Annotated in this window: 109 protein-coding genes, 2 pseudogenes and 2 riboswitches (1 of these 113 cut by a window edge); of the genes and pseudogenes, 49 read left to right on the top strand and 62 right to left on the bottom strand. The window is 63.7% G+C overall.

The annotated features are described in order from the left end of the window. Nucleotides 1–139: 139 nt before the first annotated feature. Nucleotides 140–565: a DUF1294 domain-containing protein gene (locus ACQ4OD_RS04660; protein ID WP_430943949.1), complete on the bottom strand. Its 426-nt coding sequence runs from the start codon at nt 563–565 to the stop codon at nt 140–142. Then, entirely contained in the window at nt 558–1,388 is an 831-nt protein-coding gene (locus tag ACQ4OD_RS04665) for an undecaprenyl-diphosphate phosphatase (protein WP_139670543.1), read from the bottom strand. The genes ACQ4OD_RS04660 and ACQ4OD_RS04665 overlap by 8 nt, the downstream gene beginning before the upstream one ends. Nucleotides 1,389–1,777: 389 nt before the next feature. Between ACQ4OD_RS04665 and ACQ4OD_RS04670 the strand changes: the two are divergent. From ACQ4OD_RS04670 to ACQ4OD_RS04720, 11 genes and pseudogenes are all read left to right on the top strand, one after another. Next, nucleotides 1,778–2,449, top strand: a pseudogene (locus tag ACQ4OD_RS04670) (cache domain-containing protein); the annotation flags it as partial. Between the two features lie 138 nt (nt 2,450–2,587). After that, nucleotides 2,588–3,322, top strand: coding sequence for a methyl-accepting chemotaxis protein (locus ACQ4OD_RS04675; RefSeq protein WP_371918114.1), 735 nt, complete (start codon nt 2,588–2,590; stop codon nt 3,320–3,322). 98 nt (nt 3,323–3,420) lie between these two features. Beyond that, nucleotides 3,421–3,987 carry a nicotinamide riboside transporter PnuC gene (gene pnuC / locus ACQ4OD_RS04680; protein WP_102682457.1) on the top strand — a complete coding sequence of 189 codons (567 nt, stop codon included), beginning with the start codon at nt 3,421–3,423 and terminating at the stop codon, nt 3,985–3,987. Continuing rightward, on the top strand, nt 3,984–4,535 hold the full coding sequence (locus tag ACQ4OD_RS04685; RefSeq protein ID WP_110702156.1) for an AAA family ATPase: 552 nt from the start codon (nt 3,984–3,986) through the stop codon (nt 4,533–4,535). The genes pnuC and ACQ4OD_RS04685 overlap by 4 nt, the downstream gene beginning before the upstream one ends. A 298-nt stretch (nt 4,536–4,833) precedes the next feature. Next, entirely contained in the window at nt 4,834–5,274 is a 441-nt protein-coding gene (locus tag ACQ4OD_RS04690; RefSeq protein ID WP_110702157.1) for a hypothetical protein, read from the top strand. A gap of 1 nt (nt 5,275) precedes the next feature. Then, on the top strand, nt 5,276–5,848 hold the full coding sequence (locus tag ACQ4OD_RS04695) for an adhesin (RefSeq protein ID WP_198754221.1): 573 nt from the start codon (nt 5,276–5,278) through the stop codon (nt 5,846–5,848). Between the two features lie 52 nt (nt 5,849–5,900). Then, complete coding sequence (locus ACQ4OD_RS04700) at nt 5,901–7,217, top strand: heme utilization protein (protein WP_110702161.1); 1,317 nt, start codon at nt 5,901–5,903, stop codon at nt 7,215–7,217. Between the two features lie 62 nt (nt 7,218–7,279). Then, nucleotides 7,280–7,960, top strand: a complete 681-nt coding sequence (locus tag ACQ4OD_RS04705; RefSeq protein WP_094012022.1) for a C39 family peptidase — start codon at nt 7,280–7,282, stop codon at nt 7,958–7,960. A gap of 33 nt (nt 7,961–7,993) precedes the next feature. Next, nucleotides 7,994–8,731: a hypothetical protein gene (locus ACQ4OD_RS04710; RefSeq protein ID WP_110702163.1), complete on the top strand. Its 738-nt coding sequence runs from the start codon at nt 7,994–7,996 to the stop codon at nt 8,729–8,731. Nucleotides 8,732–8,777: 46 nt separating this feature from the next. After that, entirely contained in the window at nt 8,778–10,058 is a 1,281-nt protein-coding gene (locus ACQ4OD_RS04715; RefSeq protein ID WP_110702165.1) for a hypothetical protein, read from the top strand. A gap of 126 nt (nt 10,059–10,184) precedes the next feature. Then, nucleotides 10,185–12,380, top strand: coding sequence for an LTA synthase family protein (locus tag ACQ4OD_RS04720; RefSeq protein ID WP_430943950.1), 2,196 nt, complete (start codon nt 10,185–10,187; stop codon nt 12,378–12,380). Nucleotides 12,381–12,406: 26 nt separating this feature from the next. On the opposite strand, the gene ACQ4OD_RS04725 is transcribed toward ACQ4OD_RS04720, so the two are convergent. Further along, the gene (locus tag ACQ4OD_RS04725) at nt 12,407–13,732 is read right to left on the bottom strand and encodes a sigma-54 dependent transcriptional regulator (RefSeq protein ID WP_198754223.1); all 1,326 of its coding nucleotides are present in this window, start codon (nt 13,730–13,732) and stop codon (nt 12,407–12,409) included. 333 nt (nt 13,733–14,065) lie between these two features. Here ACQ4OD_RS04725 and ACQ4OD_RS04730 point away from each other — a divergent pair, with 333 nt between their 5' ends. Next, entirely contained in the window at nt 14,066–14,332 is a 267-nt protein-coding gene (locus ACQ4OD_RS04730) for a hypothetical protein (RefSeq protein ID WP_028690802.1), read from the top strand. Nucleotides 14,333–14,436: 104 nt separating this feature from the next. Here ACQ4OD_RS04730 and ACQ4OD_RS04735 read toward each other — a convergent pair whose 3' ends face one another. The 4 genes from ACQ4OD_RS04735 to cobW are packed head-to-tail and all read right to left on the bottom strand — an operon-like array spanning nt 14,437 to nt 20,938. Beyond that, nucleotides 14,437–15,051 carry a vWA domain-containing protein gene (locus ACQ4OD_RS04735; protein ID WP_256582571.1) on the bottom strand — a complete coding sequence of 205 codons (615 nt, stop codon included), beginning with the start codon at nt 15,049–15,051 and terminating at the stop codon, nt 14,437–14,439. A 53-nt stretch (nt 15,052–15,104) separates the two neighbouring features. Continuing rightward, the gene (locus ACQ4OD_RS04740; RefSeq protein ID WP_430943951.1) at nt 15,105–16,103 is read right to left on the bottom strand and encodes an ATP-binding protein; all 999 of its coding nucleotides are present in this window, start codon (nt 16,101–16,103) and stop codon (nt 15,105–15,107) included. A 2-nt stretch (nt 16,104–16,105) separates the two neighbouring features. Then, nucleotides 16,106–19,867 (bottom strand): cobaltochelatase subunit CobN, encoded by a 3,762-nt coding sequence (gene cobN / locus ACQ4OD_RS04745; RefSeq protein WP_430943952.1) that lies wholly within the window; start codon nt 19,865–19,867, stop codon nt 16,106–16,108. Between the two features lie 3 nt (nt 19,868–19,870). After that, nucleotides 19,871–20,938, bottom strand: coding sequence for a cobalamin biosynthesis protein CobW (gene cobW, locus ACQ4OD_RS04750; protein ID WP_046855331.1), 1,068 nt, complete (start codon nt 20,936–20,938; stop codon nt 19,871–19,873). Nucleotides 20,939–21,039: 101 nt separating this feature from the next. Further along, nucleotides 21,040–21,238: riboswitch (cobalamin riboswitch) on the bottom strand. 61 nt (nt 21,239–21,299) lie between these two features. Then, nucleotides 21,300–21,522, top strand: a riboswitch (cobalamin riboswitch). Nucleotides 21,523–21,622: 100 nt separating this feature from the next. On the opposite strand from cobW, the gene ACQ4OD_RS04755 reads away from it, so the two are divergent. From ACQ4OD_RS04755 to ACQ4OD_RS04785, 7 genes are all read left to right on the top strand, one after another. Further along, nucleotides 21,623–21,808, top strand: a complete 186-nt coding sequence (locus ACQ4OD_RS04755) for a CbtB domain-containing protein (protein WP_046855330.1) — start codon at nt 21,623–21,625, stop codon at nt 21,806–21,808. A 10-nt stretch (nt 21,809–21,818) separates the two neighbouring features. Beyond that, nucleotides 21,819–22,508: a CbtA family protein gene (locus ACQ4OD_RS04760; protein WP_430943953.1), complete on the top strand. Its 690-nt coding sequence runs from the start codon at nt 21,819–21,821 to the stop codon at nt 22,506–22,508. Next, nucleotides 22,508–22,918, top strand: coding sequence for a cobalamin biosynthesis protein (locus ACQ4OD_RS04765; protein ID WP_139670528.1), 411 nt, complete (start codon nt 22,508–22,510; stop codon nt 22,916–22,918). Before ACQ4OD_RS04760 ends, ACQ4OD_RS04765 begins: the two co-directional genes overlap by 1 nt. A 28-nt stretch (nt 22,919–22,946) precedes the next feature. Further along, entirely contained in the window at nt 22,947–23,699 is a 753-nt protein-coding gene (gene cobM, locus ACQ4OD_RS04770; RefSeq protein ID WP_430943954.1) for a precorrin-4 C(11)-methyltransferase, read from the top strand. Between the two features lie 64 nt (nt 23,700–23,763). Further along, entirely contained in the window at nt 23,764–24,006 is a 243-nt protein-coding gene (locus tag ACQ4OD_RS04775; protein WP_102682448.1) for a DUF1272 domain-containing protein, read from the top strand. 186 nt (nt 24,007–24,192) lie between these two features. Continuing rightward, nucleotides 24,193–24,807 (top strand): response regulator transcription factor, encoded by a 615-nt coding sequence (locus ACQ4OD_RS04780; RefSeq protein WP_102682447.1) that lies wholly within the window; start codon nt 24,193–24,195, stop codon nt 24,805–24,807. Between the two features lie 3 nt (nt 24,808–24,810). Then, the gene (locus tag ACQ4OD_RS04785; RefSeq protein WP_198754228.1) at nt 24,811–28,068 is read left to right on the top strand and encodes a transporter substrate-binding domain-containing protein; all 3,258 of its coding nucleotides are present in this window, start codon (nt 24,811–24,813) and stop codon (nt 28,066–28,068) included. Here ACQ4OD_RS04785 and ACQ4OD_RS04790 read toward each other — a convergent pair. Next, nucleotides 28,043–28,537, bottom strand: coding sequence for a methyl-accepting chemotaxis protein (locus ACQ4OD_RS04790; protein ID WP_231867507.1), 495 nt, complete (start codon nt 28,535–28,537; stop codon nt 28,043–28,045). The genes ACQ4OD_RS04785 and ACQ4OD_RS04790 overlap by 26 nt on opposite strands. Nucleotides 28,538–28,579: 42 nt before the next feature. Next, nucleotides 28,580–29,362, bottom strand: a pseudogene (locus tag ACQ4OD_RS04795) (PAS domain-containing protein); the annotation flags it as partial. A 292-nt stretch (nt 29,363–29,654) separates the two neighbouring features. Here ACQ4OD_RS04795 and ACQ4OD_RS04800 point away from each other — a divergent pair. Continuing rightward, the gene (locus tag ACQ4OD_RS04800) at nt 29,655–30,041 is read left to right on the top strand and encodes a VOC family protein (protein ID WP_110702188.1); all 387 of its coding nucleotides are present in this window, start codon (nt 29,655–29,657) and stop codon (nt 30,039–30,041) included. Here the strand turns inward: ACQ4OD_RS04800 and ACQ4OD_RS04805 are convergent, their stop codons facing one another. From ACQ4OD_RS04805 to ACQ4OD_RS04835, 7 genes are read right to left on the bottom strand one after another with little or no spacing between them, the layout of a single operon-like run. Further along, entirely contained in the window at nt 30,042–31,415 is a 1,374-nt protein-coding gene (locus tag ACQ4OD_RS04805) for a sensor histidine kinase (RefSeq protein ID WP_139670522.1), read from the bottom strand. After that, nucleotides 31,412–32,074: a response regulator gene (locus ACQ4OD_RS04810; RefSeq protein ID WP_110702192.1), complete on the bottom strand. Its 663-nt coding sequence runs from the start codon at nt 32,072–32,074 to the stop codon at nt 31,412–31,414. Before ACQ4OD_RS04810 ends, ACQ4OD_RS04805 begins: the two co-directional genes overlap by 4 nt. A gap of 2 nt (nt 32,075–32,076) precedes the next feature. After that, on the bottom strand, nt 32,077–32,718 hold the full coding sequence (locus ACQ4OD_RS04815; RefSeq protein WP_110702194.1) for a tetratricopeptide repeat protein: 642 nt from the start codon (nt 32,716–32,718) through the stop codon (nt 32,077–32,079). After that, nucleotides 32,715–33,521: an SDR family oxidoreductase gene (locus ACQ4OD_RS04820; protein ID WP_110702196.1), complete on the bottom strand. Its 807-nt coding sequence runs from the start codon at nt 33,519–33,521 to the stop codon at nt 32,715–32,717. Before ACQ4OD_RS04820 ends, ACQ4OD_RS04815 begins: the two co-directional genes overlap by 4 nt. Then, on the bottom strand, nt 33,508–34,188 hold the full coding sequence (locus ACQ4OD_RS04825; protein ID WP_139670518.1) for a TenA family transcriptional regulator: 681 nt from the start codon (nt 34,186–34,188) through the stop codon (nt 33,508–33,510). Before ACQ4OD_RS04825 ends, ACQ4OD_RS04820 begins: the two co-directional genes overlap by 14 nt. Nucleotides 34,189–34,196: 8 nt before the next feature. Continuing rightward, a complete protein-coding gene (locus ACQ4OD_RS04830) occupies nt 34,197–35,663 on the bottom strand; it encodes an AMP-binding protein (protein ID WP_430943955.1) in 1,467 nt (488 codons plus the stop codon). Further along, nucleotides 35,653–36,330 carry a thermostable hemolysin gene (locus ACQ4OD_RS04835; RefSeq protein WP_110702203.1) on the bottom strand — a complete coding sequence of 226 codons (678 nt, stop codon included), beginning with the start codon at nt 36,328–36,330 and terminating at the stop codon, nt 35,653–35,655. The genes ACQ4OD_RS04830 and ACQ4OD_RS04835 overlap by 11 nt, the downstream gene beginning before the upstream one ends. Before the next feature lie 147 nt (nt 36,331–36,477). Here ACQ4OD_RS04835 and ACQ4OD_RS04840 point away from each other — a divergent pair, with 147 nt between their 5' ends. Next, nucleotides 36,478–37,047, top strand: coding sequence for a hypothetical protein (locus ACQ4OD_RS04840; RefSeq protein WP_139670514.1), 570 nt, complete (start codon nt 36,478–36,480; stop codon nt 37,045–37,047). 64 nt (nt 37,048–37,111) lie between these two features. Here the strand turns inward: ACQ4OD_RS04840 and ACQ4OD_RS04845 are convergent, their stop codons facing one another. Continuing rightward, nucleotides 37,112–38,791 carry an MFS transporter gene (locus tag ACQ4OD_RS04845; protein ID WP_102682442.1) on the bottom strand — a complete coding sequence of 560 codons (1,680 nt, stop codon included), beginning with the start codon at nt 38,789–38,791 and terminating at the stop codon, nt 37,112–37,114. A gap of 205 nt (nt 38,792–38,996) precedes the next feature. On the opposite strand from ACQ4OD_RS04845, the gene ACQ4OD_RS04850 reads away from it, so the two are divergent. Continuing rightward, nucleotides 38,997–39,683 carry a helix-turn-helix domain-containing protein gene (locus tag ACQ4OD_RS04850; RefSeq protein ID WP_430943956.1) on the top strand — a complete coding sequence of 229 codons (687 nt, stop codon included), beginning with the start codon at nt 38,997–38,999 and terminating at the stop codon, nt 39,681–39,683. Here ACQ4OD_RS04850 and ACQ4OD_RS04855 read toward each other — a convergent pair. The 3 genes from ACQ4OD_RS04855 to ACQ4OD_RS04865 form a co-directional block, all read right to left on the bottom strand. Further along, entirely contained in the window at nt 39,666–40,559 is an 894-nt protein-coding gene (locus ACQ4OD_RS04855; RefSeq protein WP_430943957.1) for a sterol desaturase family protein, read from the bottom strand. The two genes, ACQ4OD_RS04850 and ACQ4OD_RS04855, sit on opposite strands and share 18 nt — an antisense overlap. 90 nt (nt 40,560–40,649) lie before the next feature. Continuing rightward, a complete protein-coding gene (locus ACQ4OD_RS04860) occupies nt 40,650–41,471 on the bottom strand; it encodes a DNA-binding protein (protein ID WP_430943958.1) in 822 nt (273 codons plus the stop codon). A 95-nt stretch (nt 41,472–41,566) separates the two neighbouring features. Beyond that, nucleotides 41,567–42,505: a Dyp-type peroxidase gene (locus tag ACQ4OD_RS04865; RefSeq protein ID WP_430943959.1), complete on the bottom strand. Its 939-nt coding sequence runs from the start codon at nt 42,503–42,505 to the stop codon at nt 41,567–41,569. Between the two features lie 254 nt (nt 42,506–42,759). Here ACQ4OD_RS04865 and ACQ4OD_RS04870 point away from each other — a divergent pair, with 254 nt between their 5' ends. After that, the gene (locus tag ACQ4OD_RS04870; protein WP_111532299.1) at nt 42,760–43,548 is read left to right on the top strand and encodes a formate/nitrite transporter family protein; all 789 of its coding nucleotides are present in this window, start codon (nt 42,760–42,762) and stop codon (nt 43,546–43,548) included. A 57-nt stretch (nt 43,549–43,605) separates the two neighbouring features. Here ACQ4OD_RS04870 and ACQ4OD_RS04875 read toward each other — a convergent pair whose 3' ends face one another. From ACQ4OD_RS04875 to ACQ4OD_RS04895, 5 genes are all read right to left on the bottom strand, one after another. Further along, complete coding sequence (locus ACQ4OD_RS04875) at nt 43,606–43,902, bottom strand: DUF3144 domain-containing protein (protein WP_102682437.1); 297 nt, start codon at nt 43,900–43,902, stop codon at nt 43,606–43,608. Between the two features lie 29 nt (nt 43,903–43,931). After that, complete coding sequence (locus ACQ4OD_RS04880; protein WP_110702217.1) at nt 43,932–44,567, bottom strand: LysE family translocator; 636 nt, start codon at nt 44,565–44,567, stop codon at nt 43,932–43,934. A 100-nt stretch (nt 44,568–44,667) separates the two neighbouring features. Continuing rightward, entirely contained in the window at nt 44,668–46,005 is a 1,338-nt protein-coding gene (locus ACQ4OD_RS04885) for an MFS transporter (RefSeq protein ID WP_102682435.1), read from the bottom strand. A gap of 43 nt (nt 46,006–46,048) precedes the next feature. Further along, complete coding sequence (locus tag ACQ4OD_RS04890; RefSeq protein WP_430943960.1) at nt 46,049–47,590, bottom strand: class I adenylate-forming enzyme family protein; 1,542 nt, start codon at nt 47,588–47,590, stop codon at nt 46,049–46,051. Between the two features lie 3 nt (nt 47,591–47,593). Further along, nucleotides 47,594–48,772 carry an acetyl-CoA acetyltransferase gene (locus tag ACQ4OD_RS04895; protein WP_139670498.1) on the bottom strand — a complete coding sequence of 393 codons (1,179 nt, stop codon included), beginning with the start codon at nt 48,770–48,772 and terminating at the stop codon, nt 47,594–47,596. A gap of 140 nt (nt 48,773–48,912) precedes the next feature. Here ACQ4OD_RS04895 and ACQ4OD_RS04900 point away from each other — a divergent pair, with 140 nt between their 5' ends. The 4 genes from ACQ4OD_RS04900 (at nt 48,913) to ACQ4OD_RS04915 (ending at nt 53,616) form a co-directional block, all read left to right on the top strand. Further along, nucleotides 48,913–49,485: a LuxR C-terminal-related transcriptional regulator gene (locus tag ACQ4OD_RS04900; RefSeq protein ID WP_046855313.1), complete on the top strand. Its 573-nt coding sequence runs from the start codon at nt 48,913–48,915 to the stop codon at nt 49,483–49,485. A gap of 91 nt (nt 49,486–49,576) precedes the next feature. Continuing rightward, entirely contained in the window at nt 49,577–50,077 is a 501-nt protein-coding gene (locus tag ACQ4OD_RS04905; RefSeq protein ID WP_139670496.1) for a sigma-70 family RNA polymerase sigma factor, read from the top strand. A 10-nt stretch (nt 50,078–50,087) separates the two neighbouring features. Then, nucleotides 50,088–51,023 (top strand): FecR domain-containing protein, encoded by a 936-nt coding sequence (locus tag ACQ4OD_RS04910; RefSeq protein ID WP_198754238.1) that lies wholly within the window; start codon nt 50,088–50,090, stop codon nt 51,021–51,023. 109 nt (nt 51,024–51,132) lie between these two features. Then, a complete protein-coding gene (locus ACQ4OD_RS04915; RefSeq protein ID WP_430943961.1) occupies nt 51,133–53,616 on the top strand; it encodes a TonB-dependent siderophore receptor in 2,484 nt (827 codons plus the stop codon). Nucleotides 53,617–54,018: 402 nt separating this feature from the next. On the opposite strand, the gene ACQ4OD_RS04920 is transcribed toward ACQ4OD_RS04915, so the two are convergent. The 4 genes from ACQ4OD_RS04920 to ACQ4OD_RS04935 all read right to left on the bottom strand — a co-directional run bounded on the left by ACQ4OD_RS04920 (nt 54,019) and on the right by ACQ4OD_RS04935 (nt 56,598). Next, nucleotides 54,019–54,948 (bottom strand): alpha/beta fold hydrolase, encoded by a 930-nt coding sequence (locus ACQ4OD_RS04920; RefSeq protein ID WP_110702236.1) that lies wholly within the window; start codon nt 54,946–54,948, stop codon nt 54,019–54,021. Between the two features lie 156 nt (nt 54,949–55,104). After that, nucleotides 55,105–55,392, bottom strand: coding sequence for a DUF3077 domain-containing protein (locus ACQ4OD_RS04925; protein WP_198754240.1), 288 nt, complete (start codon nt 55,390–55,392; stop codon nt 55,105–55,107). 185 nt (nt 55,393–55,577) lie between these two features. Continuing rightward, nucleotides 55,578–55,835 (bottom strand): hypothetical protein, encoded by a 258-nt coding sequence (locus ACQ4OD_RS04930; protein WP_139670490.1) that lies wholly within the window; start codon nt 55,833–55,835, stop codon nt 55,578–55,580. Nucleotides 55,836–56,202: 367 nt separating this feature from the next. After that, a complete protein-coding gene (locus tag ACQ4OD_RS04935; RefSeq protein ID WP_104445248.1) occupies nt 56,203–56,598 on the bottom strand; it encodes a RidA family protein in 396 nt (131 codons plus the stop codon). Nucleotides 56,599–56,740: 142 nt separating this feature from the next. On the opposite strand from ACQ4OD_RS04935, the gene ACQ4OD_RS04940 reads away from it, so the two are divergent. Further along, nucleotides 56,741–57,655, top strand: a complete 915-nt coding sequence (locus ACQ4OD_RS04940; RefSeq protein ID WP_430943962.1) for a LysR substrate-binding domain-containing protein — start codon at nt 56,741–56,743, stop codon at nt 57,653–57,655. A gap of 26 nt (nt 57,656–57,681) precedes the next feature. Here the strand turns inward: ACQ4OD_RS04940 and ACQ4OD_RS04945 are convergent, their stop codons facing one another. Further along, entirely contained in the window at nt 57,682–57,924 is a 243-nt protein-coding gene (locus ACQ4OD_RS04945; protein WP_046855303.1) for a hypothetical protein, read from the bottom strand. Between the two features lie 412 nt (nt 57,925–58,336). Here ACQ4OD_RS04945 and ACQ4OD_RS04950 point away from each other — a divergent pair, with 412 nt between their 5' ends. Further along, a complete protein-coding gene (locus ACQ4OD_RS04950) occupies nt 58,337–59,251 on the top strand; it encodes a CFI-box-CTERM domain-containing protein (protein WP_430943963.1) in 915 nt (304 codons plus the stop codon). 542 nt (nt 59,252–59,793) lie between these two features. On the opposite strand, the gene ACQ4OD_RS04955 is transcribed toward ACQ4OD_RS04950, so the two are convergent. Both ACQ4OD_RS04955 and ACQ4OD_RS04960 read right to left on the bottom strand, forming a co-directional pair. Next, complete coding sequence (locus ACQ4OD_RS04955) at nt 59,794–60,654, bottom strand: HNH endonuclease (RefSeq protein ID WP_430943964.1); 861 nt, start codon at nt 60,652–60,654, stop codon at nt 59,794–59,796. Next, a complete protein-coding gene (locus ACQ4OD_RS04960; RefSeq protein ID WP_430943965.1) occupies nt 60,651–61,811 on the bottom strand; it encodes an AAA family ATPase in 1,161 nt (386 codons plus the stop codon). The genes ACQ4OD_RS04955 and ACQ4OD_RS04960 overlap by 4 nt, the downstream gene beginning before the upstream one ends. Nucleotides 61,812–62,777: 966 nt before the next feature. On the opposite strand from ACQ4OD_RS04960, the gene ACQ4OD_RS04965 reads away from it, so the two are divergent. Beyond that, a complete protein-coding gene (locus ACQ4OD_RS04965) occupies nt 62,778–63,245 on the top strand; it encodes a hypothetical protein (protein ID WP_430943966.1) in 468 nt (155 codons plus the stop codon). A 209-nt stretch (nt 63,246–63,454) separates the two neighbouring features. After that, complete coding sequence (locus tag ACQ4OD_RS04970) at nt 63,455–64,012, top strand: GNAT family N-acetyltransferase (RefSeq protein ID WP_430943967.1); 558 nt, start codon at nt 63,455–63,457, stop codon at nt 64,010–64,012. Between the two features lie 99 nt (nt 64,013–64,111). On the opposite strand, the gene ACQ4OD_RS04975 is transcribed toward ACQ4OD_RS04970, so the two are convergent. From ACQ4OD_RS04975 to ACQ4OD_RS04995, 5 genes are all read right to left on the bottom strand, one after another. Then, on the bottom strand, nt 64,112–65,086 hold the full coding sequence (locus ACQ4OD_RS04975) for a biotin-dependent carboxyltransferase family protein (protein ID WP_198754246.1): 975 nt from the start codon (nt 65,084–65,086) through the stop codon (nt 64,112–64,114). Then, complete coding sequence (locus ACQ4OD_RS04980) at nt 65,083–65,955, bottom strand: 5-oxoprolinase subunit B family protein (protein ID WP_214501805.1); 873 nt, start codon at nt 65,953–65,955, stop codon at nt 65,083–65,085. The genes ACQ4OD_RS04975 and ACQ4OD_RS04980 overlap by 4 nt, the downstream gene beginning before the upstream one ends. Next, nucleotides 65,952–67,325, bottom strand: coding sequence for an acetyl-CoA carboxylase biotin carboxylase subunit (locus ACQ4OD_RS04985; protein ID WP_430943968.1), 1,374 nt, complete (start codon nt 67,323–67,325; stop codon nt 65,952–65,954). Before ACQ4OD_RS04985 ends, ACQ4OD_RS04980 begins: the two co-directional genes overlap by 4 nt. A gap of 10 nt (nt 67,326–67,335) precedes the next feature. Continuing rightward, nucleotides 67,336–67,581 carry an acetyl-CoA carboxylase gene (locus ACQ4OD_RS04990; protein ID WP_046855294.1) on the bottom strand — a complete coding sequence of 82 codons (246 nt, stop codon included), beginning with the start codon at nt 67,579–67,581 and terminating at the stop codon, nt 67,336–67,338. A 94-nt stretch (nt 67,582–67,675) separates the two neighbouring features. Then, nucleotides 67,676–68,434, bottom strand: a complete 759-nt coding sequence (locus ACQ4OD_RS04995; RefSeq protein ID WP_430943969.1) for a 5-oxoprolinase subunit PxpA — start codon at nt 68,432–68,434, stop codon at nt 67,676–67,678. A 125-nt stretch (nt 68,435–68,559) separates the two neighbouring features. On the opposite strand from ACQ4OD_RS04995, the gene ACQ4OD_RS05000 reads away from it, so the two are divergent. After that, entirely contained in the window at nt 68,560–69,477 is a 918-nt protein-coding gene (locus tag ACQ4OD_RS05000) for a LysR family transcriptional regulator (protein ID WP_198754250.1), read from the top strand. 189 nt (nt 69,478–69,666) lie between these two features. Here the strand turns inward: ACQ4OD_RS05000 and ACQ4OD_RS05005 are convergent, their stop codons facing one another. The 5 genes from ACQ4OD_RS05005 to ACQ4OD_RS05025 all read right to left on the bottom strand — a co-directional run bounded on the left by ACQ4OD_RS05005 (nt 69,667) and on the right by ACQ4OD_RS05025 (nt 75,591). Further along, nucleotides 69,667–70,209 (bottom strand): AAA family ATPase, encoded by a 543-nt coding sequence (locus ACQ4OD_RS05005; protein ID WP_110702280.1) that lies wholly within the window; start codon nt 70,207–70,209, stop codon nt 69,667–69,669. A gap of 424 nt (nt 70,210–70,633) precedes the next feature. Further along, nucleotides 70,634–71,752: a class II histone deacetylase gene (locus tag ACQ4OD_RS05010; RefSeq protein ID WP_102682416.1), complete on the bottom strand. Its 1,119-nt coding sequence runs from the start codon at nt 71,750–71,752 to the stop codon at nt 70,634–70,636. Then, the gene (locus ACQ4OD_RS05015; RefSeq protein WP_232967937.1) at nt 71,749–73,242 is read right to left on the bottom strand and encodes a purine-cytosine permease family protein; all 1,494 of its coding nucleotides are present in this window, start codon (nt 73,240–73,242) and stop codon (nt 71,749–71,751) included. The genes ACQ4OD_RS05010 and ACQ4OD_RS05015 overlap by 4 nt, the downstream gene beginning before the upstream one ends. Nucleotides 73,243–73,326: 84 nt before the next feature. Then, nucleotides 73,327–75,114 carry a choline dehydrogenase gene (locus ACQ4OD_RS05020; RefSeq protein ID WP_198754253.1) on the bottom strand — a complete coding sequence of 596 codons (1,788 nt, stop codon included), beginning with the start codon at nt 75,112–75,114 and terminating at the stop codon, nt 73,327–73,329. A 117-nt stretch (nt 75,115–75,231) separates the two neighbouring features. Then, nucleotides 75,232–75,591, bottom strand: coding sequence for a cupin domain-containing protein (locus tag ACQ4OD_RS05025; RefSeq protein ID WP_102682414.1), 360 nt, complete (start codon nt 75,589–75,591; stop codon nt 75,232–75,234). A gap of 114 nt (nt 75,592–75,705) precedes the next feature. Between ACQ4OD_RS05025 and ACQ4OD_RS05030 the strand changes: the two genes are divergently transcribed. After that, nucleotides 75,706–76,668, top strand: coding sequence for a LysR family transcriptional regulator (locus tag ACQ4OD_RS05030; RefSeq protein ID WP_198754254.1), 963 nt, complete (start codon nt 75,706–75,708; stop codon nt 76,666–76,668). 73 nt (nt 76,669–76,741) lie between these two features. On the opposite strand, the gene ACQ4OD_RS05035 is transcribed toward ACQ4OD_RS05030, so the two are convergent. After that, a complete protein-coding gene (locus tag ACQ4OD_RS05035) occupies nt 76,742–77,806 on the bottom strand; it encodes an SDR family oxidoreductase (RefSeq protein ID WP_430943970.1) in 1,065 nt (354 codons plus the stop codon). A 73-nt stretch (nt 77,807–77,879) separates the two neighbouring features. Here ACQ4OD_RS05035 and ACQ4OD_RS05040 point away from each other — a divergent pair, with 73 nt between their 5' ends. The 5 genes from ACQ4OD_RS05040 to ACQ4OD_RS05060 all read left to right on the top strand — a co-directional run bounded on the left by ACQ4OD_RS05040 (nt 77,880) and on the right by ACQ4OD_RS05060 (nt 84,501). Beyond that, the gene (locus tag ACQ4OD_RS05040) at nt 77,880–78,284 is read left to right on the top strand and encodes a MerR family transcriptional regulator (RefSeq protein ID WP_198754256.1); all 405 of its coding nucleotides are present in this window, start codon (nt 77,880–77,882) and stop codon (nt 78,282–78,284) included. A 181-nt stretch (nt 78,285–78,465) separates the two neighbouring features. Next, nucleotides 78,466–79,221 carry a hypothetical protein gene (locus ACQ4OD_RS05045; RefSeq protein ID WP_430943971.1) on the top strand — a complete coding sequence of 252 codons (756 nt, stop codon included), beginning with the start codon at nt 78,466–78,468 and terminating at the stop codon, nt 79,219–79,221. A gap of 320 nt (nt 79,222–79,541) precedes the next feature. Beyond that, complete coding sequence (ccoG, locus tag ACQ4OD_RS05050) at nt 79,542–80,948, top strand: cytochrome c oxidase accessory protein CcoG (RefSeq protein WP_430943972.1); 1,407 nt, start codon at nt 79,542–79,544, stop codon at nt 80,946–80,948. A 39-nt stretch (nt 80,949–80,987) separates the two neighbouring features. Next, the gene (gene mapR / locus ACQ4OD_RS05055; protein ID WP_110699617.1) at nt 80,988–82,397 is read left to right on the top strand and encodes a GntR family transcriptional regulator MpaR; all 1,410 of its coding nucleotides are present in this window, start codon (nt 80,988–80,990) and stop codon (nt 82,395–82,397) included. A 61-nt stretch (nt 82,398–82,458) separates the two neighbouring features. Continuing rightward, nucleotides 82,459–84,501 carry a PAS domain-containing protein gene (locus ACQ4OD_RS05060; protein WP_430943973.1) on the top strand — a complete coding sequence of 681 codons (2,043 nt, stop codon included), beginning with the start codon at nt 82,459–82,461 and terminating at the stop codon, nt 84,499–84,501. A 6-nt stretch (nt 84,502–84,507) separates the two neighbouring features. Here ACQ4OD_RS05060 and ACQ4OD_RS05065 read toward each other — a convergent pair whose 3' ends face one another. The 6 genes from ACQ4OD_RS05065 to ACQ4OD_RS05090 form a co-directional block, all read right to left on the bottom strand. Further along, on the bottom strand, nt 84,508–85,254 hold the full coding sequence (locus ACQ4OD_RS05065; RefSeq protein ID WP_102682406.1) for an SDR family oxidoreductase: 747 nt from the start codon (nt 85,252–85,254) through the stop codon (nt 84,508–84,510). A gap of 113 nt (nt 85,255–85,367) precedes the next feature. Next, a complete protein-coding gene (locus ACQ4OD_RS05070; protein ID WP_102682405.1) occupies nt 85,368–86,903 on the bottom strand; it encodes a DHA2 family efflux MFS transporter permease subunit in 1,536 nt (511 codons plus the stop codon). After that, a complete protein-coding gene (locus ACQ4OD_RS05075) occupies nt 86,900–88,093 on the bottom strand; it encodes an HlyD family efflux transporter periplasmic adaptor subunit (protein WP_102682404.1) in 1,194 nt (397 codons plus the stop codon). Before ACQ4OD_RS05075 ends, ACQ4OD_RS05070 begins: the two co-directional genes overlap by 4 nt. Before the next feature lie 30 nt (nt 88,094–88,123). After that, nucleotides 88,124–88,597 (bottom strand): MarR family winged helix-turn-helix transcriptional regulator, encoded by a 474-nt coding sequence (locus tag ACQ4OD_RS05080; protein WP_038706300.1) that lies wholly within the window; start codon nt 88,595–88,597, stop codon nt 88,124–88,126. Nucleotides 88,598–88,903: 306 nt separating this feature from the next. After that, the gene (locus ACQ4OD_RS05085) at nt 88,904–90,043 is read right to left on the bottom strand and encodes a glycerate kinase (protein WP_430943974.1); all 1,140 of its coding nucleotides are present in this window, start codon (nt 90,041–90,043) and stop codon (nt 88,904–88,906) included. Nucleotides 90,044–90,154: 111 nt separating this feature from the next. Next, the gene (locus tag ACQ4OD_RS05090; protein ID WP_430943975.1) at nt 90,155–91,252 is read right to left on the bottom strand and encodes a sugar diacid recognition domain-containing protein; all 1,098 of its coding nucleotides are present in this window, start codon (nt 91,250–91,252) and stop codon (nt 90,155–90,157) included. A gap of 297 nt (nt 91,253–91,549) precedes the next feature. Between ACQ4OD_RS05090 and ACQ4OD_RS05095 the strand changes: the two genes are divergently transcribed. After that, entirely contained in the window at nt 91,550–92,881 is a 1,332-nt protein-coding gene (locus ACQ4OD_RS05095) for an MFS transporter (RefSeq protein ID WP_258701514.1), read from the top strand. A 45-nt stretch (nt 92,882–92,926) separates the two neighbouring features. Here ACQ4OD_RS05095 and ACQ4OD_RS05100 read toward each other — a convergent pair whose 3' ends face one another. Together ACQ4OD_RS05100 and ACQ4OD_RS05105 are read right to left on the bottom strand one after the other, a co-directional pair. After that, entirely contained in the window at nt 92,927–94,036 is a 1,110-nt protein-coding gene (locus ACQ4OD_RS05100) for a P1 family peptidase (RefSeq protein ID WP_430943976.1), read from the bottom strand. 17 nt (nt 94,037–94,053) lie between these two features. Next, a complete protein-coding gene (locus tag ACQ4OD_RS05105) occupies nt 94,054–95,418 on the bottom strand; it encodes an APC family permease (RefSeq protein WP_430943977.1) in 1,365 nt (454 codons plus the stop codon). Between the two features lie 313 nt (nt 95,419–95,731). Between ACQ4OD_RS05105 and ACQ4OD_RS05110 the strand changes: the two genes are divergently transcribed. Next, a complete protein-coding gene (locus ACQ4OD_RS05110) occupies nt 95,732–96,529 on the top strand; it encodes a helix-turn-helix transcriptional regulator (RefSeq protein WP_139670451.1) in 798 nt (265 codons plus the stop codon). Nucleotides 96,530–96,534: 5 nt separating this feature from the next. Here the strand turns inward: ACQ4OD_RS05110 and ACQ4OD_RS05115 are convergent, their stop codons facing one another. After that, nucleotides 96,535–97,416 (bottom strand): LysR family transcriptional regulator, encoded by an 882-nt coding sequence (locus ACQ4OD_RS05115; protein WP_430943978.1) that lies wholly within the window; start codon nt 97,414–97,416, stop codon nt 96,535–96,537. Between the two features lie 122 nt (nt 97,417–97,538). Here ACQ4OD_RS05115 and argC point away from each other — a divergent pair, with 122 nt between their 5' ends. Together argC and ACQ4OD_RS05125 are read left to right on the top strand one after the other, a co-directional pair. Further along, on the top strand, nt 97,539–98,468 hold the full coding sequence (gene argC, locus ACQ4OD_RS05120; RefSeq protein WP_430943979.1) for an N-acetyl-gamma-glutamyl-phosphate reductase: 930 nt from the start codon (nt 97,539–97,541) through the stop codon (nt 98,466–98,468). A 72-nt stretch (nt 98,469–98,540) separates the two neighbouring features. Beyond that, nucleotides 98,541–99,227 carry a GNAT family N-acetyltransferase gene (locus ACQ4OD_RS05125; RefSeq protein ID WP_139670447.1) on the top strand — a complete coding sequence of 229 codons (687 nt, stop codon included), beginning with the start codon at nt 98,541–98,543 and terminating at the stop codon, nt 99,225–99,227. Nucleotides 99,228–99,240: 13 nt separating this feature from the next. Here ACQ4OD_RS05125 and ACQ4OD_RS05130 read toward each other — a convergent pair whose 3' ends face one another. Both ACQ4OD_RS05130 and ACQ4OD_RS05135 read right to left on the bottom strand, forming a co-directional pair. Next, nucleotides 99,241–99,720, bottom strand: coding sequence for a VOC family protein (locus tag ACQ4OD_RS05130; RefSeq protein WP_198754263.1), 480 nt, complete (start codon nt 99,718–99,720; stop codon nt 99,241–99,243). 101 nt (nt 99,721–99,821) lie between these two features. Then, the gene (locus tag ACQ4OD_RS05135; RefSeq protein ID WP_430943980.1) at nt 99,822–100,085 is read right to left on the bottom strand and encodes a VOC family protein; all 264 of its coding nucleotides are present in this window, start codon (nt 100,083–100,085) and stop codon (nt 99,822–99,824) included. A 196-nt stretch (nt 100,086–100,281) separates the two neighbouring features. Here ACQ4OD_RS05135 and ACQ4OD_RS05140 point away from each other — a divergent pair, with 196 nt between their 5' ends. The 3 genes from ACQ4OD_RS05140 to ACQ4OD_RS05150 all read left to right on the top strand — a co-directional run bounded on the left by ACQ4OD_RS05140 (nt 100,282) and on the right by ACQ4OD_RS05150 (nt 102,335). Next, a complete protein-coding gene (locus tag ACQ4OD_RS05140; RefSeq protein ID WP_430943981.1) occupies nt 100,282–100,773 on the top strand; it encodes a GNAT family N-acetyltransferase in 492 nt (163 codons plus the stop codon). A 79-nt stretch (nt 100,774–100,852) separates the two neighbouring features. Then, nucleotides 100,853–101,458 (top strand): hypothetical protein, encoded by a 606-nt coding sequence (locus tag ACQ4OD_RS05145; RefSeq protein WP_139670443.1) that lies wholly within the window; start codon nt 100,853–100,855, stop codon nt 101,456–101,458. 61 nt (nt 101,459–101,519) lie between these two features. Next, nucleotides 101,520–102,335 carry a protein phosphatase 2C domain-containing protein gene (locus tag ACQ4OD_RS05150; RefSeq protein ID WP_430943982.1) on the top strand — a complete coding sequence of 272 codons (816 nt, stop codon included), beginning with the start codon at nt 101,520–101,522 and terminating at the stop codon, nt 102,333–102,335. Here ACQ4OD_RS05150 and ACQ4OD_RS05155 read toward each other — a convergent pair. Beyond that, nucleotides 102,332–102,772: a GNAT family N-acetyltransferase gene (locus ACQ4OD_RS05155; RefSeq protein ID WP_110699658.1), complete on the bottom strand. Its 441-nt coding sequence runs from the start codon at nt 102,770–102,772 to the stop codon at nt 102,332–102,334. The two genes, ACQ4OD_RS05150 and ACQ4OD_RS05155, sit on opposite strands and share 4 nt — an antisense overlap. Nucleotides 102,773–102,931: 159 nt before the next feature. On the opposite strand from ACQ4OD_RS05155, the gene ACQ4OD_RS05160 reads away from it, so the two are divergent. Beyond that, entirely contained in the window at nt 102,932–103,255 is a 324-nt protein-coding gene (locus tag ACQ4OD_RS05160) for a DUF2388 domain-containing protein (protein WP_430943983.1), read from the top strand. A gap of 168 nt (nt 103,256–103,423) precedes the next feature. Here ACQ4OD_RS05160 and ACQ4OD_RS05165 read toward each other — a convergent pair whose 3' ends face one another. Then, nucleotides 103,424–103,720 (bottom strand): hypothetical protein, encoded by a 297-nt coding sequence (locus tag ACQ4OD_RS05165; RefSeq protein ID WP_430943987.1) that lies wholly within the window; start codon nt 103,718–103,720, stop codon nt 103,424–103,426. Between the two features lie 287 nt (nt 103,721–104,007). Between ACQ4OD_RS05165 and pbpG the strand changes: the two genes are divergently transcribed. Then, nucleotides 104,008–104,931 (top strand): D-alanyl-D-alanine endopeptidase, encoded by a 924-nt coding sequence (gene pbpG, locus ACQ4OD_RS05170; protein WP_046857753.1) that lies wholly within the window; start codon nt 104,008–104,010, stop codon nt 104,929–104,931. Between the two features lie 51 nt (nt 104,932–104,982). Here pbpG and ACQ4OD_RS05175 read toward each other — a convergent pair whose 3' ends face one another. Further along, nucleotides 104,983–105,405, bottom strand: coding sequence for a hypothetical protein (locus tag ACQ4OD_RS05175; protein WP_198754265.1), 423 nt, complete (start codon nt 105,403–105,405; stop codon nt 104,983–104,985). 182 nt (nt 105,406–105,587) lie between these two features. Here ACQ4OD_RS05175 and pvdM point away from each other — a divergent pair, with 182 nt between their 5' ends. Both pvdM and ACQ4OD_RS05185 read left to right on the top strand, forming a co-directional pair. Continuing rightward, entirely contained in the window at nt 105,588–106,961 is a 1,374-nt protein-coding gene (pvdM, locus tag ACQ4OD_RS05180) for a pyoverdine-tailoring dipeptidase-like protein PvdM (RefSeq protein ID WP_046855255.1), read from the top strand. Beyond that, nucleotides 106,954–108,234: an aminotransferase class V-fold PLP-dependent enzyme gene (locus tag ACQ4OD_RS05185; protein WP_102682387.1), complete on the top strand. Its 1,281-nt coding sequence runs from the start codon at nt 106,954–106,956 to the stop codon at nt 108,232–108,234. Before pvdM ends, ACQ4OD_RS05185 begins: the two co-directional genes overlap by 8 nt. Nucleotides 108,235–108,367: 133 nt before the next feature. On the opposite strand, the gene ACQ4OD_RS05190 is transcribed toward ACQ4OD_RS05185, so the two are convergent. The 5 genes in view from ACQ4OD_RS05190 to ACQ4OD_RS05210 are tightly spaced (at most 44 nt apart) and all read right to left on the bottom strand, a layout consistent with a single transcriptional unit that may run on beyond the window. Next, entirely contained in the window at nt 108,368–108,745 is a 378-nt protein-coding gene (locus ACQ4OD_RS05190; protein ID WP_023629509.1) for a response regulator, read from the bottom strand. 44 nt (nt 108,746–108,789) lie between these two features. Beyond that, the gene (locus ACQ4OD_RS05195; protein ID WP_102682386.1) at nt 108,790–110,016 is read right to left on the bottom strand and encodes a hybrid sensor histidine kinase/response regulator; all 1,227 of its coding nucleotides are present in this window, start codon (nt 110,014–110,016) and stop codon (nt 108,790–108,792) included. Next, complete coding sequence (locus ACQ4OD_RS05200; RefSeq protein WP_139670441.1) at nt 110,010–110,585, bottom strand: chemotaxis protein CheB; 576 nt, start codon at nt 110,583–110,585, stop codon at nt 110,010–110,012. The genes ACQ4OD_RS05195 and ACQ4OD_RS05200 overlap by 7 nt, the downstream gene beginning before the upstream one ends. Further along, nucleotides 110,582–111,403 carry a CheR family methyltransferase gene (locus ACQ4OD_RS05205; RefSeq protein WP_111532454.1) on the bottom strand — a complete coding sequence of 274 codons (822 nt, stop codon included), beginning with the start codon at nt 111,401–111,403 and terminating at the stop codon, nt 110,582–110,584. The genes ACQ4OD_RS05200 and ACQ4OD_RS05205 overlap by 4 nt, the downstream gene beginning before the upstream one ends. A gap of 4 nt (nt 111,404–111,407) precedes the next feature. Then, a protein-coding gene (locus ACQ4OD_RS05210) for a response regulator (RefSeq protein WP_258600574.1) crosses the window boundary here: on the bottom strand, nt 111,408–111,961 show its end. Its footprint extends 2,917 nt past the window's final position; only the last 554 of its 3,471 coding nucleotides appear in the window; its start codon lies off the right edge, out of view — the gene reads right to left on this strand; it ends in the stop codon at nt 111,408–111,410.

Raw genomic sequence — 111,961 nt, forward strand, 5'->3', positions numbered from 1 at the left:
AGGATTTTTTGGTTCCTTTTTGATCCTTCAAAAAGGGACCCGCCGTAAGGGCGGAAAGGTGAGTAAGCGTCGACATCGCAAATGAATGCGCATACAACTTTCAAAACCATAACCACAACTACAACTACAACTACAACCCTCAGATCAAAGCACCCCACCGCCCCGCCAAAAACAAATAATCAACCCAGAACACCTGATGCACCAGAACAATCCCCCAGCACACAACCTGATAGGAAACCTTCCGAGTCTTGTGCCGAAACACCTGTTGCGCCAGCAAAGCCCCCGGCCAGCCCCCCAGCAGCTCGCTGGCATGCAGCACCTTTTCCGGCGTACGCCAGGCCTGAGTCCGCGCCTGCTGCTTGTCCTGCCAGTACAACAACAGGCTGACCAGACTCACCACCGGATACATCGCCAACGGCAACCAACTCCCGCCACTCAGCCCCATCCGCAGGCCGCCGAGCACCGGCAACAGGCACAGCACCGCAAGTACCAGCCCCTTCAGGCGCGCATTGCGCACGCCTTCCTCGCTTCGGGGCGCACGCTGCGTACGAGCCCTCTCAACCATGCGCCGTCGACCAATCGACCCAGCCAAACTCCCAGGTCGCCAGGATCAGCAGGCCAAAGGCGATGCGATACCAGGCAAACACCGCATAGCTGTGATTGGCGATAAATTTGAGCAGCCCGCGTACGGCAATCATGGCAAAGATGAACGACACCACGAAACCGATGGCGAACACCGGCAAATCGCCCGGCTGGAACAGATCACGGTACTTGTACCCCGAATACACCGCCGCGCCGACCATGGTGGGCATGGCCAGGAAGAACGAAAACTCGGTCGCCGCCTTGCGCGAGAGGCCGAACAGCAAGCCACCGATAATGGTCGATCCCGAGCGCGAGGTGCCCGGAATCATCGCCAGGCACTGCACCAGGCCGATCTTCAGCGCGTGAGTCCAGCGCATGTCGTCGACATGGTCGACCTCCACCCGGTGCTGGCGACGCTCGGCCCACAGCATGATCACCCCACCTACCACCAGCGCGGCGGCAACGGTAATAGGGTTGAACAGGTACTCATGGATCAGGTCGGCGAACAAAACGCCCAGGATCACCGCGGGAATGAAGGCGATCAGCAGGTTGGCGGTGAAGCGTCGCGCCGGCACCTGCGTGGGCAAGCCCAGTACCACGTCGAAGATCTTGCGCCGGAACTCCCACACCACCGCCAGGATGGCACCCAGCTGGATGATGATGTTGAACGCCATGGCGCGTTCGCCACCGAAGTTGATCAGGTCGGCGACGATGATCTGGTGCCCGGTGCTCGAAATGGGCAGGAACTCCGTCAGCCCCTCGACCACGCCCAGGATGATCGCCTGCAAGGCACTCCACAAATCCATCTTTCCCCCAAATGCGACGCTGCACGTGGCAGGCCGCTTGTTTTGATTGACACAATTGAGACCGCACGCGGCGCGTGCTTTTTACAGCGCAAGCGCTACCAAAGCCAGCTGAAATGCCCAGCCGCCTAAAGGTTTCATCTGGCGCGGCCGAAATCCTAGCAGAGCCTATGTTTCAAGGCTTGCGTTACCTGCAACTGAGGATGTCAAGAACGACGCATTAGCCGTTGGTCGAGTGGGGGCCCGCGACAAAGCATGCTTGGATGCCCTGGATAAAAAGAAAAAGACTGGAGTAACGCATCATGAAGACCCTGAGGTCGATGTCGATCAGCCGCCGCCTGTGGCTGATCCTGCTGGTGGCCGTGGCCATGCTGCTGGTGCTGGGCCTGCTGATGCTGCGCCAGCTCCATGGCGACCTGTACCAGGCCAAGGCCGAGAAGACCCGCCACGTGGTACAGACCGCCGCCGGCGTGCTGGCCCATTACCAAGGCCTGGAGGCTGCCGGCACACTGACCCGCGAGGCCGCACAGCAGCAGGCCCTGCAAGTGGTGCGCGGGCTGCGCTATGACCAGAACGACTATTTCTGGATCAACGACCTGCAACCGAAGATGGTCATGCACCCGGCCAACCCAAAGCTCGATGGCCAGGACCTCTCCGCCATCCGTGACCCCGACGGTTTCGCCGTCTTCAACGAGATGGTCGCCCTGGCCCGCAGCCAGGGCGCGGGGCCAGTCGACTATCGCTGGCCCAAGCCCGGCGCCAGTGAGCCGGTGGCGAAAACCTCGTATATACAGCTGTTCAAGCCCTGGGGCTGGATCATCGGTTCGGGGGTCTACATCGACGACGTGCAGGCCGAGTTCGCCAGGCAGTTGCGCGACGCCTCGCTGCTGGGCCTGGGCATCGCCCTGCTGATGGCCCTGCTGGTGATGCTGATCGCCCGCAGCATCGCCCGGCCACTGCAGGAGGCCGTGCAGGCCATGGGCAACATCGCCAGCGGCGAAAGCGACCTGACCCGGCGCCTGGACACCCATGGCCACGACGAGATCACCCAGCTGGGTGAGCACTTCAACCGCTTCAATGGCAAGTTGCAGGGCGTGATCGGTCAATTGCAGGGGGCGGCCCATGCCCTGGCCGAGTCGGCCGGCCATGTGGGTGACAACGCAGGCTCCGCCCAGGCCCGTAGCGCCCAGCAATCATTGCAGATGGACCAGGTCGCCACCGCCGTCAACGAAGTCACCTACGCGGTGCACGACGTGGCCAAGCACGCCGAGCAGGCCTCCAGCGAAATGCGCAATGCCCAGGCCCAGGTCGGCCACGGCCAGCAGGCGATCCACGGTAGCCTGCAGCAGATCGACCGGCTTTCGGCGACCATCGACCAGGCGGTACAGGTGATCCGCGAACTGGCCAGCCACAGCACGAAGATCGGCGGCGTGCTCGAGGTCATCCGCTCGATCGCCGAGCAGACCAACCTGCTTGCCCTCAACGCCGCCATCGAGGCCGCCCGCGCCGGTGAGCAGGGGCGCGGCTTCGCCGTGGTCGCCGACGAGGTGCGCCTGCTGGCCCAGCGCTCCGCCCAGTCGACCGCCGAGATCCAGACCATGATCGAGCACCTGCAGGGGCAGTCCGAAGCCGCGGTGCGGGCCATCGATACCAGCAGCGAAGCCTCGCGCCAGACCGTCGAGCAGGCCCGCGAGGCTGGCAGCAGCCTGGACGCCATCAACCATGCGCTGGGCAACCTGGGGGCGCTGAATGCCTCGATCGCCAGCGCCACCCTGCAGCAGTCGCATGTGGTCGAGGAAATCAACCGCAACGTCACCGAAACCGCCGACTTGTCGCAACAGACCGCCGAGGCCGCCCGCCAGTCCAGCGACGCTGGCGCGGCGCTTGGCCGCTTGAGCGAGGAGCTGGAGCAGTTGCTGCGTCAGTTCAAGGTCTAGCAGGGCCTGGCAACGGGCAGCCCGGATGCTGCCCACCGCTTGAAGCGTGGCGCACGAAGCGGTTAGCATCGCGGCCTCTCTCCGCCCAAGGATCGCCGATGTCCGGCCTCGAACTCTTCGCCGCCGCGCTCGGCGTCATCGCCGTCTGGCTCACCGTCAAGCAGAACCCCTGGTGCTGGCCGATCGGGCTGGTGATGGTGGTGCTGTACAGCTGGATCTTCTACGAGGTCAAGCTGTACTCGGACATGCTCCTGCAACTGGTCTACGCCGTGCTGCAACTGTACGGCTGGTGGCAATGGACCCGGCCGGACCGGGTCGAGGACGCCCGCCAGGTAACCAGCCTGGCACCGATGACGATGTTCAAGGGCCTGGCGATCGGCCTGCTGGCCAGCCTGCTGCTGGGCGCCGCCATGGCCCATTGGACGGACGCTGCCCAGCCCTGGCTGGACGCGGCACTCACCGGTTTCAGCCTGGTGGCCCAGCTGTGGATGGCACAGAAGCGCCTGCAGTGCTGGGCGCTATGGGTGGTGGTGGATGTGGTCTTCGTCGGCCTGTTCCTCTACAAGGGCCTCTACCTCACCGCCGCGCTGTATGCCCTGTTCACCCTGATCGCCGTGCGCGGCTGGCTGGAGTGGCGCCGCGACCCGGCGCTGGCCAGCGCATGAAGGTCCTGGTGCTGTGCGGCCCGGAGTCCAGTGGCAAGAGCTGGCTGAGCGGCGAGATCCAGGCGCATTTCGGTGGCGTGCTGGTCGGAGAGTATGTCCGCCATTTCATGGAGCGCGAGCAGCGCGATACGTGCTACGCCGATATCCCCACCATCGCCCGTGGCCAACTCGCCTGGGAAGACCAGGGCCGGGCGCAGGCACCGGAATTGCTGATCCTCGACACCCACCTGCTGAGCAATATCCTGTGGAGCCGGGCACTGTTCGGTGATTGCCCCGAGTGGCTGGAACAGGCCATTCAGGCGCGCCATTACGACCTGCACCTGCTGCTGCGCCCCGAGGGCGTCGAATGGGTCGGGGACGGGCTGCGCTGTCAGCCACGGCTGGAAGAGCGCCAGGTGTTCTTCGACGACAGCCTGGCCTGGTTGCAACGCCACCGGCAGAACGTGCAGGTGATTGACGGCGACTGGTCGCAACGCAGCGCCACGGTGTTGAGCGTTGTACAGCGCCTGCTGGACGGCAAGTCCCCCACCTGCCCCACCGAATGTTAAGCCGCTGATACACCCTGTGGGGCCATGCCCCCCGGATTTGCGCGCATTGCGCCAGATCCGGGGGTAGTGTCACGCCCGTGAAACACCCTCGACGAAAACCCCTCAGCGCCCGACTTCAATGGGCCCGACGGCTCATGGGGCGACTCTCTGTCTCAGCACTGATACACCAATCCATTGACGCACCAGCTCCAGCCCCACAACTGACTGATTCGAAAGCAATAACAAAAACCGGCACAGCTTCTGCTCTCCTTCTGGCAACGCGGCCCAGGCCCAACACGCCGAAGAAGGAATTGCCATCGTGGGGAAACTTGATAAAGGCAACGTCTGTCGTCTCCTGCTGATCGGATGCGCACTGGGTTCCAGCTTCAGTCTGCCAGCCCAGGCCGATAACGGGCTCGTCATCATTACCCGTGATGTGCAACCGCGCATCGCCACCCGTGCCCCGCTTGTGCCCGACCCCAACCCTGTCACCGTCAACACCAACCCGTCCGCGCACATACTCAAGCAGACCAACGAACTGAGCGACGGCGACTTCGCCAGTATCAGCAGCGGCGCAGGCATCAATACGCTGATCACCCAACAGACCAACAACATCGGGGCCAACATCGGCACCCAGACGCAACTGCCGAACATTGCCGGTGGGCGAGCCTCAGGCTCTGGCAATGGCATTGCCAACATGGTCAATTCGAACGTCCAGCAAGGTCTGGGCGCCCTGAAGATCCTCAGCGGGGGTCAGTGACATGAAGCATACGCTGCTGATCCTGGCCACGTTATGCAGTGCACCGGCCTTTGCCCAATCCCCCGTGATCAACAACGCCACCATCGACAGTTCAGGCGCACAGTACCAAGGCAACCTGGGCGTCAACCAGGCGGCCGGGGACCAACAACAGCAGGTCAACGCCCGGGCTATCGCCATCGGCCATGACGCCAACGCCAGCACCCAGATCCGCCAACGCTTGCGCACGCCTGTCGACCCCTCGATAGATGCTCGGTCCAGCATCCAGGGCGACGCCTTCAGCCACGGCAACGGCGTACTGGGCGTGAACCAGAGCGCCGGCGCCAGCAACCAGCAAGCCAACGCACTGCGCATCAGCGTCAGTGCCCAACCGCAAAGCATCGACGACAGCGTCCTTCTGCAACAGAACGTGGCGCTGATCAACAGCTCGGATACAACTGCCCAGACACCCGGCCATCGCCAGGTCAGCACCAGCGACCAGGCATTCACCGGTAGCCGTGGCGTGGTGCAGTTGAATCAGAGTGCAGGGGTGGGAAACCGAACGGCCAACACCCTGAGCATCCGGGTCGCAGATTGACCCAAACAGGTAACAACAACACTTAACCTAAAACAAAGTACGGAGAACCACCATGAAACCCTCGATGGCACTCAAGCCTCTGGTTTTCGCAATTGCTGCGATCATGGCTGTGGCTGTACAAGCTGGGCAGAACGATCCACGTGGCGGCCACAACAATGGCCATAACAATGGCCACAACAACGGTCATCACACCCCTCCTCCTACCAAGATCCCGGTATATGCAACCGCCAATGCCTGGGACAAGCAAAGCAGCACCAACAACCGCATCAACAATGAAGGCACCGTGAACGAAGCCGAAATGAGCAGCTCGGCCTCCGGCACCAGCGGCAACGTGGGTGTCAACGTCGCGGCCGGCGCCGGCAACCAGCAGGACAACGCCGCCGCCATCGCCAACGCCGGCGCCGACTCGAGCCTGGACAACAGCTTCGTGTTCGGCTCCGCCTCGGCCACCGCCGACGTACGCCAGTACAGCAACAACAACAAGGTCAACAATTACGGCACCACCAACTCCGGCATCATGAGCGGCTCGGGCAACAACGGCAGCGGCAACATGGGCATCAACATTGCCGGTGGCGACCTGAACCAGCAGAAAAACACCATGGCCATTGCCAACTCCAATGCGCCACTGGGTAATGCCACCGCCACCGCCTCTGCCGACCAGAATGGCCCAGGCCTGGTAGTGAACAACAGCGCCGACCGCACCTACCGGGTCGATACGCTGACCTTCACCACCACGAAAAGTGGTAGTGCCTCGTACGACAAGGACTCCAGCTACAGCAAGGAAGGCAGCTCGTCTTCGAGCTGGGAGGCGGCCGGAGCCAACAGCTGGAACGCCAGTGGCTCGAAGAGCTCCGACGCCAGCGGTTCGCGCAGCCACGAATCGAGTGCTTCGGCTAGCGGTTCTCTGAACGCTTCGCTGGATGCCTCGGCAAGCGGCAGTGTGACCCAGACACAGGACTTCGGGCGCCACGAGCGCAGCCGCACCGACTCGTTCGATGCATCGCTGAACGCTTCGATCGACGCTTCGTATGACAAATCGCACGAGAAGTCCTCCAGCTCCTCGTTCGAGAAGGCTTACGACTCTTCGTTCGAAAAGGCCTACGACTCTTCGTACGAAAAATCGGGCAGCAAAGCTTCCGAATTTGCCAAGTCCGGCTCGAAGAGCTTCAGCGAGTCCAGCTCGTACGACCTGAGCAACACCGTGTCGTTCCAGGTGCTGACCCCTACCGGTTGGGCTAACCCTGTGACCAACACCGCAACCCTCAGTGGTTCGGTGAACGGTGGCAGCGGCAACCTCGGCGTCAACGTCGCAGCCGGTGTGGGCAACCAGCAGAGCAACTCGCTGGCCATCTCCAACACCTCGTTCTGAGCGCTGTAACCGTAAGGCCCCCTTCGGGGGGCCTTTCTTCAACAGGACCAGGGGGCAAGACCATGCGGATGATCGCCTTGGCGTTTTTGCTGTGCATGGCAAGCTACAGCGAAGCGGCGCAGATGCCGCTTTCGGTTTTGCCGGGGGGCGCGGTGATCTACAAGCCCATCCAGAGCATCCGTGAGCGCAAGTTCGCCGACCTGGTGCAACAGAAGACCGATTTCAGTTGCGGCGCCGCGGCGCTGGCAACCATCCTGCGCCAGGCCTACTGGCTGGACGTGGACGAACAACACATCATCGAAGGCATGCTGGCTCACGCCGACCAGGACCTGGTACGGGTGCAGGGCTTCTCCATGCTCGACATGAAACGCTACGTGGAAAGCCTGGGCATGCGTGCCCGCGGCTACCGGGTCGCTGCCGAAACCCTGAACAGCGTGCGTATACCCGTGGTGGTGCTGATGGACATCCGTGGCTACAAGCACTTCGTGGTCATGCAACGGGTCGACAAGGGCTGGGTCTATATCGGCGATCCGGTCCTGGGCCACAAGCGCTACAAGGTCGAGGACTTCCTCAAGGGCTGGAACGGCATCATCTTCGCCGTGATCGGCCAGGGTTACGACAAGACCAATGCCTTGCTCGACCCTCCTCTGCCGCTGAGCGCCAAGGGCCGGATCAACAACTTTACCCCGGTCAAGGACGCTGACCTGATGGACTTCGGCTTCATCCGCAGCGACTTCTTCTAATGACAATCAAGCACGACGCTCCGGGAGCATCTCATGAAGACTCCAGCATGGCTCACCCTGATCTGTCTGGCAGCCGCCCTGCCCCTCCAGGCAGAAACGTTCAAGCCCATTGAACTGAAAGACCAGGAGCTGGCGAACCTGCGCGGGCGCTATGTAATGCCGGGGCGGATCATCAGTTTCGGCGTGGTCATGACCAGCACCTGGCAAAACGCCAGTGGCGATGTCATCGGCGCCAAGACCTCGATGCAGGTCCAGCAATCGACCATCAAGCCGCAATTCTACGTGTCGATGATCGACAAGAAAGGCTCCGGCGCTGCCAACGCGCAAGGCGCCGGCAGCGTCACGGGCGGCGCGGGCCTGAACACGACCGACGGTGTTACCCAGGTAGTGCGCGCCGCCGGCGACAACAATACCGCTTACAACAACGTCGATATCAACGTCACCAAGGCCAACCAGGCACCCGATACGCCACAGCAGGGCCAGGTATTGGCAGCAGGCTCCACACTGGTTGGCAGCAACGGCGCCGGCTCGCTGAGCGTATCGGCCAGCGGCACCGGCGTGCAGCTCGACGTGGTGGCCAACAACAACCAGGGCAGTGCCCTGCAACGCATCGCCCAGGGCGGGTTGATGCAGAACGCGACATTGCTTGGCAACGGCAACCAGGTCAGCAACCTGACGGCCCTCAACGTCGTGCTGCGCGACAACGTGCCTGACGCCGCGCTGAACGGCAATCTTGACCAGCTCAAAGGCCTTCGCGCTCTCGGATACTGATCTACGCTGACTCTCATCGTATGTAGTCTGAAGGGACGGCTAACCCATGCACCGATCGTTGACGTTCAGAGCTGTAGTCTGTCTGAGTACCTTGGCACCCGCGACATTGCTCTACGCAGCTCCGGACCCTCAGGTCGAGGCACTGAAGCAGGAGCTGCGAGAGCTCAAGCAACGCTACGAAGCCCAACAGAACGCGCTGATGGTGCTCGAACAGCGCGTGCGGCAAGTAGAAGAGACCCCGGCGGCGCCGCCGCCCAGGCGCCTGACAAGGTCCCCCTCGGAACCGGCCAAAGGCGCCCAGACGGTTGCGTCAGGCACCCCTGGCAATGCAGGCAGCTCCTATGGTCAATCGCTAAAGGACGACTCCGAGCCTGCGCAAAGTGTTTCCAACCTGTATGACGAAGCCAGCGGCTTCTTCGGCGGCGGCAAGTTCAGCGTCGAGACCGGCGTGACCTATACCCACTACGACACTCGCGCCCTGACCCTCAACGGTTTCCTCGCCCTGGACTCGATCTTCCTTGGCAACATCAACCTCGACCGCATCAAGGCCGATAACTGGACACTGGACCTGACAGCCCGCTACAACCTGGACCAGCGCTGGCAGTTCGACATCAACGTGCCGATCGTCTACCGGGAGTCGACCTATTCTTCAGGCGGCGTAAGCGGTGTGGGCTCCACCGCCTCCGATGCCACGGTAACCCGAGACCCCGCCATCGGCGACATCAACGTGGGGGTAGCCTACAAGTTCCTCGACGAGTCGGAAAACTGGCCCGACGCGGTCGCGACTCTGCGGGTCAAGGCCCCCACCGGCAAGGACCCTTACGGTATCAAGCTCATCAGGGATACGGCCAACGACAACCTGGCGGTGCCTGAAAGCCTGCCCACCGGCAATGGTGTCTGGTCGATCACGCCGGGGATTTCGCTGGTCAAGACGTTCGACCCGGCCGTTCTCTTCGCGAGCCTGTCCTACACCTACAACATGCAGGACTCGTTCAGCGACATCAGCCCGGAAGTCAACAGCAAGGTACCAGGCGACGTGAAACTCGGAGATTCCTGGCAGATCGGCGGGGGTATCGCCTTCGCCCTGAACGAGCGGATGAGCATGTCGTTCTCGGTCACCGACCAGTTCGCCAGCAAAAGCAAGATCAAACGCGATGGCGGCGACTGGCAGTCGATCACCAACAGCGACTACAACGCGGCAAACTTCAACGTCGGCCTGACGTTCGCCGCCACCGACAACCTGACCATCGTCCCCAACCTCTCCATCGGTTTGACCGAAGACTCGCCGGACTTCTCGTTCAGCCTGAAATTCCCCTACTACTTCTGACCGCACCGGGCCCGCGCACGGGCCCGGCATTTGGTTACCGGTTTTGTAGCATCCGACTTTCCCGGCACCAGCCTGTTATCATCCGGCACAATTTTGTGACGGTTTAATGGCATTAAGGAAAGTTTCGTGAACAACCTGCTCGGTCACCCTCGCGCCCGCCTTGCCGCCCTGGCAATCCTGGTGCTGGTGATACCCCTGACCGCGCGCGCCCTGCTGGGCTGGTCCAACCCCTTTGGCTATCTGTCCGACCTCGCCATCGGCAGCCTGTTGGTCCTGCTCCTGCTGCGACGTCCCTGGTGGCTGGCCCTGCCGCTGCTGTTGGCCTGGGGCGGCCTGTGGGTGGCATCCGCCGAGCTGGTCAGCGCCGTCGGCAGACTGCCCACGGTCGACGACCTGAGCTACCTGATCGACCCGCAGTTCATGGAGAACTCCACCGGCGGCGGACTGGCCCATGCCTGGCTCCCCGCCCTGCTGGTCGCCGGCCTTGGCGCCTGGCTGGCGAGCGTATGGCGATCGCCCGCCAGCGCGTCATTGCCACGACGACTCTGGGCCGTGCCCCTGGCGCTGTTCGGCCTGCACTGGGGCGGCCAGCAACTGTCCCCCTCCGACGCCGACCAATGGCGCCAGTACGGCCTCACCCACCAGGCGCTGTCGACGGCAGTGGGCAAGGTGCAGCATCAGGCCTTGAGCCGTATGGGCCGGGTGCCGGCAGTCACGGCGCTGCCCAGCGCCGGCCTTACCCAGTCCGACCTCAATGGCGTCAAGCTGCTCGACGCAGCGGGCAAGGCACGCAACCTGCTGATCATCACCGTCGAGGGCATCCCCGGCGCTTACCTGCGCCCCAACCGCGAGGCACTGGGCAGCCACTACCAGCAGGACCTGATGCCCCGTCTCAACCAGTGGGCCGAGCGCGGCATGAACACCCCCGACTATGTATTGCACACACACCAGACCATTCGCGGCCTGTACGCGATGCTCTGCGGTGACTACGACAAGCTGGCCAACGGCACGCCCAAGGGGGTCGAGCTGCTGACCCAGCAGCAACGCAACCAGGCCTGTCTGCCGGCCCAGCTGCGCGAGGCCGGCTTCGCCACCCATTACCTGCAAGGCGCCGGGCTGCGTTTCATGGCCAAGGACCGGATCATGCCCCACATCGGCTTCGACACGGTGCATGGGCTGGAGTGGTTCGCCAACAACAACTACCTGGAATTCCCCTGGGGCAAGGATGATCGCGCGTTCTTCGAAGGTGCGCTCGACTACGTCGGCGAGCTGCGCAAGCAACCAAAACCCTGGATGCTCACCCTGCTCACGGTCGGCACCCACCAGCCCTATTCGGCGCCGGAGGCCTATCTGCAACGCTTCGATACGCCCAAGCAGGCTGCGGTGGCCTACCTCGACGATGCCCTTGGCAGGTTCCTCGACGGTCTCGAGCGCCAGGGCGTACTGGAAGACACCCTGGTGATCGTCACCTCCGACGAATCCCACGGCATCGATGGCGTGCGCCTGGCCTCGGCCTGGGGCTTCAACCTCACGCTCGCACCGGAGCAGGCCCAACTGCCCAGGCTCAAGCAGGGCACCTACGGCCACGTCGACCTGAGCACCTCGCTGCTCGACTACTTTGCCCTGCCAATCCCTGCGGCCTTGGCCGGCCGCTCGCTGTACCGCGACTACGACAGTGGCCGCGAGATGATTTCCTACACCAATGGCATGCTGCGCTACCACGACGGCCAGGGCACCCTCAGCGAGTGCGATTTCCAGCAACGCTGCCGACGCTATGCAAGCCCCGGTTTCATTGCCGACCAGGCCAAATTCGTCGGCCGTGGGGACGACAGCCTCGGGCGGCAGATAGGCCTGCTGGCCGCCAGCCTCGACCAGTCGTTGCTGCAGACTCCGCTCAACCTGCGCTACCAGTTCGGAGGTCCCTCACCCATTGCCCTGGCTGAGCGCATCAAGGATGACTGGGCCGACAACCTGATCGGCGCGCAATACCTGGAGATGCCCGAAGGCACCCGCACCCGGGTACGTCTCAAGGTGCGGGCGCTGGACCCACGCCATGCCGCCTACATCCGGCTCAAGGCCAAGGAGCTTGAGCAGGACGTACAGCTTGGCTTGCCCGAGGAAATGCGGGTAACGGCCGACGAGCCGCTGGAAATGCAGTTCGACTTCGACAACCCCACCGTGCGCAAGGCATTTTCCTTCCACCTGTTGGGGTATGGGGGCGGCGAGGTGGAGGTCAGCGACTTCAGCGTGATCACCGAGCTGCCCGACGAGCCGGAGACGATGGAGGAACTGGCGGACGGGCATCTTGCCCAGTCGAGCTGAGGCCCCGCAATCGGGAGCGTGGTTGCTCAACGAATCTGGTGCTTGTGCAACAACCGGTAAAACGTCGGCCGCGACACACCCAGCACCTTGGCCGCGATACTCAGGTTGTCGCTGTGCCGGTTCAGCACATCGCACAACGCCTGCCGCTCGGCGCGGTGCTTGTAATCCTCGAGCGTGCCCAGCGGCTGGTCCTGTTCCTGCAGGTCCTGCAGCCCCAGGTCCTGGGCCTCGATCTGCCGGCCTTCGGCCAGCACCAGGCCACGCCGAACCCGGTTGGCCAACTCGCGCACATTGCCCGGCCACTCGTGCCGGCCCATGGCCGCCAAGGCACCGTCGCTGAACGAACGTGGCCGCCTGCCCGTCTCGGCGCTGTAGAACTGCGAGAAATGGCTGGCCAGCATCGACAGGTCGCCATGCCGGTCACGCAGTGGCGCGGTCACCACTTGCAGCACATTCAGGCGGTAGTACAGGTCTTCGCGAAACCGCGCCAAGGCGATGGCCTTTTCCAGGTCCACATGGGTCGCCGCCAGAACCCTGACGTCGACGGCGATGGGTTGATTGCCGCCCACCCGTTCGATGTGTTTTTCCTGAAGAAAGCGCAGCAGGTTGGCCTGTAGCTCCAAAGGCAGGTCACCGATCTCGTCGAGAAACAGGGTGCCACCATTGGCCGCTTCGATGCGCCCCACCTTGCGCTGGTGGGCCCCGGTGAAGGCACCCTTTTCATGGCCAAACAGCTCGGACTGGATCAGGTGTTCCGGTATGGCCCCGCAATTGATGGCAATGAACGGTTTGTCCCAGCGTTGTGATTGCCGGTGCAGGGTGCGCGCCACCAGTTCCTTGCCGGTTCCGCTTTCGCCACGGATCAGCACTGGCGACTCGGTCGGCGCCAGCTTGCCGAGCAACTTGCGCAACTCGCGGATCGGCCGGCTTTCGCCCAACAGTTCGTGTTCGGGCTCATCGACCCGCACCGCGCCCTTGCCGCGCAGGCGTGCCATGCCAAAGGCACGGCCCAGGGTGACCTGCACCCGGGAGACATCGAACGGCAACGTATGGAAGTCAAAAAACCACTCGCAGACGAAATCTCCGACATTCTGCAGGCGCAGTTCCTCGGCGCTGAGCACGGCGATCCACTCGGTATTGCTGCGCTTGATCAGGTCCTTGAGCGCTTCGGGGTGCAGCAGGTGCGAGGCTTGCAAGCGCACCAGGCCAACATCGCAGGGTTGCTCCAGCGCCGCCTCGAGCGTGCAACTTCGGACATCCCAGCCGACACTGCGCAAGCCCGGCAACAGGCGGTGGCAATCGTCGCAGGGGTCGACGATCAGCAGGCGGCGGTGGGATGCAGGTTCAAGCATGACCTTTCCTTGGCGCCAGTTATTGGTTTTTTACCTATAAACAGACAGTTGCGACGCCCGAATTAACAGTAGCAATGAACTTGACGCTCCCCACTACCGTTGGTCAGCCCGCCAGCCGTGTGCACGGCACACTCGGGAATTATCTCAACCCTTGCGCGTCTGAGGCGGGAGCGACAAGCACGGACGAATGAATCGTCAATAAAAAATTTCAAAACCTTGTGACTTGAACCCTGATCTGGAGCATCAGTACAAATAACCCCGCGCTGTAGAGTGTTCAGGAATAACACCGCGGAACAATATTTCGCTGTTTGGGACCATGAGAGAGACCGAACCATGAATGCCCCGCTCCGTGTCAACGAAGCACTGCTGATCGCCGACCACGCCTTCGAACCCTTCCAGTGCGTAGCCTGGGATGCACCCAACGGTACCGGTGAGCTGAGCCTGGCAGTGATCGACCGGACCAGCACCCGTATCGGCAGCAAGCAAGTGTCCTCGCGCGTCTATTCCGACCCTGCGCAATGGGCCAGTCTGATCGAGGAAGTGCGCGCCGAACTGTCCGGCAAAGGTTACGACCTGCAACCCTGGTCGATGCCAAAGTAACAAGACTGCCTGTTACAAAGTGCGTGGCCGCCACGCACTTTGGTAACTTTCCCCGAATATGGGGATAACTTTTTCAATTGCGACATCCTGTCGCAGCTACCTGCTTAACTGACCACGCTGAACTGCTCGATATGCCGATATTCGGCATGTAGTTGTTCGGCAATTTGTCGTGCACGACCCACACGCACCGCCGCCATTTCCATATCCACCAGCAACGTGTTGCACGGTAACGGCTGCAACTGTGCTTCCTGCTGCAGGCGACCATCGGTCAGCACCAGGCAACGCTGGGTCTCCAGGGGCAGGCGCTTGCTCCGCGCCAGCAGCCAGTGGCGCGCCTCCTCCAGCGCCGCCGGCAACGGCGTACCGCCGCCAGCCCCCAGCGCCTGCAACCAGGGCTGCAACGCCGCCGAGGCCTTCAGCCCATGCCGTTGCCATTGCGGCTTGTCGCCACTGGCCGTGAGCAAGGCCAGGCGGGCCCGTTGCCGATAGGCCTCATCGAACAATCCGGCCAGCAGGCCCTTGGCCTGGGACAGTGCCTGGTTGCGGCGGGTGGAAGCCGATGCATCCACGATCACCAGCCAGAGCTCCGGCGCCTGGGCCTGACGTTGTTGCCAGCACAGCTCACGGCGCAGGCGCGGCCGCCCCTTGAGCAAGGTCGCCAGCCAGGCGATGCGGCCAGTCTCGGCCGCACGCGGGCGGCCCCGGGTGCTACCTGTCAAATTGCCGGCACGGGGTCTGGCATCCGCCGCCTGGGCATGGCGCAAGCGGATGCTCAGGGCTTTTTTGCCCAGTTCGGTACCTCGCGGCGTACGCCCGTCGCCACCGCCTGGGGCGGCAACGCGCCCCAGTCGCCCTGCCCGCCTTGCGTTTGCGGCGGCCGAGGTGGCTCGCTCGCCATGGCGGCCTGCGCTTGCGGTGCGTGGGCGCGACGGCGATGGCGCAAGGCAAACTCGGCCACCGCCTCCACATCCGCTTCCTCGATCACCGTACTGCCACGCCAGGCGGCGTGGGCCCGTGCCGCACGCAGCCAGACCAGGTCGGCGCGCATGCCGTCCACCCCGGCGGCAAAGCAGCGCTCGGTGATCCAGGCCAGGGCCTGGTCGTCCAAGGGGATCGATGCCAATTGCTCGCGCGCGGCCTGGCAACGCTGGCGCAGCGCGCTCTGCTGGGGCGCCCACTGGGCACAGAACGCCTGTGGGTCGTTGTCGAAGGCCAGCCGACGGCGAATGATCTGCTGCCGTGCTTCGGGCGCGGGCAGGCCCTCCAAGGCCACGTTCAGGCCAAACCGGTCGAGCAGTTGCGGCCGCAGCTCGCCCTCCTCCGGGTTCATGGTACCGATCAGCACGAACCGGGCGGCGTGCCGATGGGAGATGCCATCGCGCTCGATGCGGTTGGTCCCGCTGGCAGCTACATCCAGCAGCAGGTCCACCAAGGGATCGGGTAGCAGATTCACTTCATCGACGTACAGTACGCCACCGTCGGCATGGGCCAGCACACCGGGCGAGAACCGCGCCTGGCCCTGGCTCAAAGCGGCATCGAGGTCGAGGGTGCCGACCAGACGCTCTTCGGTCGCCCCCAGTGGCAGGGTCACGAACGGCCCGCCGCCCAGCAGGTCGGCCAGGCCCCGTGCCAGGGTGCTCTTGGCCATGCCCCGAGGGCCTTCGATCAGTACGCCACCGATTTTCGGGTCGATCGCGGTCAGGCACAGGGCCAGCTTGAGGTCGTCGGCGCCGACCACGGCGGCCAGGGGAAATTGTACGGGTTCGCTCATGTTCAGCTGTCTTCCTCGCCGGCGAGCAACTGCTGCTCGAGGCTCTCGCGATAGTCGCCCGGCTCCTGCCACAACCCGCGCTGCTGGGCTTCCAGCAAGCGCTCGGTAAGGTCGCGCAGGGCTTCGGGGTTGTGCTCGCGCATGAAATCACGGGTGGCCGGGTCGAGCACATAGGCGTCGGCCAGGCCCTGGTAATGATGGTCGTCGATCAGGTGGGTGGTGGCGTCGAAGGCAAACAGGTTGTCGACCGTCGCCGCCAGCTCGAATGCACCTTTATAGCCATGACGCTTGGCGCCGTCGATCCATTTCGGATTGAGCGCGCGGGCACGGATCACTCGGTTGAGTTCTTCCTTCAGGGTCCGCACCCGCGGCCGGTCGGCCTGGCTGTGATCGCCGTGGTAACTGGCCCGCGAGGTGCCGGCCAGGGTTTCGGCGGCCGCCAGCATGCCGCCCTGGAACTGGTAGTAGTCGTTGGAGTCGAGCAGGTCATGCTCGTGGTTGTCCTGGTTCTGCAGCACCGCCTGTACCTGCGCCAGGCGCTGGGCGAATGCGGCGCGGGCCGGCGTGCCCTCGTCACTGGCGCCGTAGGCGTAGCCACCATGGTTGAGGTAGACCTCGGCCAGGTCGTCGCGGCTGTGCCACAGGCGCCCGTCGATGGCGTTCTGCACGCCCGCTCCGTATGCCCCCGGCTTGGCTCCGAACACCCGCCAGCCGGCCTGCCGCGCCGCCTGCTCCAGCGCCATGCCGGCGCCGAGCAACGCTTCACGCTCGGCGCGCACCCGGGCGGCCAGGGGGTTCAGGTCGTCCGGCTCGTCCAGCGCGGCCACCGCCTGCACGGCGGCGTCGAACAGGCGGATCAGGTTGCCGAAGGCGTCGCGGAAGAAACCCGACACTCGCAGCGTCACATCCACCCGCGGCCGGTCGAGCAGGCTCAATGGCAGGATCTCGAAGTCGTCGACCCGCTGGCTGCCGGTGGCCCAGACCGGGCGCACGCCCATCAGCGCCAGGGCCTGGGCGATGTCGTCGCCACCGGTGCGCATGGTCGCCGTGCCCCACACCGACAGCCCCAGCTGACGCAAGTGGTCGCCGTGGTCCTGCAGGTGGCGCTCGAGGATCAGGTTGGCCGAGGCGAACCCCAGGCGCCAGGCCGTGGTGGTCGGCAGGTTTCGCACATCGACGGTGTAGAAGTTGCGCCCGGTGGGCAACACGTCCAGGCGGCCACGGCTGGGCGCGCCACTGGGCCCGGCCGGGACGAAACGCCCGGCCAGCGCGGCCAGCAGGCCGTCGATCTCGGCGGCGCCACAGGCGTCCAGGTCCGGCGCGATCTGTTCGACCAGCGCCTGCAACACCTCGCGTACCGGTGCCCAGCCGTCTTCATCCGGCAACGCCGCAGCCCCTTGCAATGCCTGCTCGATCAATGTCAGCGCCAGCCACTCCAGGCGCTCACGGGTATCACCACAGGTACGCCATGCGCTGCTGTCGACTTGCAGCAGCAGGCCCGGGCGCGGCCCATCCCAAGGCTGTCCCAGGTCGCAGTCCAACGGATCGAAGCCCAACGCCAAGGCCTTGGCCAGCACGCGAATCAGGCTGGCGTTACCGCCCTTGCCATCTCCCCGTGCCACCCGCACCAGGGCCAGCAGCGTGTCGCTGCGCAGGCGCCCCTGGGGCGACTGACCGAACACATGCAGGCCATCGCGGATCTGCGACTCCTTGAGGTCGCACAGGTAGGTATCCAGGCGCGGCAACCACACCGCAGCATCCTCCAGCTGCCCTTCAAGCTGCAGTTCACGGTCGATGTGGTTGGCCTTGACCAGTGCGAGGATGTCGCGCTGCAACTCATTGGCGCGACGTGGATCGAGCAGCTGCGCTTCGTAGTACTCGTCGGCCAGCTGCTCAAGGTGGCGCAGCGGGCCGTAGGTCTCAGCGCGGGTCAATGGCGGCATCAGGTGGTCGATGATTACCGCCTGGGTACGGCGCTTGGCCTGGGCGCCCTCGCCCGGATCGTTGACGATAAATGGATAGATGTTGGGCAGCGGCCCGAGCAACGCGTCCGGCCAGCATTCGGCGGACAGCCCAACGCCCTTGCCCGGCAGCCATTCCAGGTTGCCGTGCTTGCCGACATGGATCAACGCATCGGCGGCGTAGCCGTTGCGCAACCAGAAGTGAAACGCCAGGTAGCCGTGCGGCGGCACCAGGTCCGGGTCGTGGTACACGGCGCTGTGGTCCACCTGGTAGCCCCGCGCCGGCTGGATGCCGACGAAGGTCAGGCCGAAGCGCAGGCCAGCGACCATCATGCGCCCGCTGCGGAACATCGGGTCCTGCTCGGGCGGCCCCCAGCGCTCCAGCACGGCGCGCTGGTTGGCCTCGGGCAACGCGGCGAAGGCGCTGTGGTAGTCGGCCAGGGCCAGGCTCTGGGCACAGGGGCGCTGGTCAAGGTGATCGAGGTCGTTGGTGACACCGCCGAGCAACTGGTGGATCAACTCGGTGCCGCTGTCGGGCAGGCCGGCTACCGGATAACCCTGCGCCTGCAGGGCCTTGAGGATATTCAACGCGGCGCCTGGGGTGTCGAGGCCGACACCATTGCCGATGCGCCCGTCGCGGGTCGGGTAGTTGGCCAGCACCAGGGCCACACGCTTCTCCTGGTTGTCCAGGCGCGCCAGTGTCACCCAGCGTCGCGCCAGCTCGGCGACGAAATCCATGCGTTCGGGGTGGGCGCGGTAGCAGACCACGTCGGACTGGCTGCGCTCACTGCGCCAAGCCAGGTCCTTGAAGCTCACCGGCCGGGTGATGATGCGCCCATCCAGCTCGGGCAAGGCGATGTGCATCGCCAGGTCGCGGGCGCCGAGGCCCTGCTCGCTCTGCTCCCAGCCGGGCTGGTTGTCCTGGGCGCAAATCGCCTGCAACACCGGCACATCGCGGCGCAATGGGCGCAGATTGGGCTGTTCGGGGCTGGACAGGGCAAAGCCGGTGGTGTTGACCACCACCTCGGCCTGCACTTCGTCGAGCCAGGCCTCGACCTGGTCCAGGCAGCCGCGTTCCTTGAGGCTGGCCACGGCGATCGGTAACGGATTCAAGCCGCAAGCCTGCAGGCGCTGGCAGAACACATCGATGAACGCGGTGTTGGCTGCCTGCAGGTGGGAGCGGTAAAACAGCAGCGGTGCCACCGGGTACTCCGGATGCCATTCGGTGTACCAGTCCTCGAGCCGTGCGGTGGCCTTGGCCGGGTGATAGACCACCGTGCGCGGCAAGGCCTGCGGCTCGTCCCAGGGGTAGGCGCGCCCCAGCCACTGGCTGGCCAGGCAGTTGAACAGGTTCAGTGCATTGGCCTTGCCACCCTGGCGCAGGAAATGCCAGAGGCGCTCGGCCTGTTCACCGCCCACCGTGCCCAGTCCGGTCAGCTCCGGGTCGGGACGGTCGTCGCCGGGTACCAGGATCAGCTGTACGCCACGGGCCGCCAACTCGACCAGTTGTTCGACACCATAGCGCCAGTAACCGACACCGCCATGCAGCGACACCAGGATCACCTTGGCATGGCGCAGCACCTGGTCGACATACAGGTCGACCGAGGCATGGTTCTGCACCTGCATCGGGTTGGCCAGGCGCACGCTGGGGAAATCCGCCGGCAACTGCTCGGCGGTTTCGGCAAGCAGCGCCAGGTGTGAATCACCGCTGCAGAGGATCACCAGTTCGGCGGGGGTCTGGCCGAGGTCGGCGATGCTGTCGTCCGGCACAAAGCCGCCGGGCTGGGTCCGCAGCAGGTGCATGGGTCAGGCGCCCAGGGCCTGGCGCAGGCGCGCTTCCAGTTGGGTCGCGTCCAGGTCCTGGCCGATCAGCACCAGGCGGGTGATCCGTGGCTCCTCGCTGCGCCATGCACGGTCGAAATGCTTGTCGAAGCGGGTGCCCACGCCCTGGATCAGCAGGCGCATCGGCTTGCCGGGAATGGCGGCGAAACCCTTGGCGCGCAGGATGCCGAACTCGGTGACCAGTTGCGTCAAGGCATCGAGCAACAGGCTTTCGTCAGCCTCGGGCAGGTCGATGGAGATCGAGTCGAAGGCGTCGTGGTCATGGTCGTCATGGTCATCGCCGTCGTGATGGCTGTCGTGGTGGGTGCGGCGGCCGTCGATATGCGCCTCGGACTCGGCGCCCACGCCCAGCAGCACCTCCAGCGGCAGACGACCACTGCTTGCCTCGATCACCTTGACCGCCGGCGGCAGTTCCTCGGCCACTTCGGCACGGACCTTGGCCAGGCCCTCGGCATCGATCAGGTCGGCCTTGTTCAGTACCACCAGGTCGGCGCTGGCCAGTTGGTCGGCGAACAGTTCGTGCAGCGGCGACTCATGGTCGAGATTAGGGTCGAGCTTGCGCTGGGCGTCGACCTGGTCCGGGTAGGCGGCAAAGGTGCCGGCGGCCACGGCCGGGCTGTCGACCACGGTGATCACCGCGTCGACCGTGCAGGCGTTGCGGATTTCCGGCCACTGGAAGGCCTGTACCAGCGGCTTGGGCAAGGCCAGGCCGCTGGTTTCGATAAGGATATGGTCGAGGTCGCCGCGGCGCGCCACCAGCTCGCGCATCACCGGGAAGAACTCCTCCTGCACGGTGCAGCACAGGCAGCCATTGGCCAGCTCGTAGACGCGGCCGTTGGCCTCTTCCTCGGAGCAGCCGATGCTGCACTGCTTGAGGATCTCGCCATCGATGCCAAGCTCGCCGAACTCGTTGACGATCACCGCGATGCGGCGGCCCTGGGCGTTGTCGAGCATATGGCGCAGCAAGGTGGTCTTGCCCGAGCCGAGGAAGCCGGTAACGATGGTGACGGGAAGCTTGGCCAGTGTTTTCATGTCGCGATGCCCTTGGCAGCAATGGCGCGGGCATGCAGGACGACAGCCACGGCCCGTGTCGGCCTGGCGGGTTCGCCACCGGATCACCCCGCCCGGTTGAAAGTCGAAAACGTTGCGAGGCAGGTCTCCTGGCTTGCACCGCCGGCCGTCAAAGCCAGTGGGATGGCGCCTTCCCGCGCGTGCGCAGTGGCTGTGCCGATCCGTCATCAGTGCCTACAGTTGCGGGGGCAGCCGCGGCTTGTACCGCGTTCCCGTCTTAGCCCGGGCCAGCGCCCGGGAACCTCGAACCGGCAAGGCTACGCAGTGCCTGCCTGGCGGTCAACCGCCGCGGCGATTGACGCAGGCCCGGCCCCGTGATTTGCTAGCGCATTGCGTTCAGGTGCCCCCAACGGGGGTGAAACGGGAAACCGGTGCGTCGCGCCTCCTTGAAGAGGGCGACAAGGCCGGTGCTGCCCCCGCAACGGTAAGCGAGAGAAGCGTCCAGACCACTGTGCCCATCGTGCGGCATGGGAAGGTGGCGCTTGATCGATGGAGCCCCGCTCCACCTCGCCAGCCCGGAGACCGGCCTGACATGCTTGCAGAACACCCCGCGGTGGGCGGGCGCTGTCGTATCACCTGGGCCAGCCGTGCCCGGGGGCGTCGCGCCTGCCCGTTGCCACAACAAAAGCAGCAGAGGAACGCGTCATGCCCATCACCCACGCCAAACCCAGTATCGCCACCCCCGTCAGTCTCAGCCAGCGCCTGATCGTCGCGGTCGGCGCCAGCCTCCTGGGCCTGTGCCTGGTGTACTTCGCCGGTTTCTCGCACATCGAGGCGGTGCACAACGCCGCCCACGACACCCGCCACAGCGCCGCCTTCCCTTGCCACTGAGTACACCCGCATGATCACGCGCATCGCCCGTACCGCGGGTTTCAGCGGCCTGCTCGCCGCCCTGCTGCTGACCCTCCTGCAAAGCTTCTGGGTCGCCCCGCTGATTCTCCAGGCGGAGACCTATGAAACCGCCACCCCCGCCGCCGAACATCATGAACATGGCGAGGCCGCCGCGCCCCATGAGCACAGCGCCGAGGCCTGGGCACCCGAAGATGGCTGGCAACGTATCCTGTCCACCACGGGCGGCAACCTCGTGGTCGCCGTCGGCTTCGCCCTGATCCTCGCCGCGCTGTACAGCCTGCGCGCCCCGGGCCGCGTGGCCACCGGCGCACTGTGGGGCCTGGCGGGCTTCGCCGTGTTCTGCCTGGCGCCGACCCTGGGCCTGCCACCGGAACTGCCAGGAACAGCGGCCGCCGACCTCGGCCAGCGCCAGACCTGGTGGATCGGCACCGCCGCCGCCACCGCCGCCGGCCTGGCGTTGCTGGTGTTCGCCCAGCACTGGCTGTTCAAGGTGCTCGCCGTCGCCCTGCTGGTGATCCCGCACCTGATCGGCGCGCCACAGCCAGCGGTTCATGAAAGCCTGGCCCCCGAGGCGCTGGAGACCCAGTTCAAGATCGCTTCGTGGCTGACCAACGCCGCGTTCTGGTTGGCTCTGGGCCTGCTCAGCGCCTGGTTGTTCCGCCGCTCCAGCCAGCACTGATGCGCGACCTTGTTCCCCAGCCGGCGTTGTATGCCGGCTTTGGTTGCCGCCGTGGCTGTCCGGTCGAAACGCTCGCGGTGCTGCTGCGCCAGACCCTGACCAACCACGCCCTGCCCCTGTCGGCGCTGAAGGCAATCGCCAGCATCGAACCCAAGGCGCGCGAGCCCGGCCTGCTGGCACTGGCCGAGCGGCTCGGGCTGCCGTTCATCTGCTTCGACAGCAGCCACTTGTCGACCTTCGAAGCGCTGCTCAGTCAGCGCTCGACAACGGTGTACGCCCAGACTGGCTGCTGGGGCGTCGCCGAAAGCGCAGCCCTGGCCCTGGCCGGCCGCACCGGCGTTGCGCCGCGCCTGCATGTGCCAAGGCAAGGGCTCGGCGGCGCTACCCTGGCCCTGGCCATCGGCGGATAATCCGCCTCTTTACCTGCAAGGAACCTCCATGACGGTCTATTTCATCGGTGCCGGCCCCGGCGATCCCGAGCTGATCACGGTCAAGGGCCAGCGCCTTGTCCGTCAGTGCCCGGTAATCATCTACGCAGGCTCGCTGGTTCCAGCTGCAGTGCTCGAGGGGCATCAGGCGCACACCATCATCAACAGCGCCGAGCTGCACCTGGAGCAGATCATCGAGGCCATGCGCCAGGCCCATGCCAACGGCCAGGACGTGGCTCGCGTGCACAGCGGCGACCCTAGCCTGTACGGCGCCATCGGCGAACAGATCCGCCACCTGCGTGAGTCGGGCATCGATTACCAGATCATCCCCGGAGTCACCGCCACTGCCGCCAGCGCCGCGCTGCTGGGTTGCGAGCTGACACTGCCGGACGTGGCGCAGACGGTGATCCTCACCCGCTACGGCGACAACTCGCCGATGCCGGCCGGTGAACAGCTGGCCGATCTGGCCCGCCATGGCAGCACCCTGGCCATCCACCTGGGTGTACGCCACCTGCCGCGTATCGTCGAGCAACTGCTGCCCCACTATGGCGCCGACTGCCCCATTGCCGTGGTCCATCGTGCCACCTGGCCAGACCAGGATTGGGTCAAGGGCACCCTGGCGGACATCGTCGAGCGCCTGGCAGCCAAGGGCTTCCGGCGTACCGCGCTGATCCTCGTCGGTCATGTCCTGGGCGATGCCCCGTTCGCCGACTCGGCCCTGTACCGCGCCGGTCACGCCCATCTCTACCGCCCCGGCCCGTGAAGCGATTGCCGAGTGAGCGTGGGCGGCGCACACTGGGCCTTCCAACTGGATGGAAACCCTGCCCATGCTCGACCTGCGCCCCAACTGCGAATGCTGTGACACCGACCTCCCTCCCGAAAGTCCGGATGCGCTGATCTGTTCGTTCGAGTGCACCTTCTGTCGTGCCTGTAACGAGCGGCATTTCCATGACCGCTGCCCGAACTGCGGCGGCCAACTGGTGATGCGCCCCACTCGTGTGGGCAAGGTACTGGGCAACAACCCCGCCTCCACCCAGCGAGTGCTCAAGCCGCACGCCCCCTGCGGCTGAGCGCTTGTACCCAAACCTTGTTTGTAGGAATTTTCTACAGCTTGGTGCGGGATTTTCAACACACCTATACTCGCCTATTACCAAGGGTCCTGAATGTCCGTAAGGTGCGCGCTGCCCAGCAAGTCCGCGGCCCGCGCCTGAAATGCAACGCAGGAAGCGGGCTGCACTTTGACAGGAGTGACCTGAATGACATCCGTGCTGTTGGTCGATGACCACCACATTGTGCGACTCGCCGTACGCATGCTGCTTGAACGCGAACGCTTTACCGTCGTGGGTGAAACCGGCAAAGGCAAAGAGGCTGCCCGCCTGGCCGAGCAGACCAGGGCCGATGTGGTTATCCTCGACATCGGCCTGCCGGACCTCGACGGCATGGAAGTGATCAAGCGCCTCAAGCTGATCGACCCGCCCCCACGGATCATGGCCCTGACCGGCCAGCCCGCCGACCTCTACGTGCGCCGCTGCATGGACGCCGGCATCTCAGCCTTCGTCAACAAGGACGAGGACCTCGATGCCCTGGTCTTCGCCCTCAAAGCCCTGGTCAAGGGTTACTCGACCTTTCCGCAGATGGCGGTCAACAGCAATACCCTGGAAAGCGAGACCGAGCGCCTGGCACTGCTTTCCAACCGTGAAATGGAAGTGCTGCGCCGGCTCAGCGCCGGCCAGAGCAACAAACTGATCGGCGAGCAGATGAACCTCAGCGCCAAGACCATCAGCACCTACCGCGGCCGGATCATGGAAAAGCTCAAGGTCGAGTCACTGGTGGAAATGGTCGACCTGGCCAAACGCAACAACGTGGCCTGAATCATGATCAAGGGCGCCCTGCTGTGCCTGCTGCTGGCCACGCTGACGTCTTTGCCCGTACAGGGTGAGCCGCACAGCGAAACTCGCCATCTGCTGGCCCGCGCCCTGAGCGCGGCGCCTCCCTTGACGCTGGCGGCAACCGACCGACAGTGGCTTGCTGAGCGCGGAGGCCTGGTGCTGGGCAGCTCGCGCCCCGACTATCCCCCCTTCGACATCAACAACAGCCAGTCCGACTACGAGGGCCTGAGCGCGGACTACGCCGGCCTGATCAGCGAGCACTTGGGCGTGCCGGTCAAAGTGCGTCGCTATCCAAGCCGCGAGCAGGCCCTGGATGCGCTGCGCGCTGGCGAAATCGATCTGCTGGGCAGTTCCAACGCTTTCGAGGCCAACGATGCACAACTGGCTCTCAGCCTGCCCTATGCCGATGACCTGCCAGTCATCGTATCGCGCAAGGACCAGCCCCTGCGCGACGGTGACGACCTGGCCGGCCTGCGCCTGGCCATGGTGGATCATTACCTGCCCATGCAGGCGGTGCGACGCCTCTATCCCGGCGTCCAGCTGAACCTCTATCGCTCGACCCTCGCAGGGGTCGCCGCCGTGGCCCTGGGTCAGGCCGACGCCTACCTGGGTGACGCCATCAGTACCGACTATGCCATTGCCAAAGGTTTCCAGGAAACGGTCAAGGTCGATCATTTCGTCAAGGCCCCGGCCAGCAGCTTCGCCTTTGCCCTGACCCAGGACAACCAGCGCCTGCTGCAACTGGTCGACCTGGCCCTGGGGCGCATCGCCGACAGCGAACGGCTGAACATCCTGCGCCGCTGGGCTGGCGGCGGCACCAGCCTGCTGCTTGACCGTCGCCTCGATGCCCTGACCCAGGAAGAGCGCGACTGGATCGCGCAACACCGGCAGATCACGGTGATGATCAACACCACCCTGGCGCCCCTGAGCTTCACCGACGCCCAGCAGCAACCACGGGGTATCGCTCTGAACCTGCTGGAGCGTATCGGCCTGAGCACCGGCCTGCGTTTCAAGGTGGTCGAGTCGGAGTCGTTCGAGGACATGATCGAGCAGGTCGCCCAGGGCAAGGCGGACATGATCGGCGCCATCGGTTACGGCGAGCACCGCGCCCAACGCCTGCGCTACACCCGCCCCTACATGATCAGCCCGCGGGTTCTGGTGGTCCGCCAGGATGCAGCGCCCCTCGATCCGCAGCAACCGCTGCGAGGACTACGGGTGGCCTTGCTGAGGGGATCGCCCTTGCGCGAAGGCCTCGAACGGCAGTACGGCGACCTGCGGACCGTCGAGGTGGAGAACCCCCTGCAGCTGATGGAGGCCGTGGCCAACGGCGATGCCGATGTCGCCCTTGGCTCGCACATCAATGCCAGCTATTTCATCAACCAGGTGTTCAAGCACCGCCTGCGCATTGCCGGCCTGCACGGTGACGAGCCGGCCCTGGCGACCTTCGCCGCAGGCCCCGCGCAGCCGCAATTGCAGGCAATCCTCGACAAGGCCTTGTTAAGCATTCCACCCGACGAGCTGGAGCAACGGGTCAATCGATGGCGAACCAACACCGCAGTCAGCGACAGCCCCTGGCGCAACTACCGCACCCTGGCGCTGCAAGTACTGGTGCTGGCCGCCCTGCTGCTGGCCGGCGTGGCGTTCTGGAACACGTACCTGCGCAAGCTGATCCACCAGCGTAGCGAGGCCCAACGCGCCCTGCAGGAACAACTGGCACTCAGCCGCGGATTGCTCGAACAGTTGCGCCAGGCCAAGGACGATGCCGAGCAGGCCAGCCGGGCGAAAAGCACCTTCCTGGCAGTCATGAGCCACGAAATCCGCACACCGATGAACGCAGTCATCGGCCTGCTCGAGATGGCACTGGAGGACAGCCAGCACGGCCATAGCGACAGCCAGGCGCTGGAGGCGGCCCACGGCTCGGCGATTGGCCTGCTCGACCTGATTGGCGATGTGCTCGACATCTCTCGCATCGAGTCCGGCCACATGACGCTGCAACCGGTAGCTTGCGATCTGGTCGAGCTGATCAGTGCGACCCTGCGGGTTTTCGAAGGCAACGCACGCCTCAAAGGGCTTGCGCTGGGTGCGCTGCTGCCCACCTCGCCCACTTGGCTGCTGGTCGATCCGCTGCGTTTCAAGCAGGTGCTGTCAAACCTGCTGAGCAACGCGATCAAGTTCACTGACCAGGGCCGGATCGACGTGTCGCTGGCTGTCGCCCCGATTGATGCCGGCCTGCTTGAGGTCAGGCTGCAAATCAAGGACAGCGGCGTGGGGATCAGCAGTAGCGATCAGGCACGTCTGTTCACCAGTTTTTCCCAGGTCGATGGCCGGCAGGCACGCCAGGGGGCGGGCCTGGGCCTGGTGATCAGCCGCGAGCTGTGCGAGCTGATGGGGGGCGAGCTGCACCTGAACAGCATCGAGGGCCTGGGCACCCAGGTCGAAGTGCATCTGCGCCTGCCAGGCGCCGAGCCTCCTGCCACCGAGCCTGCCGGCAAGGCCTTGATCGAAGCCGGTGCAGGCCCGCTGCAAGTCCTGGTTGTGGATGACTACCCCGCCAACCTGTTGCTGCTCGACAAGCAACTGCGCTCGCTGGGTCACCAGGTGACCCTCGCCGACCAGGGCATGGCCGCGCTGTCGCTCTGGCTGGACGACCATTTCGATGTGGTCATCACCGACTGCAGCATGCCGGTGATGGACGGCCATGAGTTGGCCCGCCAGATTCGTGCACGGGAGCGCGAAGAAAACCTGCCCGCGGTTCGAATCATCGGCGTGACGGCCAATGCCCAGGCCGAGGAACGCCAGCGCTGCCTGGACAACGGCATGGATGAATGCCTGTTCAAGCCGATCGGCCTGCAGGCACTCAAGGCCTGCCTGCCGCGGGCCGCAGAGGCGCCCCGCGCCAGCGGCTTCGACCTGACGCAACTGCGTCACCTCACCCAGGACGACGATCGGCTGGTCAAGCGCCTGCTGGAGCAACTGGCACAAAGCAGTGCCGAAGACCTCCAGGCATTGCATGCACTGGGCGCCAACCCGCCAGCCGAAGCCCTCGCCCCGGTAGTCCATCGAGTCAAGGGCGGTGCGCGGATGCTCAAGGTCAGGGGCGTGAGGCAGGATTGCGAAGCGCTGGAGCAGGCCATAGCCCTGGGGCAGCCGATTGAGCAACGGCTCGCCCAGTTACGGTCGAGCCTGCACACCCTGGAGCTCGAACTGCGCCAGAGCCTCAGTGCAATTGAAGGGTCGAATTGATCTGGCTGATGGCGTCCACCACGTGCCGCGAACCCTGCTGGATCTCCATGATCACCGTACCGGCCTCATTGGCCAGTTCCACACCCAGGCCAGTACGGGTCAGACTTGACTGCATGCTGGCCACGGCGGTCAACGACAGGTCATGGTTCTGCCGCACCACTTCGACGATTTCCAAGGTCGCCTTGCTGGTGCGCGCCGCCAGGTTGCGCACCTCATCGGCGACCACGGCGAAGCCACGGCCATGCTCGCCGGCCCGGGCCGCCTCGATGGCGGCATTGAGCGCCAGCAGGTTGGTCTGGTCGGCGATGCCGCGGATGGTCAGGACGATCTGCCCGATCACCTCGGACTGTTTGCTCACCGCGTCGATGGTGCGGGCGGCGTCGTTGAGTTCGCAAGAGATCTGCTCGATCACCTCGACCGCCTGCTGCACCACCTGTGTCCCCTTGCGCGCGCAGGCGTCGGTCTGCACCGAGCTGGCATGGGCAGCGTCGGCGGCAGTCTGCTGGGTGCTGACCTGGCGGGTGATGTCGCTGGCGAACTTCACCACTTTGTACAGGCGGCCCTTGTTGTCGAAGATGGGGTTGTAGGACGCCTCGAGGTACACGGTCTGGCCTTGCTTGTTGACCCGTTCAAAGCGATGGGAGTGGTACTCGCCACGGTTGAGCGAGGCCCAGAAGTCGCGGTACTGGGCCGACTCGCGCTCGTGCGGCAGGCAGAACAGCCCGTGATGGCGCCCCACCACCTCCTCAAGGCGATAGCCCATGGTATCGAGGAAATTCTGGTTGGCCTTGATCACGCGCCCGGCCGGGGTGAACTCGATCACTGCCATGGAACGGCCGATTGCCTTGAGCAGGCTTTCGCTCTCGTGCTCCTCGATCACGTGGCGGGTGATGTCGGAGGCCACCTTGATCACGCTGGTCACCTGCTGGCGTTCATCGATCACCGGCATGTAGCTGGCCTCCAGCCACACCTCGCGGCCCGCCTTGTCCAGGCGCTCGAACGTACCGCTGATGGCCTTGCCCTCGCCAAGTTCGCGCCAGAGCTGCTGGTACTCGGCGCTCTTGGCGTAGGCCGGGTCGCAGAACAGCCGATGGTGCTTGCCGCGGATCTCGTCGGCGCTGTAGCCCATGGTCTTGCAGAAGTTCTCGTTCGCCTCGAGGATCGTGCCATCCGGCGCGAACTCGATCATCGCCATGGAACGGCTGATCGCTGCCAGCTTCGCCTCCATGCCCGCCAAGGCCTGCCGGCTGCGCTGAATCTCGATCAAGTCGGACTTGCGATGGTACTCGAACATGGACCGGGCCTCCTGTGCTCACGGAATGTCCTGAGCATAGATCGGCGCTGAAGGCATGCAAGCGATCTGATATCACTTTCGCATTAGGCATTTGCGCCGTCTGTCCGCTGGTCATTCGGTTTTGCGGAGATGCATCGATACAAACACCCAATGACAATTGCACTGCGTCTAGAACGAACAGGAACTCTCGATTTCACCGCCCCATCTTCAAACGCACTGTTTGAATACATCCTGAACAACAGATGGCCAGGGATGTGCTTTGCTAGAGAGAGGAATCAACGGAGCTAGTCTGATGAAGATCGTAGTCACCAGCATCCTCGTCGACGACCAGGCCAAGGCCCATGCCTTTTACCATCATGTCCTGGGCTTCGAGCCCAGGCACGACATCCCCATGGGCAAGTACCGCTGGCTCACCCTCACCTCCCCCAACGATCCCAATGGCGTCGAGTTGCTGCTCGAGCCCGATGCCCATCCTGCGGCGAAGGCCTACAAGGCGGCGCTCAAGCAGGACGGCATCCCTGCCACCTCGTTCGGGGTGCGCGATATCCATGCCGAATACGAGCGCCTGTGCAAGGCGAACGTGCAATTCACCCAGCCACCCACCGACATGGGCCCGGTCACCGTGGCGGTCTTCGATGACACCTGCGGCAACCTGATCCAGATCGCCCAACGTCACTGATCAGGCCTGCGCCGCCGGCAACCGCAGGGTGGCGCACAATCCCCGCGGCGAGGCATTGTGCAATTGCACGCTACCGTCCAGGCGCTTGATGACGGTGCTCACGATCGACAATCCCAGACCGGCGCCATTGGGCGCGTCCTTGCTGTAGAAACGCTCGAATACCCGCTCCAGGTCGGCCGGCTCGATACCAGGGCCTTCGTCCTGCACTTCCAGCACCAATGCCTGTTGCTCGCGGCGCAGGCCCACCCGCACCCGCCCCCCAGAGGGCGAATGATCCACCGCGTTGGTCACCAGGTTCTGCAGGGCAATGCCCAGTGCGCCGGCATCGCTGTACAACCGGTAGTCAACCCCTTCGGCGATCTCCAGGGAGGGTTCCTGACCACGTTCGAGGATCCACGGGGTCAGCTCCGCCAGGGTCTCGGTGACCAACACAGCGAGGTCGACTTCAGTCCAGTTGCGCTGCGCCAGGCGGGGTTCCAGGCGAGCCAGGGTCAGCAGCTGGTTGACCACCCGGGTCAGGCGGTCGACACCGCCGATCAGATAACCCAGGGCCTTGTTGCGCTCCGCCTCGCCGGTGGCGGCCTGGGCGTTCTGCGCGTGCAGGCGCAGGATCGCCAGCGGCGTGCGCATCTCGTGGGCGGCATCGGCAATGAAACGGTGTTCTCGGCGCAGCAATTGCTCGATCTGCGCCAGCAGCCGATTGATCGCCGCCTGCATTGGTTCGAGCTCTTTGGGCAACGGCACCAGCTGCAGGGGGTCCAGGGACTCGGCGTGACGGCCACGGATCACCTGGGCCATGTTCTGCAACGGCTGCAGCCCCCAGCCGATGGCCACCCAGACCAGCAGCGCCAATGCCAGGCTGCCGAGCAGAAACGGCATCAAGGTGTGACGCACGATCCTGTCAATCAGGTCGTAGCGCACATCGTTGCGTTCCCCCACCCAGATCAGCCAGTGCTTCTCCGCCACCGGCAGCACAAAACCACGCCATCGCTGGCCCTGCACCAGCATGTCGGAAAACCCCGGCGTGCTCGGTGGCACCGCGAATGCGGGCGCGCTGGGGGTACGCACCAGCAAGGTAGCGCGGTCGTCCCACACCTGGAAGGCCAGTTTGCTTTCGTAAGGGTGGCCGACCCGGTGCCGCCCCGCCTTGCTCAGCGCCTCGTCGAATGCCTGGTACAGCGCCTGACGGTTCTGTTCCTGCACCGGCAGGCTCATCACCCCCTGCAGCAGGCGAGCGTTCTGCGCCAGATGGGCATCGTATACTTCGGTGATTTCATGCCGGCTGTCGTGGTAGTTGTACAGCGCCAACAGACCGCTGCCGAGCAGCAGCAACAGCATGACCCGCCACAGCGTGCGCTGGCGCAACGAACTCATGCGCGCCCCTCCACCAGGTAGCCGATACCGCGGACCGTGCGGATCAAGCCGTTGAACAGCTTCTTGCGCAACTGGTAGATGTTGACTTCAAGGGTGTTGCTCTCAGGCTCCTCGTCCCAGCCGTAGAGCAACTGGGTCAGGCGCTCGCGGGTAAAGACCTTGCCCGGCTGGGCAAGCAGCTCGTGCAGCAACAGGTACTCCTTGGGCGTGAGTACTACCGGCTGACCGTTGTAGCGCACCTGCTGGGTCGCCGGATCGAGGCTCACGCCGGCATGCTCGATCAGCACCCGGGCGCGCCCTGCGCTGCGCCGTAGCAGAGCGCGCAGGCGGGCCTTGAGTTCGTTGAGGTCGAAGGGTTTTACCAGGTAATCGTCGGCACCGGCATCGAGCCCGGCGATACGATCCTCCAGCCCATCGCGCGCGGTGAGGATCAGCACCGGCATGGCGTTTTCCGCGGCGCGCAGGCACCGCAACAGCGCCAGGCCATCCAGGCGCGGCAACCCCAGGTCCAGCACCAGCACGTCGAAGGTCTCGACGCTCAGCGCGTGCAACGCACTCTGGCCATCCTGCAGCCAGTCCAGGGTGTAGCCCTCCAGGCGCAGGCCATCGCAGATCCCCTCGCCCAACGCGGCGTCATCCTCAACCAGTAGCAGGCGCATGCTCAGTCCTGTTTGTCTTCGATGGCCTTGAGTAAAGCATCGATTTCCCCGCGCCGGCCCTGGTCTGCCAGCGCGCGGCCTGGCCGCGGCGCGGCGCGCAGGGCCTTGTCCAGGGCAGTGCGGGCTTCACCATAACGGTTCTGCCGGTACAGGTGGTCGGCCCAGAAGTAGTTGCTGTCGATACCATCGGGGTTGATCGCCAGGGCCTGGCGCAGCATCGCTTCGGCCTTGTCCTGGTCGCCGAACCCCAGGGGCCAGCCCGGTACCCGGTCGTACAACGCCCCCAGGCTGGTGTAGGCCGACCCTTGCAGGGCCTTGGGGTCCAGCGCCAGCGCCTTCTCCAGGCTGGCACGGGCGGCCTTGACTTTGCCCAGCGCGCCGAGCCCGCCGGTGGCACCGGCCCAGCTGCTGTTGACGATACCCTCCCAGATCAACGGCTCCGCCGAGCCCGGGTACTGACGGACAAACCCCGCCGCGTCCACGGCCAGCGCCTCGAAGGCTTTGGCGCGCTGCCCTTCGGGCAGTTGGTACTGAATCTGCGCCCAGCGCTGTTGCACCTCGCTCAGGCGTTGGTTGCCGGCCTGGTCGAGGGCCCAGACAAAGGGCGAAAAGGCCAGCACACTGGCCAATAGCAGACGTTTCATTTGCCTGACTCCTTGCCCGGATGGGCGCTAAAGCGGCGAATCAGCGGCAGTTGCTTGCGCAGGGCACGATCAACCAGCCCGGGCAGCATGCCGTTCAAGCGCACGAAGAGTTTTTCCGGCCAGCCCAGGTACAGCTCGCTGCGCTCGGCCTGGACCGCGTCGAGCACCGCGCGGGCCACATCCCGCGGCTGGTCCACGCCCACCTTCAGCGCCTGGTTGAGCGCCGTGGCGGCATTGCTGTTCATCGCCGTGCGCGTTGCCCGTGGCGCGGCGTACAGCACATTCACCGGGGTGTCGGCCAGTTCGCGGCGCAGCGCTTCGGAAAAGCCGCGCAGGGCGAACTTGCTGGCGCAGTAGGCGGCATAGCCGGGGTAGCCGATCGAGCCATAGGTGGAGCCAACATTGACCACCAGAGCCCTAGGCTGATCGCGTAGCAGTGGCAGGCAGGCACGGGTCAGTTGCAGCGCGGCCTTGAGGTTGATATCCAGCAGCTCGTCGAGCGCCGCCTCGTCAAGCTGGTCGAGCAAGGCGAAGCGATTGATCCCGGCGGCATTGATCAGCACGTTGACGCCCCCCATGGACCGCGCGGCTGCCAGCACGTCCTGGCGACTCTGGGCACAGCGCAGGTCGGCCGCTTGCCAACGCAATTGTTGCGGAAAACGGTTCATCAACTGCGCCAGCTGGCCCAAGTGCCGGCTCACGGCCAGCACCCGTGCGCCGGCGACACATAGCTGCTCGGCCAGTTCCAGGCCGATCCCGCCACTGGCCCCGGTCAGCACCACCACGCAATCAGGCAAGCGCATGCCGCACCTCGCTCTGGCCTGCCCGTGGCAGGTGCTGGAACATTTCACTGTACAGGCGGTACACCACCTTGGCGGCATGGATCACCGCCTGCTGATCGCCACTGTCGTCCAGGCGATCCATCAGGCTGCGGTAGGTCACCATATGGTCCTGGTCGAGAGCGCCATGGGAATTGAGGTAGCTGAACGCTTCGTCCGGGAGCCCCAGGCTACCCTGTATCCTGCCGGCGGCCTGGGTGGCCAGGGCGATACTGGTACCCTCGAGCACATTGACCATGCCGAACAGCCCCACCGGGTTGCCCCGGGCGATCAGGTCGTAGAGGAAGGCGACCATCAGCTCGATCGACAACGCAGGACGACCGTCGCGGACCTTGTCCGGGTCACCGCCACAGGCGGCGATGTCGTTGAGGATCCAGCGTTCGTGACCGTATTCCTCGTCAATGTATTCACACACGGCGCCACGCAGCCACTCCAGACGCGACGGCAGACGGGCGCCACAGGCCATCATCAACGGAACGGTATGGCGCACATGGTGGTAGGCCTGGGCCAGGAAGGCCACATAACCCTCCACGCTCACCACCCCACCCAGGGCATCGCGGATCACCGGGACACCGAACAGCGCTTCGCGCTCGCGGGCGGTCTGTGCTTGCAGGTTTTCGAAAAAGGACATGGCGAACCTCATGCTTGTTGAAGAACGGACAACAGGGACTGGTAATGCAGCAGGATCGCCTCGCGGCGTGGGCGGCCATTGGGTGTGAGGGTCCCCGCCTCGGCATTCAACGGCTCAGACAAGCGTCGCCAGGCATGTACCCGGGCATAGTCCGGCAGGCCATCGTTGCACTGGCGAACCGCCCGCTCGATCTGTTCGTCGCTGGCCTGCGAGTCCAGCGGCCAGAGCAACGCCAGGTTGCCCGGCAGGCCCTCGCCGTGCACGAAGGCCTGGGCGATGACCCCTCCCTGGGTCAGCTCGGCCTCGACCCATTCAGGGTTGACGTTACGCCCGAAGCTGGTGATGAACTGGTGCTTCTTGCGCCCGGCCAGGTGCAGGTAGCCGTCGCGATCAAGCTGGCCGAGGTCGCCGGTCGGCCACCACTGGCCGTCGAACACAGGCTCGCCGAGGTAACCGAGCAAGGTCGAGCCGGCCACCAGCACCTCGCCGTCCTCGGCAATGCGCACCTGCACATGGGGCAACGGCCGGCCGGCACTGCCCGGGCGCAGCGCCCCGGGGCGGTTCAGGCACACTACCGATGCGCACTCGGACAAGCCGTAGCCTTCGTACACCGGCAGGCCCACCGCAGCAGCACGCGCCAGCAGGCTGGCGGCCACCCGGGCACCGCCCACGGCGACAAAACGCAACGGACCGACACGCATGACCCCGCGCTCGATGGCCGTGACCAGCCCCAGCAAAAGCTGCGGGACCAGGATCAGGCTCTCTGCGCCGCTCAGGGCGATCGCCCCGAGCAGACGCGCGAAGTCCACCTGGCTGGCGCCGCGGATGCCCAGTTGCGCCTGCGGATAGAGCATGACCACGGCGCCGGCCAGAAGCGCCGCGTACACCCCCAGGTTTTCCAGCAACACCGCCAGCGGCAGCACGGCCAGGTACTTGCCCGGCGCCGCCTCACGGCTGGCCGTTTCCAGCTCGCGGGCGACCTGCAGCATCGACGCGGCTGCCAGGCAAACGCCCTTGGGCGCACCGGTACTACCGGAGGTGTAGGTGATCTTGGCGGTGCCGTGCGGCAGTCGCGGTGACGCAAGCGGGTCACGGTGCCAGAACCGCGTGCCGCGAGTGAAACCACAGGCTTGCAGCTCATCGGCCAGCGCGCTGTCGGCCAGCACCAGTGACACGCCACCCTGCGTCAGGCAGTGGCGCCGCTGGGCCGCGCTGAAAAAGCCCGGCAGCAGCAGGATCGGGCGCTCGCCCAGTAACGCGGCAAGGTCCCACAGCAGGGCTTGCGGGCCGTTATCCACTGCCAGGGCGAAGGTGCCGGCAGGTTGTTCGCGCAGCCAGTGCACCCGCTGGCGAACCTCACCCAGCAACTGCGCATAGCTGAAACGTTCATCACTGCCCAGCAGCGCCGGTTGCTCGCCACGGTGGCGGGCATGGACCTGCAGCGTTTCGAAGAACGCCTCGATGTCATGCGGCATGACCGCTCTCCTGCTTCGCCACCGGCAGGCCCAGCCGTTCGAACACGCCCGCACGGGCCAGTGCCGCGTGGCCTAGCCCGATATTGCCGACGAATACCTGGGGTTGCTGTGCGTAGTAACTGCCCCAACTGCCGGACTCCTCGCCCAGACGGTGGGCAGCCGCCTGCGCCACGACCGTGGGCTCCAGCCCCAGTCGGCGAAAACTGTTGAGCAAGGTCGCCGCGCCAGTGAATGCCACCCACTGCAGGCCGCGTGCCGCCAGCAGCCAGGTCACCGCGACGATCATGATCCGCGCGCTGCCGGCACTGAGCGCCGCCAGGTTGCCCACTTCCACCAGCTGCTCTCGGGTGACCGGCCCCGCCGCCACGTTCGCCACGGCGCTTTCCAGCGGCACATCGAGGTAGCGCTCCAGGAACAACGGCGCACTGCCGGCCAGGCGTAAGCCGGCGGCGGCGATCAGCCGGTCATGGCGATCATGCAGCCCCAGCAGTTCGGGCAGGTAATGATGCACGTCAGCGTGATGCACACAGGCGAAGCGCGCGTGAATGAACCGCTCCAGTTCGAGTCGACCTGGCGTACCTGGCCCATGCAGCAGAAGTCGGGCCTGGTGTTGCGCATGGCAGCCAATGGCCACGGGAAACAGGGTGTTCCAATTCAGCTCGGTCATGACGGGCCCCCGCTCATTTCAGTGGAGGCAGTATCGAGGGCGAATCTGAAGCCAGTCTGAAGTGTCGCTATCGCGAGTGATGGCGCCCCTCGCTGGGGCTGCTACATTGCTGACTTCCCCCGGCGCAGCAAGAACCAAGGACACCCCATGCGCTACGAATTCAGCGAAGTGCTCAACGACCTGGTCGACTATTTCCTGCTGGGCGATATCCAGTTGCTCGAACAGTTCAAGGAAGACCAAGACCTGCCCGACGACCTGGCGCGCGCCTTCACCCGCGGCGACAGTGGCGACCTGGCGGTGCAGCAAGGCGTGATCCTGCCGCTGGCCGGCGTCGACAACCTGCCCTACCGCATCCTGTTCACCCTCGACGAACGCACCCCGGCACTGCTCGAGCCTGGCAGCCGCCTCAAGCATCGTCGCCAGGGCCATGTGCTAAGGGTCGAACACGGCGCGGTGATGCTCTTCACCTGGCGCATCCTGCAGCACTTCACCAACAAGACCCTGGGTGATCTGCTGGCGCGCTACCAGGAGCCGGGGCGGCCGATCATCGAACTGGACAACGGCTGGTACTCGGTGGAAGTGCTCGCGGGCGCCGTGGTGCGCGACGGATTGTACGAACCGGCGTTCGAATTCGTCATGAAAAAGGCCTATGCGCGCCCACAGGCCTCGGAGGTGGATGTCGGCTACCGGTATAGCTTGCGCGGTTACTTCGACTGACCAGGGCCGCTCCTGCAGCGAGGGCGTGAATCGGGCGACTTCTGCAGGAGCGGACCTTCATCCTTCAGGTGTGATGGATATCCCGGTCCTTGGTCTCAGGCAGGAAGAAGATGCCCAACACCGCGGTCATCACCGCAATGACGATCGGATACCACAGCCCGTAGTAGATGTCCCCGGTCGCCGCCACCATGGCGAAGGCCACCGTTGGCAGAAAACCACCGAACCAGCCGTTGCCGATGTGATACGGCAGCGACATCGAGGTGTAGCGGATCCGCGCCGGGAACAGCTCCACCAGCCAGGCGGCGATCGGCCCATAGACCATGGTCACGTATATCACCAGGATGGTCAGCAGCAGCAACACCATCGGGTAATGGATCTTCGCAGGGTCCGCCTTCTCGGGATAACCGGCCTCTTTCAGGGCGCCGGTCAGCGTGGCGGTGAAAGCGTCGGCCTGAGTCTTCAGTTCAGCCGCGGCCAGACCGGTCCCCTCGAAACTCGGGATCACCCGCTCGCCGATACGGATCTGCGCCACGCTGCCAGGCTCGGCCTTTTCGTTCTCGTACGGGATCGCCCGCTTGGCCAGCAGGCTCTTGGCAATGTCGCAGGAACTGGTGAACCGGGCCTTGCCCACCGGGTCGAACTGGAAGGCGCACTGCCCGGGGTCGGCCACCACCACGACCGGGTTCTGCTCCTGGGCGACGAACACATCCGGGTTGCCGTACTCGGTCAGCGCCTTGAAGATCGGGAAATAGGTCAACGCGGCAATGATGCAGCCGGCCATGATGATCTTCTTGCGCCCGATGCGGTCGGACAGGCTGCCGAAGACGATGAAGAACGGCGTGCCGATCAGCAGGGAACCTGCGATCAGCAGGTTGGCGGTCTGCGGGTCGATCTTCAGTGTCTGCAGCAGGAAGAACAGCGCGTAGAACTGCCCGGTGTACCACACCACCGCCTGGCCGGCGGTGCCACCGAGTAGCGCCATGATCACCACCTTGAGGTTGTCCCAACGGGCGAACGATTCGGTCAGCGGCGCCTTCGACGCCTTGCCCTCGGCCTTCATCTTCATGAACACCGGCGACTCGTTGAGTTGCAGGCGGATGTACACCGAGATTGCCAGCAGCAGGATCGACAGCAGGAATGGTATCCGCCAGCCCCAGTCCTCGAACGCCTCGGTGCCCATGGCCGTACGACAGGCCAGGATCACCAGCAGCGACAGGAACAGCCCGAGGGTGGCGGTGGTCTGGATCCACGCGGTGAAGAACCCGCGCTTGCCCTTGGGCGCATGCTCGGCCACATAGGTGGCAGCGCCGCCGTACTCCCCGCCCAATGCCAGCCCCTGCAACAGCCGCAGGGTGATGAGGATCACCGGCGCGGCCACGCCGATCGTCGCATAGCTGGGCAGCAACCCGACCACCGCGGTGGACACGCCCATGATCACGATGGTGATGAGGAAGGTGTGCTTGCGCCCGATCATGTCGCCCAGGCGACCGAACACGATGGCGCCGAACGGCCGCACGGCAAAGCCGGCGGCGAAAGCCAGCAAGGCAAAGATGAACGAAGTGGTTTCGTTGACCCCGGCGAAAAAGTGCTTGGCGATGATTGCCGCCAGCGAGCCGTACAGGTAGAAGTCGTACCATTCGAACACGGTGCCCAGCGAAGAGGCGAAGATGACCTTGCGCTCCTCCCGGGTGATGCCACGTTGGGGCGCGCTACTGCCCGTGGATGCGCTGTCAAGGACCGCCATGGGTCGCCTCCGTCTGGTTGTGGTAGACCGGAGTGCTCCATCAGGTAGCCAAAGCACGCACCCAGGCCAAAAGGCATTGCAGGCTGCGCGAAGCACGACGAGGCATCGGCCCCGAATCGCGGCAAGTCACTTCAAGCATAATCGGCCTTTGAACGATATCCACTCGCATGAGTGAACGAGCGCCGAAACGGATAGGGAACCCGCAATGAACGAACCACAGCACAGCGCCTGGCGAGGTCGGCTCTGGCTGGCCGATGACCACGGCCTGCTGCTCGGCACGGCGGGCCACACCGGTGTCCATGCCCACTATGCCCACCAGGTACTGCTTGCCCTTGAGGGCGAAGCGTGCCTGCAGGTCAATGGCGAACAGCATCGCGGCGACATGCTGGCCATCGCCTCGTTGCAGCCCCACGCCATTCTCGCACCCGGCACCGCCTGCATCACCTTGTTCGCCGAGCCCCTGGCGTTTTCCCTGGAGACCCTGCTCGACGTTTGCCAGCAAGCCCCCCGCGATATCACCAGCCTGGCCCAGGCGTTGCGCCAGGCACCGCGCCGCCCGTTGGATCCGCGCCTGGCGCGGGCCCTGGCACGAATTCGCGCAGTGGACGAGCAGCGCCTGCCGGCCACCGAGCTGGCACAGGCAGCGGCGCTGTCGGTCAGCCAGCTCGAGCGCCTGTTCAGTGGCCGCCTGGGGCTGTCGGTACGGCGCATGGTGCTGTGGCAACGCCTGCGCGTGGCCCTGGGCGCGGCGCTGGCCGGCGCCAGCTTGACCGAGGCGGCCATGGCCGCCGGCTTCGCCGACTCGGCGCACCTGAGCCGCAGCCTGCGCCAGCAATTCGGCATCCGCGCCAGCGAAGCCCTGCGCCATCTGCGCTCAGACGTGCTGGCGTAGCGCCTGGCTCAGCCTTTTCGGCAAGGGTGCCGGTGGTTGCGCCGTGGCCACTGGGCGGAACGGCTCACGCAGTTGCGCAAGGTACGTTTGCGGGTAGTCCGGACGGTCGCCGATGCCCATGTCGTCATCGGCCAACCCATACTCCGGCAGGTGAAGGGCAGTGCCGAGCAAGCGATCCCATACGGGGAAGAACAGCGCGAAGTTGACGTCGCCCAGGGTGCCGTACTTCAGGTGGTGCGGCCGGTGCACGGGGGCCCAGGCGAAAAGGTGGCGCAGAACGCCGATGCGCATGTCGACATTGCTGTGTTGCAACAGCAGCTGGACCGCTATGCAGAACGCCAGCAACGCCGCCACGTCCTGCGGCAAACCCAGCAGCAGCAACGGAAGTACGCCGCCCAACCCCTCGGCCATCTGGTGCAGCGGGTGCTTCATCAAGCCATTGAAACCGTACAGCCGAGTCACACTGTGATGCACCGCGTGCAGGCGCCAGAGCAATGCGCTGCGATGACTGGCGTAGTGCACCAGGGTGATCCCCAGGTCGGCCAGGGGCAGCGCCAGCAACAGTTGCCCCAGCACGGGCCAGTGGCTGGGCCACAGGCTTGTGGCGGGCAGCCAGCCGGCGAACAGCGGGATGGCTGCGATGCTGGCGATATTGAGTGTTTCGTTGACCAGTGCGTGCAGTCCATCACGCCCGCCTTCGCCTGCCGCCTCGCTCCAGGCAGATTTGTAGGGGCACAGCGCTTCGCAAGTGAACGACAGCAGGATCGCCACGCCGAGCAAGGGCAGCAGCCAGAGAATGTCGGCGCCAAGATTGATCAGCCACACGGCGGTGGCGATGAAACCGAAGAAGAAACACGGGGCATAGAAGATGCGCATGGAGGGCTCCAGTCATGGTTGGAGCCGCCAGTGTTGCCTGGTGCCTGAGCGAGACACTTGAACAAACGGCGCATCTGTCGCAGCGATGTTCTACAGGGTCGATGTGTCCGCTGCTCGGGCTGCCAGCTGTCGACGCATCTCGTCGTTGGCGCCCTGAGCCTGGGCCAGGATGGCGCGCAAGCCCTGCACCTGCGCGTCACGCTGCTGCAGTTGCTCATCCAGCAGCGTGCCATGGGCCGTGGCCTGGCGATGTTCGGCGAGCAGGCGCTCATTGTCGCGGTGCAGGCGCGTCAGCTCGTCCTGACGCGCCAAGGCGCCCTGCTGCAAGGTCTGCAACTGGCCTTGCAGCTGGCGCACCTGGGTCTCGTTGCGGCGTTGATCCTGCTGATGCTGCTCGAGGCTGGCGCGCAGTTGCCCGTCCTTGTCGGCCAGGCGCGCTTGCAACTCACCCTGTGACTGGCTGAGGCTGGCGCTGCGCAACTGCTCGGCCTGCAGGCTGGCCTGGGCAACCGTGAGCCGTTGGGTCTCGGCGTGCAGCGCAGCGGTCAGGGCCTCGACCTGACGCAGCGCGCCGGCCAGGTCGCGCTGGGTCAGTTGCAGCTCGGCCTGCATTGCCGCACAACGTGCCTGCGCCGCCTGCTCGGCGGCCGCGATCCGGGCCTGCCCTTCCTCCTGCAACTGGGCGGCCAGTTGCTCGACCAATCGCGCCAACGGTTCGCTCAAGGCCCCCAGGCTACCCAGCAACTCCAGCGGCTGCCGGTCGAGTTCCTTGAGGTAGCGGTGGATAGTGGTCTTCGAGCCGGTGTTGCCCAACTCGATACGTACCGCATCGATACTGGGGTGTTCACCCCGGGCCATCAGCGCCTGCCGTGCCTGCTGCACGGAAGCCTTGTCTATGCCATTGCGGGCCATTGCTCATTCCACCTATGCGTACCATGGCATGTACCATGTAATGCGGCGCAATACTGCACGGCCCTGCCCCTCGTTTCAAGCGTGCGGGTGAAATGTCATTCAGCGGCCTGCTCGAGGAAATCCACCGGAGGCACGAAGAACAACCCACCGGTAACGGCGCGGCTGTAGTCCAGCAGACGATCGTAGTTGCCCGGCGGCTTGCCGACAAACATGTTTTCGAGCATCTGCTCGATCGGCGCGGGCGACCGTGCGTAACCGATGAAATAGGTACCGAACTCCCCGGCCCCGGGGCGGCCGAAGGGCATGTTGTCGCGCAGGATCTTGATCTCTTGCCCACCCTCTTCCAGGGTGGTCAGCGAACTGTGCGAGCAACTGGGCTTGCTCGCGGCATCCAGTTCGATGTCGGCCAGCTTGGTGCGCCCGATGATGCGCTCCTGCTCCTGGGTCGACAGCGCCTCCCAGCCGGCCATGTCATGCAGGTACTTCTGCACCAGCACATAGCTGCCGCCGGCAAACGCCGGGTCCTCGTCGCCTACCAGGGTGAAGCGCGCCACATCCCGCGGACCGGGGTTCTCGGTGCCATCGACGAAGCCGATGATGCTGCGCATGTCGAAATAGCGGAACCCCTGCACTTCATCGACCACCGTCACCGCCCCCGCCAGGCGCTTGACCAGCAATGCCGCCAGCTCGAAACACAGGTCCATGTGCTCGGCGCGGATATGCAGAAGCATGTCACCCGGTGTGGCAAGCGCCTTGCGCGAACCACTGCCGCATTCCCGAAAGACATGCAGGCCGGCCGGTTGCGGCGCACCGAACAAACCCGCCCAGGCCACCGCGCCGAAGCCGATGACGCAAGACAAGTTACCGGCCGGCACCCGCTTGCCCACGGAACGCACCAGGCCGCCAAGGTCGGCGCACAGCGCCCGCACAGCGGCCACAGGTTGCTCTCCCGGATTGAGCGTGGCCACCAGAAACATCGCACTACGGGTGATCGGGCTGTCGACAGCCTGCGGCTCGATCTCGACTGTATTCACCAAGGCTTCCTCTCACGCAGGGTTTGATCGCTTGTGGTATAGCACAGCGCGGCTGAACAACCGCACCTCATAGATGCGCTCTATCAACTCATCCAGCCTATCGATTTGACCGCGTCAAATTGCCTCAGATAACGTGCCGCCCGCTTCGAAGTTGCCTGTTCCCTCCACCACGAGCCGAACCGCGCTGGCCTCGTCCCATAGTTACCAGATCCGCCCAATGGTACCGCCGTTATCCTTGCGTTCGAGTTGTTGAAATGTCTGTGAATACCCCCTCCCGGATCACCGAGCTGGTCATCGAAGCCGGCACCCGCAAAGCCCACCTGCCCACCCGCGCCACCTTGATTCTCGGCTTCCTGGCCGGCGCATTCATTTCCCTGGGCTTTCTGCTGGCGATCCACGTCAGCACCATGATTCCCCCGCAGTGGGCCTCGTTCGGCACACTGCTCGGCGCCGCGGTGTTTCCCATCGGCCTGATCCTGGTGATCCTGGCCGGTGGCGAACTGCTCACCGGCAACATGATGAGCCTGCCCCTGGCGATGTTCGCCGGGCGTATCCGCCTGCGGGCGGTGGCGCGCAACTGGACCCTGGTGACCCTGGCCAACCTGCTGGGTGCGCTGTTCGTCGCCTACTGCTTCGGCCATCTGCTGGGGCTGACCGAGGGCGCGTATCTGGGCAAGACCCTGGCCGGCGCCACCAGCAAGGTCAGCGCCGACTTCCTGCACGCGTTCGTCTCCGGTATCGGCTGCAACTGGCTGGTATGCCTGGCGGTGTGGCTGTCCTACGCCAGCCGCGAGATGAGCGGCAAGATCCTCGGCATCTGGTTCCCGATCATGGCCTTCGTCGCCATCGGCTTCCAGCATGTGGTGGCCAACATGTTCCTGATCCCGGCGGCGATCTTCGCCGGCTACCTGAGCTGGGGGCAGTTGGCGGAGAACCTGGCGGCGGTGTTCCTGGGCAACGCCGTGGGTGGGGCGATCTTTGTCGGCCTGGCCTACTACGTGTCGTTCGGCGTGCCTGCGCAGGAACAAGGCGCATTGCATTGATGCCACCCCACCGAAGCGGTGGGGTGTTTTTCGTCGATGTCCTGGTTGCGTGCGAGCTCAGCTGTCCTTGCCCAGCACATAGCGGTCGAAGTGCTGGATATGCTCGTCAAGGTTGTCTTCGAGCATCATCCGGTACTGCTCGCTGAAGTACTTCAGCAACTCCTCGCGCGCCGCAGCCATCTCCGCCGCGGACTTGAAACTGCGGGCCGCCATCCAGGCATTGAAGCGGCTGGCGGCGAAGGTCATCGAAGCGCTGACCTTGCCGAGGTCCTCGAGCTTTTCGATCTGCTGGTTGGCCAGTTCCACATGCGCATCGGCGCGGTCGTAGAAGGCCTGGTCGGTGGCTTGTGCCATGGAAATCTACCTATCGGAAAACGTTGGGCTCAGGCGGTCTTGGCCTGAACGGTGAACAGGCTGGCCCCCAGCGTCATGAACGACACGCCGAACAGGCGATTCATCAGGCGGGCGCGGCTTGGTGCCGCCAGCTTGCGCTTCAACGCCTGGGCCAGGAGGACATAGAAAGCATGGGCCAGGATCGAGCACAGGGCGAAGGTGCCGACCAGCAGCCCGAGCTGACTATCGGCGCCGTTGCCCGTGCCCATGAACTGCGGCAGGAAGGCGGCAAAGAACAGGATGGCTTTCGGGTTGGTCAACGCCACCGTCACGCCGTTGAGCATCAGCCGGCGGTTGCTGACCAGGGCCTTGACCGGTTGCTCGAGCTGGTCGAAGGCACTGCTGCGGCTTTTCCACTGCTTGACGCCGAGGTAGATCAGGTAGCTCGCGCCCACCACCTTGAGCAGCAGGAAGGCACTGGCCGAGGTCTGCAGCAGTACCCCGAGGCCCGCACTGGTGGCGGTGGACACCACCAGCAGCCCGAGCGCATTGCCCAGCGAACCGAGCATCGCCCGCCTCGGCCCGTGCGATAGCGAGTTGGACAACGCCATGATGACACCCGGGCCTGGCGACAAGGTCACCACCATCGAGACAACGACAAATCCGAACCAATCGTGCAGCGACATCCTTGTACATCCTCGGGCCGATTACATGAGGCGGCGACTGTAACAGAATGCCGCCCCGCTCCGGAATTGGCGCTGCGCCTGATAGCCCCCCCCTGCTACATCAAGCCTGAGAATCCGCCAGCACCGTCCCCACCGGACGTTCTTGCGTCGGTGCACGGTTGCAGGCCACGAAGTCCTCCTGGCGCAGCACCACCAGCGCCAGCAGCGACGCCACGCCGGTGCCCACGTAGAAGTACCACGGCGCGGTGATATCCCCGGTCACCTTGATCAGCCAGGTGGAGATCAGCGGCGCGCTGCCGCCGAACACCGCCACCGGGATGTTGTAGGCCATGGCGATGCCGGTGGAGCGGATGCGCGTCGGCAGCAGCTCGCTCATCAGCGCGTAGGTCGACGACGCATACAGCCCGAACAGGATCGCCACCGCCATCAGCGGCCAGAACAGAGTGGCCGGTGTGGCGCCCGGCGCGGTCTTGAAGAACCAGTACATGGCCAGGGTCGCCAACGTGCCGATCACCATCAGGAACGGCTTGCGCCCGTAGCGGTCGGTGAAGGCGCCGCCGAAAGGCATCACCAGCGCCGCCGACAGGCTGGCGACAAACACATAGAGCAAGGTGGTGCCGCTGTCGAACTTCAGCGTGTTGGACATGTAGGTCGAGGCGAAGGTCAGCACCAGGTAGAAGATCGAGCTGTGCAAGGTGATGATGAAGAACACCAGGGCAATCGAACGCTTCCACTGCCACACCTCGCGCAGCGGCGCCTTGGAGGTCTGCCCGGCTTCCACCAGGGCGAGGAACTCCGGGCTGTCCTCGAGCTTCAGGCGGATATACAACGAGATGAAACCCAGGGGCCCGGCGATCAGGAACGGGATCCGCCAGCCCCATTCCTGCATCAGCTCGGCGCCCAGGGCCCAGGTCATGCCATTGGCCACCGCACCGCCCAGCAGCAGGCCGAGCACCGCGGTGACCATCAGCCAGCAGGTGGCGAAACCCCGACGGCCGGGGCCGGCGTATTCGGAGATGAAGCTGGTGATGGTGCCAATCTCGCCCCCGGCGGAGAAGCCCTGTACACAGCGGATCAGCACCAGCAGCACCGGCGCGGCGATGCCGATGCTGGCGTAGGTCGGCAGCAGGCCGAGCAGGAAGGTGGAGCCGGCCATCATCACCAGCACCGTGATCAGCGTGCGGCGGCGGCCGATCTTGTCCGCCAGCGGGCCGAAGAACAGCCCGCCCAAGGGCCGGATGAAGAAGCTCAGGGCAAAGGCCGCGAAGCTCGCCAGCAAGCTGCTGGTAGGGTCGTCGGAAACAAAGAAGGCCTTGCCGATATACAAGGCCAGAAAGCCGTAGACGCCGTAGTCGTACCACTCGATCAGATGGCCGGTGGTGGCGCCGATGAAAGCCCGGCGCCGCTGGCGCTGGGTGTTGGCGGGTGACATGCCCATGCGGGTAACTCCTGTCGTGTCGCTTTCCATGAAATGTCGCGGCTCAAGCGCTGCCGAACGACCCGTCCGGGTCCTGCAGCCATTGGCGCAACTGGGTCTTGAGAATCTTGCCATAGCTGTTTTTCGGCAGCTCGGCGCAGAACAGGTACTTCTTCGGTTTCTTGAACGAGGCCATGCGCGCCAGGAACCACTCATTGAGGGTCCGCGCATCGAGGCTGCCTGCCGTGCGCGGCACAACGAAGGCCACCACCGACTCGCCCCACTCGGCGTCGGCTTCGCCCACCACGCAGGCCTCGAACACTTCGGGGTGCTGGATCAGCACTTCCTCGACCTCGCGGGGATAGATGTTGCTGCCCCCGGAAATGATCACGTCCTTGCTGCGGTCGGTCAGCGACAGGTAGCCCTGGCCGTCGAGAAAGCCGATATCGCCGGTGTGCAGCCAGCCGTCCACCAGGGCCGCCGCGGTGGCCTGGGGATTTTCCCAGTAACCCTGCATCACCACCGAGCCGCGCACGACGATCTCCCCTGCCTCGCCAGCCGCCGTCTCCCGGCCCGCGCCATCGACCACGCGCACCTCCACGCAGGCCTGGGCCCGACCAACGGAAGCGGCGATGGCCGGCCAGCCCGGGTTGCCACGGTCGGCGATGGCCTCGCGGGACAATGCGCTGATGGTCATCGGGCATTCGCCCTGGCCGTAGATCTGCACCAGACGCGGGCCGAAGGTATCCAGGGCATCCACCAGGTCCGCCAGGTACATCGGGCCGCCGCCGTAGACGATGGTCTTGATGCCTTCGCCGGCATAGCCTTGCTGGCGCGCCTGCTCGACCATGCGCTTGACCATGGTCGGCGCGGCGAACAGGCTGACCTGCCCGAGCGATCGCGCCAGGGTGAACAGCTCCGTCGCCTGGAAGCCCCGGGACAGGGGCACCACGTGCCGGGCGCCGCAACGCACGTGGATTAAGTTGTACAGCCCCGCGCCGTGGGACATCGGCGCGGCATAGACCACGGCGTCTTCGGCGGCTACCGGGTCGACGTCCAGCGGGTAGCACAGCGACATGGCCACCAGGTTGCCATGGGACAGCATTACGCCCTTGGAACGCCCGGTGGTGCCGGAGGTGTAGAACAGCCAGGCCAAGTCACAGTCCTGGCGTGGGTACGGCGCCTGCAGCTCATCGCCGGCCGACAGCCCCGGCATGCGCTGGACAGGCGCGGCCAGCTCGCGGCAGCCGTTCGGCAATGCCAGGTCGGCGAACAGCTGGCCCTCGTCGGTGAAGATCAGCCGCGCCCCGGCATTGCCGGCGATCCACGCGGCTTCCAGGGCGTGCAGCTTGTGGTTGATCGGCACCGCCACCGCACCGCACCACCAGATCGCGTAGAGCAGTTGCAGGTAGTCGCAGCTGTTCTTCATCAACAGCGCCACCCGCTCGCCCGGTTCGATGCCGTGCACGTGACGCAGCTCCAGTGCCCGTGTCCGCACCTGGGTGGCAAACATCCGGTAGTCGGCGATCTGCCGCGTCCCCTCGAACAACGCCGGCCGCTCAGGCCAACGCTGGGCCGCGTCCTGCAACCAATGGGCGATGTTCATGCCTCAGACCCTGACGGCTTGCAGCACGCTGGCGTAGTTGGCTACCGCCATGCCGCCCATGTTGAACAGCAGGCCGAACTCGGCGTTGGGCACGCCCAGGCCGATGGGCTTGCCGGTCAGCTGGGCGAAACCCAGGGCATGCATCGACACCCCGGTGGCCCCCACCGGATGCCCCTTGGCCTTGAGCCCGCCGGACAGGTTAACCGGCAAGCGCCCACCCTGGCGCACGATGCCGTCGTCCAGGGCGCGGTGCCCCTCGCCACGCGGCGCCAGGCCCATGGCTTCGTAGATCAGCAGTTCGGCGATGGTGAAGCAGTCGTGCACCTCGGCGAAACTCAGGTCGTTGAGGGTCACCCCCGCCTCGCGCAGCGCCCCGTGGATGGCCCGCTGCGGCCCCTCGAAGGCCAGCATGTCGCGGCGCGACAACGGCAGGAAGTCATTGACCTGGACCATCGAGCGGATCGCCACCTGGCGCCGCATCGATCGGGCGCGGGCGGGCGAAGCCAGGATGATCGCCGCAGCACCATCGCTGATCAGCGAGCAGTCGGTCAGGCGCAGGGGCGCCGCGATCAGCGGGTTGCTCGGCGACACCTGGTTGCAGTGCTCGAAGTCCATCACCCGGTGCATCTGCGCCAGCGGGTTGGCCATGGCATTGGCGTGGTTCTTCACCGCGATCGCCGCCATCGATGCCAGTGGGCTGTGGTAGCGCTCGGTGTATTGCTGGGCAACCTGGCCGAACAGCTGGGCAAAACTCAGGCCGGCCTCCTGCAAGGCGTTCTGGTAACCGGCGCCGGCCAGCGCCCGGGTGACCTCGACCGTGCTGTTGCCAGTCATCTTCTCCGCACCGACTACCAGCACCAGCTCGGCGGCGCCGCTGCGGATCGCGTTGATCCCGGCCTGGATCGCCGCCGAGCCCGAGGCGCAGGCGTTCTCACAGCGGGTGGCGGGCTTGAAGCGCAGTTGCGGGTCGGCCTGTAACATCAGCGAGGCGGGGAAGCCGTCGGCCACCAGGCCCGAGTTGAAGTGGCCGAGAAACAGCGCGTCGATCTCGGCGGCGTCGATACCTGCATCCTGCAAGGCATCGCGGGTGACCTGGACGATCAGGTCCTCGAGGTTCAGGCCATCCAGGCGACCGAAAGGGCTGTGCGCGGCGGCGACGATGGCGATGGAATCTTGGAACATGGTGTTTTCTTCTGTCCTTGAAGCGGGTATTGCATACAATGTGGCAGCACCCGAATCCCACGCTAGTTGGGGCAACTACGTACACGAGTAAGTAGTGATGCTTACGGGACATGACCCCAAGCACCGAGGCAGGAAGCCTGATGACCGTACCCACCCACGCCTCCCCGGACCTCGAGCGCCTGGCGTTCCAGGTGTCACCCGCGCCGCAACTGATCACCGGCCACCGGCGCATGCTCGACTGCAACGAGGCCTTTGCCCGGCTGTTCGGCTACACCCGCGAGGAGCTGCGCGGGCACCTGACCCTGCTGCTCTACCCTTCCCAGGCCGACTACCAGAGCATTGGCGAGCGCAGCGAGCACTGGCTGCGCAACGGTCTGGGCGCCTTCTATTCGGACGAGCGTTTCATGCAGCACCGCAACGGCGAGGTGTTCTGGGCCCGGGCCCAGGGCTTTACGCTAACGGCAGAGGATCCGTTCAAGCTGATGATCTGGCATTTCGAACGGCTCGACCGGCAGCCGGCACCCGCGGTGCAACTGACGCCGCGTGAACGGCAGATTTCGTCGCATATCGTGAACGGGCTGACCTGCAAGGAAGTGGCGCGGCAGCTGGGGATATCGCATCGGACGGTGGAAGTGCATCGGGCGCGGTTGATGAAGAAGTTGCAGGCGAAGAACAGTGCGGAGTTGGTATCGAGGATAATTTTCATCAGTTGAGCTGGATGCGACAGGCCGGCCGGACCTTGCAATCCCCCCGCCACCCCGAGACAATGCGAGCAATTACCATTTACACCTTGGATCCCGCTCTATGTCGACGCTCGACCGCTCGGCGCTTCACCAGCTGTACTGCGAAAACAACGGCTGGCTGAAAAGCTGGCTGCGCGCACGCCTGGGCAATGCCGCCGATGCGTCCGACCTGGCCCACGACACCTTCCTGCGGGTGATGACTGCCCGCAACCAAGGCCCCATTCGCGAGGCGCGCAGCTACCTCAGCGCCATTGCCCGCGCGCTGCTGATCGACAAAGTCAGGCGCCGCGCCATCGAGCAGGCCTACCTGCAGGCCCTGGCCCTGCGCCCGGAGCCGGTCGAAGTGTCGCCGGAGACGCGCCTGTCGATCATCGAAATGCTGGTAGCGGTCGATGTACTGCTCGATGAACTGGGCCCCAGGACCCGTGACATCTTCCTCGCGGTGCAACTGGAAGGGCTGACCTACGCGGCGGTCGCCGAACGCTTCGATGTATCGATCACCACAGTCAAGAACCACCTGATCCGGGCCATGACCCGCTGCCTGCTGGTGGTCGACAATTGAGGGCCGGCCAGTGGACCTGAAAACCCTCGAGGCGGCCGCGACCTGGTACGTGCAACTCAATGACGGTGATGCCGACATAGCACGGACCCAGGCCTGGCGGGCTTGGCTGGCCGCAAGCCCCGCGCATGCCGAAGCCTGGTCGCGGGTGGAGAAACTCCAACACCAGTGGTCAACGGTGCCGCGCCAGGCTGCGCTGTCAGGCCTGGGCGCGGCCCAGGCGCAGCGCCGCGAGGTGCTCAAGGTGCTGGGCCTGCTACTGGCCGTCGGTGGCGGTACCTGGTTGGCCAGCGAGCAGGTGCCCTATCGCGCCCTGCTCGCCCAGCAGCGCACCGGCAGCAGTGAACGGCGCTCGCTGCGCCTGGACGACGGTTCGCAGCTGGAGCTGAACGTCGACACCGCCCTCGACGTGCGCTTCGACGCCCAGGTGCGGGCGATCCAGTTGTATCGCGGCGAGATCCTGATCAGCACCGCCAGCGACGCCGCCCGCCGCCCGTTCATCGTGCACACCGACAACGGCAGCGTGCGTGCGCTGGGCACGCAGTTCAGCGTGCGCCAAACAGCGCAGCAGACACAGGTCGGCGTATTGCAGTCCGCCGTCGAGATACGCCCGCAACGCCACCTCGACCAGGTGTTGCGCCTGGACGCCGGCCAACAGGCCGGCTTTGACCGCGACGCGATCGGCCGCGCACAAGCCCTGCCCGCCGATTCCGCGGCCTGGGTGCAGGGCATGCTCAGCGTGAACGACTGGCGCCTGGGCGATTTCATCGCCGAACTGGGCCGCTACCGTCCCGGCGTGCTGCGTTGCGCGCCGTCCGTCCAAGGCATGCGCATTTCTGGCTCGTTCGCCATCGATGACACCGATATCGCCTTGGCGAACCTGCCGAAATCCCTGCCCGTGAGGGTGCGGTACCTGAGCCGTTACTGGGTCAACGTCGAACCTGCCTGAGCCCGGTGCAAAAAAATTTTCCGCAATCTTGCTGATTTCGATTCTCGTCCGTCCATGACACAAGCCGCGACGACAGCGACTTTCCGCCATGACACGCAAGGATCACCCAATGCCCCTGCTCCAGCCCAGCACCCGCCTGCGCCACGCCATCCACCGGTTCACCCTCGGCCTGTCCCTCGCCACCGCGCCTGGCCTGATGTTCGCGCCGGTCGACGCCCTGGCCGTCAGCCAGACCGCCTACCACATCGCAGCCGGCCCCCTGGGCAACGCCATCAGCCAGTTCGGCGTGCAGGCGGGGGTGACCATTTCGTTCGACACCGAGCAGACCCGCCATCTCTCCACCCCTGGGCTCGACGGCAGCTACAGCGTCGAGGAAGGCCTGCTGCGCCTGCTCGGCAGCAGCGGGCTGCAAGCCCAGCGGCAGGGCAATGGCGGCTATGTGCTGGTCCCGGCTGACAATGGCCCCGCGATCGAGCTGGGACCGTTGACCATCGACGCCAACCGCCTCGACGCCACCAGCGAGGGCACCCAGTCCTATGCAGCGCGGGCGGTGACCATCGGCAAAGGCGTGCATACGCTCAAGGAGACACCGCAGTCGGTCACGGTCATGACCCGCAAGATGCTCGACGACCAGAACCTCAACACCCTGGAACAGGTGCTCGACAAGACCCCCGGCATCACCGTCTACGACTCGCCCATGGGCGGCAAGTACTTCTACTCGCGCGGTTTCAACCTCGACGGCCAGTACCAGTACGACGGTGTGCCGCTGGACGTGGGCGGCAACTATGTCCAGGCCAACAGCTTCTCCAGCGACATGGCCTTCTACGACCGGGTCGAGATCCTCAAGGGCGCGGCCGGCATGATGAAAGGTTCCGGCTCATCGGCAGGCGGCGTCAACTTCGTGCGCAAACGTGGACAGGACAAGGCCCAGACCACACTGACCCTGTCCGCCGGCACCTGGGACAACTATCGCGGCCAGGTGGACGTTGGCGGCCCGCTGAACGAATCGGGTACCGTGCGCGGCCGCGCCGTGGCCACCCTGCAGGATCGCCAGTACTTCTACGACAATGCCAAGCGCCAGGACCAGGTGCTGTACGGTGCCCTGGACTGGGACGTGACGCCTGACACCACCCTGGGCGTCGGCCTGGCCTATGAAGACATCGATGCCTCGCCCTGCTACACCGGCCTGCCCCGCTATGCCGATGGCAGCGACCTGAAGCTGTCGCGCTCCACCTGCCTGGGTGCCAGCTGGAACGACCTGCAAAGCCAGCGCATCACCGGTTTCGCCGATCTCAAGCATCGCTTCAATGACGACTGGACGCTCAACTTCGCCTCGGTCTACACCCACAACAACCAGAACCTCGAGTACGGCTACTCCGAAGGCGCGGTACCGGTCGGCGCCAGCAGTGCCGGTATCCGCCGCCATGTCGGGCGTTTCGACTACGACCAGGACGACTACGGCTTCGATAGCTACGTCGACGGCAAGTTCGAGGCATTCGGTCTCGAGCACGAGTTGATCGTCGGCGCCAACGCCAGCCGCCAGAAGACCCACGATTACTTCGCGCTGATGCCGCTCAACGGTACCCAGAACCCCTTCGACCCGTCACCGGCCTTTCCACACCCCTCCAAGGACGAGTTTCTGGCCAACCCCAGCCGTGGCGGCAGCGAACCCACCGACTCAACCACCACCCAGTACGGCACCTATGCCACCCTGCGCCTGAAGCTGGCCGAGCCGCTGACCCTGGTGCTCGGCACGCGGGTTAGCTGGTACCGCAACAAAAGCGATTCCTACACCCAGGCCTGGGACTACTGGGTGCACAACCGCAGCCAGGAAAACGGCCAGGTCACGCCTTTCGCCGCAGTGCTCTATGACCTCAATGATGAGTGGACTGCCTACGCCAGCTACGCGGACATTTTCCAGCCGCAGAGCAACCTGGTGAACGCCCAGGGCCAGGCCCTGCAACCGAAGACCGGCGCCAACTACGAGCTGGGCATCAAGGGTGAACTGTTCGGCGGCGCGCTCAACACCGCCTTCAACCTGTTCCGCACCATTGAAGAGCACCGCGCCGAAACCGACTTCGTCGACACCTGCAAGGGTTCGGGCGACCAGTACTGCTACACCGACAGCGGCAAGGTGCGCGCCCAAGGCTTCGAGGCCGAGGTCAGCGGCTCGCCCATCGAGCGCCTGCAACTGCTGGCGGGCTACACCTACACCCAGACCAAGTACCTGAACACCATCAACCCGACCGACCCGACCGAGCTCAACTTCACGTCCAGCTTCATCCCGCGACACATGCTCAAGGTCTGGGGCGACTACCAGCTCGCCGGCGCGCTTGACCGCTGGACCGTGGGGGCCGGGGTATCCAGCCAGAGCGAGAACTTCCGCCGCCAGGGCAACCTGAGCATCGAGCAAGCGGGCTACACGCTGTGGAGCGGCCGCGTGCAGTACCGCCTGGACGAACACTGGAGCCTGGCGCTGAACGGCAACAACCTGCTGGACAAGCGCTATTACGCCACCGTGGGTGCGACAGGCTGGGGCAACCACTACGGCGAGCCGCGCAACTTCATGTTGACGCTCAAGGGGAGTTTCTGATGGGTGCTGGGATGTAAGCTCCGGGCCTTTCCAGGTGTTCGCCGCAAAGGCTTCTGCGCCTATGAGATCGAGCGCCGCCCGCGCGGCGCATCGCTGGCAAGCCAGCTCCCACATCTGTTTCGGGCCAGTCTGTCCTGTGAAGTTGTCGCTGTTCGCCTTGGTGCATGTCTTGAGACAGGTGGGACGCCAGTGGTGCACACACAGAAACCGCGTCGTACCCACAAGGCGTACAGCCGCGGCGGCGCAGGCATAACTGGCCAGAAATAAATGTGGGAGCTGGCTTGCCAGCGATGCGCCGCGCGGGCGGCGCTCGATCTCATAGGCGCTGCAAGGGTTGCGGCGTACACCTGGAGGCCCTCACTCGATCACCTTGAGAAGGCTGCCCACAAGCACGCCAACGACTCATTGCCCGCGCTCTGCTCCCGGCTTGAGAAAGGTCACCACGGCGCTGGCAAACCGCTCCCGTTGATCGAGCATGACGAAATGAAAACTGTCATCGATCCGGGTGAAATGGATATCAGGTGTCGAAGCATAGGCCCGACGGAACGTTGCATCGACGCTGGATGCAGGTACGCCGTAAAAAGCATCGTATGCATACACGACCTCAACCGGAGCACTGATACGACCAAGTTCAGGACGCAAGTCAGTGACCATTAACTCATACACCGCGTCGGCCACAGTCTTGCGATCAGAACTGATCCCCGCAGAAATCAGCCCTGGTCTTACCGCCTCGGTTTTGGCGAGTCGGGCGATGGATGCACTCTGCATCGCTTCGTTCTGCTCCGGCGATGCTGCCAACAGCGAACTGCGCATCGCTGCAGCCTGCACGGTAGCGGTTTCGCTGGTGGCGGAAGGATCGATCAGCAACGTATAGAACGGCAACGCATCGACGATCATCAAGCGACCGACCTGATCGGGATGGCGAGCCCCCAGCATGAGTGCAACCTCTCCCCCCAGCGAGTGACCGATGATCACGGGTGCCTCGATATGCTGGGTGCGGATGTAATCAGCAATGGCCTCGGCCACTGGAGCGACCACTTTCCCTTCGCTATCGGACACCGCAGGCAAACCGGCGAAGCCTGCAAGCTGCACGAGGTGAAGGCGGTGGTTCTCGCGTAACCGAGTAGCAAGGTCAGCCCATACCTCGCGGGACGATGCCAGCCCCGGAATCAGGATCACATCCCTGCCCGCGCCTTCGACCTGGACCGAGATACGCTGCTGGTCAGCGCGCCCTGTTGACGGAGACGGAGGTTGGCTGGGTGACGCCGATAGCGACGGCGACATCAACGACAAGGTGGTCCCGATTGTCGCGAGGATCATTGCAATACGCATCGGATTCCCCTCCCTATGCGATGTGCTGTTTGTTTCATGGCCACTCCTTTGACTGATGAGGCACTATACGGGCTTGTCGCCACGATAGGAGGTGTTGAGGACATTCGAGCACGGCCTGGGGGATGCGCTGCCCGCCCCAGCCCATCGGGCTCTGTTTCACACCTTCTTCAAAATCCCCATATGCGCATCATCCATCAATGCCTTGGCCATATCGCTCAGGTAATGCGAGGCCCAGACCAGCACCGGTTCGTTGTCCATCACGCCGATGAAAGACGCCCGACGGGCGCTGTCGAGCAGCACAGAGGCCTGCTCCATGGCGTGGTTCGCACAGTTGCCAGGCTCTACGCGGAACAGCCGCGTACCTTTGGTGGCACCTTCCAGGCAGGTGCAGGTGCCGACGGTCCAGCCGAGCTGGCCGTGGTCTGCAGGGGTTTCGTTGTCCATTTGCGAAATCCTCGGGTGTCTTTGATGTAGCGGGCTCGAAGACCCGGTCGCGTGCCGACCGGTTATGCATCAAATGCGTGGGAGCGGGCTTGCCCCGCGATGAGGCAAGTCCAGGTGATGACGGGAATCGCATCAGCAGTTTCACCGATCCGGGCGCCCACTCTCACCAGTCCGTGGCGCCTCTTTCAGTGCAAAGTGTATGACGGCGGTCGCGTACTCATGTGGAGCTGGGCAAGTGCCGACTCCAGCAATGTGCGGGTGGCGTCAAGCTCGTGCATCATCGTCAGCATCACGAGGGTGGCCGGTGATTTCGGCTGGTGATTGAACGATTGATGGGCGATGGCCAGCGCGCACATGACGTACTCGGTGGCCTGGACCAGGGTGTCTTCAAGGAGATGGGGGGATTCGGTGGACGGTGGTGGATCCGGGACGATCTTGAGCATAAGTACCTCGCAATGCATTAGTCAGACCGCCACCTTTTCACTTGCAGGTGAAAGGTGGCAGCTACGTGCAGGTCTGCAAGACCGGGGCATTACGAGGCGAAAACCCGGCTGACCAAAAGGTCACCCGCACGTAGCCACCATAAAGCGAGACCCACGACTCAACGCCGAGGCTCATGGTGAGCACCATCGTAATACCGCGCAGGCTTGCAGACCTGGTCGTTGATTTGGCAACGACCCAGCGAGACTAGCCGCCACTTCGAGGGCGCAACAGTGGCCAAAGCATGCTTCGGAAACGGACTACTCGAAATAGGGAAAATCTTATTCATGCCTGTAGGACGGGCTATGAGCGTGCTCCCCTACCCCATTACTATTGCGGCAGTTTCGCGATCACCTTGATCTCGAAATCGAAGCCGGAAAGCCAGGTCACGCCGATAGCGGTCACCGTGGGATAAGGCGCTTCGCCCCAATACTCGGCTGCCACCTCCCAAATGGTTTCGAATGTCGAGTCGGGGTCGACCATGAAGATGGTGGTATCAACCACATCCTCGAAACTACCACCGGCCTCGGCCAGGATCGCGTTGAGGTTGGCAAAGGCCAGGCGAACCTGCGCCGCGAGGTCAGGCTCGGCCGAACCATCCTTGCGGCTGCCGACCTGACCGGATACGAACAGAAAACCATTGGAGCGAATCGCCGGCGAGTAGCGGTGCAACTCGTACAAAGCATGGCGATCTGGCGGGAAAACGACATCACGTTTGCTGGACATTGCGTACCTCGTTCTGGGCCATCGCGGCCCGGTGTTTACGGTGAGGCCACTATAAAAAAGGCCACCTGCCTGGATAAACGGGCAGCGCTGGCCAGGACTGTTTGTATACTCCAAACAATCCAGGGGGCGAACGAGGCGTGGAATGGACCGATTCGATGCAATGCAGCCGTTTGCCCGGGTGGTGGAAACCGGCAGTTTCACCAAGGCGGCCGCCACCCTGCACATGAGCAAGACCACCGTGACGCAGCTCATTCAGCAGTTGGAAGCAAGGCTGCGCGTGCGCCTGCTCAACCGCACCACGCGCAAGGTCAATGTCACCGCCGACGGCGCGGCCTACTACGAACGCGTCGTCCGGTTACTGGCAGACATGGACGACGCCGAGACCAGCTTGTCCAGCGCGTCGATGGCGCCGCGCGGTCGGCTGCGGGTGGATGTACCCAGCCCGCTGGCGCGAATGCTGCTCATACCCGCCTTGCCGGGGTTCTTTGCACGTTATCCGGAAATCCAGCTGACGGTGGGCGTGAGCGATCGCATCGTCGACATCATTGGTGAAAACGTTGACTGCGTGGTGCGTGGCGGCGAGATCACCGACCAGTCCTTGGTGGCAAGGCATGTGGGCGATCTGAAACTTGGCATCTATGCCACGCCCGGCTATCTGCATAGCTTCGGGACGCCGGTTCACCCCCTTGAGCTGGAGGAAGGCCAGCACAAAACCGTCGGCTTTCTCTGGTTTCGTACAGGCAAAACTTTGCCCTACTCGATGCAACGTGGGGATGAACGCTTGGAGGTCCAGGCCCGCCCGCAACTGACAGTCGATGACGGCAATGCGTACCTTGCCGCCGGCCTGGCTGGCCTCGGGATGCTCTGGCTGCCGCAGTACATGGCCAAACCACACCTGATCAGCGGGGAGCTGCTGCCGCTGTTTGAGGACTGGCACATGTCGCCAATGCCGATGTACCTGGCCTTCCCGCCGAATCGCCATGTCAGCGCCAAGGTGCGGGTGTTTATCGACTGGATAATCGAATTGATGGCTGAGCATGCGCCGGTGATTGGCTGAAACAGGTACAAGGCCCCTCCAGGCTCCTACTCTCGACCCTCAAATCGTCGCCTGCTCAGGAACAGCCCTATGCCAAGCGGCACTGCAAGGGCAGACATCAATCCCAGGTCAAAGCCCTGCAGACGAGTTTGGCTCAGCGCAACGCAACCAATCAGTCCAGCAATGACCAATGCAACACCTAGCCACTTACGCAGCAAGTACGGTTTCATGAACCGCTCAAATAGAAAAGCCAGTGCAACGAAGATGACTGCCTGGGTAATTTCGGACATGTGCGTCGCCTCTCAAGCCCTGATGATCAGTGATTCGGCAGTGCGCTGCGGGCCGATCCCACCACTCACCTGAGCCTGAATGCTCACGACTACGTCGCCAGCATGGTAAGTGGGTAAGACGTCATTAACGTAAGAGCGCATGCCCATACCTACAGCAGTACCTACCGTCATCCCTGCTACTGGCCCGGCCAGATTGCCCACAGCACGGGCAGCCCCACCGAACGCGGAGAGCGCCAGGTTAACAATGCTAGAGTTTGCGAGCGACCTCGGGCTTTAGATTTCGAAGGCCGGTGCCAAATTCCTTTATCTTTGAAAGACCTTCAGCGATGATGCCATAATGAAATCACTGTAATGCGGAACGCCCTACCTCTGCTCGCAGAGCTGACCCTATCGTTTATGATGGAATCGAGAAATGGATATCAACACTCTAAAAGACTTGGCAAGCTCCTCATTTCTTGCAAGTAGCTACAGAGACTCTTATAAGTACAGCTCCTCAATAATCGAAGCCGATCCCACTGAGTCAGAGGCTTGGCTTATCAAAGGCCTATCTGCTGCAGCAATGATGGTTGATGACGACACCATTAAAGTTGAAGAAGTTCTCTTCAGCCTAGATCGGGGCTTAAAGAATCACACGCCAAGTTTTGGCATTGAAAACACTCAGTCGCTTATAGAAAACTGCTACGCAGACATCATCAAAAGCCTGGAAGCTAGTCACAAAGAAAAAATCATTGATCATCACAAAGTGCCAATGCCGGCCGGCGGCTCAGCAGTGCTCCACCGTTTAGCTCAGAAAGGATTTGCACGGTTATCTGCGAAGGGCTTCATCCCCAAGCGCATCGCAGCAATCAAGCTTCTGGAGAAATCGCTTTCATTAAATGAGAACGAAGCCTCCTTGAAGTCCATCATAGCTGCTGTAGACTCCTTCCACTCTCATTCATCAGAGTACATGGACTACTTAAAAGATGAGCCGGAAGCCACATCCTACCTGTCGCAACTGAGAACCTCGCTAATCTCAAAAGCAAATTCGGCTGGCATTCAAGTAAACACAGCACCACCTGCAAAATCAGGTTGCTTCATTGCAACAGCAGCCACAGGCAGCTATGACCATCCAAAGGTTCTAGTGCTGAGGTTGTTCAGGGATGAAATCCTTCAAAAGCACAAGCTCGGCCAGGGATTCATAGCCTATTACTACAGGGTCAGCCCTTCGATTGCTTCCAAGATTGAAAATAGCGAACTGAGAAAGAAGCTGGTTCTTGGTGCATTCATAACCCCTCTAGCCTTTGTGGTCACTTGGATTGTCAAGGCCACACAAACCCAAAAGCGATAAGATTAGAAGCTCGATGTTGCTGGGGGTGCGCCTCTCAGCAACTTCAAGCTTTGACATCAAATCAAGCAGTGATTTACTCAGTTGCCAGTCTGTCGGCGTTGTCCTCAATCGAGAAGTCATTGCCCATGATCCCCGACGCTTCAGTTCCCAAGGTAATAACCATAGTGATGGCGTCCGTTTGTGTACCATTCCGTCCCGGTACGCCGCTCGCTGTCGACTGCGTTATGGCCGATTCTTGCCTTTCGTGAAGGGCAGCTATGGGTCAAGAGCTGACGGCTGCGGGTGTCTGCTTTCGACCCACAGCTGCCGTTGAGGCCAAACAGTGGATACCACCGCCTACGCTGCAGGCTAATCGGCCAAGCATAGATGCAACTGCTCTCCAAGAATTTCAAACACCTGAACGATCCTGTTAGTTTTGCGCAGGTCGTCGTGCATTGCGATCCACACGTCTACCTCAAAGCCAAAATCGTGTGGCAGCACATGTATGAGGTCGTGCGATTTTGCTATTTGCGTCGGGCAGAGTCTGAAGCCTAAACCCGCTTTCAGAGCCGCCCGTTGCGTATCAACCCATACCCTTCTTCACAGAACCAATCCGAAATTCGCAGCCCTTCATACAATGCCGTTTTCCAAGAATTGGCGTCCCGCGCTTGGCATGATCGAAACTGAGCTTCCAAATGCTGCCGAATCCCTACAGGCCCGGCTGTGGCACCTATATTTTCGAGTCCGTAAGACATATCGGCCAGTTCGCTCGCGGCCTGCGCGACGTATAGTTCGGCTAAGCCCATCAAGGCGAAGTGGTTTCTGACGCGCGCTGTGAGTACTTCATCCCATGCTCTGGCAGCGCGAATATCAAATGACACAGTTGGAGGCGTAGAGGGTTGGATATCCGCAATCAGCCAGCGCTCATCGCCAAGGTCATCGAAGTAAGGATGTAGCGTCTGATCCTCCGCTCTCGCAGCAACGATGGCCAGCTTCCGCTTGTTACAGTCAGAGCAGGCTGGAATGAGGTTGGCAGGCGTAAGGTTAAGTGTGGGAAAACGAGACTGTGGCAGGTAATGGTCAACTGTCGCGACGATTCGATGGCCGCACATCGGGCAGAAGCCGAATTCAGGAGCCATCCTGATACGATCATAGAGTGTCCGAGAGGGCGACCCCGGACGTAAAAAATGGTTCTTGTAGATGACACCCATAAGTGCGGCATCAATCGCAGGGGTCACACCAGGGCTTGGGATTATTCGGTAGAGCTGGCCGGGCGGCCCAAGCTCCAGATACTCCGCTTCGCACCGCTGAATCGTCGGCAGTGCGTCAGTGAGAGCCTGGGCACGTTCAGCAATGGAAATACCCGCGACACAGGCCTGGACTGTATCAGCGACTTGCATGGCTGGCTGTTGGAGTTTTTTCATCCGTTACCCCTACCTGCGACCAAGCTCCTGGCCAACGCTTGCGCTTCAACCCCTAACTGCCCTCCAAAGTGATAATCAACACCTGCATAGGTTATGCCTGGCTTTTGAGCAACTGTGGCGACGAGCTTATGGAAGCCAGAGTGGGTGACTTCCAAGCCGAACACCTCCCGAGTCAGGACCCCTGCGCTCTCTCCGAATGTTTCAACGGAAGGTCTCTCAACCGCAGATTCAGCGCGTGACCTGCGCAGCATCCAAACGCAGCTTCGCGGAACTTCCTGCAAGACCACAGGTGAGTGAGTCGATAACAGAGCGACGCCATTCCTTGATACCAAAAGGTCAGCGACGGTGCGTATAAATGCGGCCAGCAACGGCGGATGCAGATGCCCCTCAGGCTCGTCTAAAACGACAAGGGTTTTCTCATCTACCAATTCGACAAGGCGCGTAGTCGTGAGCAGTACTATTGCATGGCCAGAGCTTAATTTCCCGAAAAAGCGAGTTGCTCGCTCCCTCCATTCAGAGCCGTCTTCGATCAATTGCTCAACACCTGTTTCGCGAAAGAGTGGATCCGTGGACAGCGTTTCGACGGCGGTGAGCCAACGCGAGCGACGAGGTTCTGTATGGCAGCGCTCAAGGCTGTTAACGCAGTCCTCAGCCAGATCAGCCGCGCTCTTCAGCACATCGAACACATTTCCTTGATCATCTTTTTTCTGCGACCGCAGTCCAACAAACGTCGCGGGTGTGCGCTGTTGCCCAATCGATGGCAGCTCAAACGAATCGAAAGCGCTGAAGGACACCGATACCAAACCTGAGAAGGTCCACTGTTCATGATTAGCGCCCAGCCGATGCAACATCCCTTTAGGTGCTCCTAGGGTATCCCGATCTAAAAGCGTGTTGATGATGCTTTGGATGCATCTCGTTTTGCCAACGCCATTGCGACCCACCAGGACGTGGAGGTTTGTCGGAGGCACGGCATCTGGAATAACTTGGAATTGCATTACAGCGGGCGGTAGCGGCGGTATGCCGTCCGCCCCCGCAGGTACTGGTGGGAACGTGTATTGGAACTCAAACCTTGTCAATTCGGCGTTTCCATGAGCAAGTCGATTTAGACGGTTTCGAACATTGGGCTCATGGATTGATCGCAGGACCGACTCAGACATGACCAACTCAGCCAGGTGCCGGTCAAGGATCTCAAGGCTGTAGGCACAGTCGCACAGCGCCCTTAAAATAATAGTACCCAGGCCATCGGGTAACGCTCGAAGGGTCGAGTAGTAGTCTTCGTCTTGGCCTAGGGAAAAAACTGGTGCTCATCCAGTTGAGTAAAGGAATTGGGGAGCCCTGGGGTCCGGCTGCCAGGTGGAATATCTACACCGCTAGGAGCGGGCAGCAAGCCTGCTTGGCCAATCTTGACGGACCCTACCCTGTGTCGAGTCGAGCGTCTATCAAACACGAACAGCGTGAACATTGTCCGAAACTTGAACCAGTCATCCCAATAATCGACGACCAGATAGGCGCAGTTCGTACCTTGCTGAGGTAGCTGCTGTCCAGCCTCCAATACAGTAAACATCCGTTTTTACCTCCTACAATTCACAGGCCTTGCGCCGATCCAGCGACGTGGGAAACGCCTTAAGCCACACATGCAAACCGGCCACTGGCTGACTGTCGTGAAGCAGCTCAAACCAGGGGTAACCGCTGCGCGAAGCATGCCAGGGGATGGGCCGCAGTATCCTCGCGAAGGTCCATCGACAAGTCATGAACGGCGTTGTGCCACTACTAACATATTAAGTAGCTTTCGGCGAGGCCTCCTAGCGCCGGGCAGGCTACAGGTCTATCCGTCTTTTTTTTTGCCTGGTTCGAACCGGCAGCCATCCTTTCGAGACGGCTTATGGCTTGTCGCTGCGGCGCTTCCATCCAGAACGGGAGCAATATGCGGAGGCGACTACAATTCGCAATCTCGCTATATTTGGTAGGCCAGTGGAAGGCGGCTTGGTCAGCGTCGAGTGCATCAATCGCCTAATCCTCACCCATGTTGGCTATCGTGGGAATTTCGGGCCAGTCGAGTACTGACATACATGGGCACTAGGAGCGCATACTCCACAAATTTACTATTATCATAAAGGGAAGTCATGTCGAACATCACCGACATCGTTAGTGCAGTAAGTAGCGCAATTTCGGCGTTTGCAGCTTGCGTAGCTGCGGTCGGCGTGTGGTACGCACGACACCAGCTAAAGACTAGCCGCGAGATCGCGCAGTTGCAGTTTGAAGATTCATTAGGGAAGGAGTACCGCGAATTGGCCGGAGAGCTACCGAAGAAGGCTTTAATGGGTGAGATTATAACTGATGCCGAATACGAAGACGCTTTCGACGAGCTGTATCGGTATGTCGATCTGACGAACGAGCAAATTTCGCTCCGGGCACATGGTCGAATTACTTCGGACGTATGGAGAAGTTGGTCGGAGGGAATTGAGGCGAACCTGAAACTACCGGCATTCGCGCGGGCGTGGACTGAGATCAAGACTAGATCCTCTGGCTTCGAGGAGCTTCGTCGGCTTGAACTAGAAATGTTCCTGAGCGACCCCAAAGATTGGCATTGAGCCCTTGCTCCCAGTTAGAGGTTAGGTCGTTACGACCGACCTTACCGGTCGGGACCGGCAGCTTTGGGTCGAAAGCACTCAAACGCGGATAACTACTCTCGCCCCATAGCTGCCCTTGGCGGAGGGCAGATCACGGCCAGAAGCGGTCGACACAAACCAGCCCGGTACAGATAATCAAAATCTCACAGGGATGCCCAGGAACGAATGTAATGGACTGTCTTGCGACGCTTGTCACTGATCGGCTGGTTCTCACCCCCCTCCAGTTAGAGGATTCGCCCATCATCCAGGAGCTGTTCCCCTGCTGGGAGGTGGTTCGCTACCTGGATCGTCGTGTCCCATGGCCGTATCCAGAAGACGGGGCACTGGTCTATGTCCGAGATATCGCCCTGCCCGCCATGGCAGCAGGTCGTGAATGGCACTGGATGATCCGCATGCGCGACGATGCTAGCTGCACCCTGGGTAGCATCAGTTTGTATGATCAGCCTGGAAACAACAGAGGCTTCTGGCTAGCCCCACAGTGGTGGGGAAAGGGCTACATGCGCGAGGCATGCCGGATTATCAATGCCTATTGGTTCGAGACACTGTCGCGTCCGGTCATGCAGGTTCCCAAAGCGATTGCCAACGATGCATCTCGCAGGGTCTCGGAACATGAGGGTATGCGCTTGGTAGACGTGCGTGCAGGAGATTTCGTATCTGGACGGATGGAGGTCGAAATATGGGAGATGACTCGTGCTGACTGGTTAGAAAGCTCGACTGCCAGTCGCTAGTTCTTTACGTCAGCGGTTGAAGCGCAGGCAGCCGCCCCCGCACCGAGGGGCGGCGTTGGCTTGCCTTTTTGGCTTTACCCGCGCAGTGCGGCGGGCAGATCAGGAAGGGAACAGCTTGCTCAAACAGCTGAGTTTTTTCTTGTAGGAACGTCGGGCTTGCAGCGCCTCTTCAAGCGTCACCGCGACGAAGCGGGCCTTCTGGTTGGGTTGCATCTGGCCGACCAGATCGAGGTCGGCGCTGATCACCGTGCCGATCATTGCGTAGCCGCCACCGGACACTGCATCGCGGTGCAGAATGATGGGCTCGAGCCCTGCCGGCACCTGGATAGAGCCGATCGGGTAGCAGCTGTCGACGATGTTCGAAGGATCGGAGCCGGCGCCGAACGGCTGCTCGCGAGGCTGAAAGCTCAGCGGGCTGCCACCCTTGAAGCGATAGCCGATGCGATCTGCCTCCGAGCCGACGGTCCAGGCTTCGGCGAAAAAGCTGTCCGCCGCCGCCAGGGTCAAGCGATCGTAGTACAGCCCCGGCACCACCCGCAGGGTGATCTCCCCTCCCAGCGACTGTCGTAACGCCATGGGCAGACTCGCCCCGACACGCCCCTTGCCGCTGGCGGCGCCTATCGGCAGTTCATCGCCAATCACCAGCCTGCGCCCCTGAAAACCACCCAGCGCCCCCAGCGCGTAGGTGGAACGACTGCCGAGCACCACCGGTACATCGATACCGCCGGCCACCGCCAGATAAGCCCGCGCGCCAGCCTTGGGAAAGTCGAAACGCAGCACTTGTCCGGCCTTCACTTCGAAGGCGGTGTCCAAGTGCATGTCCACGCCATCGACTTTCGGCGTCATCTGCGCACCACATACCGCCACCAGGGCATCCTGCTGAAACTCCAGCTCCGGCCCCAGCAACGTGCACTCCAGCGCCGCCGAATTGGCCGGGTTGCCCACCAACTGATTGGCCGCGCTCAGGGCGTACTGGTCCAGCGCCCCGGAAGGTGGTATCCCCAGATGGTAGTAGCCCTCGCGGCCGAGGTCCTGCACTGAGGTGGCCAGACCGGGTTTGAGTACCTTGATCATGCCAGCACCTCCTGCAGCGACTTGGGATAGCCGATCGGGTCGGCGAGGAACGCATCAAGCGAGAACTCCACTGGACGGATGCGCAGATCGAAGCGTCCGGCTTCGACCTCGGCCACGGCGTGGTCATAGGCAGCGCGGTCCATCGACTTGAACTGCACGATGTCGCCGGGACGGAAGAACACCATGTGTTCCTTCAGGTACGCCAGGTTCTGCTGGGGGTCATAGATCGGTGCCGGAGTGACGCCAAACATCTGGTAGCCACCGGCGCCACGCACCGAGTAGATGCAACCGAAGCAGCCGCCATGGCCCAGGGTCAATTTCGGCGTGTCGGTACGGGGTCTCAGGTACTTGGGCACCTGCAACTGGCGTTCGCGCTCGACCATCTGGAACATGAACGGCAGGCCCGCCACGAAGCCCACCATCGAAACGAACCACGGCGCGCCACTGTGGGCGGCGATGAACGCCTCGACGTCGGCCAAGCCGTTGATGCGCGCGGCGTACTCCAGGTCCGTGGCGTTCGGGTCCTGGTGGCGGTCGCGAAAGCGCATCAGGGTTTCGTGGGTCCACGGATCGTTGTAGAGCACCGGGATTTCGATGATCCGGGTGTGCAGGGTGCGCTCGGCCACGGCCTCGGCTTCGGCGCCCTTCACCGCTTCGAGCAGATCGGCCGGGGCGATGCGGTCCGGGTCGAAACGGATCTGGAACGAAGCGTTGGCCAGGCACACGTCGAGCACGCCATCGAGGGCCAAGCGCTCCACCGCACGGGTTACCGCCATGCCCTTGAAGAAGGCTTCAAGGGACATGCTGTCGCTGACTTCGGCAAACAGATGCTCGTCGGCGCCAAAGCTGTAGCGAATCGGACTGCTCATGCTGCACCTCCGCTGCGGCGCTCGGCCAGCCAGGTTTCCAAAGTGCCGGTGTGGAAATCGGCGGTGTGCAGCCAGGGTTGCTCCAGCAACTCGCCGTGCAGAGACAAGGTGCTGGCCATGCCCGTGAGCGTGGTCTGCTCCACCGCCAGTCGCGCGCGGGCCAGGGCCTCGGCGCGATCGCTGCCATGGACGATCAGCTTGGCCAGCAGCGAGTCATAGTATGGCGGTACCCGGTAGCCTTCATACAAATGGCTGTCGACGCGCACGCCCTCGCCTTCCGGCCAGTTCAGCGTTTGCACAAGCCCTGGGCTTGGGAAGAAATCCCGCGCCGGGTCTTCGGCGTTCAGGCGCATTTGCAGGGCCGCGCCGTTGAGCCGGATATCGCTTTGCTTGAGGCCCAGCGGTTCGCCGCCGGCGATGCGCAACATGGCCTGAACCAGGTCGATGCCGGTGATCAGCTCGCTGACCGGGTGTTCCACCTGGATCCGCGTGTTCATCTCGATGAAGAAAAACTCTCCGGTGGCGTCGTCGTACAGATACTCAAGGGTGCCCGCGCCCTGATAGCCCAGGGCCTCGGTCAGGCGCACGGCACTCGCGCAGAGGGTCTCGCGCTGCTGCGCATCGAGGACCGGCGACGGCGCTTCTTCGAGGATCTTCTGGCGACGGCGTTGCAGCGAACACTCGCGTTCGAACAGGTGCACCGCATGCTTGCCATCGCCCAGCACCTGCACTTCGATATGCCGGGCCTTGCCGATAAAGCGCTCCAGATACACCGCGCCATTGCCAAAGGCGGCCTGGGCTTCGCGCTGGGAACGGGGGAATTCTTCGCTCAGTTGCTGCGGGTTTTCCGCCAGGCGAATCCCACGCCCGCCGCCACCGGCCGAGGCCTTGATCAGCAGCGGGAAGCCGACGGATTCGGCGGCTTTGAGCGCCGACTCCACATCGAACAGTTCATCCGGGGAGCCGGGCACCACCGGTACACCCGCGGCTTGCGCAGTGCGCCGGGCTTCGGCCTTGTCGCCCATGCGCCGGATGGTCTCGGGGCTTGGGCCGACGAAAATCGCCCCGGCGGCTTGCACCGCTTCGGCAAATTCGGCGTTCTCCGAGAGAAAGCCGTAGCCTGGGTGCACCGCGTTGGCGCCGGTGGCCTTCAGGGCACCGAGCAGCGCTTCGACATTGAGGTAGCTCTTGTCGGCGCGGGCCGGGCCGAGGATGTGCACTTCGTCGGCCATGCGTGCGGCCTGGGAATCGACGTCTGCTTCGCTGCACGCCGCCACAGTGGGAATACCCAGCGCTTGCGCGGCGCGGATGATCCGCACGGCAATCTCGCCACGGTTGGCGATCAGCAGTTTACGAATGCCTTGGGTCATGGTTTTGCCCTCACGCGTCTTCGAGTGTAGCGATGACCTGACCCGGCTCCACCGGATCACCGTCTTCGACCAGAAACGCGTCCAGACGCCCTGCCGTACCCGCGGTCAGTTCGGAAAACTGCTTCATGACCTCGATCAGGCCAATCACCGTGTCGGCGCTGACCTGGGCACCTGCCTCGACGTAGTTCGGCGAGTCCGGGGTAGCCTTGCGGTAGAAAGTCCCCGGCAACGGGGTGATGACTGTGTGCTGCGCCATGTCTGTTCCTCTTGGAATAGTTGTAGAAAGGCAGGCAAAAAATCTGTGTGTCGAGTAAGCCCTGGCGTCTGCGTGCCAGGTGTCTTCGGGTGCGTTATCGCGGTGCGCGCACCTGGATCCCCGCGTCATCGAGCGCATTACGGGTAGCCTCGACCAGCGCCAGGGCACCGGGTGTATCGCTGTGCAAGCAAATGGAGTCGAATTCGATCGCCAGGTCTTCACCCTCCACCGTGCGCACCACGCCTTCCTGGCAGGCACGCAGTACCCGCGCAGCTACTTGCGCAGGGTCGTAGGCACGCACACTGCGGGTGAAGACAATTGAGCCGCTGAGGTCGTATTCGCGGTCGGCGTAGAACTCGCGGATCACCGGTTGGCCCAGCTCCGTGGCGATACGCCAGATCGCCGAGTCGGGCATGCAATACAGCAGCAGCTCGGGCTCCAGGCGCTGCAGGTTTTCCACCAGCAAACGCGCCGTTTCTTCGTCCCGGGCCAGGTGCATGTACAGCGCGCCGTGAGGTTTGATGTGTTGCAGGGCCACGCCTTGAACCCGGGCGAGTTCACGCAGGGCGCCCAGCTGATAGAGCATGTCGTCCACCAGCTCCTGGGCCGGTGCATTGATGTGACGGCGGCCGAAACCGACCAGGTCGCGAAAGCCCGGATGGGCACCGACGGCCACGCCCAGGCGCTTGGCCTGCTCGACAGTGCGACGCATGGTGCCGGGATCGCCGGCATGGAAACCGGTGGCGATGTTGGCCGAGCTGATGAAGCCCATCAGTTCGTTGTCGACTCCGTCGCCGATAGTCCACGGACCGAAGCCTTCGCCCATGTCCGAATTGAAATCTACTGCCTGCATGACACTTGCTCCTGACGCTTGTGACTTCATGCAGAGCACGTTAAATTCCAGCCACCCCCTTGGGAAGATCAATTATCAGAGGGGATATCTTCTGAAAATCAGATACCTCATCAAGCGGAGTGTTCATGTCACTGACCCTGCGCCAGGTTCGCTATTTCGTCGCCACGGCCGAGATCGGGCAAATCTCCCAGGCTGCGATTCATTTGAATATTTCCCAGTCGGCGGTGACCACAGCGATCAAGGAGCTGGAGGGCATGCTCGGCACGCTGCTGTTCCAGCGCTCGGCCCAGGGCATGAGCCTGACCGATGCCGGACGGCACTTTCTCAATCGGGCCTACGTGATCTTGCGCAGCGTCGACGATGCCCTTAACAGCCCACTGCCGGACGTTCGCGCCACCGGCCTGTTGCGGATAGCGGCCAGTTACACGGTGATCGGCTACTTTCTGCCGCACCATCTGCAACGCCTGGAACACTGGCACCCGGACGTAGCCATCGAAGTGCACGAACGGGAGCGCCAGGCCATCGAGCAAGGCCTGCTGGAAGGCGAATTCGACATGGCGGTGGTGCTGACCTCGAACCTGACCCACCCGGACATCGTCTCGAAAACTTTGTTCAATTCCGAACGCCGGCTGTGGCTGCCCAGCCATCACCCGCTGTGCCAACACTCGGCCGTGAGCCTTGCCGACGTCACACAGGAGCCCTTCATCCTGCTTACCGTCGACGAAGCCGAACAAAGCGCCATGCGCTACTGGGAACATGCCCGACAGCAGCCCAACGTGCGAATCCGCACCAGCTCTGTGGAAGCGGTGCGCAGCATGGTGGCCAACGGCAGCGGCGTGGCGATCCTCTCCGACCTGGTACACCGTCCGTGGTCGCTGGAGGGTAAACGCATCGAAACCGTGACCATCACCGACAAGGTCACCCCCATGAGCGTCGGCCTGGCCTGGCATCGCGAGCGGGAATTCAGCCCGGCGATGCACGCGTTCCACAATTACTTCCACGACGCATTCCTGGCGCCGCAACAACTGTCCGCGCGGCGCTGAAAGCAAATCGGTTTCAATCCAGAATCAACGGCCGCAAAACCACTTTGCCCACCTCGTACCGCTGCGGCCATTCAGGGTTGTAGATCGTGATTTTGCTGGTCAGCGCCATGCATGGGCCATCCTTGGGCAGGTTAAAACGTTGTAATACGCCTCAAAGGCATCTGCCGCCAAGCAAACGAGAACGGGCCTCTAATGACCTCGCGCCACCTGATCAGGCAATGTTCCCAGGCTCGCGAGAAAAACTTCGGTATCTCGATTGGACCGCAGGCAGACCACGCGACAACCCGACGGTGCCCTTGTCACGAGTTGCTTCATCTTCTCCCTGGCCGAGTTTTTCGTCCGCCACATGAACCTGAAGAACTCCGGCAGGTTGGCCAGCAGTTCCGGGCAGTCGTCCGGCAAGTCAGGCCGTGAACGACCGCGGTTGAGCGTCGTTCTGCAGAACACGCGCCAGAAGCGAAGCGCCGCCGACCGATCGATCCATATCAACATATCTGCGCGGGCCAGGCGGTTGCTCCAGGTGGTCGAATGCCCGCCTTCGAAGATCCAGCGCTCACGGGCCTCGACCTCACGGCAAAGACGCGTCTTCTCGTCAGGGCTTCGCTCAACCCACCCTGGCTGCCAGTGAATCGTGTCGATATGCACGACCGGCAAGCCCGTGCGCTCGCCAAGCTTGCGCGCCAGGGTACTTTTCCCAGACCCAGGCTGGCCAACGATCATCACCCGTTGCATTGAAGCTCCCTCTCGCCATGCCTGCTGATTTTTGGGGGCGCGATTGTACGGCAATGGCTGGTTCGGTCAACTGCAAGCGCACTCGTGCTTTCAGCGGCCGCAAAGATTAGCGAAAGCTGCTGGGGTATTACCGAAGCCCTCGGTCACCCCATAGTGGGTGTCTTACCTTCTTGGGCGCCCCCCGCTGGCTTCTTCCAGGCACAGCCAACGATCATCCTGGTGCAGGGTTGCGAAAACACGGTGCGCGAGATCTCGGCGATTCGCGCCTGCGCATTCAGCACGGCGTTCAAACGCATTTTAGCCATTACTCGAGCCAACATCGCCGCTGGGCGGTGAACCTCGCCATGGAGAAACACCCCTGCATGATGCCGTGCAGGGGCAATGGCTCATTCGTTGAACCTACTTCAAGCGCCGACTCCCAGTGTCATCGGGGAAGCTCACGGCCAACCGGAACACCTGCCAGAAGTGGCTCGCACGCACATATCGCCGCGTCATGATGGGGTAATAAGGCTTGCTCCGGCAGATTCACGACCGTACCGATCCAAGGGTCCTCGACGGCCGTGCGAAGCCCGGCAAGGGTTTCGACGACGGCTAGACCGCAGAACGGTCCCATCAACGGGTCATAGCCACCCTCGTGCACGGCCACAACCCGCGATCTACACACCTCATCGGCCAGGCCCATCACCAGTGCGGTCAGTTCCCGATAGGCTTCGGAGTGCAACAGCTGACGCCCGAAGGGATCCATCGCCGCCGAGTCGAAGCCGCTCGCGATCACAATGAGGTCCGGCCGGAAGCGGCGGATTGCCGGGAGAACCACACGCTCGAACGCCCCCACGTAGGCACCTCGCCCGGACCCTGCTGGAAGCGGAATATTCAGGTTAGCGCCCAGGCCTGCGCCGGTGCCGATGTCATCGACCTTCCCACGCCCGATGGGGTACAGATTGTCCTGATGCAGGGAGATCGTCATTACCGACGGGTCGTCGTAGAACAGGGTCTCGGTACCATTGCCGTGATGAACATCCCAGTCGATAACCGCAACCCGCTCCACTTCGCCCGTGTGCTGAAGATGGCGAATGCCGACCGCCGTGTTGTGGAAGATGCAGTAACCCATGCCCTGGCCCGCAAGCGCGTGATGCCCTGGTGGCCGGATGAGTGCGTAGGCGTTGCTCACTGTGCCCGCCACGACCGCCTTGAACGCCGCGATAACTGCCCCTGCCGCGAGCCTAGCGACGTCTGCCGAATTAGGTCCCACAGGTGTTTCGCCATCGCCCGCATCGCTCCACGCAGGGCCGACCGGGTTGAGAATTCGATCAACATAGGCCGGCGTATGCACCCGCAGCAGGTCGGCCTCCGAGGCCGGGCTGAAGGGCAACGCAACAAGGTTTTTCTCAAGGCCGCTGCGTTTGACCAAGCTTGCGAAGCGGCGTTTTGTATCGCCCTTCTCCGGGTGGTCGATCGGCTCCTGCCAAGGCAGGCTCCAGGCCCGGGTATCGTGCGTGGTAAAGCGTTCGTCCCAAATCCAGCCGGTTGTTTTCATATTCATCGCTCGCTGACTTGTTGTTCCTTGTCCACCAGGCGACGTTCGTTGCCCAGATCAAGGGTTCGAGAAGTAAGAAGATAAAGTGCGCTGGCAGCCACCAGGCCCACGAACATCGAGAGGTCGATTTCACCCATTTGCCGGGCGACCCATCCGGTGTAAGGCGCAGTGACAAAGAACGGCACCATCACCGCCAGCGCGCCGATATATGCGACATTTCCTTGCCACCCCCATCGCCCGTAGATACCCGCGGGATTAAACAGTTCGCGGATCGAGTAGCAGCCTTTGCGTACCAGGTAGAAGTCCACCAGATTGATAGCCGTCCAGGGAGTAAATAGGTAGGCAAGGAATACAAGGACATTTCCGTAAAACACGTTGAACCGATCCTCGCCGACCATTGCCGCTATTCCCCACACCGACAGCGTCATCGCAACAATCGTGACAGCTCGCATTGCCAGCGACGGCCGCACTCGGCGGAAGCAGTCGACGATCGAGATCAGGGTCAGGCTGCCGCCATAGGCATTGAGCGCCATCACCACCAGCAGGCCAACGAATAGCAGCGCGACCGCAAGCCGCCCGCCCCCCGCGAACAAGCTGTCGCCACCATTCGCGATCGCCATGATCACCGTGGCGCCGGGCGTGGCCGCCGCGAGCAGCGAGCCCAGGCCGATCACCCACAGCGCCGATATCGCCGACGGCAGGTAGGTCCACAGGAACGAGGAGCGCGTGGAAATGCTGGGGGCCAGGTAACGGGAGTAATCCGACACATAAGGCGCCCAGCCAAGCTGGAAGCCCGCCACGATGACAAAAGTGGTGGCGAAGGCATGCCATTCGATGGGGCCTGGCTCGAACGCCCCCGCGGGAATCGCGCTTCGGGCCACCGCGGCGAAGGTCAGTACCACGATGGTCAATCCGAGCGGCACGACCAGGAAGCGGTTGACCCGGTGGATCCAGCGGTAGCCATACAACGCTAGCGTGCCCGCGAACAGTACCGCGATCGGGAACCCCCAGGCGGTTGGAATTCCCAGCAGAAAATGCAGGCTTGACCCCGCCAGGATGGCATCGGCGACGTTGTAGTTGAAGTAGTTGACGAGGGCGAAGACCCAGACGGTGATCGCGGCGCCGAAGAAGCCGAACTGCGCGCGGGATTGAACCAACTGCGGAAGTCCTAATTGCGGTCCCTGCGAGGAATGTAGCGCCATGAACAGCGTGCCGAACAGTGAGCCGCACACAGTCGCGACCAACGTCCAGAATAATGGCCCTCCCAGCGCCAGCGTGGTAACGCCGGTCGCCATTGCGGTCAGGTTGATGTTGGCAACGATCCAGACTGCCCCTAGGTGTCGCACGCTGCCGTGACGCTCAGACACCGGTACGAAATCTACGGAGCGCCGTTCCGCACCGTCGGTTCGGGCCTGCGCAACCGCAGGCCTCACCGAGGCACTTTGCCCATTGGATGTCATTCTCATGTTCTTGTTTTCCTGGTTGAGATTGATCATGCGTGCATCTTTGATAGTGCGTTTATCGATCGCTCGGTGGTATCCCTCATGGGTCGATGGCAATACTGGGATTCACACCTTGGCTCAACCGGCGACCATCGCCAGCGGTTGCCCCTTGGCATTGGCCAGCAGTGCGGCGGCCAGCCGATCGCGTTCGCGGGCGTAATCGCGGGAGATCTCCCGGCCACGCTGCCGGGTGGCCCATTGCGGGTCGGCCAGCAATGCGGCCCCTTGCGCTTCGGGCAGGTGACGGCCGCGGATCAGGTCGGACAACCGTTCGGCCAGCACCAGGGTGGGGGCCTGCAAGTCGCCTGCGGTGGCCGCCGGCATAAGGGAGGCGTCTACCACGCGCAGCCCGTCGACACCGCGGACCCTGCCATCCGGGAAGGTCACCGCAGCATCGTCGCTGCCCATGCGACAGGTCCCGCAAGGGTGGTAGGCGCTTTCAAGCTTTTGCTTGAGAAATGCATCGATAGCGGCATCATCCTGCACGGCCGCGCCCGGCGCCAATTCCCGGCCCCGATAGGGCGCAAAGGCCGGCTGGGCGAAAATCTCCCGGGTCAGGCGCACGCAGGCCCTGAATTCCGCCCAATCGTCGGGGTGAGTCATGTAATTGAAGCGTACCCGCGGCAGGCTCTGTGGGAGGGTGTCGCGCAGCCTGACCCAACCCCGGCTTTTCGAGCGTTTGGTGCCCACGTGCACCTGGAACCCATGTCCTTTGGCGAGCGTCTGCCCATCATAGGAGATGGCCAGCGGGAGGAAGTGAAACTGGATGTCCGGATAAACGATGCCCGCCCGGCTGCGAATATGCCCGCCGCTCTCGAAATGGTTGGTGGCCCCAAGCCCGCGCCGGGTGGCGAGCCACTCGATGCCGATCTTCGCCTTGCCTAGCAGGCTCTGGGTGGGGAACAGACTGACCGGCTGGGTGCACTCCATTTGCAGGTAGAGTTCCATGTGGTCCATCAGGTTCTCGCCTACTTCGGGGGCGTCGTGGATCACGGGGATGCCATGCTGCGCCAGCTCTTGCGCCGGGCCGATGCCTGAGCGTTTGAGGATCACCGGGGACATAATGGCACCCGCCGACAAAATCACCTCTCGCGAGGCCATGGCCCTGGCGAGCTTGCCGCCCACCGAAAACACCACCCCGGTGGCTCGCTGGCCCATGAACATCACCCGGTCCACCAGGCCGCCTTTGATCACGCGCACATTGCCGCGGGCGATGGCCGGCCGCAGGTAGGCAACCGCAGCGCTCATCCGACGCCCGTCGCCGACGTTCATCTCCATCGGTCCGAAGCCTTCATGCTGGCGGCTGTTCATGTTGTCGGTCACGGCGTAGCCCGCTTCGTTGCCCGCTCTGACGAAGGCCTGATACAGCGGATTGGTCTGAAGCCCCCGGGTAATTCGCATTGGGCCCTGAGTGCCGCGCAACAGCCCACCGCCTTCGACATTTTCCAGGCGCTGGAAATACGGAAGCACGTTCGACCAGCGCCAGCCCTCGGCCCCCAACGCTTCCCATAGTTCATAGTCCATGGGGTTGCCTCGAACCCAGCACATGCCGTTGATCGACGAGGAGCCGCCTAGGCCCTTGCCACGCGGCAGGTTCACCTGCCGGCCATCCAAGCCGGGCTCCGGCTCGGTTTTCATGCCCCAATTGAAGCGTTTGGTGTTCATCGGGATCGACAACGCCGCCGGCATCGACACGATGACTGAGTTGTCGCTGCCACCGGCTTCGATCACCAGTATCTGCACGCCCGGGTTTTCGCCAAGGCGGTTAGCCAGTACACACCCGGCGGCACCGGCGCCGACGATGATGTAGTCATAGCGCCCTTCGTCATGCGCGCTGGAAATCGAGGTTTGCTCAGAAGTCGACATGGTACAAGTTTCCACCGTCGTGAAGCTGGAGACAGGCCCACCCGCAGTGCGCGGGAATGCCCGCGCAACGTCCAGGGTTTGGGTCGAGTTAAAGACGTGGCGGTTTGCCTGGGCGGGCTAGCCGACGATCACGTAGAACTTGCGCATCGGCACTGGCTGACGCCAGATACCACGAAAGCCTTTGGGTACCAGGAAGCAATCGCCTGGAGCATAGGTTTCGCAGAAGCCCTCTCCCTCAAGCGTGACCTCGCCCTCCAGCACCACCATGAATTCGTCGGCCGGATAGCTTTCGTAGTGTTCGGTATACGGTTCGCAACGCCAGATACCTGATTTCACTAGCGGCTCGCTGCGGCTGAAGTAGGCATGATCAAGTCCCATCGGCCGGCCTTCGATCAGTTCGGCATGTTCAAGGGCTTGGTTCGGCAACCGCTGCCAGCCAGCGGGACCAATAGAAGAAAAGCGGATCGGAAGAAGCATGATGAAGCCTCGGATTTGCGCGTTGAGATTGACATTCAGGCTAGGGTCGGGCTCCCATACAGACAAGTGACAAGATTTCTGCCTGCGTCACCTCAGGTTACGGAGCCTCCCCTTTTGAGAAAGCACCAGTCCCTTACCGCGCTCCGTGCCTTCGAGGCCGTTGCCCGGCTAAACAGCATCTCCTGCGCCGCACAGGAGCTGAATGTCACGCGCCCCGCTGTGTCCAAGCAGGTCACTCAGCTGGAGAGCGACATGGGCTGCCCGCTGCTACTGCGCACAGGCAATATCATCCGCCTGACAGCGGCCGGGCGCGAGTTGTTCATTGCCCTGCAGCAAGCTTTCGAGCTGATTCAGCTCACCACCGATACCATAAGCCGCCGTGCACGCCAGGGCGAACAGCTCCGGGTGCTGGTATGCCGCGATTTCGCCTCGAGCTGGCTGGCCGGCCAGGTGGGAAAATTCCTGGTCGCCAACCCCGGCATCTCCGTGGAAATCACTGCGGAGAAGAACGCGACCTTCCGTCTCGACGAAGACTTCGATTTCCGTATCTTTTATGGCATGCACGGCGCCAAGGTCGGCGGCGGACTGGAAGCCTCTGAGCTATGCCGCTGGATCGACCTGCTGGTCTGCACCCGCGATTTCGCCCAGACGTACTTGTGCGAAGGCCGCAAGCCTTGCAATGCGCCGTACCTGATCGATGCAAATTACGACATCTGGGACGAGTGGTGCGCCCTGACCGGGCTCGACCCCGGCGGCCCACGGCGCCGGCAGACAACGTTCAACGAAACCACCCTGTGCCTGTCTGTCGCGGCATCCGGGGGTGGCCTGACGATCGGCGACAGCTTCCTGGCCATGCCTGCCATCCGCGCAGGCGAGCTTATCGTGCCCTACCCACTTGGCCTGGTCAGCGCTCAGAACTACACCCTCTTCAAACCCAAAAGACCAAGTTCTCCCGCAAGTCAGAAGTTTGAAATCTGGTTGCGTGAAGCAATAGAAAGCTATCAAGTGGCGGTACGCCAAGCGCTGACTGAACAGGGCATTCAGATCATGGAACGTCACGAAGCGCGCATGACATGAACATTTTCTCGTCAAAGTCCAACGGTCCAGCCTCCCATCTTATACATGCCATACCTTGTCTGAGGTGGTTGCTTCAATGGGGCAAGTAATCTTTGACGTAGCGCACTGTCTTTTCCAAAGCTCGCGCCATGTCGGGATGTGTCAACCGATACTTCAGTTCCAATTGCCTGCTATGGCTCATATCAAAGCGTTGCGCCTGAATAAAATTCAATGACTCGGCGCTGATCGCGAATCGGGCCGCCAGTCCGGGAATTGTCAAAAGCCATCTCAGCAACCCTATCGCTACATGGCGGCGGGGTGCCTTGATCTTCAGCGTTTTCGCTATCTGCCCTAGCAGCCCCTGCAAGTTCGGTGTGTGCTCATAGAGTGCCAGGACCTGCTGGTTGGCCATCGAGGGGTCGAACGCCGCGCAAGTCATCATTGTCACCAGGTAATCGACGCTGACTAATGGCAACCAGTGCCTGGTGGAACCGGGAACAGCTTTGAACCGGCCTTGTGCCAGGTTTCGAATGAGTTCGGCCAAAGGTTGTCCTTCCAGAATGTGCCCACTCTCGCTGTGGCCACACACCGTAGCAGGATGAACGATTGTGTAATCCGCGCCCGCTTCCTGCATGTAACGGATGACCGCAAAATGGGACTCGAGCTTGCTGCCTTCGTAGCCACCTGCACGGCCGTAGACCACGGGCCAGTTCGTGTTTTCAGGGCACTCATTGTCAACCCCGATACTGGCAAGGTGGCTAAGGTTTTGCAGCATGAAGCCACCCAACATCAGCAAGCGGATGCGCTGGCTCGCCGCAAGCCTGGCGACTCTCAGCGCCCCTTGCACATTGACTTCGCGGGCGCGCTCCATTGTCAGCCCCCAGGAAAATTGCGCCGCGAGGTGGAAGACCACAGAGGCCGAAGACACGCGCTGCTCGTCTGCCTCGCTGAGCCCAAGCCCCTCTCTGCTGATATCGCCCTCAACGGCATGGATACAGGCAGGGTTACCGCCCAGTCGGCCTACCTGCTCCCTGAGGCGCTCGATCTTTGCAGGGGTGCGCATAAGCACCCAGGTCTTGTGCCCTGTCGCGGTAAGACGAGCCAGTAAATGTTGACCTACAAACCCACTGCCGCCTGTGACGAAACATTCCACGCTCATGCCTGAATCCTTGTTTGGATGATGGGCCCAGGCTAAGGTGTAGAGCCTGCTCTACAGTCAAGGAATTTTTACTGTGAACATTGGAGAGTTGGAGCGCCGCAGTGGCATTGGCCGCCATGCATTGCGCTATTACGAACAACTCGGGCTTATCGTGGCCCATCGACAGGCCAACAACTATCGCAGCTACAGCGATCAGACCGTTGTTGATCTGGCCTTCATTCAGAGTGCCCAGGGCGTGGGCTTTTCACTCGCCGAGATTGGCGACATTCTTGCTGCCAGGCGGGGTAATACGATCAATTGCGCGCAAGGCGCGGCCTTGGTCGCCAGCAAGATGGCCGAAATTCAGACGAAAATAACCACCTTGCAAGCCACGTATGTTTTTCTGGAAGCAGAGCGTGTGAAGCTTGAAGCCAGTGCCATTGCCCTCGGACAGACCATTCCTCACCTTCCTGTACATGGGCGTGCCGCAACGCAATAGTTCCCGGCTCAACCGTTCAGCGTGGCCCCGCACCCTGGCGGGCCTGCTGGCCGATTACTGCCGATGCAGAATGGCTGCCTGGGTCGGAAGCGGCCATCCACGGCCAGCAGCTTTCCAATCATAGCGGTCGGTCACGGTCTATCTTTTAAGGCTTGACTCAGATTGATCAGGTCCCTGATGCATGAACGCTCTCTGGATCGCACTGGCCATTTTTGGGTGCTTGGTCGCCGCCTCGCTGCTCATGATGCTGTGGTACCCAAAGCTGGCATCCCACCACAGGGATGAAGACACAAATACAGTAATTCGCCTGGTAGCTAACATTTTTGTGGTTATGACATCACTGGTCTTTGGCTTGATGATCAATTCTGCCAAAAATACCTTCGAGTCCATTGATGCAAACTTCCATGGGTATGCAACCAGCATGATCATTTTTGATCGGACACTGCGGGGCTATGGCGATTCGGCCCAAGAGACTCGCAACCGACTGATCATCTATCTTGAGCACGCTATCGCGACGCCGTACCGGGGGGACGAGGCGCTGCAACATCGTAACAGCGAAGCAGCTAAATACTTGGATGACATAGGAAAATCTTTGGCCGTTATTAAGCCGCCGGACCGTTACCATGAAACGATGCTGCAGGATATTCGTCAGCAATATCATTCGCTCATCGAGCAACGCTGGAGGATCGTCGAGCAGTCAGAGGGGGCAATTCCCGGCCCGCTTATCGGGATGCTTGCTGCTTGGTTGACGCTCATTTTCGCCAGTTTTGGATACCGCGCGCCCCATAATTCGATGGTAATAGCGATGTTCATCATTTCTTCATTGCTTATTTCGGCTTCCGTGTACCTCGTATTGGACATGGACGTGCCATTTCACGGCCCTATCCAGATATCCGACGAGCCTCTGCGCAGGGCGCTCGCCGTAATGCAGCTTTAACGGAGCGGGGGCGCTTGCGTTCTGGGTGGTGACCTCGTGGCGGCATAGCTTTTCGCGAGCCTGTCGAAGCGCGATACGATCCGGCGATTCTCTTTCAGCCAGCCCGGCGATGGGACGCAAAGCGGCCAATACCACTAAACAAAGGTGCGGTGGATAGCCGCAGGCATCTGCAATCCAGTACGCCAAGCACCGAAATACAAGGCCTCAACAAACTCACCTCTCATCTGATATGGTTTTTATCTCAATACCTGGGCCTGTGCTGAAAACAGATCGAGGGCCATAGTGCCCTGGCCTGATCGAGGCCTGATGAGCGACGAACCATGAGCGACAGAATCCCCTTCCGAGTCATCGAGATTGCCCCCACCACCCACAAGAGCAAAAGCCAGGTGGCCGGTGGCATTCATACACGCAGTTTCACCGGCTTCTACCGCAACCTGCGGATCGCCTTCGCCGGGTTGCTGTTCGTGCTGTTCTTCGGCACCGCCTGGTTGCAATGGGGCGACCGCCAGGCCGTGCTCTGGGACCTGGCCGACAGCAAGTTCCATATCTTCGGCGCGACCTTCTGGCCGCAGGACTTCATCCTGCTGTCGGCGCTGCTGATCATCTGCGCCTTCGGCCTGTTCGCCATCACCGTGTTCGCCGGGCGCGTGTGGTGCGGCTACAGCTGCCCGCAAAGCACCTGGACCTGGCTGTTCATGTGGTGCGAGAAGATCGCCGAGGGCGACCGCAACCAGCGCATCAAGCTGGCCGCCGCGCCGTGGGGCCCGGAGAAGATCGCCCGTCGCGGCCTCAAGCATGGCCTGTGGCTGGCCATCGGCGTGCTCACCGGGCTGACCTTCGTCGGCTACTTCACGCCCATCCGCCCGCTGGCTACCGAACTTTTCACCTTCGAGCTGGGTGGGGTAGCCTTGTTCTGGGTGCTGTTCTTCACCGCCGCCACCTATCTCAATGCCGGCTGGCTGCGCGAAGCGGTGTGCATGCACATGTGCCCCTATGCACGGTTCCAGAGCGTGATGTTCGACAAGGACACCCTGGCAGTGGCCTACGACCCCAGCCGCGGTGAAGCCCGTGGCCCGCGCAAGAAAGGCAGCGACGCGCGCAGCCAGGGCCTGGGCGACTGCATCGACTGCACCCTGTGTGTGCAGGTGTGCCCCACCGGCATCGATATCCGCGAAGGCCTGCAAATGGCCTGCATCGGCTGCGCCGCCTGCATCGACGCCTGCGATGGGGTGATGGACAAGATGGGCTATGCGCGCGGCCTGATCGGCTACAAATCCGAACACAACCTGCAAGGCGGCAAGACCCACTGGCTGCGCCCTCGCCTGCTCGGCTACGCCGCCGCGCTGACGGTGATGATCGGCGCCCTGGTGGTCGCCCTGCAGATGCGCCCGATGGTATCGATGGACGTGATCAAGGACCGTGGCCTGTTCCGCGAGAACGCCTTGGGCCAGATCGAGAACATCTACCTGCTCAAGATCATCAACAAGACCCAGGAACCCCAGCACTATCGTCTGCGCCTGGTTGACGCCGACGGCTTCGAGCTGCACGGCCGCACCGAATTCACCCTGGCCTCCGGCGAGATGAGCGAACTGCCGGTGTCGGTGGCGATGCTTGCCGATCGCCCGACCAGCAGTTCCCAGGAACTGACCTTCGAGATCCAGGACAGCGACCAGCCGGGGATCCGCAGCACTGCGCACAGCCGTTTCGTCGCGCCGATGAATCGCTGACCCCTTACACTGACACTCACCTTGCCTGCCAAAAACACAATGAAACGCTACGAACGATTCGCCGACGACATTGCCGAACTGATCCGCTCCGGGGTGCTCGGCCCCGGCCAGCGGGTGCCCTCGGTGCGCTACGCCAGCCAGACCCACGGGGTCAGCCCGTCCACCGTGTTCCAGGCCTACTACCTGCTGGAGCGCCGCGGCCTGATCCGCGCGCGGCCGCGCTCTGGCTACTTCGTCAACGCCCACGCGCCGCGGCCGTTCTGCGAGCCGCAACCCCAGGCGCCGGCCAGCGAGTCCACCGATGTGGATGTGAGCGGCCTGGTGTTCTCGATCCTCGACTCGATCAAGGACCCGCACACCGTGCCGTTCGGCTCGGCCTTCCCCAGCCCGAGCCTGTTCCCGCTGCAGCGCCTATCCCGTTCGCTGGCCAGCGCCAGCCGGGCCATGGACCCACGCATGGTGGTCACCGACCTGTCGCCGGGCAACCCGCAACTGCGTCGGCAGATCGCCCTGCGCTACATGGTCGGCGGGCTGATGCTGCCGATGGAAGAGCTGCTGATCACCAACGGCGCGCTGGAAGCCTTGAACCTGTGCCTGCAGGCCGTGACCCAGCCCGGTGACCTGGTGGCCATCGAGGCACCGGCCTTCTATGCCTGCCTGCAGGTGCTCGAGCGCCTCAAGCTCAAGGCGGTGGAAATCCCGGTGCACCCGCGCGAGGGCATGGACCTCGGCGTGCTGGCCCAGACCCTGGACAAGCACCCGGTCAAGGCCGTGTGGTGCATGACCAACTTCCAGAACCCGGTGGGCGCGAGCATGCCGGAGGCCAAGAAGCAGGAACTGGTCGAGCTGCTGCGCCGCCACCAGGTGCCGCTGATCGAGGATGACGTCTACGCCGAGCTGTACTACTCGCAGCAGGCGCCGAAGCCGGCCAAGGCCTTCGACACCGAAGGGCTAGTGATGCATTGCGGCTCGTTCGCCAAGAGCCTGGCCCCAGGCTATCGCATTGGCTGGGTCGCCGCTGGGCGCTTCGCGCAGAAGATCGAGCGGCTCAAGCTGATGACCTCGCTGTGCGCCTCGATGCCGGCCCAGGCGGCGATCGCCGATTACCTGCAGCACGGCGGCTACGATCGCCACCTGCGCAAGCTGCGCTACGCGCTGGAGGGCCAGCAGGCCAACATGCTCGCCGCCATCGCCCGCCACTTCCCGGCGCAGACCCGGGTCAGCCAGCCTTCCGGCGGCTACTTCCTGTGGCTGGAACTGCCCGAACAGATGGACGCGCTGAAGCTGTTCCACATGGCGTTGGCCCAGGGCATCAGCATCGCCCCTGGGCCGATCTTCTCGCCGACCCGGCGCTTCGGCAACTGCATCCGCCTGAACTATGGCAGCCCTTGGGGCGATGGCGCGGAGCAGGCCATGGAGACCCTCGGGCGGATCGTGCGTTCGTTCTAGCCGCCGATGGGCATGCAGGATACAGTTGGTTCACGCCCAACGCCGGACTCCGGACACCTGCATGCCCGAACGTGAAATCCAAGCATTGCGCCAGCGCAATGCCGAACTCGAAAGCCAGCTCGCCCAACGCAAGGACATCGACAACAGCCTTTATCGCTTCTTGTTCGACACCATGGACGAGGGCTTCTGCGTCATCGAGTTCTTCGACGGTCCCCATGGGCCGCTCAGCGACTACATCCATGTCGTCGCCAACGCCGCCTACGCCCGCCATGCCGGCATACCCAATGTAGTCGGACAGAAGCTGCGGGAGATGGTGCCCGACGAGGCCGACGACTGGGTGGCCCGCTACGGCCAGGTATTGCGCACTGGCCAACCATTGCAGTTCGAACAGGAACTGGTGGCCACCGGCAGGATCCTGGCGGTAACCACCTTCCGTATCGAGCCCGCCGAGCGCAATCAGGTGGCGGTGCTGTTCCAGGACGTTACCGAGCGACGTCGGGCGGAAACCGCACTGCAACAGCTCAACGACCATCTCGAACAACGCGTGGCTGACGCCCTGGCCGAACGCAGCCTGTTCGCCGAACTGGTCGAGCACAGCGTGGCGCGCGTCCAGGTGGTGGACACCTCGCTACGTTTTCTTGCTGTGAATACCCGTGCGGTCAAGGATTTCCAGTTTCTTTTCGGGCGCACGCTGAAGGCAGGTGATCGCCTGGCCGATTGCCTGGACGGTTTCCCCGATGAGTACCAGCGCTCGGTGGCGCTCTGGCACCGGGCGCTGGCGGGCGAAAGCTTCATCGAAGTGATCGAATATGGGCGCGGCAACTACCGGCGACATTTCGAACTGCGCTTCAACCCCCTGCGCAACGCCGACGGCGGTGTTGTCGGCGCCTACCTGTTCGTCTACGACATCAGCCGTCAGGCCAACGAGCAGAAGCGCCTGCTCGAGGCCGAGGAGGCCTTGCGTCAGGCGCAGAAGATGGAAGCCGTCGGCCAGCTTACCGGCGGCATCGCCCATGACTTCAACAACTTGCTCGGTGGCATACTCGGCGCCCAGGAGCTGATGCGCCAACGCCTGGGCCAGGCACGCCACGAAGAGATCCCTGCCTTGCTCGATACCGCCAGCGATTCGGCACGACGGGCTGCGGCACTGGTGCATCGCCTGCTGGCGTTCTCGCGACGCCAGACCTTGTTGCCACGGGCTACCGCAGTTGGCGCGCTGGTCCTCGACATGGAGGATCTGATCCGCCGTAGCGTGGGACCGGCCATTGATCTCAGTGTCGCTTGCGCACCGCAGCTCTGGCCGACCTTCATCGATCCCCCGCAACTGGAAAGCGCCCTGCTCAATCTGTGCATCAATGCCCGCGACGCCCTGCCCAATGGAGGACGAATCGAGATCAGCTGCGAGAACTGCCATCTGGACGAAACGAGCGCCGCAGCGCTCGACCTCCCGGCAGGCGATTACCTGCAACTCAATGTCGAGGACAATGGTCGCGGCATGACGCCGGAGGTGATCGAACGGGCAATCGACCCGTTCTTCACCACCAAGCCGCTCGGCCAAGGGACCGGGCTGGGGCTATCGATGGCTTTCGGCTTCGTACGCCAGTCCGGCGGCCAGTTGCGGATCCGCTCGACCGTGGGCGAAGGTACGCGGGTCGAACTCTACCTGCCACACCACCATGAGGCGCCAGCGCTACCGCAGGCGCTGCCGCAGGCCACACCGCTGGTGCACCTCGGGCAGGCACGCATCCTGCTGGTCGAGGACCAGGCCGCGCTGCGCCTGGTAATCGGTGAGCTGCTGGAGGAACTCGGGCATGAAGTGCATGGCGCAGGCGACGGTGCCGCGGCGCTGACTATGCTCGAAGGGGGGCTGATTCCACAATTGTTGATCAGCGATATCGGCTTGCCTGGCAGCCTCAATGGTCGCCAGGTCGCTGAGGCGAGCCGTGCCTTGCATCCGACGTTGCCGGTGCTGTTCATCACCGGTTATGACGAAAGCGCGGCGCTCGCCGATGGGCAACTGCCCCCACGTACGCAGGTACTGCGCAAACCGTTCGAACTGACGGCCATTACCGACGCGGTGGCCCATTTGTTGAGCGCCGGATGACCCAGGTCAGCGCCCGCCGCCCAGGTCAATGAAACTGCCGGTCGAATAGGAGGCCTTGTCCGACAGCAGCCACATGATTGCCTCGGCCACTTCCTCAGGCTTGCCGCCACGCCCCATCGGCAGGCCGGGCTCGAGCTTGCCGACCCGGTCCGGATCGCCACTCAGGGCATGGAAGCCGGTGTGAATGTACCCCGGGCGCACGCCGTTGACCCGTACCCCCTCGCCCGCCACTTCCTTGGCCAGGCCGAGAGTGAAGGTATCCAGCGCGCCCTTGGACGCGGCGTAGTCGACATATTCGTTGGGCGAGCCCAGGCGCGCGGCCACCGACGACACATTGACGATCGCCCCGCCCTGCCCGCCATGCCGTCGGGCCATGCGCAGCAAGGCATGCTTGGCGCACAGCATCGGCCCGACCACATTGGTCTTCATCACCTTGAGCAGGCGAAACTCCGACATCTCCTCGACCCGGCTCTGCTGGCCGATGGTCCCGGCGTTGTTGACCAGCGCGGTGACCGGCCCGAGCTCCTGGTCGACGAAGTGGAACAGCCGTACCACTTCATCCTCGACGCTGGCGTCGGCGCGCACCGCGATGGCGTCCGCGCCCAGCGCGCGGACCTGCGCCAGCATCGCCTCGGCGGCCTGGTCATCGGCGTGGTAGTTGATGCAGATGCGGTAACCCTGTTGCGCCGCCAGCAACGCGGTAGCGGCGCCGATGCCCCGGCTGGCGCCGGTGATGACGATGACCTTGTCCATGAGCCTGCCAAGTAGTCCGGAAAAGACCTACAAGATTAGGGGAAATGCCATCATTTGAAAACCTGCGGCCCCACCGTAAAAGGGGCTTGTCGGGCCGCCCCCGCAGGTTGCTCTCAATGCCCCGCCGACGCCGGCGCGGCCTTGGCCGTGAACGGTGGCTTGGCCAGCCACACCAGCAGGATCAACCCGGCGAATACCCAGGTCAGCAAGGTGAAGTAGTCCACCGTCGACATCATGTACGCCTGGCTGTTGAGGATCTGCTCCAGCTTCGCGTAGTTCTGCGGGCTGGCACCGCCCAGTTGTTCCAGGGTCTGGCGGGTGGCCGGCTCGAAGGTGCTGATGTGCTCGCTGAGGTAGGCATGATGCTGGTCGGCCCGGCGTATCCAGATCCAGGTGGTCAGCGACGCGGCGAAGCTGCCGCCCAGGGTGCGCAGGAACGTCGCCAGCCCCGAACCGTCGGCGATCTGGTGCGGTGGCAGGTCCGACAGCAGGATGCTCAGGGTCGGCATGAAGAACAACGCCACGCCGATGCCCATGAACAGCTGCACCAGGGCGATGTGCAGGAAGTCCACCTCGTTGGTGAAGCCGGCGCGCATGTAGCAGCTGGCGCCGATCGCCAGGAAGGCGATGCCGGCCAGCAGGCGCAGGTCGAAACGGTGCGCGTACTTGCCCACGAACGGAGACATCAGCACCGGCAACAGGCCAATCGGCGCCACCGCCAGGCCCGCCCAGGTGGCGGTGTAGCCCATCTGGGTCTGCAGCCATTGCGGCAGGATCAGGTTGATGCCGAAGAACCCCGCGTAGCCGCCCACCAGCACCAGGGTGCCAATACGGAAGTTGCGGTGCACGAACAGGCGCAGGTTGACCACCGGGTGGCGGTCGGTCAGCTCCCAGATGACGAACACCGCCAGGAACACCACCGAGATCAGCGTGCCGATGACGATGAACGACGACTCGAACCAGTCCAGGTCGTTGCCCTTGTCCAGCACCACCTGCAAGGCGCCGACACCGACGATCAGGGTCAGCAGGCCGATGTAGTCCATCGGCTGGCGGCTGGTGACCACCGGGCGCGTGCGCATCTGCTGGCGCACCACGGCGGCGGCGAACAGGCCGATCGGCACGTTGATGAAGAAGATCCACGGCCAGCTATAGCTGTCGGTGATCCAGCCGCCAAGGATCGGCCCGGCAATCGGCGCGACCACCGTGACCATCGCTAGCAACGCCAGGGCCATCCCCCGTTTCGCCGGCGGATACACGGCAATCAGCAAAGTCTGGGTCATCGGGTACAGCGGGCCGGCCACCACCCCCTGCAGCACCCGGAAGAACACCAGCTCGGGCATCGACTGGGCGATACCGCACAGGAACGACGCCAGCACGAACAGCAGCGTGGCCCAGATGAACAGCTTCACTTCGCCGAAACGCCGGCTCAGCCAGCCGGTCAGCGGCAGCGCGATGGCGTTGCTCACCGCGAACGAGGTGATCACCCAGGTGCCCTGCTCCGAGCTCACCCCGAGGTTGCCGGAAATGGTCGGCAACGCCACGTTGGCGATGGTAGTGTCGAGCACCTGCATGAACGTCGCCAGGGACAGCCCGATCGTGGTCAGCAGCAGGCTCGGCGGGGTGAACTGCGCGGGGGCCGCCTGGCTCATCGCTGGGCCGTCTTGCCGGTGGCGCTGTTCTCGTGGATCAGCCGGGCGATCAGGTCATCGGCCTCGACCAGCTGGCGGTCGTACACCTCGGTGGTGTAGCTGGCCTGCTGCGGCGGTTGCTGGGCCAGGGCCGGGCCACTCTGGTCGTGCAGGTCGACTTCGGCGACGGTGGACAGGCCGATGCGCAGCGGATGGGTCTTCAGCTGTTCAGGGTCCAGATGGATGCGTACCGGTACCCGCTGGACGATCTTGATCCAGTTACCGGTGGCATTTTGCGCCGGCAACAGGGCAAAGGCGCTGCCGGTGCCGGCGCCGAGGCTGTCGACAGTGCCGGAGTAGGTCACTTCGCTGCCGTACAGGTCGGCGGTGATTTCCACCGGCTGGCCGATGCGCATGTCGCGCAGTTGGGTTTCCTTGAAGTTGGCGTCGACCCACACCTCGTCCAGCGGGATCACCGCCATGGTCGCGGTGCCCGGCTGCAGGCGCTGGCCCAGTTGTACGGTGCGCTTGGCGACATAGCCGGTGACCGGCGCCACCAGCGTGGTGCGGGCATGGTCCAGGTAGGCCTGGCGCAGGTCGGCGGCGGCGGCCATCACTTCCGGGTGCGACGAGACCACCGTGTCGTCGACCAGCGCGGTGCTGGTGTTGAGTTGCTGGCGGGCACTGTTGACGGCGGCCTGGGCCACGGTCAGGTCATCACGGGAGTGGGCGACTTCCTCGGCGGCGATGGCACCGCTGTCGGCCAGCACCTTGCGCCGGTTGTAGTCCTGCTGGGCCTTCTGCAGCTCGGCCTGGCGGGTCTGCAACTGCGCCTTGAGCGAGTCGACATTGCTGTACAGCCCGCGCACCTGGCGCACGGTACGCGCCAGCTTGGCCTCGGCAGCCTGCAGGGCAACCTCGCTGTCGGCCGGGTCGAAGCGCAGCAATACCTGGCCGGCATGCACCAGGTCGCCATCGTCGGCGCCGATGCTGGTGACGGTGCCGGTCACCAGCGGGGTGATTTCCACGACGTTGCCATTGACGTAGGCATCGTCGGTGCTTTCGTGCCAGCGCCCGACCAGGCTGTACCAGGCCCAGGTGCCGGCCCCGGCGAGGATCAGGATCAGCAACAGGGCGAGCAGCCAGGCCTTGCGCTTGCCCGAGTTGTCAGGCGCGGGTGCCGGGGTGGAGGTGTCAGCGGGAGTGGCCATGACAATACCTTGGAAAATGCGTGACTGGGATCAACGATCGCCGAAACGGCGGATCGTCAGGGGGTCGCCGGCGCTGAGCAGGACTTTGGCGAGCAGTTGCTCAAGGGTCTTGAGCTCCTCGGGCTGCAGCACACCGACCAGTTCGTTCATTGCCGCCGCGCCGACCTGGGGCAGGCGGTCGGCCAGGCGCTGACCGTCGGCGGTGAGGGCCAGGCGCACCTGGCGGCGGTCGTCGGGGCAGCGGTTGCGCAGGATCAAGCCCTTCTGCTCGAGGCGGTCGAGCATGCGGGTCATCGAACCGCTGTCCAAACCGAGGTAGCGGCACAGTTCGGCCGGGGTATCGACCTGGTACTGGGTGACGATGATCAGCACCTTGAACTGGGCGGCCGTGACGCCGTCGGCTTCGAGGTGCCAGTCGAGGATGCGGTCCTTGAGCAGCGCGGCGCGGCCGAGCAGCATGCCGATGGCGCAGGTCTGGAAGTTTTCCGGGGTGAAATGGGACATCGGCGGTCTGCTCGGGCAATTGTGTGAAAATATTACTGCTTAGGCAGTGAATGTCAAAGCTTTGATTAGGAGGCTAAATAAATATTTATCGGGAGGGGCTGAAAGCGTCAGCGCTTTGCTGCGTGAGGACAGGCAAGGAGCGCCGCCTGAGGCGGCGCATCGAGATGGGTGGCACCTGCTTGGCGGGCAAGCACCGTCCCTGTGGGAGCTGGCTTGCCAGCGATGAGGCCCTTGCAAGCAACCCAAGACAGCTGCGCCTACAGGGACCGGATCACCCTCATGGAGCCTGGTTGTCTTGTGACGTCGTCAGTGCTGGCGCGCCACCTGCCACAACCGCGCCACATCCGCGGCCCGCGCCTTGAGCAACGCCCCCGCCTCGGCACAAGCCTGCTCCAGGCTCATCGGCCCGCTGGCCAGGGCGAAGGCCGCATCGATGCCCTGCCCATACAGTTGCTCGTAGCCCGCACCGAGCGTGCCCGCCAGCACCACCACCGGCACGCCGTGGCGCTTGGCCACCCGCGCCACCCCGAGGGGCGTCTTGCCGCGCAGGGTCTGGGCATCGAAACGCCCTTCGCCGGTAATCACCAGATCCGCGCCCTGCACCAGGGCATCGAGCCCGGCCAGCTCGGCGACCACCTCGACCCCTGGGCGGAACTGCGCGCCCATGAATGCCTTGGCCGCAAAGCCCATGCCTCCGGCCGCGCCACTGCCTGGCTCATCACGCACATCCTTGCCGAGCACGTCCGCGCAATGATCGGCGAACCGCGCCAGGGCCTGGTCCAGGGCCTGCACCTGCTCGGGGTTGGCACCCTTCTGCGGGCCGAAGATCGCCGAGGCGCCATTGGCGCCGCACAGCGGATTGTCGACATCGGCGGCAACATCCACCTGCACCCGCGCCAAACGTGGGTCCAGGCCGCTGGCGTCGATGCGCGCCAGCTGCGCCAGGGCAAGGCCACCCTCGGCCAACGGCTCGCCCCGGGCATCCAGCAGGCGCAGGCCCAACGCACGCAGCATGCCGCTGCCGCCGTCATTGGTGGCGCTGCCGCCGATGGCCAGGACAATCCGCGAGGCGCCAGCCGCCAGCGCCGCGGCGATCAGCTCGCCGGTGCCCCAGGTGCTGCTGCGGCAAGCGTCGCGCTGTCCGTTGGGCACCAGCTGGATGCCACTGGCCTGGGCCATCTCGATCACCGCCGTGCGGCTCTCGGCCAGCCAGCCCCAGGCGGCCTCGACAGGCTCGCCCAGCGGGCCGCGCACCACCTGGCGGAGCAGCTCGCCCTGACTGGCGGCGACGATCGCCTCCATGGTGCCTTCACCGCCATCGGCCATCGGGCATTCGATGCGCTCGCAAGCCGGCCACACTTCGGCCAGCCCGCTGGCGATGGCGCGGGCGACGCCGGAGGCATCGAGGCTGTCCTTGAACGAATCGGGGGCGATGACGATTTTCATGGGGATTCTCCTGTCCTGTTCCGCGCATGCTGACAGGTGCGCGGTGCACTGGCCTCGGTCGGATGCACAAAACCCAGGGGCGGTTGTTTGGGCGAATGCCTTTGCCAGCCGTCAGTCCGCCGGCAACAGCTGCAACCCCAGGTACAAGCTCAGCATCCCCTCCATGCGCAACGGATCCACCTCCCCCACCTCGGCAATGCGCTCCAGCCGGTAGCGCAAACTGTTGCGGTGGATACCCAGCGCCTCGGCGCAGGCCTGGCTCTGCCCCTCATGGGCGCACCAGGCGCGCAAGGTGAGCAGCAATTGCCCGCTGGCATCCTTGGCGCGAATGCGCTGCAAGGGTTCGAGCAGCTCGTCCAGCGCATCGTCGTTGCGATGCCGCCACAGCAGCGCCGGCAGGCGATAGCGGGCCAGGCTCAGCAGGCGCTCGTCGGGCAGCACCTCACGGCCGTAAGCCAGCAGATCGCGCACCCGCCGGTAACTGCGGCGCAGTTGCTCCAGGCTCTGCGCCGGGCTGCCCAGAGCCAGGCGCTCGACGTCCCAGCCGTGGCGCTGCAGGCGTTCGAGCAGGCGCGGTTCGTCCAGCGGCACGCCGGCCGGCCGGCACCATAGCAGCGACTGGCGCGCAGGGCTGACACACCAGCTGTCCGGGTAGCGGCTCATCAGCCAGGCCGAGAGCGCCTCGGCAGGCGGGCTGCCACGCAACTCGAACAGGCAGGCAATGCGTGGCAGGTTCGGTTTGAGCCCCAGTTGCCGGGCTTCATCGACCAGCCGCGGCGAGTCGCCGCTGCCGCCCAGCAACAGCGCCAGCAGGTCGTCGCAGCGCTGGCGACGCCACTGCTGCTCCACCTGCAGATGGCGCTGAGCCAGGAGCATCTCGGCGGTCATGCGCACCAGCTCGCCGTAGGTGCGCAACTGTTGCGGGTCACCGGTCAGGCCGAGCACGCCGATCAGCCGGCCATCGAGCATCAATGGCAGGTTGACGCCAGGCTGCACGCCCTTGAGGCACTTGGCCGCCTCCACGTCCAGCTCGACGATGCGCCCGTTGGCCAGCACCAGCTGCGCGCCTTCGTGGCGGGTGTTGATGCGCTCGGCCTCGCCACTGCCCAGGATCAGCCCCTGGCTGTCCATCACGTTGACGTTGCACGGCAGGATGGCCATCGCCCGGTCGACGATGTCCTGGGCCAGGTCGTGGTCCAGCTCGAACATTTAAGAATCCTCAGGCTCTGTACGAAATGTGTCTGCGCGAAGGCCAGACAAGGCGAAACGGGGGGGAGGAAGCGCAGTGTACTGGAGTACATGAGCATTCCGAGCCCCGTTTCAACGCAGTATGGGCGAGTGCAGATACCTTTCGTGCGGGGCCTGGGCTTTGGTCGGGGGCACAGCAGCCCATGCCTGAAGCTGTGCAAAAGCACAAAGACAGCCGCGCTACACTGCCCGAGACTTTTCCAGGCGAGCGCCGGCACAGGCGACGCGGTGACAACCATAACAACAGAGAACCCGATCATGGCACACAGCCCCGCCCCTGACCAAGGCAACGAGATCACCCGCAACGCGCTCTACCGGCGCATCACCCTGCGGCTGATCCCGTTCATTTTCATCTGCTACCTGTTCAACTACCTCGACCGCGTCAACGTCGGCTTCGCCAAGCTGCAGATGCTCGACGCACTGAAATTCAGCGAAACCGTGTACGGCCTCGGCGCCGGCATCTTCTTCATCGGCTACGTGCTCTGCGGCCTGCCCAGCAACCTGGCGCTCAACCGCTTCGGGCCGCGGCGCTGGATCGCGCTGATGATGATCGCCTGGGGCAGCCTGTCCACCTGCCTGCTGTTCGTCACCACCCCCACCGAGTTCTACACCCTGCGCCTGTTGACCGGCGCCGCCGAGGCGGGCTTCTTCCCGGGCGTGGTGCTGTACCTCTCGCGCTGGTTCCCGGCGGACCGGCGCGGCCGCATCATGGCCCTGTTCATGTCGGCGATCCCGGTGTCCGGGCTGCTGGGCGGGCCGTTCTCCGGCTGGATCCTCGATCACTTCGCCGCGGGCCAGCACGGCCTGGCCGGCTGGCAGTGGATGTTCCTGATCCAGGGCTTGCCTACCGTCGTGTTGGGCGCGCTGGCCATCGTGCTGCTCAGCGACGGCTACCAGAGCGCCCGCTGGCTGAGCCCGGCCGAACGCCAGCTGATCGAGGCGGATCTTACGGCCGACGCCGCCGGCAAGCCGGCCACCCGCGGCGACAGCGTGATGTCGGTGCTGGGCAACCCGCTGATCTGGACCTTCGGTTTCGTCTACTTCTGCATCCAGAGCGGTGTCTATGCCATCAACTTCTGGCTACCGTCGATCATCAAGAACATGGGCTTCGACAGCCCCCTGCTGATCGGCTGGCTCAGCGCCATCCCATACCTGCTGGCCGGTGTGTTCATGATTGTCGTCGGCCGCTCGGCGGACCTGCGCAACGAACGCCGCTGGCACCTCGTGGTACCGATGCTGATGGGGGCGCTGGGTCTGTTGATCGCGGTGAACTTCGCCGCCCACCCGACCATCGCCATCCTCGGCCTGTCCATCGCCACCATGGGCGCGCTGACCGGCCTGCCGATGTTCTGGCCGATGCCGACCGCGCTGCTCACCGCCGGCACCGCCGTGGCGGGCCTGGCGATCATCAACTCGGTGGGACAGATGGCCGGCTTCCTCAGCCCCTACCTGGTGGGCTTCATCAAGGACCAGACCGGCTCGACCGATGCGGCGCTGTATGCGCTGGCCGGGTTGATCGTGGTCGGTAGCCTGGTGGCTTTGCGCGTTTCGCGCAGCACCAGCAGCGCCCTGGCAGGCGTTCGCCAGTAGGTGCCGACGAGGCCATCGCGGGCTTGCCCCGCGATGGCCACCACGCTAGTCGCGAGGTTTCCAACCGGCTTCATGCAATGCCGTCAGCAAGGTATCCCCGTCCAGCGCCGGCACCACCACGCCTCCCTTGCCCTGCATCGTGCGTCCCGCCAGCAAGGCATTGACGATCGCCTCCTCCACCGCTTCCGCCGCCGCCATGAACAACGCCGAAATATGGTCGTTGTTGAGCATGCGCAACTCGGTGCATTGTTCCAGCCCCTTGCGTGCATAGTCCGCCGGCGGCAGATTTTGGTTACCGGTGGAGAACGCCAGGAAGATATCGCCGCTGGAGTCCTCGGTGCCGCCACCAGTACGGGCGATGCCGATCGACGCGCGCTGGGCCAGACGCTGGCACTGATGTGGCAGCAGCGGCGCGTCGGTGGCAATCACCACCACGATCGAGCCCATCCCCGGGGTGCCGGTCACAGGTTCGGCGAAAGGCGACGGCAAATGCCCCAGCTGACGCCCCACCGGGTAGCCATCCACCCGCAACTCGCGCCGCTGGCCATGGTTGGCCTGGACCAGGGCGCCTACGGTCCAGGCGCCCTGCCCGTCCTCCAGGCGCCGCGAGGCGGTGCCGATGCCGCCCTTGAACTCGTGGCAGATCATCCCCGTGCCACCGCCCACCGGCCCTTCCTGCACCGGCCCCGAGGTGGCCGCTTCCTGTGCCTGGCGTACCTGCGCCGGGGTCACGTGCTGGCCCCAGATGTCATTGAGCAGGCCATCGTAGGTTTCCATCACCACCGGCATGCACCAGTACACTGAGGCATCCGGCAGACGTTCGCGTTCGGCGGCGATCAGCGCATCGCGCACCACGCCGACGCTGTGGGTATTGGTGATGGCGATCGGCGTGGTCAGCAAACCGGCCTCGCGGATCCACTCCAGGCCCGTGGCGTCGCCGTTGCCGTTGAGCACGTGGCAGCCGGCGAAACAGGGTTGCTGACGGGCCGCGCCTGCGCGGGGCTCGATCAGCGTCACCCCGGTGCGGATCGGCGCCGGGCGTTGTTCGTCGATCAGGGTGCTGTGGCCGACCCGCACCCCTGGTACGTCGGTGATGGCATTGAACGGGCCCGGGGTGCCGTGGCCGAGGGTGATGCCCAGTTGACGCGCACGCATGTGTACTCCTTGGATGCTCACAATTTCTGGAAGGTCGGGCTGAGCCGGCCGTGGGTGCTGTACAGCGTGACCGACACGGCCAGCAGCCCGAGGATGATCAACAGGTCGCGCAGGGACGCCTCGCGCAGCAGGGTCACCAGCAGCCAGCCGGCGCCGCTGACCGCCAGCAGCGCCGGCAACGGCCACAGCGGCATACGGTACGGATGCTCTCGGTCGCGGCGCAGTACCCGACTGCACAGGGCGCATGCGGCCACCACCAGGTAGATCAGCAGCAACAGCAGCACGGTGAACGAGGTCAGTTCCTCCAGGCTGCCGGACAGGCTCAGCAAGGCCGACGGCACGGCGAGGAACAGCGTGGCCAGCCACGGCGACTCCCAGCGCGGATGGATCAGGGTGAAGGCACGGTTGAGCGTGGGCGTCCAGATCGCGTCGCGCCCGCTGCTGTACACCACCCGGCCGACCTGGATGACAATGGCCACGATGGCGTTGAACACCGAGAGGAAGATCCCCGCGCTGACCAGCCGCGCCAGGGTCTCGTTGCCATGGGCGGTCAGCAGGTAGCCGATCGGATCGCCGCTGGCCAGCATCGCCTGCAGCGACGGCGCGCCGACCAGCAGCGCGGCCAGCGGGATCACCTCGATCGCCACCACCACCGCCAGTGACCACAGCACCGCCCGGTGCACAGTGCGGCCACGGTCCTTCATGTCTTCGGCCAGCAGCACAGCGCCACCATAGCCATTGAAGGCGAACAGCGCCATGCCCACCGCGCCCAGCACCAGTGCCCAGGGTGCCGTCGTCAGCACCCCTTGCTCGAGCATCTGCGGCTGCAACAGGCTCGCCGCCGGTTGGCTGGCATTGCCGAACCCCAGAATCACGATCACCAGCAGCGCGGCGACCTCGCAGAACAGGAACACCCCGGTGATCCAGGCATTCAGGCGGATGTTGAGAATACCCAGCGCATAGCTGGAGACGACGATCACCAGCGCCACGGTCTGGGTGTCGAAACGCGTGCCCAGGGCATTGTTCAGGTAGGTGGCGGCGCCACCTGCAAGCACTGGCGGAATGAACAGCATCGAGGCCAGCACGGTGAGAAAGGTGGCATAGCCCGCCAGCCCGCCGAACACGCGCTTGGCGTACACATACTCGCCGCCGGCAGAGCTGTGCGCGCGCCCCAGTTCGGCGTAGCACCAGGCGAACATCAACGCCAGCGCACCCGCCATGATGAAGGACAGAAACGCACCACTGCCGGCCTGTTGGATGGCGAACGGGGCAATGACGAACACGGAACTGGCCGGGGTCACCGCGGAAACAGTGATGGCGACCACGTCGAACACACCCAGGCGCTGCTTGAGCGCGCTTGCGGGCTCTTCGCTGGAGCTCATGGCGTTTTTCCTCTGATTGTTATTGGTTGTGAGGGGAAAACCGGTCGCGCGGCCGCTGGACCTGAGCCGGACTGTAGGCCTGGACAAGCCTTTGGCCAATTACCCTTAGGGGGTACGCCCCTTGACGGGGAGCGGGAAACCTCCCGAGACTGCGCAATCGCAGGTCGAAACTTGTGGGAGCGGGCTTGCCCCGCGATGACTCAGGGTTGCCTGATCCGACGCCATCGCGGGGCAAGCCCGCTCCCACGCACCCATTGCGATCGGGAAATCTGCGATATACCTGACCTGCAACTGGCGTAAGCCACGGGGGCCCATGCACCACCTGTTCACCGAAGCCAGCGCCCACGCGGGCCTTGCCCGCACCGTCGAGCAGATCGGCCAGCCGCGCTTCTGGCGCCAGTTGATCCTGCTGCTGCAGCAATGGCTGGCATTCGACAATGCCCTGGCGATGTTCTACCCCCGTACCGGGCTGCCCCGGGCACTGGAAATTTTCGACGCGCGGGGTGAAGGCAACCCCGAGGCCATGGCCCTGTACCTGAGTGGCCTGTATCAGCTCGACCCGTTCTACCAGGCCTGCCAGGAGCGCATCGGCGATGGCCTGCATCGCCTGGAAGAAGTGGCGCCGGACCAGTTCCGCCAGAGCGAGTACTACCTCAAGTACTTCCACGACCATGTCCTGGAGGACGAGGTGCAGTTCATCGTCCAGCTCGGCGACAGCGGCGCCCTGTCCCTGTCGCTGGGCCGGCGCGAACGGTTCGACAGCGCCAGCCACGGCCTGCTGGCGCTAGTATGTCCGTGGGTGGTCGCGCTGATGACCCAGCACTGGCAGCAGCACAGCCTGCGCCCGGCGCCAGCGGCGGGCATGGCCCACCAGGTGCGCGACGCCATGAGCCTGTTCGGCGCCAAGGTGCTGTCGGAGCGCGAGCTGGAGATCGCCCGGCTTATCCTGCGCGGTTATTCATCGAAAGCCATGGCCGAGCGGCTGGCCATTTCACCGGAGACCATCAAGGTGCACCGCCGGCACCTCTACGCCAAGCTGGACATCTCGTCGCAACCGGAGCTGTTCTCATTGTTTCTGCAATCGTTGGGGCACGATCCGCAGGACCCTTGAAAATGTCACTGGCGCAACCGCCCAAGTGCCTCCAGTACATGCCCGGTCGCCCGCTCCACCTCACCTTCGCGGCAGGCGATGCCCAGCTGGCGCCACAAACCTGGCCGCAGCGGCCGTTGGGCAATGCGCGCCTGCGGCTGACGCACCTCACCTTCCTGCGGCAGCAAGGTGGCCCCGTACCCGGCGGCCACCAGGCTCTTGATCGCATCGTTGTAGTTCAGCTCGATTCGCGGCTCGGGGTACAGCCCCGCCGTGGCGAACCACTCCGAGGTGACCCGCGACAGCTGGGTGGTGCTGTCGTTGAGAATCAGCGCCCTACCGGCCAGCCAAGCCGGGGTGACCCGCGCCGGCGGCTGCCAGTCGGCGGGCACGTAGGCCATGATCGGATCGCGCCGCCACGGCGTGATCCTCAAGCCCTTGCCCGCCACCTGCGGCAGCGCCACCAGGCCGATGTCCAGGGTGCCTTCGCGCAGACGCGCCAGGGAGGCCTGCGAGGTCAGCACCTGGACCTGCACGTCGATCCCGGGGTGGTCCACCCGCAGGGTTTCCAGGGCCTGGGGCAACAGGTGGGCGATGGCGCCGGTCGAGGCGCCGAGGCGCACCCGGCCGGTCAGGCCCTCGACCTGGCGGCGCACCTCGTCCAGCGCCTGGTCGGCATCGGCCAGCAGGCGCCGGGCGCGGGCCAGCAGCGTCGCGCCGACGGTCGTGGGGCGAACCTGGCCGCGCATGCGGGTGAGCAATGGGGCACCGATGCGCGCCTCCAGTTCGGCCACATGCAGGCTGATGGTCGGGGGCGCCAGGTTGAGCTGGCGGGCGGCCTGCGCGAAGGACGCGCAGTCGGCGATCACCACCAGGGTGCGCAGGCGGTCGAGGCTGATTTCTCGCATGGGATCTCGCAGGAGCGGCTATCAATTCAGGATTACTGAACGTGGCCATCATGATATTCAAATTTTCTTTCGTCCAGTGAGCGGCGAGGATTAGCCATCACCCTCGTCACCGGATAATCGACATGCACCAACCCCTCGTCTTCATCGATGGCGACCAAGGCACCACCGGCCTGCAGATCCATGCCCGCCTGCAAGGCCGCGATGACCTGCGCCTGCTAACCCTGCCCGAGGCCGAGCGCAAGGACCCGGCCCGTCGCAGCGAGGCTATCAACAGCGCCGACATCGCCCTGCTCTGCCTGCCCGACGAAGCCGCCCGCGAGGCCGTGGCCACCCTGCGCAACCCGGCGGTGCGGGTGATCGACGCAAGCTCGGCGCACCGTACAGCTCCAGGCTGGGTCTACGGCCTGCCGGAGCTGAACGCCGAGCAGTCCGAGCGCATCGCCACGGCCACCCGGGTCAGCAACCCCGGCTGCTACCCCACCGGCGCCATCGCCCTGCTGCATCCGCTGGTCCAGGCCGGCCTGCTGCCCGCCGACTACCCGCTGAGCATCCATGCCATTTCCGGCTACTCCGGCGGTGGCCGTGCCGCCGTCGAGCGCCATGAACGGCGCAGCGATGATTACCTGCCGACGCTGCAGCTGTACGGCCTGGAACTGGCCCACAAGCATGTGCCGGAGATCCAGCGACACGCCGGGCTCAGCGCAAGGCCGGTGTTCGTCCCTGGCTACGGCGACTACCGCCAGGGCATCGTGCTGAGCATCCCCCTGCAGTTGCGCCTGCTGCCCGGCGTCAGCGCCGAGCAGTTGCAAGCCTGCCTGGAACAACACTACCAGGGTGCCCGGCACGTGCAGGTCATGCCCCTGCACCAGCATGGCGCGGCCGCGGCGCTCGACCCGCAGGCGCTGAACGACAGCAATGACCTGCGCCTGGCCCTGTACGCCAACCCCGAGCACGGCCAGGTGCTGCTGACCGCGGTGTTCGACAACCTGGGCAAGGGCGCGTCGGGCGCCGCCGTGCAGAACCTCGACCTGATGCTGGCTGGGCTGCGCTAGCATCTGCGGGTAGAATGGACACCCGCCTCGTCCGGGGCGGGTGTTTCACACCTTGCCGGAGTTCCACCCGCGATGTTCATCCTCCGCCGCCTTGACGGCGTGCCGCCCGAATCCTTCCAGAACCAGATCCGCCAACTGGTGATCGACCATGTCGGTCAGCTCAGCAGCGTCGCCATCAGCCCGGACAACCCGCTGTACCCGCTGTACCAATATGGTGTCGGCCTGGAGGTGCACCAGTACCTGATGGCCCTGGACGGCAACCGCGGCCTGCGGGTCGAACTGACCCTCGCCCTGGATGCCGACGCGCCGGACCGGTTGCTCGGCTTTGCCCTGGTACTGCCGGCCCAGGACAACCCGCAAGCCTGCGCCCTCGCCTACCTCGCCGTGGACGCCAGCCACCGCCGCCAAGGCATCGCCCGTGGCCTGCTGGATGCCGTGCGTGGCCGCTATGCCTGTGTCGAGCTGAGCGCCTTTGCCCAGCAAGTGCCGTGGTTCGAGAACATGGGCCTGCAGGTAGTCGCCAGCGCCGGGCCGCAGGTATTGATGAGCAGTACCGGCAAGGCCAGCGACGCACTGATCGGGCGACTGGACATCGCGCCGATCTACCAGACCGTCGAGGTGCGGCAGATCCATGCCTACCTGCTCAAGCAGCAGGGCGAGGCGACGATGGTCGAGGCCGAACGGCTGCGCGACGCACGGTTGGATACGCTGGCCGAGCAAGCGAGGGCATGCGTCAGCGAACGCAAGCGCGTGCACTGAGGCGCCCCTCGGTTCAGCCCTTGATGGCTTTCTCGATGGCGGCGATATCGATCCTGCCCATCTGCAGCATCGCCTCGAACGCCCGCTTCGCCACGCCGTGATCAGCGCTGGCAACGGCCTCGGTGAGTATCCGTGGACTGATCTGCCAGGACAGACCCCATTTGTCCTTGCACCAGCCACAGACACTTTCACTGCCACCATTGCCGACGATGGCGTTCCAGTAGCGGTCGGTCTCTTCCTGGCTGTCGGTCGCCACCTGGAACGAGAACGCCTCGCTGTGGCTGAACGCCTTGCCGCCGTTCAGGCCGATGCAGGGCACGCCCATCACGGTGAACTCGACGGTGATCACGTCGCCCGCCTTGCCCGAAGGGTAGTCGGCGGGCGCCTTGTGCACCGCGGTCACGCGGCTGTCGGGAAAGGTGCTGGCGTAGAAGTTCGCCGCGTCCTCGGCGTCGTTGTCGTACCACAGGCAAACGGTGTTCTTGGCGGTCATGGGCGCTCTCCTGGGCGGGTCTCACTGCCCACGAGTCTAGTCCCCGGATCCACCTGCCCTGGGCAAGCGCGATCAACGGCTGACCAGTCAGCTCCCCTGGCTCAGGAGGCGACCCATGCGGCTTGCACGGCGTCACCGTGGCGCTGGCTGAACGCCAGGTAGTAGCCGTTGCAATCGCGCACACCGAATTCACGCGAGCCATAGGCCGTGTCCTGCAATGGCCAGGCGATGTCCGCCTGCTCACGGACTTTGGCGTAGTAACCCTCGACGTCCTCGATCACCAGGTAGAAGGTGCCGGCGCAACCTGGCGCTTGCCGCCACAGGTCCTGCTCGGTGAAGAGCAGGCCTCCAGGTGCCCGCCGCAACCCTTACAGCGCCTATGAAATCGAGCGCCGCCCGCGCGGCGCTCGATTTCATAGGCGCAAAAGCCTTCGTGGCGAACACTTTGAAATAAACGCAGACAGCAACAAGGGTGCTGTATGCCGGGTTTGCTCGCCATCTGTGTCTAACGGCAATTGTCCGCCACGCCTAGGATCGAAGCCTGTAACCAAGGGAGCTGCCATGAACGAACTGCCCACCACCAGCGATTTTCCCGGGCTGGTCCTGCGCCGCTTGCTGCCGGGCGACCAGGCCATGGTCTGCGCCCAACGCGAGGCCATGTTCCTGGAGGCCGGTGGCGACCCTCTAAACCTGCAAACCATGACCGAACACTTCCGGCCCTGGCTGCAACCACGCCTGGCCGATGGTCGTTACTACGGGTTCGTGCTGCTGGATGACGAGCAGCCGGTGGCGGCCATCGGCCTGATGTCGATCGACTGGCCGCCGCACCCGGCGCATCCCTGTCACGACCAGCGCGGCTATGTGCTCAATGTCTACGTGGAACCTTCCCATCGCCGCCGGGGGCTGGCGTCGAAACTGATGCGTCTGGCCGAGGCAGAGTTCACCCGGCGCGGCCTGGGCTTTGCCGTCCTGCATGCCACCGCGGTGGGCCGCCCGGTCTACGCCGGCATGGGCTGGGCGCCTACCACGGAAATGGCCAAGCACCTCGGCTGAGCGCTCAAGTCAGCCGCGCAAGCGCCGATACCTCTCGTGCATCCGCCCTGATTGTGCGGTTACTCAAGGAAGATTCAAGTTGCGTTACAACCTCCCGGCCCTGCTGATCCTGTCGCTGTTCCTGTCACTCACCGGCTGCAATGGCCTGCCTCGCGCCACCACCGACAACGCCCCGCCACTGGGCCCGGTTCTGCCGGACAGCGAGGCGCGCAATGCCTGGATCGCCCAGGCGCTCGCCCGGGATCCGCTGGCCAGCCAGAACCGCCAACCAGCACCGCGCCAGAGCAATGCGCAGGTCGTCGCCAAGCTGCGCCAGAAGCGCGACCTTCAGCTGCCGGACGCCTACTGGACGCAATGGCAACGTAACCTCGATGCTTTCGATGCCGACACCCTGCGCCACAAGGAAGCGCAGCGTGCCCTTTACATCGCTACCTTCACCGATCAGCTCAAGCGCGTCGACGACCTCACCCTGCAACGCCTGGCCAACGCGCCCGACACATTGGACGCAGCTACTCGCGAGGACTGGAAGCTCCGCCTGATCGATCGTTACAGCCGCTACATCATCGACAGCGAAGTAAACCGCGACATCATCGACGCCCACCTGCAGCGCATGGCGCAGATGGACCGGCAGTACGGCGTCTGCGCCCTGGACAGCGACTGCTGGGACCGCCCACCCACGCCCTGATATTTGACGCTCGGTGGCCCAGCGTTCAAGGTTGTCGCACCCCATCGATCCGGAGTTCTCCATGCATTTCGACCTGATCCAGTCCCTGAGCCTGGCCGGCAAGACCGATGTGCCCAATGACGACCGCCTCGGCAGTGCCGACCGTCATGCCTGGGTGATCGACGGCGCCACCGACCTCGGCGCCCCAGGCCTGCTGGGTGAACGCGGCGGCGCGGCCTGGCTCTCGGCCACGGCCCAGCGTGCCTTCGCCATGGCGTCGGGGCCGCTGCGGCAGGTCTGCGCGTCAGTCTTCGACTCGATCGCCCACGCCTATCTGCAAGACCGCCAGCGTGAGCCCGTGGCCACCTGGGAGTTGCCACGTGCCGCCTTTGCCGCCGTGGCGCTGGAAGGCGAAGAGCTGGTCTGCGCGCACCTGGCCGACTGCGTGGTGCTGCACCGCAGCGCGCGCGGAATTCACTTCCTCACCCCGGAGCCCGACCGCGAGGCCGAGCGTGCCGAGGCTACGGCACTTGGCCCCGGCACCGGCGCCCATGGCGTGCGCACCCCAGCTGTGCTGGCTGACCGACGGGTAGCCCGTGAACGCCCCCGGGCCGTGCTAGGCATCGATGCCCAGTTGTCCCGGGAAGGGACGCTCTACAGTCGCGCTCCAGTGGCCCGAGGCGACGATATCCTGTTGATGAGTGACGGTTTCGCGGCGCTGTTCGACACCTACCGGGCCTACGACCCGGCCGGTTTCATCGAGCGCCTGCTGGCTCATGGCCTCGATGACCTGGCGCGCACGTTGCGCGGCATCGAGCACGACGATGCGGCCTGCCTGCGCTATCCGCGCTTCAAGATGAGCGACGACGCCTCGGCGATCTGGTTGCGGGTTGGTTAAGTCCCCGCGAGCCAGGCCAGGCGCTTGTGCAGAAAATAGCGGGTATGTCCAGGCGGGAAATCGGCAATCTCGCCAAAGACTTCGAACCCCAGCTTGCGGTAAAAGTCCGGCGCCTGGAAGCTGAAGGTGTCGAGCCAGATCCCGCCACAGCCCTTCTCCCTCGCCAGAGCCTCGGCCCTGGCCATCAGTTCACGCCCACAGCCCTGCCCGCGCATCCGCTCGGGCACCACCAGCAGTTCGACGAACATCCAGCCCCCGCCGAGCCTGGCATAAAGGCCACCGACGATTTCATCGTTGGCAGGATCGCGTAGCGTCCAGGCGACAGTGGCCGCGCCGGGCGAGCCGATCACGCCATCGTTGAATGCGCGCAAGGGTTTTAGAATTGCATCGTGATGCAGGCTGGTCGCCTGGTCGGTGAAATCGATACCGAGTGTCATGGCAGGTCGTCCGGTTGACCATGGAGGGGCGGCGCCAAGCGCGCCGGGTTAAATTTGCTTGACGTTACATCAAGGCTTTACGTACAGAGCGTAACGCCAGAAACCTGTTTCCCTGCTATGGTAGCGCCCTTCTACCGGGCAGCAGGAAGCAAGTTGGGGATGGACCTCTTGAGAACTCTAGGCATGATTTTATTGGCCTGTGCTTGCACTCCTACAATGGCGCACGAAACGAGTGATCCATTCGAAAGTGCGACGTATGGTACGACACTACTCCCCTTTATAATTGTTGGGGGGACCACGGCGCTGACGGTCTGGAATACCAATATGAAATCGGCAAAAGCCGACGCACTGGCGTTTATCGGTTCAGGTGGCGAGATACGGGGAGCTCAATTTGAGCAAGCTGTCCGGTACTACCATTCAGCCTACAGCCAACCTTATATGTCTGATGAGCAGCTGGCTCTTGCGATCGTAACTTCGATCTAGGCTCTGTATGAAAAGCCTTGAGACGAAGGTCAGGCAAGGCGAAAACAGCCGAGGAACGGTCGGAGTCGCGCCGACTTTACGGGTTGTAAATGAGCATTCCGACCGGGCTGGCGCACCAGGCTGTTTTCAACGCAGCATCACCGAGTATCAAGGCTTTTCATACAGAGCCTAAGAGCCCTGCGCCTTCACCTGGCAAATGCCGTTGGCCCGGTTCCTTCCGGTGTATGAGACGCTCGGGGAGCCGTCCGGGTTGATCGATATCGAAATGGTCACTCCGCTGGCTTTGGCTTCGAAGTAGTTCTCGTTGAACTTCTTCAGTTTGCCCTCTTTGCCATTGATGTAGATCGGGCCGCCCTCGTCCGCGTGGACTTCAATTTTCCCAGGGCATGTTGCGTTCAGCAGTGGAATACCAGCCTGAGCCGCGCCTGACGCTACCAGCAAAGCCAACAGCAGTAATCGCTTCATCTCACGCGCCTTGAGTGGTTGTTCAAGATCGAAGCAATAGCTCAAATCGGCGCTGCCCGCCAGCGTCTTCCCCACTTCAATGAATTCAGCGAGTGACTTGTCCGAGCTTGCCAAGGGGGAATCGGCAGTCATTGGTGCAGAATTGGTACCGGATTAAATTTCGTTCACGTTACGCCCTTTGGATATAAGGCATTCGACAGCCGTTCGGCCATACTCCAGAATGCAACGGTTTTTTGGGGGAAACCCTTGCACAGCCAACGACATACCAACATTTAGTGAGCCTCAACGTGAAAACTTCCCTGTCCATCCTCAGCCTGCTGCTGTTGCTCACAGGAACCGCGACCCTACCGTCGACCGCTGCTGCACAACCCCCGGCCCAGGTCCAGCGTGACCCGAGCAAACTGCACCTGGCGTCCGGCAGCGCCCTGTTGATCGACCTCAACACCAACAAGGAGCTGTATTCCAGCCACGCCGATCGCGTGCGCCCCATCGCCTCGGTCACCAAGTTGATGACCGCGATGGTCGTGCTCGACGCCAAGCTGCCCATGGACGAGATGCTCACCATGACCATCGCCAACAACCCGGAGATGAAAGGCGTGTATTCCCGGGTACGGCTGGGCAGCGAGCTGAACCGTCGCGAGACGTTGCTGATCACCCTGATGTCGTCGGAAAACCGTGCGGCCAACTCACTGGCCAACCACTACCCCGGTGGCTACGGCGCGTTTATCAAGGCGATGAACGCCAAGGCCCGCAGCCTGGGCATGAGCCACACCCGCTACGTCGAGCCGACCGGCCTGTCGACCTTGAACGTCTCCACCGCCCAGGACCTGGCCAAGCTGTTGATGGCCTCGCGCAAGTACCCGATGCTCAGCGAGCTGTCGGTCACCCGCGAAAAGACCGTGGCGTTCCGCAAGCCCAATTACACCTTGGGTTTCCGTAACACCGATCACCTGGTGAACAAGAGCAACTGGGACATCAAGCTGACCAAGACCGGCTTCACCAACGAGGCGGGGCACTGCCTGGTGCTGCTGACGAAGATGGACAACCGGCCGGTGGCCATGGTGATCCTCGACGCCTTCGGCAAGTACACCCACTTCGCCGACGCCAGCCGCATGCGCCAGTGGCTGGAAACCGGCAGTGCCAAGCCTGCGCCGGCGGTGGCCATGCAATACAAGAGCGAAAGACAGCGTGCGCGCCTGGCGCAGGACTGAAACGACGACGCCCCGCGCAAGCGGGGCGTTGTGGGATGAAACCGGGGGTTTTCAGGCCTGGGTGGATACCATGCCACCGGCACTGTTGCCGCCGGTCTTGGTCAGTGCATCAAGCAACTTCGCGGTCGCTGCCTGTATTTGCCCGCTCAAGGTGGCAATGCTCGACTGCTTGGCGAGAATCATCGTCGCTTTCGTGGTGTCGTCCATTTCCTGCGCGGCGATCTTCGCCAGCTGACGCTGCTCTTCGGCCATCTGCTTCTGCAATTGCCTGATCATCTCGCGCATTTGCTGAATGTACGACGGCTCGCCGCTACCCTCGTCATCCTCGGCCTTCTTTGCGCCGGCAGGCTTGCCTGATTCGTCGGTGCCTTTGAGGTCTACCGCGACAGTAGCCGGCGACTTCTCGTCTTCTTTGGCCTGCCCTTTGACCAGTTGCGTGGCGATGCTGCTGCTGACGTTGTTGATACCTACCATTCCTTTAATCCTCCACGGTGGGTCCTTTCAATGACTGGAGTATCGGCGCCACGCGCGCAAACTTGATGCTCGCCCACCGATAAATTTACCCGCCCGCCATTCGTCCACCTGATACCCGAGCCCTGCCCTAGCGCCCACCGCGCCGCCAGGCCGGAACCGATCAGCCCTGCAACGAGATGGCAATGACCAAGACCCGCTCCCGCAAAGCCTTGTACATCGGCCTGCCCCTGGCCCTGGTGGCCGCCCTGGGTGGAGCCGCCGGCTATTACTTCTGGAAACAGGACGGCGGCTACCCCCGTGCAATCGTGCAGCAGGCCAACGACCTGCATGAGCACATGCTCTCCTTCGACAGCCATGTCACCGTGCCGTTGGGCTACGGCAGCACCGGTTACGAAGCAGACAAGGACGGCCGTGGCCAGTTCGACCTGGCCAAGGCGGCCAAGGGCCGGCTGTCCGGCGCGGCGCTGACCGTCTTCGGCTGGCCGGAGCTGTGGAACGGCCCGAACGCGCCACACCGCCCCACCCCTGGCTTCATCGACGAGGCCCGCAACCAGCAGGAAGTGCGCTACAAGATCATCAGCGGCATTGTGCGCGACTTCCCCAACCAGGTCGGCATCGCTTACACACCGGACGACTTCCGGCGCCTGAACGGCGAAGGCAAATTCGCCATCTTCATCAGCATGCTCAACGCCTACCCGCTGGGCAGCGACCTGTCACAGCTCGACCTGTGGACCAAGCGCGGCATGCGCATGTTCGGCTTCAGCTACACCGGCAACAACGCCTGGGCCGATTCCTCGCGGCCACTGCCATTCTTCAACGACACCCCCGACGCCTTCGGCGGCCTGTCGCCACTGGGCGAGCAGGCGGTCAAGCGGCTCAACGACCTGGGCGTGATCATCGATGTGTCACAGATGTCCACCCTGGCCCTGGAAGACGTCGCCCGCCTGAGCCGCGCGCCGTTCGTGGCCTCGCATTCGGCGCCACGGGCACTGGTGGACATTCCGCGCAACCTGTCCGACAAAGAGATGCAACTGATCAAGGACAGCGGCGGCGTGCTTCAGGTGGTGGCCTTCACCACTTACCTCAAGCCCCTGAGCAAGCCGACCCTGGAAAAACTCGAAGCCCTGCGCGCACGCTTCGACCTGCAGCCATTGCAAGGCCTGACCAACGCACTGATGCCGGGCGACCCGATCATCGCCATCTGGCCGGAGGCGCGCTTCGGCGAATACGCCAGCAGCCTGTACGCCATCGTCGACGAGGAGCCTCGCGCCGGCCTCAAGGAGTATGTCGACGCCATCGACTACGCCGTGAAGAAGATGGGCATCGACCACGTCGGTATCAGCTCCGACTTCAACGATGGCGGCGGCGTCACCGGTTTCATGAACGTCGGCGAGATCCGCAACGTGACCGCCGAACTGCTGACCCGTGGCTATTCCGAAACCGATATTGCCAAGCTCTGGGCAGGCAACTTCCTGCGCGTCTGGGGGCAGGTGCAGAAAGCCGCCAACCCCGTGGCCCAGCTCGCCAATACCGCCCAGGAAACCCGCCATGACTGATCGGCGCGCCTTCCTCAAGCAGGCCGCCGCCCTGGCGGCCAGCCTGCCGTTGCTGCCAAGCGCCCTGGCCGCCACCGCCACCCCGGCGTCATTGCAGGGCCCGGACAAATGGCGTCAGTTGCGCCAACTGTTCCCCCTGGCGCCGGATGTCGCGCACTTCGCCAACTTCCTGATCACCGCCCACCCGCGGCCGGTACAGGATGCGATCGACCGCCACCGCGCCACCCTCGACCACAACCCTGCGGTGTGCATGGACTGGGAGAGCCAGTACGAATGGCAGCGCGAGGATGAGGTCCGCGAGTGGGCAGGCCGCTATCTGGACGTGCGTCCCCGCCAGGTCGCCCTTACCGGCAGCACCACCGAGGGCCTGGGCATGATCTATGGCGGCCTGCACGTGGCGTCGCACCAGGAGATCCTGACCACCGAGCACGAGCACTACTCGACCCACAACTGCCTGGCCTTCCGTCAGCGCCAGCATGGCACCCAGGTGCGCAAGCTGCGCCTGTTCGACAAACCGGGCGACGTGTCCACCGACCGGGTGCTGAGCGTGATCGACCGCAGCATTCGCCCTGAAACCCGGGTGCTGGGCATGACCTGGGTGCATTCGGGCAGCGGCGTCAAGCTGCCGGTGGGCGCTATCGGCGAGCTGGTGCGCCAGCACAACCGCAACCGCGACGAGGCCGAGCGCATTGTCTACGTGGTCGATGGCGTGCATGGCTTCGGCGTGGAAAACGCCCGCTTCGCCGACTTCAACTGCGACTACTTCATCGCCGGCACCCACAAGTGGATGTTCGGCCCACGCGGGACCGGGATCATCTGCGCGGCGTCCGAGCAGATGCAGCACCTGACACCGACCTTCGCCACCTTTTCGCGCAACGAGGACTTTGGCACCATCATGACCCCGGGCGGGTACCACGCCTTTGAGCACCGCTGGGCGCTGGGCGAGGCCTTCAAGCTGCACCTGGAGCTGGGCAAGGCCGATGTCCAGGCGCGTATCCACCAGCTCAACGACTACCTCAAGGCGCGGCTCGCCGAACACCGCGCCGTGGAGCTGGTAACTCCGGCCAGCCGCGAGTTCTCCGCAGGCTTCACCTTCTTCCGCATCAAGGATCGCGATCCCGATGCCGTCGCCGCCTACCTGAACGCCAACAAGGTCATGGTCGATGCCGTGGATCGCGACGCAGGGCCGGTGATCCGCTTCGCACCGAGCCTGCTCAACGACGAACAGCAGGTTGACCGGGCCATGGCTTTGCTGCGTACGCAGATCGGGTAAGCCTCGTCGCAGGCTCCACAGGGCTGCGTGGGAGCGGGCTTGCCCCGCGATCACCGGCCCCGCCGGTGCCATCCTGCATGCGCGCCATCGCGGGGCAAGCCCGCTCCCACTTTAACCGGCCACGTGCTCGCAGCTAGCGCAGCAACGCCTGGATCTGCTCGTGGAGGGTATCCAGGTCGAACGGCTTGGCCAGGATCGGCGCCTTGCGCGCGATCGGGCTGCCGGACTCGAGAATCTCCGCCGGGTAGCCGCTGATGAAGATCACCTTCAGGTCAGGCCGCAGTTTCACGGCAGGCTCGGCGATCTCCACCCCGGAAATCCCGCCCGGCAGGCGAAAATCGGTGACCATCAGGTCCAGGTGCGGCTTGCTGGCCAGGATCGCGAACGCCTGCTCGCCATCCTCGGCCACCAGCACGTGGTACCCCTCGCCTGCCAGGTAATCGCGCAGGATCATGCGGATCGCCGGCTCGTCCTCGACCACCAGTACCACGTCTTGTGCATCTTCACTCATGACAACGCCTTCAAATTCAATAGGTTGGCTATCAGACCGTAGCTTTACGCAGAGGTTGCCCGGGTCTGGTCACAGGCGTGCGGCAATACCGATAGCGGCAGCTGGACAGTGAACGTCGACCCTGCTCCAACCTGGCTGTGGACCTGGATCCGCCCGCCATGGGCGAGGATGATCTGCTCGGAAATGTACAGCCCCAGGCCCAGGCCGCCACTGGCCTGCTGCGCGGCGACACGCTCGAACTGCTGGAAGATCCGCTGCTGGTTCTGCGCATCGATGCCGATACCCTGGTCCTGCACCTGCACGCAGGCCATGGCATCCTCTTCGAACACCCGCACCTGCACAGGCTTGCGATTGCCGTAGCGCAAGGCGTTGGACAACAGGTTAGCCACCACCTGTTCAATCCGGAATTCGTCCCACTCGCCCTGCAAGGCATCGCAACGCTGCAGCTCGATGACGGTATCCACCGCGCTGGCCTGGGCGGCGAAGTTCTCCACCAGCCCGCGTACCAGCTGGCCAAGGTCGAAGGTGCGCGGCCGGATCGACAGCTTGCCGGTGCGAATCCGCGAGACATCGAGCATGTCCTCGACCAGGCGGATCAGGCTGTTGATCTGACGCTCGTCGCGCTCGACCATGGCCTTGAGCTTGTCCTCGCTGAACGCCGCGAGGTTGCCGCGGGACAGGTGCATGCGGCGCAACTGGGTTTCCAGGATCAGCCCGTTGAGTGGCGTACGCACCTCATGGGAGACGATCGACATGAAGTCGTCGCGCATGCGCACCGCCCGCTCCAGCTCGCCACGGGCCAGCTGCAACTGGTTGAGCAACAGTTCCTGCTCCTGGCGGCCCTGCTCCAAGGCCTGCAACTGACGGTCCAGCGCCTTGCGCTGACGGAACAGGTCGACAAACACCGACACCTTGCTCTTCACCGCCAGGGTTTCCAGTGGTTTGTGCAAGAAATCCACCGCCCCGCTCTCGTAACCCTTGAAGGCATAGTTCATCTCGCGCCCGGCGGCGCTGACGAAGACGATGGGGATGTTGCGGGTCTTCTCCATGCCGCGCATCAGCTCGGCCAGCTCGAAACCGTTCATGCCCGGCATCTGCACATCGAGAATGGCCAGGGCGAACTCGTGCTCGAGCAGGAGCGACAACGCCTCGTCGGCGGACTGGGCCTGGTACACCTCGCGGTCATCGCCGTGGATCAGGGCGTCCAGAGCCAGCAGGTTTTCCGGCAGGTCGTCGACGATCAGCAGTTTCGCGGTGATGTGGCTTAGCATGCGCTGGGTTCCAGGGTAGCGAGCAACTGCCCGATACCGCTCAGGGAAAGAATATGGTCCGGGTCGTGCAGGGCCAGGGCGGCCTCCGGCATCAACGCGACCTGTGCTTCGCGGGGGTCCTGGACGACCGTCCGGCCACCGCTTTGTCTGATGTGCAAAAGCCCTCGGGCACCGTCTTCATTGGCCCCGGTGAGCAATACGCCGAGCAGCTCCGGGCCATAGGCGTCGGCGGCCGACTCGAAAAGAAAATCAATGGCCGGTCGCGAGAAATGCACCGGTTCCTCCTGGCTCAACGACAAGGTGCAATCACGCTCCACCGACAGGTGATAGCCCGGCCCCGCCACATAGATCAGCCCCGGCTCTATCCGCGCCTTGTCGAAGGCCTCGCGAACCGGGCGGCGCAGGCGGCGTTGCAGCACCTCGGCCAGCTGGCTGTGGCGATCATCGGGCAGGTGCAGCACGCACAACACCGGGATGGCAAAATCGTCGGGCAGCGCGCCGAGCACGCTGAACAGTGCCGACACGCCACCCGCCGAGGCGCCAATGACAATCGCACGCACGCTGTTCATGTCTTGCGGTAGATCCGCTCGGGCCGCACCAACGGCTCGAAACGCTCGCCGTAGGCCGAGAAGTCCACCGACTCCTTGCTGCCCAGCACCAGGAAACCGCGGTGGCACAGCGACTCGTGGAACAGCCCCAGGGCACGGTCCTGCAGGCCCTTGTTGAAGTAGATCAACACATTGCGGCACGACACCAGTTGCGTCTCGGAGAACACGCTGTCAGTGGCCAGGCTGTGATCGGCGAAGGTCACGTTGTCACGCAGGCTGGCGTCCATGATGGCGTTGCCATAGGCGCTGGTGTAGTACTCGGAAAAGTCGCGCCGGCCTCCGGCCTTGCGGTAGTTCTCTTCGTACTCACGCATGCTCTGCATCGAGTAGATGCCCTGCTTGGCCCGCTCCAACGAGTGTGGATTGATGTCGGTGGCATAGAGGATGGTGCGCTCGAGCAGGCCTTCCTCGCGCAGCAGGATGGCCATGGAGTACACCTCCTCGCCGGTGCTGCAACCGGCGATCCAGATCTTCAGCGACGGCCAGGTGCGCAGCAGCGGCACCACTTCGTTGCGCAGTGCCAGGAAGTGCCCGGGGTCGCGGAACATCTCGCTGACCGGGATCGTCAGGTACTGCAGCAGCTCGAGGAACATGCCCGGGTCGTGCAGCACCCGCTCCTGCAACGACGATACCGTGCGGCAGTCGAACTGGCGCACGGCATGGAGGATCCGGCGCTTGATCGAGGCGCCGGAGTAATCGCGAAAATCGTAGCTGTACTTGAGGTAGATCGCCTCGATCAGCAGCCGGATCTCGATATCTGTATTGCGTTCACTGGTCAAGATTTCAGATTCGCTCCAATTGCGGCAGCCAGACCCGGATCAGCGAGAACAGGCGGTCCAGCTCGATCGGTTTGGCCAGGTAGTCGTTGGCCCCAGCCTGCAGGCAACGCTGCTGGTCGTCCTTCATCGCCTTGGCGGTCACGGCGATGATCGGCAGCTTGCGCCAGCGCGGTTGCTGGCGGATCAGCCGGGTCGCCTCGTAGCCGTCCATTTCCGGCATCATCACATCCATCAGCACCAGGTCGATGTCGTCGTTGGCTTCCAGGCATTCTATGGCCTCACGCCCGTTGCGCCCGATCTCGACGATGGCGCCCTTGTGTTCCAGGGCGCTGGTCAGGGCGAAGATATTGCGCACGTCATCGTCCACCAGCAGGATCTTGCGCCCCTCGAACACCTTGTCGCGGCTGCGGGCGGTCTTGAGCATGCGCTGGCGTTCGTTGGACAGCTGCGACTCGACCTTGTGCAGGAACAGCGTCACCTCGTCGAGCAAGCGCTCGGGCGAACGCGCGCCCTTGATGATGATCGAACGCGAATACTTGAGCAGGTCGGCCTCCTCCT

Source organism: Pseudomonas sp. WC1, from assembly GCF_050586565.1.
In the GTDB taxonomy this organism is placed as follows: Bacteria; Pseudomonadota; Gammaproteobacteria; order Pseudomonadales; family Pseudomonadaceae; genus Aquipseudomonas.

Coding starts and splice junctions, on each gene's coding strand:
- ACQ4OD_RS04660 (WP_430943949.1), bottom strand. CDS start 565: ATGGTTGAGAGGGCTCGTACGCAGCGTGCGCCCCGAAGCGAGGAAGGC.
- ACQ4OD_RS04665 (WP_139670543.1), bottom strand. CDS start 1,388: ATGGATTTGTGGAGTGCCTTGCAGGCGATCATCCTGGGCGTGGTCGAG.
- ACQ4OD_RS04675 (WP_371918114.1), top strand. CDS start 2,588: ATGGACCAGGTCGCCACCGCCGTCAACGAAGTCACCTACGCGGTGCAC.
- pnuC (WP_102682457.1), top strand. CDS start 3,421: ATGTCCGGCCTCGAACTCTTCGCCGCCGCGCTCGGCGTCATCGCCGTC.
- ACQ4OD_RS04685 (WP_110702156.1), top strand. CDS start 3,984: ATGAAGGTCCTGGTGCTGTGCGGCCCGGAGTCCAGTGGCAAGAGCTGG.
- ACQ4OD_RS04695 (WP_198754221.1), top strand. CDS start 5,276: ATGAAGCATACGCTGCTGATCCTGGCCACGTTATGCAGTGCACCGGCC.
- ACQ4OD_RS04700 (WP_110702161.1), top strand. CDS start 5,901: ATGAAACCCTCGATGGCACTCAAGCCTCTGGTTTTCGCAATTGCTGCG.
- ACQ4OD_RS04705 (WP_094012022.1), top strand. CDS start 7,280: ATGCGGATGATCGCCTTGGCGTTTTTGCTGTGCATGGCAAGCTACAGC.
- ACQ4OD_RS04710 (WP_110702163.1), top strand. CDS start 7,994: ATGAAGACTCCAGCATGGCTCACCCTGATCTGTCTGGCAGCCGCCCTG.
- ACQ4OD_RS04715 (WP_110702165.1), top strand. CDS start 8,778: ATGCACCGATCGTTGACGTTCAGAGCTGTAGTCTGTCTGAGTACCTTG.
- ACQ4OD_RS04725 (WP_198754223.1), bottom strand. CDS start 13,732: ATGCTTGAACCTGCATCCCACCGCCGCCTGCTGATCGTCGACCCCTGC.
- ACQ4OD_RS04730 (WP_028690802.1), top strand. CDS start 14,066: ATGAATGCCCCGCTCCGTGTCAACGAAGCACTGCTGATCGCCGACCAC.
- ACQ4OD_RS04740 (WP_430943951.1), bottom strand. CDS start 16,103: ATGAGCGAACCCGTACAATTTCCCCTGGCCGCCGTGGTCGGCGCCGAC.
- cobN (WP_430943952.1), bottom strand. CDS start 19,867: ATGCACCTGCTGCGGACCCAGCCCGGCGGCTTTGTGCCGGACGACAGC.
- cobW (WP_046855331.1), bottom strand. CDS start 20,938: ATGAAAACACTGGCCAAGCTTCCCGTCACCATCGTTACCGGCTTCCTC.
- ACQ4OD_RS04755 (WP_046855330.1), top strand. CDS start 21,623: ATGCCCATCACCCACGCCAAACCCAGTATCGCCACCCCCGTCAGTCTC.
- ACQ4OD_RS04760 (WP_430943953.1), top strand. CDS start 21,819: ATGATCACGCGCATCGCCCGTACCGCGGGTTTCAGCGGCCTGCTCGCC.
- ACQ4OD_RS04765 (WP_139670528.1), top strand. CDS start 22,508: ATGCGCGACCTTGTTCCCCAGCCGGCGTTGTATGCCGGCTTTGGTTGC.
- cobM (WP_430943954.1), top strand. CDS start 22,947: ATGACGGTCTATTTCATCGGTGCCGGCCCCGGCGATCCCGAGCTGATC.
- ACQ4OD_RS04775 (WP_102682448.1), top strand. CDS start 23,764: ATGCTCGACCTGCGCCCCAACTGCGAATGCTGTGACACCGACCTCCCT.
- ACQ4OD_RS04780 (WP_102682447.1), top strand. CDS start 24,193: ATGACATCCGTGCTGTTGGTCGATGACCACCACATTGTGCGACTCGCC.
- ACQ4OD_RS04785 (WP_198754228.1), top strand. CDS start 24,811: ATGATCAAGGGCGCCCTGCTGTGCCTGCTGCTGGCCACGCTGACGTCT.
- ACQ4OD_RS04800 (WP_110702188.1), top strand. CDS start 29,655: ATGAAGATCGTAGTCACCAGCATCCTCGTCGACGACCAGGCCAAGGCC.
- ACQ4OD_RS04805 (WP_139670522.1), bottom strand. CDS start 31,415: ATGAGTTCGTTGCGCCAGCGCACGCTGTGGCGGGTCATGCTGTTGCTG.
- ACQ4OD_RS04810 (WP_110702192.1), bottom strand. CDS start 32,074: ATGCGCCTGCTACTGGTTGAGGATGACGCCGCGTTGGGCGAGGGGATC.
- ACQ4OD_RS04815 (WP_110702194.1), bottom strand. CDS start 32,718: ATGAAACGTCTGCTATTGGCCAGTGTGCTGGCCTTTTCGCCCTTTGTC.
- ACQ4OD_RS04820 (WP_110702196.1), bottom strand. CDS start 33,521: ATGCGCTTGCCTGATTGCGTGGTGGTGCTGACCGGGGCCAGTGGCGGG.
- ACQ4OD_RS04825 (WP_139670518.1), bottom strand. CDS start 34,188: ATGTCCTTTTTCGAAAACCTGCAAGCACAGACCGCCCGCGAGCGCGAA.
- ACQ4OD_RS04830 (WP_430943955.1), bottom strand. CDS start 35,663: ATGCCGCATGACATCGAGGCGTTCTTCGAAACGCTGCAGGTCCATGCC.
- ACQ4OD_RS04835 (WP_110702203.1), bottom strand. CDS start 36,330: ATGACCGAGCTGAATTGGAACACCCTGTTTCCCGTGGCCATTGGCTGC.
- ACQ4OD_RS04840 (WP_139670514.1), top strand. CDS start 36,478: ATGCGCTACGAATTCAGCGAAGTGCTCAACGACCTGGTCGACTATTTC.
- ACQ4OD_RS04845 (WP_102682442.1), bottom strand. CDS start 38,791: ATGGCGGTCCTTGACAGCGCATCCACGGGCAGTAGCGCGCCCCAACGT.
- ACQ4OD_RS04850 (WP_430943956.1), top strand. CDS start 38,997: ATGAACGAACCACAGCACAGCGCCTGGCGAGGTCGGCTCTGGCTGGCC.
- ACQ4OD_RS04855 (WP_430943957.1), bottom strand. CDS start 40,559: ATGCGCATCTTCTATGCCCCGTGTTTCTTCTTCGGTTTCATCGCCACC.
- ACQ4OD_RS04860 (WP_430943958.1), bottom strand. CDS start 41,471: ATGGCCCGCAATGGCATAGACAAGGCTTCCGTGCAGCAGGCACGGCAG.
- ACQ4OD_RS04870 (WP_111532299.1), top strand. CDS start 42,760: ATGTCTGTGAATACCCCCTCCCGGATCACCGAGCTGGTCATCGAAGCC.
- ACQ4OD_RS04875 (WP_102682437.1), bottom strand. CDS start 43,902: ATGGCACAAGCCACCGACCAGGCCTTCTACGACCGCGCCGATGCGCAT.
- ACQ4OD_RS04880 (WP_110702217.1), bottom strand. CDS start 44,567: ATGTCGCTGCACGATTGGTTCGGATTTGTCGTTGTCTCGATGGTGGTG.
- ACQ4OD_RS04885 (WP_102682435.1), bottom strand. CDS start 46,005: ATGGGCATGTCACCCGCCAACACCCAGCGCCAGCGGCGCCGGGCTTTC.
- ACQ4OD_RS04890 (WP_430943960.1), bottom strand. CDS start 47,590: ATGAACATCGCCCATTGGTTGCAGGACGCGGCCCAGCGTTGGCCTGAG.
- ACQ4OD_RS04895 (WP_139670498.1), bottom strand. CDS start 48,772: ATGTTCCAAGATTCCATCGCCATCGTCGCCGCCGCGCACAGCCCTTTC.
- ACQ4OD_RS04900 (WP_046855313.1), top strand. CDS start 48,913: ATGACCGTACCCACCCACGCCTCCCCGGACCTCGAGCGCCTGGCGTTC.
- ACQ4OD_RS04905 (WP_139670496.1), top strand. CDS start 49,577: ATGTCGACGCTCGACCGCTCGGCGCTTCACCAGCTGTACTGCGAAAAC.
- ACQ4OD_RS04915 (WP_430943961.1), top strand. CDS start 51,133: ATGCCCCTGCTCCAGCCCAGCACCCGCCTGCGCCACGCCATCCACCGG.
- ACQ4OD_RS04920 (WP_110702236.1), bottom strand. CDS start 54,948: ATGCGTATTGCAATGATCCTCGCGACAATCGGGACCACCTTGTCGTTG.
- ACQ4OD_RS04925 (WP_198754240.1), bottom strand. CDS start 55,392: ATGGACAACGAAACCCCTGCAGACCACGGCCAGCTCGGCTGGACCGTC.
- ACQ4OD_RS04930 (WP_139670490.1), bottom strand. CDS start 55,835: ATGCTCAAGATCGTCCCGGATCCACCACCGTCCACCGAATCCCCCCAT.
- ACQ4OD_RS04935 (WP_104445248.1), bottom strand. CDS start 56,598: ATGTCCAGCAAACGTGATGTCGTTTTCCCGCCAGATCGCCATGCTTTG.
- ACQ4OD_RS04940 (WP_430943962.1), top strand. CDS start 56,741: ATGGACCGATTCGATGCAATGCAGCCGTTTGCCCGGGTGGTGGAAACC.
- ACQ4OD_RS04945 (WP_046855303.1), bottom strand. CDS start 57,924: ATGTCCGAAATTACCCAGGCAGTCATCTTCGTTGCACTGGCTTTTCTA.
- ACQ4OD_RS04950 (WP_430943963.1), top strand. CDS start 58,337: ATGGATATCAACACTCTAAAAGACTTGGCAAGCTCCTCATTTCTTGCA.
- ACQ4OD_RS04955 (WP_430943964.1), bottom strand. CDS start 60,654: ATGAAAAAACTCCAACAGCCAGCCATGCAAGTCGCTGATACAGTCCAG.
- ACQ4OD_RS04960 (WP_430943965.1), bottom strand. CDS start 61,811: ATGTCTGAGTCGGTCCTGCGATCAATCCATGAGCCCAATGTTCGAAAC.
- ACQ4OD_RS04965 (WP_430943966.1), top strand. CDS start 62,778: ATGTCGAACATCACCGACATCGTTAGTGCAGTAAGTAGCGCAATTTCG.
- ACQ4OD_RS04970 (WP_430943967.1), top strand. CDS start 63,455: ATGGACTGTCTTGCGACGCTTGTCACTGATCGGCTGGTTCTCACCCCC.
- ACQ4OD_RS04975 (WP_198754246.1), bottom strand. CDS start 65,086: ATGATCAAGGTACTCAAACCCGGTCTGGCCACCTCAGTGCAGGACCTC.
- ACQ4OD_RS04980 (WP_214501805.1), bottom strand. CDS start 65,955: ATGAGCAGTCCGATTCGCTACAGCTTTGGCGCCGACGAGCATCTGTTT.
- ACQ4OD_RS04985 (WP_430943968.1), bottom strand. CDS start 67,325: ATGACCCAAGGCATTCGTAAACTGCTGATCGCCAACCGTGGCGAGATT.
- ACQ4OD_RS04990 (WP_046855294.1), bottom strand. CDS start 67,581: ATGGCGCAGCACACAGTCATCACCCCGTTGCCGGGGACTTTCTACCGC.
- ACQ4OD_RS04995 (WP_430943969.1), bottom strand. CDS start 68,434: ATGCAGGCAGTAGATTTCAATTCGGACATGGGCGAAGGCTTCGGTCCG.
- ACQ4OD_RS05000 (WP_198754250.1), top strand. CDS start 68,560: ATGTCACTGACCCTGCGCCAGGTTCGCTATTTCGTCGCCACGGCCGAG.
- ACQ4OD_RS05005 (WP_110702280.1), bottom strand. CDS start 70,209: ATGCAACGGGTGATGATCGTTGGCCAGCCTGGGTCTGGGAAAAGTACC.
- ACQ4OD_RS05010 (WP_102682416.1), bottom strand. CDS start 71,752: ATGAATATGAAAACAACCGGCTGGATTTGGGACGAACGCTTTACCACG.
- ACQ4OD_RS05015 (WP_232967937.1), bottom strand. CDS start 73,242: ATGATCAATCTCAACCAGGAAAACAAGAACATGAGAATGACATCCAAT.
- ACQ4OD_RS05020 (WP_198754253.1), bottom strand. CDS start 75,114: ATGTCGACTTCTGAGCAAACCTCGATTTCCAGCGCGCATGACGAAGGG.
- ACQ4OD_RS05025 (WP_102682414.1), bottom strand. CDS start 75,591: ATGCTTCTTCCGATCCGCTTTTCTTCTATTGGTCCCGCTGGCTGGCAG.
- ACQ4OD_RS05035 (WP_430943970.1), bottom strand. CDS start 77,806: ATGAGCGTGGAATGTTTCGTCACAGGCGGCAGTGGGTTTGTAGGTCAA.
- ACQ4OD_RS05045 (WP_430943971.1), top strand. CDS start 78,466: ATGAACGCTCTCTGGATCGCACTGGCCATTTTTGGGTGCTTGGTCGCC.
- ccoG (WP_430943972.1), top strand. CDS start 79,542: ATGAGCGACAGAATCCCCTTCCGAGTCATCGAGATTGCCCCCACCACC.
- mapR (WP_110699617.1), top strand. CDS start 80,988: ATGAAACGCTACGAACGATTCGCCGACGACATTGCCGAACTGATCCGC.
- ACQ4OD_RS05060 (WP_430943973.1), top strand. CDS start 82,459: ATGCCCGAACGTGAAATCCAAGCATTGCGCCAGCGCAATGCCGAACTC.
- ACQ4OD_RS05065 (WP_102682406.1), bottom strand. CDS start 85,254: ATGGACAAGGTCATCGTCATCACCGGCGCCAGCCGGGGCATCGGCGCC.
- ACQ4OD_RS05070 (WP_102682405.1), bottom strand. CDS start 86,903: ATGAGCCAGGCGGCCCCCGCGCAGTTCACCCCGCCGAGCCTGCTGCTG.
- ACQ4OD_RS05075 (WP_102682404.1), bottom strand. CDS start 88,093: ATGGCCACTCCCGCTGACACCTCCACCCCGGCACCCGCGCCTGACAAC.
- ACQ4OD_RS05080 (WP_038706300.1), bottom strand. CDS start 88,597: ATGTCCCATTTCACCCCGGAAAACTTCCAGACCTGCGCCATCGGCATG.
- ACQ4OD_RS05085 (WP_430943974.1), bottom strand. CDS start 90,043: ATGAAAATCGTCATCGCCCCCGATTCGTTCAAGGACAGCCTCGATGCC.
- ACQ4OD_RS05090 (WP_430943975.1), bottom strand. CDS start 91,252: ATGTTCGAGCTGGACCACGACCTGGCCCAGGACATCGTCGACCGGGCG.
- ACQ4OD_RS05095 (WP_258701514.1), top strand. CDS start 91,550: ATGGCACACAGCCCCGCCCCTGACCAAGGCAACGAGATCACCCGCAAC.
- ACQ4OD_RS05100 (WP_430943976.1), bottom strand. CDS start 94,036: ATGCGTGCGCGTCAACTGGGCATCACCCTCGGCCACGGCACCCCGGGC.
- ACQ4OD_RS05105 (WP_430943977.1), bottom strand. CDS start 95,418: ATGAGCTCCAGCGAAGAGCCCGCAAGCGCGCTCAAGCAGCGCCTGGGT.
- ACQ4OD_RS05110 (WP_139670451.1), top strand. CDS start 95,732: ATGCACCACCTGTTCACCGAAGCCAGCGCCCACGCGGGCCTTGCCCGC.
- ACQ4OD_RS05115 (WP_430943978.1), bottom strand. CDS start 97,416: ATGCGAGAAATCAGCCTCGACCGCCTGCGCACCCTGGTGGTGATCGCC.
- argC (WP_430943979.1), top strand. CDS start 97,539: ATGCACCAACCCCTCGTCTTCATCGATGGCGACCAAGGCACCACCGGC.
- ACQ4OD_RS05125 (WP_139670447.1), top strand. CDS start 98,541: ATGTTCATCCTCCGCCGCCTTGACGGCGTGCCGCCCGAATCCTTCCAG.
- ACQ4OD_RS05130 (WP_198754263.1), bottom strand. CDS start 99,720: ATGACCGCCAAGAACACCGTTTGCCTGTGGTACGACAACGACGCCGAG.
- ACQ4OD_RS05140 (WP_430943981.1), top strand. CDS start 100,282: ATGAACGAACTGCCCACCACCAGCGATTTTCCCGGGCTGGTCCTGCGC.
- ACQ4OD_RS05150 (WP_430943982.1), top strand. CDS start 101,520: ATGCATTTCGACCTGATCCAGTCCCTGAGCCTGGCCGGCAAGACCGAT.
- ACQ4OD_RS05155 (WP_110699658.1), bottom strand. CDS start 102,772: ATGACACTCGGTATCGATTTCACCGACCAGGCGACCAGCCTGCATCAC.
- ACQ4OD_RS05160 (WP_430943983.1), top strand. CDS start 102,932: ATGGACCTCTTGAGAACTCTAGGCATGATTTTATTGGCCTGTGCTTGC.
- ACQ4OD_RS05165 (WP_430943987.1), bottom strand. CDS start 103,720: ATGAAGCGATTACTGCTGTTGGCTTTGCTGGTAGCGTCAGGCGCGGCT.
- ACQ4OD_RS05175 (WP_198754265.1), bottom strand. CDS start 105,405: ATGGTAGGTATCAACAACGTCAGCAGCAGCATCGCCACGCAACTGGTC.
- pvdM (WP_046855255.1), top strand. CDS start 105,588: ATGACCAAGACCCGCTCCCGCAAAGCCTTGTACATCGGCCTGCCCCTG.
- ACQ4OD_RS05185 (WP_102682387.1), top strand. CDS start 106,954: ATGACTGATCGGCGCGCCTTCCTCAAGCAGGCCGCCGCCCTGGCGGCC.
- ACQ4OD_RS05190 (WP_023629509.1), bottom strand. CDS start 108,745: ATGAGTGAAGATGCACAAGACGTGGTACTGGTGGTCGAGGACGAGCCG.
- ACQ4OD_RS05195 (WP_102682386.1), bottom strand. CDS start 110,016: ATGCTAAGCCACATCACCGCGAAACTGCTGATCGTCGACGACCTGCCG.
- ACQ4OD_RS05200 (WP_139670441.1), bottom strand. CDS start 110,585: ATGAACAGCGTGCGTGCGATTGTCATTGGCGCCTCGGCGGGTGGCGTG.